Raw genomic sequence first — 115,343 nt, forward strand, 5'->3', positions numbered from 1 at the left:
TGACAAAAATCATCGACATGACAAAATAAGTCTACTAACTTACGCATAGCTGGTTCCTTTGTGATAAATCCTTCTTGGTCGAAAGATCTGATCGCAGAAACAGCTTTTAGTTCCATTCAGTTTTTATCTCGAGTTCAGGTTAGCTGGCTTTCTTAGAGAGGTTATTAGCGAGAGAAATTAATTTGTAACTCAGGAGCTTGTCTGTGTATCCAACGCAAACGCATCCCTAACAGGAATGCAGCAGATGACAAACCAATAATAAAGCCTACCCAAAAGCCTTGTGCTCCCATAGGTTCAACAATCCAATCTGTGCGCCCAAGTACATAACCAATTGGTAAACCAAGAAACCAATAAGCGATTAAGGTACGATTAAAAATAGCACGCATATCTTTGTAGCCACGCAGTATACCCGCAGCAATAACCTGAACTGCATCAGTGCATTGGTAAACTGCAGCAAACAATAACAGAGCCATTGCAAGATCAAGCACCTCCGGAGTATTAGTATAAAGCTGTGTAATTGGCTCACGAAATACAACGGTCAGGATTGCTGTTACTATAGCGAGTACAAGGCCAACCCTCATACTTACTCGAGATACTACACGAGCACCATCTACATCCCCTTCCCCTAAACGATGACCAACACGAATACTTGCAGCAGCACCTATACTCATTGGTAGCATGAACACTAGAGTCGAAAAATTAATTGCAACTTGATGTGCGGCAACAATAATTGAACCTAGGGGAGAAACCAGCAACGCCACTACAGCAAATAAGGTCACCTCAAAGAATAGTGCTGCTGCAACAGGAAAGCCCAATTTGAGCAACCGAATTTGCGCTTTAAGCTGAGGCTTATGAAATTCACTAAATAAATTTATACTTTTCAGGCGCTCTGAAATCATTACATAGAGTAGCAACAAGGCAAACATCACCCAATATACAATCGTAGTAGCAACACCACAGCCTATACCACCAAGAGCAGGAGCACCAAATTTACCGTAAACGAAAATCCAGTTAAGCGGAATATTAAGCACAAAACCTATAAAGCCTATAACCATTGCAGACTTGGTCAAAGAAATGCCATCAGTAAAGCTACGTAACGTTTGAAATAACAAAAATGCCGGTACAGCAAAAATAACCGCCTGTATGTAGCCCGCTGCCTTTGCTTTCATTACTACTTCAACACCCATAACTCCAAGAATAAACTGAGTTTGGGACAACACCCCTATAATCGGGAAACTGATAAATAGCGCAAGTGCGATACCTTGCTGGATTTCAAATGGGATATTCATGTGACGACCAGAGCCATTCAACTGCGCCACAACGGGAACAAGCGCCATCAATAACCCCATGCCAAATAGAATCGATGGTAGCCAAATACTAGAGGCCACCGATACTGCAGCCATATCAGTAGCACTTACACCACCAGCCATTATTGTATCCACAAACCCCATACCTGTTTGTGCGACAGAAGCAATCAGTACAGGAACTGCTAATTTAATAAGACTCAATGCTTCTTCTTTATAACGATGCACAAAATACTCCAGAATGAAAACACAGTTAAAAATAGAGGATGCTCAGGGAAAAATATAACGAACAATCCTGTGGTAGCTTCAGTGAAAAAATACTCTTATTTATCAAAGACTATAACTAGAAATTATATTCTAACAAAATGAAATATTAAGGTTTGATGGGAGTACGATCATATATCGATTATAGGAAACAAAGCCTTACTGCCTATTCAAGTATAAACGTTACGAACTTAAACAATAAAATAATCATTAATAACATTCGATAAAAATACTCATATCTAACCTTGCTATTTTAAAACTTCTTCAGTTTCTAAAGAATTTTTCACCATGTTAATGAAATAGCTTCAAGCTAATATTTCATTATATGATTACTACCCTCGACTGAAATTAAACGAGCCTGATAATAAAAACATATTCTTTAGCATTAGAATATTCCAATAAGCTATCCAATTAATAAAAGAGCCTTATTCCTATCAATTTAACACTTTACTAAATATGCAACCACCAGTGCTCTGAAATTCTACAAAATATTGTTCTGGTAAATTGTGCAACTTGGCCAAATGACTATTCAGACTAAGTACAACTCTATTTCTTGACTCAAGAGCCACAATCCTAGCTGAGTCAAAGCCAAAGTGTCGCTCAATATAGGGGTAAAGAGCTTTAAATATTGCCTCTTTAGTAGAAAAAGCACAGGTAACCCTCTCCGAATAAGATTCTAGACTAGCCGACAGTATTGATAACTCAATTTCGTTAGCAACATATTTGCTTACTCGACACGCCTGTATATCTGGCATCAGCTCTTCTATATCAATTCCGACAAATTGAATATTAGGCGAGCGTGAAATGAGAGCAGCAGCATATGCGCTAGTATGAGAAATAGAGCCACGGTAGCCATTAGGCCAAATTGGGGCCCCTAATTTATCCATTTTAATTTCGGAGGGGACTTTTATACCCAGTTTTCGTATACACAGATTGCTTGCTAATCTCCCCGCAAAAAACTCCGCCTGACGTAAAGTTGTAGAGTTTTGAATATCAATGGGAAAAGGAACCTCATAATCAGTAAAGAGTTTTTTAGAGTAACAACTAGAAATAAACTCAACTTTAGAAAGGCATAAATCTTGGCTCATCAGATCAATATACGTTGCCTTAATAAACTTCTCCACACCATCCCCTACATGTTCACTATTATTAACAGATAGATGCACTGATAACCTCAGCATTCAATGCTATTCAAACGCAGGTATACATCAGCGCTTTTTTGCAGAGTTAGCCGTTACGTTGAGAACCAAAGTAACGCTGGCCAAATCAGCGCAATCCATAATCACATTAGAAAATAGTCTTAATTTTCTTAGAATTCAGCTATCCTCTGTACGCTGCCCCTACAAATCCGAAACTCTGAAATGATTAAAAACTGTCTTCAAACCAAAAGTTAAATAGCAATCGGAAGTTTACTCCCATGTACTAACCCTGCGCCAGTCGCAAGACAATTCTCTTTACCTGTTGCAACATCTCCAGTATTACTAGTACCTTTATCAACTTTTAGACAAGCTTGGCGAAGTAGATACTTCTGTCTTTGTACAGATAGACTCTTATCTGCTTGTATTAACAAGGCAAGGAAACCAGTAACCCAAGCTGCTGCTGCGGAAGTGCCACTGGAAACTAGCCAGCCATCATCACTACCAGTCCCATCAGTTTTACCGTTTCGTGCATCATGATCGGAGCCAGGTTCTGTTGGAAACAAAATAAGCCGTGCATTAGGAAGATGCCCACAAAGACCACAAAGATCTGGTACATTGCGTTCAGAATATACATCTGATCTATATGAACTAGAAATACCTGATAACTCAACTTGTTCACTATCCATGTAAACCCCTCCAACAGTTATACAGTCCGGCGGAGCAATCGACTGAAATATGGCGTCTTTCCGATCTGTTGAGCCATTACCGGAAGAAAATATAACCTGAATTCCTTTAGCTAAAGCGTTTACAACTTCCAAATGGGCCGTGGGCTCATGCCCTATAGTTCCCCAGCTACAGTTAATAATATCCGGTTTAATTTCTACGGCTTTCTGTAGTGCTGCAACGGGATAAGACATCTCCCTATTACACATCTTGATCATAGTTAAATCAACATCTGGAGCAATAGAAAGTGCGACAGAAGACATTGCTGTACCATGACCTCGCTCATCACGAGTAGGGTCTAATAGAGAAACAGCTGGAATAGTTGATGTTCGGTAATGATGTTGTATGAAATGGGGATGATCCCATAGCCCTGTATCAATCACTGCGACTTTAACTCCTACACCAGTTAATCCCGCAGCGGACAATTCAGTCACCCCAGCGATATCGGCTACTTGTTCAGGAACAGCATACACATGATAGTCTAAGCTTGGGCGAACTAAACTAAGTTCAAAACTCCCCTTAGGTAAATTAATACACTCAATATATTCAGCATTAGTTAAACTCGAGATATCGATTTCACCGACAGTAGTAATTTCATTACGGGTAAACTCTCGAATAAATCGATTGCGACGCTTTAGAAACTGACAGTTAAATAGCTTTCCAGCCAATTCAGAACTAAGCGAGATACTGATACCAACCTCAGAGCGAGCTTCAATAAGTATTCCTAGTTCCTGAAACTCACGACATAACGTATCGATAACACCTTCAGGAGGCAGAAACAGCTTCAGTGAATCAACTGACAATTTATCAAGATCACTATAAATAGATAGGCCACTGCTAGATTTTGGTGTAACTGTTAGAACAATATTATCTATCTCCATGTCAGTACTCATCAACCAATTCCTTTAATTTCTTTTTATCTAGTTTTCCCGAAGGCAATATAACAGATGAGCTATTACTTAATTTACGGACATTTTCCGGAACCATATAATGTGGCAAACAGTTAAGCAACTGTTCATGAAGTTCACTCTCGGTAATATTACCATCGTAATATAAAGTCAGCACATTACGTGAAATATCAGCCTGACATGTTTCAGTCACGATAACTGTAGAAGCATGAACCCCACATATGGAATTAACTGCCGCTTCAACTTCTGTTGTATGTACAAAATGGCCTGAGATTTTTACCGCATCATCATTTCTACCTAGAAAATGATAATAACCATTCTCATCAATCCGGACGATATCATTGGTCTTATAGTACGTTTTGCCATCTAATTCAGTAAACCTCATACCCGCAGTATCTCCCAAGTAACCCAGCATAACCTGCTCTCCTGCTAAGAATAACTCACCTACATAAGGCTCTGCAGGATCAGATGGTACAATTCTAGCCGTTAAACCAGCAAGAGGAAGACCAATAGGCAAGTAAGAGTTACCGTCTGGTAGCTCCGTGGTTGTATACAATAAAGCAGTATGAGTGACTTCCGTTGGCCCATAGCCATGAATAAAGAGAATGTTGGGACAGGCTTGCTTAATTTTACGTAAGACACCAACAGGACAGGGTTCTGCGCCATACCAAACAGCCTTAAGCGAAGATAAATCCTCCCTTTCAAACCCACTGTAGGGGCTAGCAAACAGCTTAAGTAGGGTGGATACCATCAATGTGTCTGTAATACGATACTTGGAAATCAATTTAGGTAGAGCTCGGGGAAACGCTGTAGGTGTATATAATACCAAGGTACCTTTCCTACTCAACGTCATATATATATCAAGTACCGAAGCATCAAAGAATAATGGCGAGGTGTTCAAAAAGACAGTATGTTCATCATAACTTACTTGTTTTGAAACAGCCTTAAGGAATGCGACAATAGAATGATGACCAACCTGCACTCCTTTGGGGTTACCAGTAGAACCAGATGTAAAAATAACGTACGCACAACCAGTAGGATACGTCCGTGGATTGTCCGATTTTAATATTTCAAATGATATATTTTTGGCATTATGATCCTGTAGCACCTCCAATCTATGATAATCAGGCAGTTGTAAATCACGATCACTGTAAATAATCAGCTTAGGCTGAGAGAGTTGTAATATATAGTCAAGCCTCGCTTTTGGTATATTAGGATCAAGAGGAATATAGCAAGCCCCAAGTTTTAAGCAGGCTAGCATTGTAGCTATTGAATGAATACTTTTATCTAATAACAATACTACAGCTTGATTTTCTGAAACTCCATAGCCTTGTAAATTTAGTGAAATTTCTGCAACCAAATTTCCTAGCTCTTGGTAATTTATTTGCTTGTTTGATGCATCATCAATCAAGGCAATATTTTCACTGTTCCAGCTTTCTTCAATTTTGGAATAGAGGTTACACTCCATAGTTTTATATACCTTTTACATTTTCTTTGACAAGAGTTCTTCGAAACCTGGAATCGAGTCTTTGTCGCAATCAAATTGCGTAAAGTGCCCGTAGCCCTCAGTAAGTATCAATGAGCTGACTAAGTTTTCATGTACTGTAAGGGTATCTTCAACGGAAATATAAGGATCATCTTTAGCATGTATTTGTAAGATCCATTGCTGATTTGATTTGATTTCTTTCCAATTAAATGGGTCATCATAAAAGCCTGTCCTACGCTCAAGCTCAAAACCACAATCGTTGACCTGGGTTGAAATCAAGATACTTCCAAAGACTTCGTTATTTTCCGCATACCTTAATGCTGCACTGGTACCCGAAGAGTGGCCAATGAGCAGTGTTTCCCTATCAGGTTTCAGTGACTCAATAAATGGCATCCAATACTTCATTCGACCGCGAACAGAGTCGGGTAAATTAGGGCGAAGTATCTCGATGCCATATCTTTGCAAACATGCAGCTATATATGGAAAGCAGCCAGAGTCAGCATTTGCCCCTCTATTGCCATGGATAAATATTGCTCTGGTCGGCTTTGCCATCATAATTAACTCTTGTCAGCTTCCAAAATTGAGAACACAGTATTAGTTAGCGTATCAACTGATAAAAAATACTTCTGCTGCATATATTCAGGATCAAATTCAATCTGATACTGAGTTTCAACAGCAAATACCATTTCTATCAATTTAGCAGAACTAACTTCAGAGCTATTTCCAAATAGCTCCGTATTCTCGTCCACAGATTTATTGTTTGAGAATAGTACTCGCTCTGCAATCACTATGAGCTCTTTAGATATGTCTTCCTTGGATTTTAATTGATGCATAATATTTACTTGCGCTTCCTATACAGCTTCAACAGACTTAAGTTCTTCTTCAATGGCCTTTATTTCAGAATAATCTCTTTGTTTGCTAAAGATCAGATTCCCTATCACTACATAATCAAGGCCAGTAGAAAAGAAACAGCGAATCGCATCAGAAGGAGAGTGAACAACTGGCTCACCCTTAACATTAAAGCTCGTATTTAGAACTGCCGGACATCCTGTTAATTCATGAAATGCCGAAATGATATTGTAGTACTCTGGGTTAACATGCTTCTCAACTGTTTGAGGGCGTGCTGTATTATTAACATGAGTCACTGCACCTAAATAGTCTCGATACTTTTCTTTCACAGAAGCAATTAAAAGCATATATTCAGACGGACCTTCAATATCTAATATTTCTGACGCATGGTCTGCTAGAATTGAAGGTGCAAAAGGACGAAACCCTTCTCTGAATTTGATTTTGGAATTAACAAGCTTTTTATGCTCGGCAGGGCGTGGATCGGCCAAAATACTACGATTTCCCAATGCCCGTGGACCTATCTCAGCAGTTCCTTGAAACAGGCCAATAACCTTACCCTGCTCAAGTAATGAAGCAATTACCTTCGGCTTCTCTTTTAATCGATAGTAATTTAAATCGTAGGGTTCCAGTTCATTCAATATTTGCTCATCGGTAAATGTAGCGCCTTTATAAGCATGTTCGAACGGGATCTTTTCCGCATTACCATAATACTGATGATGCCCCCAATAAGCAGCTCCAAGTGAAATCCCACCATCACCAGCGGCTGGTTGGATGAATATTTCTTCTATCCCTGAATTCTTAAATACGTAATGATTAGCAACACCATTTAAGGCAACACCTCCGGCCAAGCAGAGTCTTTTTACACCTGTTTCCTGAACCAAAGACTTAACAATATCACTACAGATTTCGTTCAAGCGAGTCTGTAAACTAGCCGCAATATCCATATCTCGCTGACTCGGCAGACTACCCTTAACTGTAGGCTGGCCAAAAATATCAAGAAATTTCTGGGTGTAGAATGGTCCTTCGGAGGAACAACTTTTGTGAAACAACCAATGCTGTAAAAAACCAGGTTCAAGGCGGTACATCGCTTTATCATCCAGTTTGATAATTTTCCTGAATTCATCGAGGTATTTGGGTTCACCGTAAGAAGCTAACCCCATTACTTTATATTCATCACCAAAGTCAAAACCAATAAATTGTGTGACCGCTAAATAAATGAACCCCAACGAATCAGGCATAACTTGACGCTTCAATAATGAAAAGTCGCCTGATTTTACATTATAAGAAGTCGCTGTTTCATATTCACCACGACCATCCCAAGTTACAACTAAACAGTCATCAAAACTTGAAGCATAGTAGCTACTGTATGCATGGCTCTCATGGTGAGAGATAGTTTCTACTTCAGCATTAGGGAATTGAGCCTGTAAACTCTCTAGGTGTCGTGCCATAGTGACTTTTTGGAAAGCTAAATAACCTAACTTATTAAAGATGGTGCGTGCTGAAAAGATGTCACCTGTTTTTAGTAGGTTAAAATAGTCGTGATACTGCCCTTTATTCTGCCACCCTAACACCACCAGATCGACATCTTCAGGACTTACTGAATTTGTACTCAAACAAAATTCAATTGCTTTTTTAGGGAAGCTTCCATCTTCTTTGATTCGAGTAATACGCTCTTCTTCAATAGAAGTGAGAATGTTTCCATTGCGGATTAAAGTGGCACTAGAGTTATGCATACTGCCGCCAAAACCGACTCCCAAGATAGTTTTATTCACCATTTTACTTCTCCTTTGGTGACGTCAGAATCAGTTGACTACAGGTAAGATTAATATCATTCATCTCACAACTAACGCCATGTACTTCAAGTTCCATTAATACCTCGCCTCCTTTCTGATTATGATATTTTATAAATTTTGTCTTCTTTAACTAATCTGAGGATGTCATGAAAGTCCTCATTCAACTTACTTGGACAGTGATTCAGTAAATAAATAAAACCAGCACTGCCGATAGTATCTCTTGTCTGTTGGACATTTTCCCCTATACTCGGGATCCCTGATTCACAATGGAACGAGTCCAGTTTTCTTATATATTCTTCTGATAATAATTCTTTTATTTGCCCAGACTTTTCAAAAACTAGTGATATCTCAGCTAAAGATTGACCTAATTTGTAAATCCGACAATTGTCGCTGAACCCATTATTCGTATAGGCATCAACTAACACCTCAATCTGTGTCCTATCTAACGCCAAACTAAAAGCTGATTTATTGATAGAGGCTCCCATTAAACGAGCGTTCGACTCCACAAGTATGGGGCCAGAACTATCCACAATAATTTCATTGTGTGCAGCCCCATACTCTAAGCCAAGGCTAGATAGTACTCTATTGTTGTACTCTACCAAGTCCTTAACTAGATTCGACTCTGGATCACAAAGTGTCATACCTTCAAAGATGAACATTGTTCCTGGGACTTTTCTCCGATACGTTTTCCATACGTCGGTTGTATACACTTCACCTTGCCAGCTAACCGTATTAACAAAGTACTGCACCCCCTCAATATAATCTTGAAGCAACAACTCTGAATTAACGTGGCCAAGTAGATTAGTCTTACCTAGATTACGTTGAATGCTACTTTGAAACTCTTGATTAGTAAGACAAAGTGAAACACCGTCACTCGCACCACTGTTGAGTGGCTTGACAATCACAGGAAGATCCATGTCGTAATCTACAACCTGTTCATTTTTAAACTGAGTGATCAGCTTCTGGCGAATAGAGCGGATACCCACTCGGGCTAGCTGCTCTTGAGCTCTATATTTATTTCTTCTTAAATCAGTTGTTTGCAGAGTATTAGAACAAGTTAAGCTGAGTCTATCCGCGATTGTATCCGCAAGTGTGACCCCAGGCTCAGCTCCAGCAATAACATGACTAACTCCGTCAAAATGACCTTCATCAATTGCAGTAGCCAAAGCTAAATCATCTTCAATCACTATACTTTGGGTAAACGCAACGCTTTCGTTAAAGTAGTCAGCCTTTGAGCAAACCTGAATACAGTCCTCCCCTCTCCTAACTAATTCAACAGCTAGGTCTTCACCCGTGGAAATAGCATCAACTATGATAATTTTCATTGTCTTCTTCGCCTTTATTGTTTAGTACTTCCATATGGCTAATGATGTGCTGCGCATTGTTCGCATAAAGTTGTGAGGCAATCGATCTTGATACTTTTTCGATAACGTTTGCTAAGGCTGGTATCCCTACTGTTATATGAATGACGTCTGTCAAACAATAAAGCTTACCCGCAGCAGAGTTTTCGGACTTAAACTGTATCTGATATTCACTGGATAACTTAGGTAAGGCATCAATATCCAAGAGATCCACCTTTTGTTCCCTATCCCCCCAAGTCAAAATCTCATTACTAATAGCGAATAACTCTTTTTTGGCCTTTACATCAAACTTTGGCCCAGTAGCCACGATAACGTAGTCATACAACTCATCAAACCCATGCTCACTTGTAATCCTATGCTGATGGCTATTCTTACAAGCTTCTATTTTTAATTGGCCAAGAGCTTCATTCACCGTCAGGTTATTAATTCCCAAAAACTGTTTTTGATACTCTGGCCTAGAAGTCGTTCGTCCATCGGAAAAGAAGTTTCTGATAACAGAGAGATATTTTTTCTCATCCAACGTATTTGAAAACCTCAAAATAGGGTTAGTCATATCAGATGGATAGGTATTCTCATTATCGTGTATCTGACTATCGTCCCGCCCTGACCATAACTTTTCTGACAAAGGTTTTCCTGTTGCAATTTTACGTCGAGCGAGAACATCAGCTCGTTTGGCACCGTGTTTAGTTGCCTCAAGAGCATTATCAAAAGCAGAAGCTCCACCACCAATAATGGCGACATGTTTACCAACTAACTTAGAAAAGTCGATTTTTCCCCAAGCATAGCCAATTGATTCTAAGTTGGTTTTGTTTACCAACTGTTTTGGTGCCTGCCAAGATCCACAAGCCGTCATCCCTGTTGCTAGGCATAACATTGAGGAATAATATTTTCTCTCTGTATTACCTTTCTTTGCCCTAATTTCAAAAGCGTTCGCAGATTCAACCCACTGCTGAGCGAAAACTTCAGTTTCACTCTCAACATCCAATTGGAGTATTTCTTTAAACCACCTTAAGTAATTGGCCCAATCTTCGGTCTTAATAAAGTCAATTTGATCGAATGCGTCTGGGCCATCTACAGAATTTTTCCAAAACTTGAAGCTAAGCAAAGGGTTACCACACTCAGGCCCTTGAGAAAACTTACTTGTCCTAAGTTTCTCCATTCTTGCAAAGTCTTGCCAAGGGCCAGGCTTACCACAGGGCTGCTTATCAAGAAGGAGTACTCTACCTAGCCCCAACAACCTCAATTGATGTGCGAGAGCAAGCCCAGTATGGCCAGCACCCACAATAATGACATCATAGACTTTATGGCCGGAGAACTTCTGAGGAGAGCACCAACTTTGCCTAGAAAAGTACTTTTTTTCGTTAAGATCTTGAGTTATCAGCTCATTAAGAGCGAGTTGATTTGGATACATACAGTCGACCAGATATTTAAGCGAAGATTTTGCGACGAGTCATCGCGGGTTGGATAAGCTCTTCAAGTTCATATTTAACTTCGCCCGTAAGGCTATAAAACTTTTCAAACTGGTTGCCACCAATTTTAGTAAAGTCAAAGTCAAAATATGCGCTTTTAGTCCTGTCCTTAACACATAGGTGCGTAGCTACAAGCTCCCTCGCCTGAGCCAAATAGGAACTATTTTCTAATAATTCGATTGCGGTAATTGAATCGATAATATCTTTAGCTACAGGTTCAAGTTGCGCCAAATCTAAATGCATCTTTCCAGCTTTATTCACTAGTAACGCTTGAGCTTCTTTAAACCATGAAAGCATCAGTAGACCGGTCCCCGAATCAAAGTTTCGTGACCAATTCCTCTCGACTGGATAGCGAAACATTCTATCTACTAGAATAAACTCTGCGACTTCTAGTCGATATGGTATTGTCTCATCCTGTAAACAGCACAGTAGAGTTTGCAAGTCGACTTTGATCTCTTCTAATAAGCCTGAATACCACTTGGTTTTTATATCGATGTGTTCATCGAACGGCCTAGGTCCCATATGATGGTAATAATCGTGCAAGTAACCCCAAACACAACGAGCTTCGTAGTTCTCTTGTACATTCCCTTTCGTTCTGTTTTTTATAAAGCTTTTATCAAAAAAAGTCTCAGCAACAGGAACTGAAATCGAATTATATGTGCGATAGAATTTATTGAAGAAAAACACAGCATATTTCTGCCGTTCAACAGGACTCTTTGACTGGATATTTTCAGGAAAGAAGACAATATTATTACTTTCCATCAACCCTTTGCTTCCAATCAGCAAGTGAGATGATTGACAGATATATTTTGGATGAGGATATTTATTATACATCTCCTGATACTGAGGGGAGCTTGGTTCATCTCGCAAAGACAGGAAGGTTTCAAATTTCCACCCATTACGATTACCGTTAGCTAGCCTTAGAGGCCCCAAGAAATAAAAAAGCCCCCCATTATCTGGTAACTCTAAGGCATCCCTTGACACTCCAAATTCAGGCTGCTTATCTACCCCCTTATCGACCCAAGTCGTTATATCAGCTATTAGAGATAAACGATAACCTTCAGATATAAAAGCGGCTTGGTCACTGCGAAGAAAGTTCAATAGTTGCTCTATGATGACTATTGCTTTTTTCTCATCAGCCTTTGCTATTTGCCCTTGTTCGTTTTGCAATGCAGCCAATTTGTTCGTTAATACAACTATATCCTCTAGATAGCTAATTAGTTTAGTGGTGCACATGGATACTGAACCCCATTTTAACCTTTCCAAAATCTCTAACTAGCTTTAAACCTTTGTTCCTTGCAGCTTCACTTGTAGTAATACATCCGTCAACTTCAAGGCTTGAGCATAGATGTGCAGCTTGTGCATTACTTGAGCACAATTGAATATCTAATCCCTCTGGCACTAAATTTTGAGGTGCGGGATGACTAGCAACCCTTTTTATTTCACTCTCAACCCCTTCTCTTGAAGCTAAAACCATCTCATATGTATCAAGAAGAAATACATCACCGAGCTGCATGTTTTCCAAGTTTGAAAAAACAATGTTGTGTAGATCTGGATAAACTACGCAGCCCAATAGAGCGGAAGAGGTTTTTTTTAAAACTACCTCAACCGCACTTTCCAAAGAATCGTGCAATATCACTTCTGCATCTAATTTTTTTTCTTTTATATAATGGTATGCAGCTTTCTCACAGTTGGTACCTTTTGGGCCCAGTGTATGAATTTCACTTATTTTTCGACGCATCTAATTTATCCTTCAATACGTTGCGTACAATTATTGTTAAGTTGGTTTGTAAACCTTTCCCCAAAAAATCCAGCTAATGCATTAATGATCTTGTAGCACTTTAAACTTTTGTAGGGTGTGTACCCTCACGCCATATGACTCTAGTATCAATACAGTACTGAGTACTTTCACAATTTCATATATTGTTAATTGTGCCCATTGTTGCATTCAACGCCCTCGATGTAAAAAAGAGGTATAAGTCGTAAAAAAAATGTTATTTAGATGCAATTGATTGATATGAATCACATAAGTAAAAGTTTTGTTTTTATTATTAATATTGCCAAAAAGGGGGGAGGGTACCTAAAAAACTTAAATATTTGCATTGGAAATTATTAATTTCCGAGCTAACTTCAAGGTCATCAAGCCTCTAGGAGAAAGAATTATTAATGTTCTAATTTCAGGTATACCTAGTTTAGCCACACTTATTTAAAAATGCTGTAAGTCAATGAAATCACCTCGTCAAATAAATACTTCAGCTTGCTATGTTGTGGATTTTAAACTTGGCTTTAAAGGTATCCCTAATATGGATATTATCATTGCGACTAAAGAGATAAGTGCTTTCCATCTCGGCAAGTGAAAGGAATATTGAGGGTCGTAGATAGTAATAACAGTATCAATGAAAAGCATTGATACCAAATTAAAAACAAATAATATCAACTACATAATTGAATTTGAAATGACCATAATAGTTCACTCGAATAAGCTACCTGAACGATCTGATCATAGTCAGCCAAACTAAATCAAAAATTCCCCGAGCAATGCCCAGGGATTTATTTATTAAAAACAACCACGATCTACCTTCTGAATTACGAAGGCTGTTGTAATTTTATCACTGACTCCAACTTATTGAGCACGCAAATTACTAGTACAAATAGTTTATTTCCAATAATACTCATACGCATCACTTTCTAAATTAAAAACACTCTCATTAATTACACAGTGAATCAAGATTTACTCTACTGTTACCGACTTCGCTAAGTTACGCGGCTGGTCGACATCAGTACCTTTAATCAAAGCAACATAATAAGACAAAAGCTGTAATGGCAACGTATAAACAATCGGTGCAATGAATTCATCACAATGTGGTACAGACAGCACTTTCATTGTCTCATCACTACTAAACTGCGCTTTAGTGTCGGCAAAAACATACATTAAACCACCACGAGCACGAACTTCTTCTACGTTCGATTTCAGCTTCTCAAGCAACTCGTTATTTGGTGCCACTACAATCACGGGCATATCAGCATCAATCAGTGCCAATGGACCATGTTTAAGCTCACCAGCGGCGTACGCTTCCGCATGAATGTAAGAGATCTCTTTTAACTTCAACGCCCCTTCCATCGCAATAGGAGACTGCTCACCACGACCTAAGAATAAAGAGTGGTTTTTATCCGCAAAATCTTCCGCTAATGCTTCAATGTCTTCTGCCATCGATAGCGTCTGTTCAATTTTTGCAGGTAAACTTTGCAGCGCTGCTACCATTTGAGCTTCCTGCTCATTCGTCAGGGTCTTGTAACGCCCGATTGCACCGACCAACATTAACAAACCAGCCAGCTGAACCGTAAAGGCCTTCGTTGAAGCCACACCAATCTCAGCGCCAGCTTTCATCATATACGCCATGTCAGATTCACGTACTAAAGAAGAGCCTGGTACATTACAAATCGTTAAACTTGCCATGTAGCCCATCTCTTTAGCTAAGCGTAATGCAGCAAGAGTATCTGCCGTTTCACCAGACTGTGAGATCGTCACTAACAGGCTATTTTTGAACACATGGGATTTACGGTAACGAAATTCAGAAGCGATCTCGACATTACAAGACACACCACTCCATTGCTCAAACCAATAACGAGCCACAAGCCCAGCATGATAGCTCGTACCACAAGCAATAATCTGAACGTGCTCTACGTCTTTTAATAACGATTCTGCATTTTCACCAAATGACGAAGCGACAACCTGTCCCCCACTTAAACGTCCTTCTAGCGTGCGTTGAAGCGCCACTGGTTGCTCGTAAATCTCTTTTAACATGTAGTGGCGGTATTGGCCTTTATCACCTGCATCGTGAGAGACTTCAGACTCTTTCACTTCACGCTCAACTGGTGCACCATCGACATCAAATACCGACACACTACGGCGTGTGATCTCTGCAACATCCCCTTCTTCAAGGAACATGAAACGACGAGTCACATTGAGCAGCGCTAGTTGATCAGACGCTAAAAAGTTTTCACCAACCCCTAGCCCAATCACTAATGGGCTACCTGAACGAGCCACCACAACACGTTCAGGATCACGGCGATCCATAACTACCGTGCCGTAAGCACCCTCTAATTGCGCCGCTGTTTTTTGTACCGCTTCAACAAGTGTGCTTGAGGTGCGTAATTCCCATTCAACTAAGTGAGCAATTACCTCAGTATCCGTTTGTGATAAGAATTCATAGCCACGACCTTGTAGCAAGATACGAAGCTCTTCATGGTTCTCAATAATACCGTTGTGGACAATAGCAATGTCATCACCTGACATATGAGGGTGAGCATTTAATTCAGAAGGCTCACCATGTGTTGCCCAACGCGTATGAGCAATACCAGTACCGCCGATGAGTTCTTGTTGATCTAACGCATCCGCTAACTCTTGAACTTTACCTAAACGGCGAAGGCGGCTTAAATTTTTGTTTGCATCAACAACGGCAACACCTGCTGAATCGTAACCGCGATACTCTAGACGACGTAGCCCCTCAACCAGGATCTCAGCTACATCACGCTGTGCAACAGCACCAACAATACCACACATAAATTTTCTCCTAATTTATTCGGTTACCGCGCAGATCACCTGCACTCCATGATTTATAATTTGTTTTTTTGCCTCATCAGAAAGATGGTGATCAGTAATTAGCGTACTGATACTGTCCCACGGCAGCTCTAAATTTGGGATCTTCCGACCGATCTTATCTGATTCAATCATGACAACGACTTCACGAGATACGTCAGCCATTACACGACTTAAGCCAATGAGTTCATTGAACGTTGTTGTTCCACGGTTTAAATCAATGCCATCCGCACCAATAAAAAGCTGATCAAAGTCATATGATCGTAGGACAGATTCGGCGACTTGGCCTTGAAATGAATCGGAATGCGTATCCCACGTTCCGCCAGTCATAAGCAAAGTAGGCTCATTTTCCAATTCATTCAGTGCGTTAGCGACATGAAGAGAGTTTGTCATGACAACTAAGCCCTGTTTTGAGCCCAGCTGACTAATGAGAGCACCTGTCGTGCTGCCACTATCGATGATAATTCGATTATGATCTCGAATGTGTTTCGCCGCCTCCTTGGCAATAGCCAACTTACGAACCGAAACATGTTCTTCTTTTGAATCGCTGACAATTTCTGAAGGCATGGCGATCGCTCCACCATAGCGACGCAATAACAGACCATTTTGCTCTAGCGCAGCAAGGTCCTTGCGAATAGTAACTTCAGAAGTATTGAAACGACTGGAAAGCTCATCAACACTGATTTCCCCTAATTCATTAACCAAGGCAACAATAGTATGACGGCGCTGTTGGGTATTTCGTTTAGACATTAAGTTTCGCTTCAAACAACATTTAAGTTTCGTTATGAAAGATATAATAGCAACTCGAAACTTATTATGTCCAACTTATTGAGAAATTAGATCTAAGAATCAGACTAAACTCATACCTATTCAGCTATTCTTAACTAGAAGGTAAGAGGAATTTAATTTATTGAACTTAAAGAAAAGAGTATGCTTTATGGCTCATTATTTCGTTGATCTACGATGGCCATGCAAAACACGTTGAAACACCCCTCCCAAGCAGTAACCACTTTTGTGTTTTGTGCGCTGGCTGCTTTATGCTTATTGCCCGTCATTTCATCCCCTATTGCTCTGATCTTAGGGTTAAGCTTAGCTAGCATGGGATTAGTGCCAAAACACATCAACACTACAGCTATCGCCAAAAAGCTACTGGCGTACTCTATTATCGGGCTTGGTTTTGGAATCAATGTAAATGCAGCAATAGAAGCAAGCCAGCAAAGCATTTCCCTCGTGGTTGGCTCTATCATATTTACTCTACTACTAGGATTTGGATTAACACGCTGGCTCAATTTAGATAAAAAAACGGGCCACTTAATTGCTGCTGGAACTTCCATTTGTGGAGGGAGTGCTATTGCTGCCGTCGCCCCTGCCATCAACGCCCGAGATGATCAAACCTCCGTCGCCTTAGCCACAATTTTTTTGCTCAATTCCGCCGCTCTATTTGTTTTTCCAGCCATAGGACATGCCCTTGATATGTCACAACATGACTTTGGTTTATGGAGCGCCATCGCCATTCACGACACCTCATCGGTTGTGGGTGCAGCTTCTGCTTATGGCGATGAAGCATTAAAAACAGCCACAACCGTAAAACTCGCTCGGGCGCTATGGATTGTTCCCATCGCCTTATTAAGTGCAGTGCTGTTTAAAAGCGATAACCGCAAAATATCTATTCCCTACTTTATTATTTTCTATTGTCTCGCGATCGCGATTGCGGAATGGCTTCCAGCTGGAGAGGCTGTTTTTTCCACTCTATTTGATATTTCTAAACGAACATTAGTACTGTGTTTATTTTTGATTGGCTCAGGCATCACAGTAAATAAGCTACGTGCCGCCGGACATAAACCACTATTGCTTGGGGTATTGCTTTGGATTGCAATTGGAGGGGGGTCACTGGCAGTGATTTTACTTTGATGCATTTTTCCGTGTTACAAACCACCAAACTAATACACTAAAGGCGCATAAATCGATCACAGCACTGATTAAGCCTGAAGTGAGTATAGAAGCAGAAACAAAAAGTAATGTTATTACCATTACCCAGTATTTATTCATGCTTTGCATTCCTTTCGCATGTAAATTGGATACGGTTATTATTTACTTTATAACAAATAAGCTTAAATACTCTTTCTTGCTAACAAAGAGCAATTTAGCCTAAGCTTTATACTCAAACTAAAGCATAAACGTAGAGTAAAGCTCCCCAAAAGCCATATGTAACTAGCTTTATAGTTAATCTGCGACCAAATCCTAGCCGTGATTTCTCCTTGATTTACTGGTAAACTTCCCCTTCCTGAAAAAGATGAAAAATAACAAGATTTGACCATTACTCAGGGTTGCGATTCTTCCGAAGGAGAGCAGAAATATTCCCCATAAATGTGAATATTGCTCAGCGGCATCCTTACCTAAATCGCAAATTATTTATCTGAATCAATAATAGCTGGCTCATTTGTGTCTAGACTATTACACAATATTTTTCGTATCACTCTGAACGACAATGAGGAAAAAACTCAGAAAACCGATTACGCTCTCATTATGTAGTCATTTTTCAACATATTTTCTTCATAGAATTGCTGTATAAACTCAGAGATTGAACATTTTAAATTACAATTACTCATCCGGAGAGAATCTTCACATGAAAAAGACCAAGATCGTATGTACGATTGGCCCTAAAACTGAGTCGGTAGAGAAACTAACTGAACTAGCAAACGCAGGCATGAACGTAATGCGTTTGAATTTCTCACACGGCGACTTCGAAGAGCATGGTAACCGTATCAACAACCTTCGCTCTGTTATGCAAGATACTGGCAAAGAGCTTGCTATTCTTCTTGACACTAAAGGCCCTGAAATCCGTACTATCAAATTAGAAAACGGCGATGACGTTACTCTAACTGCTGGTCAAGAATTCACTTTCACAACCGATACTTCTGTTGTAGGTAACGTAAACACAGTTGCTGTAACTTACCCTGGCTTTGCTAAAGATCTAACTGCTGGTAACACAATCCTTGTTGATGACGGCCTAATTGAAATGGAAGTTATCGCAACAACAGAAACTGAAGTTAAGTGTAAAGTACTTAACAACGGTGATCTTGGCGAAAACAAAGGTGTGAACCTTCCTGGTGTTTCTGTTCAACTACCAGCACTTGCTGAAAAAGACAAAGCAGATCTTAAGTTCGGTTGTGAGCAAGGCGTTGACTTCGTAGCAGCTTCTTTCATCCGTAAAAAAGAAGATGTTCTTGAGATCCGTGAGCTACTAAACGCGAACGGTGGCGAGAAGATCCAAATCATCTCTAAGATCGAAAACCAAGAAGGTGTTGATAACTTCGATGACATCCTAGATGTGTCTGACGGTATCATGGTTGCTCGTGGTGACCTAGGTGTTGAGATCCCTGTTGAAGAAGTAATCTTCGCTCAAAAAATGATGATCGAGAAGTGTAACCGTGCACGTAAAGTGGTTATCACTGCAACACAAATGCTTGACTCTATGATCAAAAACCCACGTCCAACTCGTGCTGAAGCAGGCGACGTTGCTAACGCAATCATGGACGGCACTGATGCTGTAATGCTTTCAGGTGAGTCAGCAAAAGGTAAATACCCAATTGAAGCGGTAACTATCATGGCTCAAATCTGTGAGCGCACAGATAAAGCAATGCACGCTTCTCTAAGCACTCGTCTAGACAGCCCACGCCTACGCATTACTGAAGCAGTATGTAAAGGCGCTGTAGACACAGCTGAGAAACTAAATGCACCTCTGATCGTTGTTGCGACAGAAGCTGGTAAATCAGCTCGTTCTATCCGTAAGTACTTCCCAACGGCAAACATCCTTGCGGTAACAACCAATAAGAAGACAGCAGCTCAGCTATGTCTAACTAAAGGTGTTACTCCAGTGATCGTAGACAGCATCGACAACACAGATGAGTTCTACCGCCTTGGTAAAGAGCTTGCTCTTGAATCTAGCCTTGGTGCTAAAGGCGACATCGTTGTTATGGTTTCTGGTGCTCTAGTCCCATCTGGTACTACAAACACTGCATCTGTACACGTTCTATAATCGATCGTCGTCATAGAATCCATAAAAAGGGAGCATATGCTCCCTTTTTTATTAAATAGTACTTGCTCAAACTTGGCGTACGCTATACCATACAGAACGGATGACGTTATAGGTCATCGGTAACATGTTTGAGTGACAATTGGAAAATAGAGTTTTATCTAAAAAACCGTTCCTTACACTCAAAACAATCTTCGTTACCTTTTTTGTTGATGTCGAAAGTAAATGTGAGTGAGGGTGTCGTGTCTAGTCCAACGTTAACGGATAAAGTCGCCAAAATGATCCGCCAGGATATTCTTTTGGGTAACTTAGAACCAGGTAGAAAGCTTGTCGTAGCAGAGCTAAAAGATCACTACGATGTTGGTGCTTCACCAATTCGAGAAGCTCTGGTTCAATTGTCATGGAAAAAATTTGTTCAGCTTGAGCCTCAAAAAGGCTGTTGGGTTGCTAAAATCTCGCAGCAAGAGCTCAATGATTTATTCGAAAGCCTACGCGTTGTTGGCCGTGTTTTATTAGAAAAAGCCATTCAATCGGGTGACGAAAGTTGGGAGCTAAATATCCTAACAAGCTACCATAAATTGAGCCGCATCAACCTTCATTCTGATTCGCCAGATATGGAAGAATGGGAAGAGCGTCATAATCAATTCCAACTCTCTTTGCTTGAAGGTAGTAACTCTCATATCATGTACAACTTCTATCGTGATGTTTGTAACCAACTTGAGCGTTACCGCCACTTATGGCTAAATAAAGTGAAAGCAGGTGAAGAGCAATATCATGATCTTGATAAGCATGAAGCGATCATGAAAGCCGTTCTAGCTCGCGATTTGATCAAAGCATCTGAACTTATTGAGCAACACTTAGAGCATACTGCAAACATGCTCGCGAAATACATCAAAGAATAACAAAGCAAACTTCGTCTAAATGACAAAATCGGGCACAGAGCCCGATTTTTGTTACCAACCAAAAAATTCTCGGTGGTGAGTGTTAAGCAGTAAGACCAGCAATAAAAAGTATAGTGCACTTAACTTAAAGCCTAAAATAGCTAAACACCCCATTGTTAGTCTGACTAAAAAGTTGTTGAGCATTACGCCACCTCAACGTAAGTTTTAGTCCCTACCTTCCATTTTAGTTACTCATTACATAGCAAGCAATTACTCGCAATATGATGAGTCAACATCCTGTCTGGGGATACCATTACACAATCAAAAAGCACGACCCACGCCTTGCTTGCTTCACTGATCAGTGTAGCGTAAATTTTATCCAGCATTAGACTTTAGTCTAACAAGGCGTACTATCACCTCTACGCAATGTCATCATGGCTGTAGCATATAGAAATCCGATTTCGACCACCAGATTTGGAATCATAAAGCGCAACATCCGCTCGCTTGTATGCTTCTTCTGCCTGCTCTTTAATGTCTGTCACACCACCACTGATTGTTACTTCACATTCAGAGTAAGATGATACAGCGACTCGAAGTCGATTCAGGACCACCTCTGCTTCTACGGTCGTGGTATGGGGCATCAAAATCGCAAACTCTTCTCCACCTGTACGCGCAACAAAATCGGTATCCCGAGAACCGCTTTTCAGAATACTCGCAACATGCCGAATCACTCGATCCCCCACATCATGACCACGTTGATCATTAATACGTTTAAAATAATCAATATCCAAAATGGCAAGGCAGCTGAGATGCGTATCTGGATAGCGGTGCGTTAACTGAGCCTGCTCTTTGAGCTCAACATCAAATTTACGGCGATTCCAGCAATCGGTTAAAGAATCTTTCTCACTTAAATAACGAAGTCTTTTTTCTAGTTGTTTACGCTCACTAATGTCCACAAAAGAGGCGATGTAGTACTGAATTTGCTGACGACTATTTTTCACTGCTTGAATTCGCAATATTTCCGTCAACAACGACCCGTCTTTGCGTCGATTCTCAACCTCTCCTTCCCATACCCCTTCAGCTTTTAGTGCACTCCACATCTTTAAGTAGAACTCTTGGTTATGCTTCCCTGATCCTAAAATAGAAGGGGATTTTCCCAATACTTCGAGCGCGCTATAACCACTAATACGCGAGAATTCATCATTCACTTTAATAATACGATTATGTTTATCCGTGATCACCACCGCCGACATGCCTTCTAGGGCTGCTTTTGCCAGCTGACTTTCTAAGCTACTTTTTTTCATCTGCATGATCATCAACCCGCATGGAATCGCCACTAAAAGCAATACTAGTAATACAATAGAAGCCTGATGAATAACGGTTTTCAAAAGTAATTTCGCTTCCGCTTGCAGGTAACGCTGATCAATCGAGATCAATAAATAAAGTGGTGCACGCCCTTTATCTTTTGTTAAATAAAGAGCTTGGAAAGCAAACAAGGTATCGCCATCATAGTGACTGCCAACCTTTTTTGTGACCATTTCGGCCCATAGATCTGGATGAGTGGCAGGTAAATTAAATTCACCTCGACCTTGGATCAAATGGCCAAAAGTTTTTGACTGATCATGACCCACAATGTAATACCCATTGCTATCCACAAACTCTGGAATTAATTCTAAGCTTGGAGAAAAATTGAGAATAGAAGACATAAACCAAACATCAAGGTTAGCAATAAGGTAACCTTGTCTCTTTCCGCCAAACTCCACAGGGGTAATGACCCTCAATGCTGGTGTATAGGGCTGAATGATCTTTCCATGTTCTTGTTCTAAATCAACGCCAAACGAACCAATCACTTCCGCAGGTAAAGACTGCGCATACTTAAAATAATCACGATTGGCTTTATTTTGTAGCTCTTTTGCTGGGATAGCACTGCGTGTTTTGGGAAAATAATTAATTCGAACCTTCTCTTGACCGCTGATATCAAGAAACCGTAACTGAGAAAAAATTTGCTGATTAATAGCCACTGCCGACCACAGCTCTTCCACTTGCTGTTGGCTTACTTCACTTTCATTAATAATGAACTGATGCAAAATACTGCCATGCCCTAACAGTTGCACTGTCGAGCGGATCTGAGCAACAACAGAGCCAAGCTCTCTTTTGCTATAGGCTAATTGGCGTAAACCTTCTGTTTGAGAACGTTCTATTTGGCGGGAAAATTCAGAATTATATTTATCAAAAAAATACAGACTTGGGACTGTACCTAAAAATAAAAAAATAGCTGTTATGTAGCCGAGCGTTTTTATATATTTTTTTAGCCGCACTTCACAGCCCTTCAACGAATAACTGGGTGGTTATTATACAGTATAGAAATGTATTTTTTTTCACTCTTCCCTTCAAAAAATAAAAGCCCTGAGACATAACTCAGAGCTTTCAACATTGATAATTACGTTTATGTTACCAATCAATTGCCGCCTTTACAGTGAAGTTAACACTCACTTTATGGGCGTAACACACGCTCTCCACGTGCAATGCCAACGATCCCACTGCGCGCAACTTCAATAACATCCGTTACTTCCGCTATGGCAGTCAAAAATGCATCTAACTTTTCGCTGGTCCCCGTTAGTTGAACTGTATATTGAGCACTAGTGACATCAACAATTTGTCCTCGGAAAATATCGGCAGTGCGCTTCACCTCAGCACGTGCAAACCCGCTCGCTTTCAATTTCACCAGCATTAGCTCACGCTCAACATGATCGGTTTCTGTTACGTCTTGTACTTTAAGCACATCTACCAATTTATGCAGTTGCTTTTCTATCTGCTCAAGAACCATTTCATCACTGGCGGTGGTGATATTTAAACGCGATAATGTTGGATCATCTGTTGGTGATACCGTTAAGGACTCAATGTTGTAACCACGCTGAGAAAATAGACCAACAACACGAGATAAAGAGCCAGATTCGTTTTCTAATAATACTGAAATAATTCGACGCATCTTATGTTCTCTCCGTTTTGCTTAGCCACATTTTATCCATACTTTCACCTTTGATTTGCATTGGGTAAACGTGCTCTGTTTCATCCACATTTATATCTACAAACACAAGACGGTCTTTCATATCTAACGCTTTTTGTAACCCAGCTTCCAATTCTTCTGGGTTAGAAATACGAATACCCACATGACCATATGCCTCAGCAATCGCGGCAAAATCTGGTACCGAATCCATGTAAGAGTGCGAGTGACGGCCTTGATAAATCATATCCTGCCACTGTTTTACCATGCCTAAGAAACGGTTATTCAAGTTAATAATTTTCACTGGGATGTCGTATTGCAGAGCTGTTGATAGCTCCTGAATATTCATCTGGATGCTACCGTCTCCAGTGACACACACCACTTCTTCATCGGGCATGGCAAATTTAACCCCCATCGCAGCAGGTAAACCAAAGCCCATCGTGCCAAGTCCACCAGAGTTGATCCAGCGACGCGGTTTATCAAATGGGTAATACAGTGCCGCAAACATCTGATGCTGACCAACATCTGATGCGACATACGCATCACCATTAGTTAATTTATGTAAAGTTTCAATTACTTGCTGAGGCTTAATGCGGCCATTTGACTTATCATAACTTAGGCACTTTCGTGCGCGCCAGCTTGAAATTTCTTGCCACCACAACTCATTCGCTGTGGTATCGTTTGTACTGCCTTGTTCACCCAGCAACTTCAACATGCTGTCTAGTACCGTGTCCGCGGAACCTACAATTGGAATGTCGGCACGTACGGTTTTAGAAATGGACGATGGATCAATATCAATATGAAGCACCTTCGCATTTGGACAGTACTTCTCTAAGTTATTGGTTGTACGATCATCAAATCGAACCCCAATACCGAAGATAAGATCAGAATTATGCATGGTCATGTTGGCTTCGTATGTACCATGCATACCTAGCATACCTACGGAGTTTTTATGAGTACCAGGAAATGCTCCAAGCCCCATTAAGGTACTGACTACCGGGATATTTAAAGTCTCAGATAGTTTCAGTAACTGCTTATCACACTCAGAAATAATGGCACCACCACCCACGTACATTACTGGTTTTTTCGCGTCCAATAATGCTTTTAATGCTTTCTTAATCTGACCTTTATGGCCCGATGTAGTTGGGTTGTACGAACGCATTTTAATACTCTCTGGATAAGAGTATGGGTGTTTAACCGCAGGGTTTAGAATGTCTTTTGGTAAATCAACTACTACTGGGCCAGGACGACCACTGGAAGCAAGATAAAATGCTTTTTTGATAATTTCAGGAATGTCTTCCGTTTTTTGAACCAGGAAGCTGTGTTTTACAACAGGACGAGAAATACCCACCATGTCACACTCTTGGAACGCATCGTTACCAATTAAACTGCTTGGTACCTGACCAGACAACACCACCATAGGCGCTGAGTCCATGTACGCAGTTGCGATGCCTGTAATGGCATTAGTTGCACCAGGACCAGAGGTAACCAAAACCACCCCTACATCACCAGTAGCACGAGCATAACCATCAGCCATGTGAACCGCTGCTTGCTCATGACGAACTAAAACATGCTCAATATCGCTCTTTTCATGCAGAGCGTCATAAATATCAAGTACTGAACCACCAGGATATCCAAAGATATGATTAACCCCTTGATCAATAAGAGATCGTACAATCATATCCGCGCCGGATAACATTTCCATATTTGCCTCCAGGTCATTATGCATAGTTAGGGCTTATTTTTAGCCTAAACTGAAATTAATTATTGTTTCATGCTATGTCGGCTTGCTTTTGTCATAACAAAAACAAGTAACCTGCAACAACTGTAACGCTTTCCTAGCATTTAAGTCTATGCCCTAAATATGACAATTTACCGAATATAGCGACAATAAAAGAAAATACATTATTTTGATTCTATTTTATGAAGACATAATAGAACCTTTTACGTACTAACGAAGGTAATTCGATATAAAATAATGAAAGAATGGTTAAATTGTAGCGGAGTTTAGTATGAAAAATAGGTTATTTTCATGATTTCCGCTTTAAGAAGCCGTAAAAGCTAGCTTTCAGGATAGAAGTAGTAAGACAGAGGAAGCAATACAATTCAGATCAACAAACTGAGATCAAAAAAGGGAGCTAACACTCCCTTTTAACATTACAGCACGATAAATTTACTTTTTATCACTGTACATATCTTCAATTTCGTCTTGATAACGGTCATTAATCACTTTGCGACGCAGTTTTTGCGTTGGTGTTAATTCACCTTTGTCCATAGAAAAAGCTTTTGGCAACAAGGTGAACTTTTTCACTTGTTCAAAACGGGCTAACTCATTTTGCAGACCAGACACTCGCTTTTCAAACATCTCAACCACTTCACTGTGCTTAATCAGCTCAAGACGATCATGGTACTTGATGTTCAACTCTTTGGCGTACTCTTCTAGAGTATCAAAGCAAGGTACAATCAGGGCTGAAACGAATTTGCGAGTATCCGCAATTACCGCGATTTGCTCAATAAAGTGGTCTTTACCAATGGCCCCTTCGATCACTTGGGGAGCAATGTATTTACCCCCCGAAGTTTTCATCAGCTCTTTGATTCTATCGGTAATAAACAAGTTACCTTGCGCATCAAATTCACCCGCATCGCCTGTTTTTAAGAAGCCATCTTCGGTGAAGTTTTTCGCGGTTTCTTCCGGTTTTTTATAATAGCCTTTCATCACCATTGGGCCACGAACGAGGATTTCATTGTTCTCCCCGATTTTGACTTCTGCTCCCGGCATGGCTAACCCAATCGAATCAGGATTGAAACGACGATCATCCCAACAAGATACCGTTGCCGTGGTTTCCGTCATGCCATAACCCAGCTTCACGTTAATACCGATGGCATGGAAAAAGCGACCGATAGTTGCATCTAACTTTGCACCACCACATGGCATAAAGTTGATTTTCCCACCCAGTAAGGCACGTAACTTAGATAAAACCAGTTTATCTGCCAATTGATGACTTTTCTTCAGCATAAACGAAGGCTCACGTTGCTCTTGATGGCACACTGCCACCTTCGCACCCATATTTACTGCCCAAGTAAACAAGATCTTACGAATTAATGGTGCTTTAGAGACCTTTTCATGCACTGCAGAATAAATCTTCTCGTAAAAACGAGGAACCGCACTCATTACCGTTGGTTGGATATCAGCTAATGCCTCGCGCACCTGCATGGTATCTTGCAGGTAACAGTTTGTACCGCCCTTATGCAGAACATAAAAGGTCCATGCACGCTCAAATACATGAGAAAGTGGTAAGAAACACAAAGAAACATCATCTGCACTCAGAGCTAAGCGCTGATCATGGCCATGAAGCTGTGAGCTGATGTTGGTGTAATCCAGCATTACACCTTTTGGTTCACCTGTCGTGCCGGAAGTATAAATCAGCGTCAGTAAATCGCTCATTTGAGCATCGTTAATACGCTGTGTTAATTCCTGTTGCGCTGACGCCTCAGAAGCACTGATGAACTGCTGCCACGTACAACCAGCTTGATGATCTTTCAAATCAATCTCATCACTCATGGCAACAATATATTCTAGTTGGTCACAATCAGAAAACACTTCAGTTGCGGCGTCGTATTGCTCTTGCTCACCCACAAATAACACACGAATGTCGGCATCGTTAATAATGTAAGCCGCCTGTTTAGGGGTATTGGTTGGGTAAATTGGCACTACCACGCTGCGTATTTGCAATGTTGCAAAATCAGCCACCGTCCAACGCGGCATGTTATTTGAAAAAATACCGACCTTATCTTGTACCTTCAGACCGTGAGATAATAACGCCAAAGACAGTTCATTTATTTGTTCGCCAAACTGACGCCAGCTAATATCACACCACTTTCCTTCCACCTTATGGCGTAGCGCCACACGATCTGAGAGGTTAGAAATTTGGGTCTGAATTTGATTTACAATATGTAGGTCTTTTGCAGCCATAGTCACTCTTACCTTCTAGCTTACACCTGTAAGCTTATCTTGAGGGAGAGTGTACAAATGGTGGAAAAAAAGGCAACTGATTAAAGTCAAAAGTTTGTTAGCTGTTATTAATATTTCGATTTATAGCGCTAAGAAAACAAAAATCAATCCTCTATGATCAAAAAAACAGCCAACATAGTCGCTGGCTGTTTCATTGAGCAGTGGAGTGCTAAAAGGATCTGTTATTGTTTACGTGCCGCGGAGATCTCTTCACCACAAATCATCATTAACTGATCACGCATCCAAATGTGGCCTTTGTCTTTTTGAGACGAATCATGCCAGCTTAGGTAACCACTGATCATGTTGTCTTCAAAAGGCAGTTCTAGCACTTTAAACTGATCACGATTTGGCATGGAATCAACCAACCAACGTGGCGCAACAGTGATCAACTCAGATTGACCAACAACATAAAGAATGTTGCTTAAACTTGTGCCTTGGTACGCTTCTTTGTAATGCGCTTTACCATACACTTGCTCAGCAAAACTGCGCATGCCTTCCACTTTAGATAGCGTGGCGTGCTGCTCAGCCATGAACTGTTCTTCAGTCATTAACTGACCCAAACGAGGGTGAGTAGCTGAAGCGACAACCACTAGTTCATCGCTAAAAAGTTCGGTACTAGAAAAACCAGCTTCATCAAAACGTGCGTAGTCGATGACAAAATCAACGTCTTGATAACGCAGTTTTTGTGCTAATTTCGTGTCTGAATCACCATCTAATTTCAACTGAATAGACGGCGCTTGTTGTTGCACATCATGGATCACACGAGCAGCAAAACGCATGTCTGATGGGCTGCAAATCGCCAGTTTAAATGTACGATTTGATGTTTCTGGACAGAAGATAGAACTTGGAAGTTCATTCTTAACCAGTTGCAGTGCTTGGCGCAATGGACCAAACAATTGCTTAGCTCGTAATGTTGGCTGAATACCACGACCATGACGAATGAAAAGCTCGTCATTAAACATTACTTTTAAGCGTGCTACGGCATTACTTACCGCAGGTTGCGACATCCCTAGATTGTGAGCAGCGCGGGTAATATTTTGCTCTTGCATCACAGCGTCAAACACCGTTAACAAGTTTAAATCTACACCCCGTAAATTTGATTCCATTCGATAGCGTTCAACTGGTTGTGCAGAGTTTTCTCTACAAGTCATGATCAAGCCTCTTATAACCTTTGGTGAATATGTTCACCTATTTGTGATATTGAATTGTGTAAGGCAGTAACGCCTACGAATAGAAAACCTTATTATTTACCCGGTATATGTTTCCGGGCTTGGCTTCACTATCAATCAATAAAATTCAGAAGACTAGACCTGTTGAGAACAAATCATGTTAATTTATATAATAGGCATTTAAGTTCATTAAAAACAAAAGGTTGATGAAAATATAAATTTTTATAAATGGAGTTTAATAAAGTGTAAGTTATAAAAAAGTGAACTTCATAACAGAGACCTCTGCATTTAGAAACATAGTGTAACAAGGAAAATAGGCTTCACTAACGAATCAGGTAACAAATAATTCAGCCAATAAATATAACCACACCAAAACATTTCCTAAAATTGTTCTTCCGCCAATTCTAAGCAATGAACAGGATAATTCACTTCCTCCCATAACGTGCTCCATAATAAAGACAAGTCATCCCAGCGACCTTTTAACAACCATTTCACCAAATGGTTTGCCACGTCGGGGTAATCCACTTTTTCAATGGCCGGACTTTCTAACCAATCTCGAACAGCCTCTGAATCCAACCATTTCATAGTATGAGCCAGCCCTAAATAGTCGAGAGTAGCGACATTACTTTGTTGCTCAAATTGACCAGACAATGGCTTTAATAATAATTTTTTACCAAGAGATAATGCCTCCGATGGAAGCTCAAATCCGCCGTTTGCAATCACTCCCTGGCACACCTGTAAATCCGCCTGAAATCCAGATCGAGATAATGGTTTAAAACAGATATTTTCCACTTGATATGGGTGGCGAACATCAGGGTGATAACACACAAAAGGATGCAACGAAAAACGATTCAATAATCCTTCTACTTCTGAAAGTGCTTCAAAAGGCAAGTAGACCAATGAAAACTCGGAATTGGGTCGCTCATCCATAATGTGGGGTTCAATGATGGGCGGCAAAACAGGTTGGTCGAAATGATACCAATGCAAACCGATGTAATGCGTGGCGGGCGAGAAATATTTAATCAGGGTTTGATCCAGCCATGAATCGCCTTTTTTAGGCACGGAATAACGAAAAGCATTTTGATGGCTAACACCAATACAAGGTATCCCTTGCTTCTTCGCTGCCCACGCAGAGATCGGCTCAAAATCATTCAACACTAAATCGTACTCAGACAAATCAAGTTGCTGAATGTCTTTTTTACACTGCCATAGACTATTTTTCAGCACTGTTTTCAGATAACTCACTCGCCCTTTATTTACCTGAAACGTGAGCCCTCGTAGTGTTTTATAGTCCCCGAATGGCTCCATTGAAAAGTATTTATCTTGTTCACGACCCGTGAATAAAAAAGTCACGTCGACGTGGTGCTGCTTCAGCGCTTTTGCCATGGCCCTTGCTCTTGCGATATGACCATTTCCCGTTCCTTGTACCCCGTATAGTATTTTCATACCAAAACCTCTAAAGCTAATTGAGCTGAAAAAATTCCAAGTAGCATGCCTGCAGCAATATCACTTAAGAAATGCACGCCAAGTAACACCCGCGATAACCCAATTAACCCAGCCCAACACCACACAAACACAGAAAAAGAAGGAAAGAATTCGCTGATCAAATACGCCATCACAAACGCAGCGGCTGTGTGTCCAGAAGGTAAGCTGTATTGATCCGATGGTTTAATAAAGGATGGAAAATGCGAAGGCCGTTCTCGCTTAATGGTATTTTTTAAACACCAGTAAACGGGCAACTCAAATAAAAAAGCCAACAACCCTGTCGCCAGAAACAAACCTCCAATAACAGGGTCTAGCCACCATACCACTCCACCAACTAAAGCATACAAAGGGCCATCACCAGTACGGGAGATCACTCGACTGATTTTTGCCGTCTGATGATTAAACTTATGAGTTAAGCAGTAATGAGAAAATACAAAATCAAAACGTTGAAGAGAATCTAGAGCACGCATCACCATATCCTTTCATTTGCGGCTAACAAAACTAGCCTAGAAAAGCAAAATGACACTGTGGTGACGCTTGCTAGTCATAACGATGACAATATTAAAGAAATAGAAAAGACCGCTTAGCCTCACAAACCAAACTCTTCACATTCAATAGAAGATAAGCGGTATTCTTTTTATTAATGCAAAGACTGATGTTTTTTTACTACCCCAAAGTCAGCCAAAATCGCGTAAGCGGCTGGGATCATAAATAACACCAACAATGTGGAAGCAAATATGCCGAATACAATTGAGATTACCAAAGGCTTAATCACTTGTGCTTGCAGACTGGTTTCCAATAATAAAGGCAATAAACCGGCTGCTGTGGTTAAAGAGGTAATAAACACCGCCCTAAAACGTTCACGACTGGCCTTAACGACAGATTCGTGCACGGTATCACCATCATCTAAATGGTGTCGAATATATTGCACCAACAAAATAGAGTCATTCACCACAATACCAGCAAGAGATACAAAGCCCATGATACTCGGCATGCTTAACGGGTGGCCTAATAATAGATGCCCCCACATCACTCCAATTAATGCCAATGGGATCGCCAGCATCACAACAAACGGCTCGACATAACTGCGGAACTGGAAGCTTAAAATAACAAACACGCCAAACAAGCCCAGCATAAAACCAGTTCCCATCGAACTGCCCGTCTCAGCGGTGTCCTTTGACTCCCCTTCAAAATCAAACCGTAAGCCTGGGTATTTGCTTTTTAGCTCTGGGACAAGTGTTGTTTTTAAAGCACGAGTAATTTCACTGGAACTCACCTTACTCGCTTCCACATCACCAAAAACACTCAATGTACGCAAACCATTTATGCGCTGGATCCGCACATAATTACGCTGAAAGTCTAAACTGGCAACACTGGCCAATGGAATTTGGCTTCCATCCGGCATCATGATGGGAAAATTCGCCAATGTGTTGAGATCACTCGCTTGCTTCTTATCCAGCCGAACCTCTATCTCAATATTTTCACTGCCTACTTGGATTTCATCAGCCGTTTGCCCAAAGTACGCGCCGCGAAGTTGCGAGGCGATCATCTGACCATCCACACCAAAACTTTCCGCGCCCGGACGCAGCTTCACTAAAATCTCTTCTTTACCCAAACGCATATCATCTAACACGCCATACACACCATCAAATTCATTGAGGTATTGCTGGATCTCAAGGGAAGCGGCTTTGAGCTGAGTTAAGTCCTCATGTTGAATCCGTATTTCAATGGCGCGGCCACCCGGCCCCATCATGGGTTGTTTAAACACCATCGAGACGGGCTGAGCTAAATCCCCCACTTCTGCACGCCATGCCGCAATAAATTCATCAATATTACTGTTACGCTGCTCCGCTCCAAGAAGATCAAGGCGGATGGTTGCTAAATGAGGACCGGACTCATTGGCATCAGAATTAGCATTAAATTGACGAGTAATGTGCTCTACCAATGGTCGACCATTTTCCTGCTCATCACTCCACTTTTGATTTAATTTTTCCGCGGCCAATACAATATGATCCACCACTTGCTCTGTTTGCGTCAGTGATGATCCCGGTGGCAAAATAACGCGAGCTTCAGCAATGTCACCATCCAACTCAGGAAAACCAACAAACTTCAAAGCGCCTCCTGCCACCAAAGCAGCCGAAGCAAAAAGCAAGGCGATGACCCCACCTAAAAAAGCATAACGCCATGCCACGACGGCCTCTACCGCTACCACTAACTTCGTATTACGAAAGTGCTCAAAGCCATCTAATAAACGTTTTTTAAAACCTGCGACTTCTTTGTCTTTTTTCTGCTTATGAAGAGAGTGACTTAGATGGTTGGGTAAAATGAGAAACGCTTCAACCAGGCTCAACGACAACACCAAGATAAGAACCTGTGGCACCACTTTGAGCACGGCCCCCATTTCCCCTTCTAAAAAGAGCAAGCTGCCAAAAATACACACGGTGGTTAAAAAAGAAGACAAGACACCGGGAAACACTTTCCGAACCCCATTATAAACCGCGTCATCGACGTCTTCGCCCCGATCCAAATGAGAAGCGATGGACTCTGCGATCACAATGGCGTCATCCATCATGATCCCGATGGCCATTAATAGCCCCACCAAAGACATAATATTGATGGATAAGCCAAGATTGCCCATTAAAAACAGGCCACCTAAAAAAGCAACCGGCAAGCCCGCCGCAACCCAAAAGGAGTAACGCAAAGAGAAAAACAACCACATGGTAGCAAACACCAACGCAATTCCTTGCCAACCGTTACGCAGCATCATACTTAAACGATCCCACAACACAGAAGAGAGATCGTTGGTTAAATTTAACGTCACACCCGTTGGGGCAATTAAACGCTCATCATCCACAAAGCGCGCCACTTGATCTTTAATACGCAGGGCATCGTCCGCTTTGTTTTTGCTAATTTTTAACAGTGCCGATGGCTTACCATCAAACAGCACTTTTTGCTCATCCAACTCAAACCGATCCGTGATGGTGGCAATGTCTCCCAACCGCAATAACGATCCCGATGAATTAGCACCAATCACAATAGTTGCAAGCTCTTCAGGCGTGGTTTTACGTTCATCAAAACGAATCAAATAATTTTTACTGTCTGAATCAATATTACCGCTGGGTAACTTAATATTCTGACTCGCTAATTTATTCGCAATATCGTTGATGCTCAGCCCCAATTGGCGAAGAGCCACACTGTCAATTTCAACTCGGTACTGATGATCCGAAAAGCCACTGACTTCAACTAAGGAAACCCCATAATCCAGCTTTAGCTTACGTTTTAATTCTTCCGCATACAGTTTAAGCTCCGGCCATGTAGTGTCGGCGCTAATCGCCACATCCACCACAGGTTCATTCCAGTCCAGCTCCTGAACCACTGGTGATTCAATTTGCGATGGAAAATCATTTATGGCATTGATTTGGGTCTGAACGTCCACCAACATCCGTGAAATATCCGCTTTTTCATTCAGTTTTAAAACCAAACGTGCGGATCCTTCAATCGCTTCACACTGTGTCTCTTCAATATTAGATAACCCATCAATGGCGTCTTCCATTCGCATACAAATGCTTTCTTCCACCTCTTGTGGTGACGCTCCTGGGTAAACAACACCCGCCATAATATAAGGTGGGCTGAACTCTGGAAATGTCTCCCGTTTTAGGTTGGGCAAAGTCACCAAACCTAACAGAAGCAGTGCCAACATCAATAAGTTTGCCGCCGTCGGGTGGCGAGCAAAAAAACGGATCATGCCGACACCTCCACTACTTTCATTGCACTGGCTTCTTTCAGCTCCATGTTCTGAATCGCTGGCATTAAATCATTTATGATCAATTTACTGCCTTGCTCTAATTCACCATCAATAGCCACCTTGCCATCGTAACGAAACAGCACTTTAACCCTCTTAATGTCTAAGGTATTTTCTGGTGTCATGATATAGATCCGCTCGCCATGCAGTGCTTGCTCTGGAATCACCCAATGCGGATTTTCCTGCCCAATCAGCTTCGCTTCAACAAACATACCATTCACTAAAGGCGGTAAACTGCCCGGCTTTAATTTTGAATAATCTTGGCTGACTTCCAAAATCACACCAACGGTCGCTTGGTTAGGATCCACACTTTCACTGATCCGTGTTAGTGATGCTGGCCACTTCGCTAAAAAAGCACCGCTGCTTAATTCAATGGTGGCATTAAACCCAAGTTGCTCGACATTTATTCGGCCATCATCAGACGCTTTGTATTCCGCTAAACTGCTGATCAATGTTTGAAAATCATGAATAGAAAATTGAGCCTCTACTTCCATCGTTTCAATACCATGAGCAACCACCATGGTTTGCTGTAAATTCACGACCTGATTTTGCGCAATATCAATTTCTGAAATACGCGCATCAATAGGAAGGCGGATCGAAGTTTTGGCTAAAGATCGCTTGGCTTCCTCTACCCGTGATTCATTCACTTTAAGCTGTGCCTGAATCACCTTCTTTTCATCAGGCAATAAGATCAGCTGATTTTGTAGATCTTGAACAACTTTTTTCTGAGCCAATAAACTTTGATTCTGCTGATCCACATCAGACTGAGAAGTTAACCTCTTTTTCCGTAACTCTTGCTTTCTCTTTAATTCTTTATGACTGATCTCTAAGCGGTTTCTCTCAATTTTTAGCGTGCTTTTGATATTGCTCTGCTCAAGATCCAATTTGGCTAACTGGGCTTTCGTCGAACTTAAATCCGCCTGAGATTGGGCCAACTTCAATTCATAATCCAAAGGATCAATACGCAAGATCTCCGTACCCGCTAGCAATACACGACCCTTTTCTAACTCAGGGTGGCGATAGACAATTTTACCCGACACTTCAGCAATGGCTTTCCAATCAACTTTTGGAGCCACCTTGCCAAAGCCTGTGATCAGAGGTGAAAAACCCTGTAGATTCAGCGCCATCACCTCCACACTTTTCGCCCGATTTTCCGCAGGTTTAACCGGAACACTAGGGCGAAAATTAATGGCCAAAGCCAAAATAGCGATACCCGACGCTAAAGCCGGAAAGAAAAGAAATTTACGGTTCAATCGCATCATTAACTCCTTGTGAAGTCAGTAAGCTTTGGCTCAGTAAGCGAATATTGTGTTCAACCAGCTCGGTAAGAAAATCATCGTCGAGAGACAAACCATGCAAATCCAGCATGCTCTGCGGGACTAAAAAAGGAAACACCATTAAACTCATAAAAGACACCCGCGCCATATCTGGGTTTACGTCTTCGCGTAACACCCCTTTTTCTTTTAACTCTTTGAAAATATAGTCGTGCGCAGGCTTAACAATATCTAAAAAAATATTTTCCATCAGAATACGCTGAGTGTCCGTTGGCTCCATCATCATCAGCCGTATCAGCAGCTTAGGAAAGTTAGGGTTCGGTAACATCACCCGATAATAAGTGCGCATCAAATCCGTCAGACTTTGATGATCCGCTTTGGCAATCAACACCTGCATTTGCTCATGCATTGGCTCTAGTGTTTCCCGCACCATGGTTTCAAATAGCCCTTCTTTGTTACCAAAATAATATCGGATCATGGCAATATTCACGTCGGCTCTTTGCGCAATCATTCGCGTGGACACTTTGCTGTAAGGCAATGCTGTAAAAAGGGTTCTTGCATGGTGAAGCAACTTTTCTCGAGCATCAGATTTGCCCGCTGGTCGTCCTGATTTTTTACTCATCATTAACATTTTTATAATTCATCAACCGATTAATTATAGCGACGAGAACTAAGAAGCGAGAGAAAAGAAATTACACGCAATTTAATCAAATGATTAAATAATTATCTTATAAAGTTCAATTTAATCTCTGAATGCTCAAAAGATAATCCACGCTTTCATCCGTATTAATAAATAAAAATAACAAAAAACAGAACGAAAACCGGGTTGACGCCATGGTTGGAATAAGGTAGAAATTAAGTTAACTAAATTTGTGGAACATATTTCAAAATGAAAACTCGTTTCTTCGCACCACGTAAACTCCTCCTGATTATTACTCTCTTAGTAGAGGGATAACTCGCGGGCAGCTTATGGAAGAAACCACCACATAAGAATTCTAAAAACCCGCGCTAACAACGCGGGTTTTTTTGTACCAAAAGACAGTAAAACTAAAAAAACCAGCGCCAGCGGATAGCAAACCAACATAAAAAGGAAGCAGCAATGAAAGATCAGGTCATTATTTTCGACACCACATTACGCGACGGCGAACAGGCGCTATCGGCAAGCCTAACGGTGAAAGAAAAACTGCAAATTGCTTATGCGCTGGAACGCTTGGGTGTCGATGTTATCGAGGCTGGCTTCCCTGTGTCTTCTCCTGGCGATTTTGAATCCGTACAAACCATTGCTCAAAACATTAAAAACAGCCGTGTCTGTGCTCTATCACGTGCCGTTGCTAAAGACATTGATGTGGCAGCAGAGTCACTAAAAGTGGCAGAAGCATTCCGAATTCATACGTTCATTTCGACATCAACGGTTCACGTACAAGACAAGCTTCGCCGCAGCTACGAAGATGTGATCGACATGGGCGTCGCAGCAGTAAAACGCGCTCGTAAATACACTGATGACGTCGAGTTTTCATGTGAAGATGCTGGCCGTACCCCTATTGATAACCTATGCCGCATGGTAGAAGCCGCAATCGATGCTGGCGCAAACACCGTCAATATTCCAGATACGGTTGGCTACACCGTTCCAGGTGAATTCGGTGGCATTGTCGAAACTCTGTTCAACCGTGTTCCGAATATTGATAAAGCGATCATCTCAGTACACTGCCACGATGACTTAGGCATGTCGGTAGCCAACTCGATTGCTGCCGTTCAAGCAGGTGCTCGTCAGGTAGAAGGCACCATTAACGGTTTGGGAGAGCGTGCGGGGAACTGTGCGCTTGAAGAAATCGCCATGATCATCAAGACGCGTTCAGAGCTGTTAGGCGTTCACACCAACATCAAACACGAAGAGATTCACCGCACCAGCAAAATGGTCAGCCAGCTATGTAACATGCCGATCCAAGACAACAAAGCTGTTGTGGGAGCGAATGCCTTTAGCCACTCCTCCGGTATTCACCAAGATGGTGTATTAAAGAATAAAAACACCTACGAAATCATGACTCCAGAATCCATTGGTTTGAAAAACAAGGCGCTGAACCTAACCAGCCGCTCTGGTCGCGCTGCAGTGAAAAACCACATGGATGAAATGGGCTACCACGACGACGAATACAACCTAGACACCCTATACGCAGATTTCTTAAAACTGGCGGATCGTAAAGGACAAGTATTTGATTACGATTTAGAAGCATTAATGCATTTTGCCAACCTACGAGAAGAAGATGATTTCTACAAACTGAACTACCTAAGTGTTCAGTCTGGCAGTGTGATGGCGACAACCAGCATTAAATTGCAGTGTGGCGACGAAGAAAAATGCGAAGCTGCGGTGGGTAATGGCCCTGTCGATGCTCTATACCAATGTATTTACCGCCTAACAGGCTACGAAATCGTATTGGATAAATTCGATTTAACCGCCAAAGGGGAAGGTGAAGATGGTCTAGGCCAAGCGGATATCATCGCGAACTACAAAGGCCGTAAATACCACGGTACAGGTCTGGCGACGGATATTGTTGAAGCTTCTGGCCAAGCCCTGTTGCATGTTATCAATAGCATTCACCGCGCAGATCAAATTGCAGAAATAAAAGAATCAAAAAAGATACAAACCGTTTAATTGAGTCGGTTAGTATTTAATCAGAATCGAATGGCAGTGGTATGCCGCTGCCGAACCATACAGCTTTAGGAGTATAAAGAACCATGGCAGGTACATATAAGATCGCAGTTTTACCCGGTGACGGTATTGGTCCAGAAGTAATGGAACAAGCACATAAAGTATTGAGTGCTATTGAAGCAAAACACAACCTTACTTTTGAAAAACAGCAGTATGATGTTGGTGGTATTGCTATCGATAATCACGGCTGCCCGCTGCCAGAAAGCACAGTAAAAGGCTGTGAAGAATCTGATGCGATTCTATTTGGTTCTGTTGGTGGCCCGAAATGGGAACACTTACCACCAAACGATCAACCTGAACGTGGCGCCCTACTACCACTTCGTAAACACTTCCAACTGTTTTGTAACTTGCGCCCAGCTCAAATCCACTCTGGCCTAGAGAGCTTCTCTCCACTGCGTGCCGATATCTCTGAGCGTGGTTTTGATATTGTGGTTGTGCGAGAACTAACGGGCGGCATCTACTTCGGTCAACCAAAAGGACGTGAAGGTGAAGGACCACAAGAAAAAGCGTATGACACTGAAATTTATCACCGCTACGAAATCGAACGCATTGCTAAAATCGCCTTTGAGTCTGCTCGTCTTCGTAACAAAAATGTCTACTCCATTGATAAAGCCAACGTACTTCAAAGCTCCATTTTATGGCGCGAAGTGGTTGAAGAGGTCGCCAAAGAGTACCCAGATATCACTCTGAACCACATGTACATCGACAACGCGACCATGCAGTTGATCAAAGATCCATCTCAGTTTGATGTGATGCTATGTTCAAACATCTTTGGTGACATCATCTCAGATGAATGTGCCATGATCACAGGCTCTATGGGCATGCTGCCATCAGCAAGCTTAAACGAAAGCAAATTTGGCTTATACGAGCCAGCAGGTGGCTCAGCACCAGACATTGCTGGTAAAAACATTGCAAACCCTGTCGCTCAAATTTTATCGGCGGCTCTAATGCTGCGTTACAGCTTAGGTGAAGAAGAAGCGGCTCGTGATATTGAACGCGCAGTATCTCAGGCTCTAGAAGCTGGTGAACTAACAGCCGATCTAGCAGGCCAAGGCAAAGCACTGACTACCAGCGAAATGGGCGACAAGATCGCAGCGTATATTACCAATTCATAATAAAAACAGATTGAGTCGTACTGTTTGTTCAGCAGTACGACACGGAGTATCAGCAATGTCACAAACACAACAAGCAAAAACATTATACGAAAAGATTTATGACGCTCATGTCGCGGTTGAAGCTGAAGGCGAAAACCCGATCCTTTATATTGATCGCCACTTAGTACATGAAGTAACGTCACCACAAGCCTTTGATGGTCTACGTGAAAAAGGTCGTAAAGTACGTCAAGTTAACAAAACCTTTGCCACCATGGATCACAATGTTTCTACTCAAACCAAAGACATTAATGCTTCTGGTGAAATGGCCCGTATCCAAATGGAAACCCTATCTAAAAACTGTGAAGAATTTGGGGTGACGCTTTACGATTTAAACCATAAATATCAAGGCATTGTGCACGTCATGGGGCCAGAACTTGGTATTACACTACCAGGCATGACCATTGTTTGCGGTGATTCGCATACCGCCACTCATGGTGCGTTTGGATCCCTTGCTTTTGGTATTGGTACATCTGAAGTAGAGCATGTTTTAGCAACGCAAACCCTAAAGCAAGCCCGTGCAAAAACCATGAAGATTGAAGTCAAAGGTAAGGTAGCAGAAGGCATTACTGCCAAAGACATCGTACTTGCAATCATTGGTGAAACAACAGCAGCAGGTGGTACTGGCTACGTCGTTGAGTTTTGTGGTGAAGCCATTACGGATCTTTCCATGGAAGGCCGTATGACAGTATGTAACATGGCCATTGAACTGGGCGCGAAAGCAGGCTTAATCGCTCCAGATCAAACCACCTTTGATTACATTAAAGATCGTAAATTCTCACCAGAAGGCGCGGATCTTGACGAAGCAATCCAATACTGGACCAGCCTAAAAACCGACGAAGATGCAACATTTGATGCCGTTGTCACTCTAAATGCAGCAGACATCAAACCGCAAGTCACTTGGGGCACCAACCCAGGCCAAGTTATTTCGGTGGATAAACCAATTCCAGCGCCGGAAAGTTTTTCAGATCCAGTAGAAAAAGCATCGGCGGAAAAAGCACTAGCCTACATGGGTCTAGAAGCGGGTAAAAAGCTGTCTGATTTTAATGTTGATAAAGTGTTCATTGGCTCTTGCACTAACTCCCGCATCGAGGACATGCGTGCCGCAGCCGCTATCGCAAAAGGGCGTCAGGTCGCAAACCATGTTCAAGCTTTGGTTGTTCCAGGTTCCGAGCAAGTAAAAGCGCAAGCTGAACTAGAAGGGTTAGATAAGATCTTCATCGAAGCTGGTTTTGAATGGCGTTTACCGGGCTGCTCTATGTGCCTTGCCATGAATAACGATCGCTTAGGTCCTCATGAGCGCTGTGCATCGACCAGTAACCGTAACTTCGAAGGTCGCCAAGGCCGTGATGGACGAACTCACTTAGTCAGTCCAGCAATGGCAGCGGCAGCAGCGTGTGCTGGCCACTTTGTTGATATTCGTACCTTTACTTCATCCGATCAAAGCGCTTAATCAAGGAGCAGAAATATGTCAGGTTTTAAACAACATACAGGGTTAGTTGTTCCTTTAGATACAGCCAATATTGATACAGATGCCATTATTCCAAAGCAGTTCCTACAAAAAGTAAATCGCATTGGTTTTGGTAAACACCTTTTCCATGACTGGCGTTTTTTAGACGATGCTGGTGAACAACCAAATCCAGAGTTCGTTATGAATGCACCGCGTTACCAAGGCGCTAGCATCTTACTGGCTCGTGAGAACTTTGGTTGTGGCTCATCCCGTGAGCACGCTCCATGGGCGTTGGCCGATTATGGGATCCAAGTAATGATCGCACCAAGCTTTGCCGATATTTTTTACGGAAATTCCATCAATAACCAAATGGTTCCGGTGCGCCTAACGGAAGATGAAGTGGATGAAATTTTCCAATTTGTTGACGCTAATGAAGGCGCAGAAGTGACGGTGGATCTAGAGGCGATGAAGGTCACTGCTAATGGTAAGCAATACTCATTTGAAATTGATGAATTCCGTCGTCACTGCTTATTGAATGGGTTAGATAACATTGGCTTAACGCTACAGCATGAAGATAAAATCTCGGCTTATGAAAGTAAGATCCCTGCTTTTCTTGCCTAACTTTTAACAAAGTAATTTTCAATATAAAAGGCCAGCTTACACCGCTGGCTTTTTTATTATCAAATAATGAAAGAAATGAATGATTTCATCTGTCTTATCATTAACCCACCACATTGATAAGGACAGATCTAATGAAAGCCATCACCGCCTTAGCTTTACTGCTTTTTAGTCAGCTAACCTTTGCCGCCCCCAAATCAGAACTGTGGCCAATGTGGAACACCAGTAATGAAAAGAATGTCACCACAATATCTCACCAACCTTGGCAAGATGTTCTCAATACCTACTTGCTCAAACAGGGTGAAAATACTTTATTTCAATACGCGTCGGTGACTCGCGATGATAAATTAAAACTCAAAGATTACCTCTATACATTAACCCAATATGATCCAAGAGCATTCAATAAAGCCGAGCAATATGCTTATTGGGTGAACCTTTACAATGCACTGACTGTAAATCTGATTTTGGATAACTACCCAATCAAATCCATCACTAAACTGGGCGGTTTTTTCAGTTTTGGTCCATGGGGGGATAGAATCACAAAAGTAGCAGGGCAAGATCTGACCCTTAATGACATTGAGCATCGAATTTTACGCCCAATTTGGCAAGATCCTCGTACTCATTATGCCGTAAACTGCGCTAGCTTAGGTTGCCCTAATTTACAACCAGAAGCCTTCACTTCAGCCAATACCCCTATTCTTTTAGAGCAAGCCGCTACGGAATTTATTAACAGTAATAAAGGGGCTTTATCACAGTCAAACAGCGTACAGCTTTCATCCATTTATGATTGGTTTTCTGATGACTTTGGCTCACAGGCAGATCTTTTCAAACATTTGCAACAATATAAGCCAGAACTCACACTGGATAATAAAAAGATTAAATTCGATTACAATTGGGATCTAAACGACGCTAAATAAGTTAGTTCATTCCCTATAGAAAGAGCTTAAAGCCAATAACGACTTTAAGCTCTCATTAATAATAAACGCACTTGATGACGACTACTTAAATCCTTTCACCTTCTTGATCAAATCGTAAGCGGCTTGAATTTCTTGCGCCTTCTCTTTCGCCATCTCCATCATTTCGGGTGGTAAACCTTTGGCAACTAACTTATCAGGGTGGTGCTCATTCATCAGCTTACGATACGCACGTTTTAATTGCTGAGAACTTGCGTCTTCTTCAACCCCCAACAATTTATAAGCATGACTAAGCTGGTTAACACTATTGGCTTGTTGCCAACCTGACTGCTGGTAACCTTGCTGGCCACCACCTTGTTGGAAATTAAAGGCCGCTTCTTGCATTTTCAAGCGCTGCTCAAGTTGCTCTGCAGAAAAACCAAGTGAGTGGGCCACGGCATGCAAAACTTCACGTTCCTTGGGATGAACATCACCATCAGCAAACGCCGCTGATATTTGCAGCTCTAAGAAAAACTGCATTAGGTCATGACGACCACCTGTAATTCGGCGAATCTTTCTCAAGGTCTCACGCAATGGGAAATCGCTATCTTTACCTTCACGGAACGCATTTTGCGCTTCACGGCGAGAGTCACCATGCAAACTCATTCTGTCCATCATGGCACTGGCAAGCTGAATCTCTTCTCGCGTCACTTTCCCTTTTGCTTTAGCCACATGGCCCATCACAGCAAAAGCAGCATGGAAAAATTCCGCTTGGCGTTCCGCCTGAGAACCCGCCTGTTGAAACGTAAACCCCGACTGGCCAACCAAGCGTCTTGCTTTATCAAATCGATGACCAAGGAGCAAACCTAATGCCAACCCAACTGGGCCACCTAGCAAAAAGCCAAAAAAAGCGCCTAAAATTTTTCCCCAAATGTGCATAATCTACTCTCGCGTATTTCAATCGAACCCTCATTTTTTGAACCATAATCTTATGTCTAGAGGGTGTCTGATCGCGTAAATTCCTTTATGATAGTGAACAATTTTATCCAGATAGCTTGCTCATAAACGCATTGAGTATATCAGCGCAATAAAATAACAAACAGGAAAGTTCAATTCGATGTCTTTTACTTCTCGCAGTTTATTAGCCACTATGATCAGTTTGGCCTTATATGGCCCTTCCGTAATAGCGGCAGAGAGCACTACTGATCAAACATCAGAAATACCTAAGGATTTGTGCGCTGTTTCTACTCAAGCTTCTTCAAGCAATGATTCACAACAGCCTATCATTATTGAAGCCGATCGCGTAGAAGCTCAAAATAAAAACCGTGCCAGCTATGAAGGTCAAGTGGTCGTTACTCAAGGCAGCAAAACCGTAAAAGCAGACAGCGTGACACTTCATCAGCCTGAAAATCTCGTGACTGCTGAAGGAAATGTTGAGTATTCAGATGCCCAGCTTATTGCGACTTCAGATCACATCAGTGCCGATCTTGATACTGAAAACACTACGATGATCAATACCCACTATCAACTGCGTTGTGACTCAGCTCGTGGGCAGGCAGCTCATATTCTTAAGGAAGGGCAAACCATCTACAAAATGGAAGATGGTTCATTAACCACTTGCCCTACGGGTGATAAAAGCTGGCGCTTTGCGGCTTCAGAAATCAAATATGATCAAGATGAAGAATGGGCAGAGTTTTATGGTGCGCGTTTTGAAATTCTAGATGTTCCCGTTTTCTATACGCCATATCTAACGGTTCCTGTCGGTGACAAAAGAAAAACGGGTATCTTAATTCCGAATGCGAGCCTTGATAGCAAAAATGGCTTTGAATTCAGTGTGCCTGTCTACTGGAATATTGCGCCTAACTACGACGCCACAACCACCGTGAACTACATGGAAAAACGTGGTATTCAACTGCAAAATGAATTCCGTTACCTCGCCACCGCAGGCAGCGGTACACTGGCGTTAGATTACCTTCACGAAGATAAAAAGTTTCTGGAGAAAGAACGACGCTGGGCCACTAACTGGAAGCACAGTGGTATTTATCAGGATCACTGGGCATTTAATGCCGATTTCTCCCGTGTGAGTGATGTGGACTACTTTACAGATCTAGATTCCAATTTAGGTAGCCGTGAAGACAGCCAATTATTGCAATCCGGAGAAGTTGGCTACCGTACTGAAAACTGGGATACAACTTTACGCGTACGTGACTTCCAGACCCTAACCACAGACAGTACCCCTTATCGCCTAATGCCTCAGCTGGAGTTTAACTACTACAATCCAGAGATTTTCTATGCTCTCGACTTTAGTATGTTAAGCCACGTCAGTGTGTTCCAAACTGATGATGTGAAAAAACCATCGGCCACTCGTGCACACTTTGAACCAACACTAACCTTGCCTCTTTCTTCGCCATGGTGGACCCTTACTACAGAAGCAAAGCTGCTTTATACATACTATGATCAAGAGTTTGATCTTCAGGCTCAAGGTTTAAGCTCTGAAGAACGTGATGTACTAAAGGCCTTAGAGCAACAAACCTCTCGCACCATCCCTGAATTTAGAATGCATGGCGTGGTATACCTAGAGCGTGAAACCAACATCTTTGGCAGCCAATACTTACAAAGTTTAGAGCCTCAGGCTCAATACTTGTATGTGCCAGATGTCGAGCAAGACAACATTTATGGTGCGTATGACACTACCTTGCTGCAAACCGATTACTACGGCCTATTCCGCACTCGTAAGTACAGTGGCATCGACCGTATCTCATCAGCAAATCAAGTCAGTGTCGGTGCAACCACACGCTTTTATGATGATATCTATAAAGAACGACTGAACATTTCTTTTGGTCAGATTTATTATCTAAACACACAAAAAGCCGACGACTTAGCCGACAGCGAAGGCAATGCGCCAAGCTATTCAGCATGGGCTCTCGAATCTGACTTCAACATCAATGATCACTTCTTCTTCCATGGCGGCTTCCAGTACGACACCAATATTAGTGAAGTGCAACTCGCAAACTCCGCGTTTGAATACCGAGAAGGTGATAACTACGTTCAACTAAACTATCGCTACGTGACCAAAGATTACATTGAAGACACCATCAACCTAGAAGAAACGGATAAGCTAACCCGTGATGGCATTTCGCAATTTGGTTTTGTGTCTAACCTCATGATAAACCGCAACTGGAGTGCCGCTACTCAGTACTACCATGACATGAATGAAGACATCATGCTCGAAGGTTTATTTGGTGTGAACTACACCAGTGATTGTTGGTCAGTTTCACTTAGCTACCGAGAATATCTCGTGGATTGGAACTTAGATCGAAATACAGACCCTAAGTACGATGACAACATATCACTCTCCTTTAAACTACAAGGATTGAGTACCATGAAGTCACCAGCAACGAAGAGCTTTAGCGGTAACTCACTAGGTTATAGTCGACCGTTTTACCTCAACAACTAACGATTTATCATTGTGATGAGTTAAACAAAATAACAGGCTGTGCTAAAGTGCACAGCCTGCTTGTTTACTGTTATCACTCATCAGCACTCCTTGGAAAGGTATATGAAGAACTGGAAGTTTCCTCTTATCGGTACATTATTGCTTAGCATGAGCTGCGCAAGTTTCGCCCAACCCGTTGAACTAGATAAAGTTGTTGTGATTGTCAACGACGGTGTCGTACTACAAAGTGATATCAATACTGCACTTACAACAGTGAAAATTAATGCTGAGGATAAAGGACAGCCTCTGCCTTCTGCTGATATTTTACGTGAGCAAGTCATCGAAAAACTAATTGTGGAAACCATCCAAGGTCAGCAAGCAGAGCAAATGGGGATCCGCATTGACGATACTCGCTTAGAGCAAGCGCTACAAGAAGTCGCCAGCAGCAATGAATTAACGCTAGAACAACTTCGAGTAAAAATTGAAGGCCAAGGTTTAGCCTATTCAAGCTTTCGTGAACAAATTCGTAAAGAAATGGCAGCCACTGAGGCTCGCAATGCTCAGGTTCGCCGTCGCATTAGCATCCTTCCGCAAGAAGTAGAAGGCTTAGCGAACCAGCTTAATCAACAGAACCAAGCATCGGTTCAATATAAAATTGGTCATATCCAACTTCGCGTAAATGACGCGACAACCCAAGAAAATAAAGAGATTTTAGAAAACAAAGCAAATGAACTGGCAGAACGCCTACAGCAAGGTGCTGATTTTGCGACCATGGCGTACACTTACTCCAAAGGCCCAAAAGCACTGCAAGGCGGTGATTGGGGTTGGATGCGTAAAGAAGAAATGCCAACTATTTTTGCTGACCAGATCACAACTCAAGGCGCAGGCAGCATCATTGGTCCATTCCGCAGCGGTGTGGGTTTTCATATTCTGAAGTTAGAAGAAGTCAAAGGCTTAGAAACCATTGCGGTTACTGAAGTGAACGCGCGCCATATTCTGCTAAAAACCTCTGTTATCATGAGTGACGATGGTGCAGAACGCCAGCTGAATCAATTTATTGAAACCATCAACTCAGAACAAGATAACTTTGGAAATCTTGCTCAGAAATACAGCCAAGATCCGGGCTCTGCCGTGAATGAAGGTGAGCTAGGTTGGCAAACTCCGGACCTGTATGTTCCTGAGTTTAAACATCAAGTTGAAACATTACCGGTAGGCCAAATCAGTAAACCGTTTAAAACAGTGCATGGCTGGCATATTGTGGAAGTTCTGGGCAAACGCCGAGTAGACCGCACCGATGCTGCCGTCAAAAACAAAGCCTACCGTATTTTGTTCAATCGTAAATTTAATGAAGAGGCAGGCGCATGGTTACAAGAAATCCGCGCTGGTGCCTATGTAGAAATCTTAGAGAACGTAGATGAACAAAGTTAAACGTATTGCCATTACGGCAGGAGAACCCGCCGGTATTGGCCCTGACTTAGTCATCGCCCTTGCGCAACAAAATTGGCCACACCAGCTTGTGGTGTGTGCCAACGCAGAAATGATGCAACAAAGAGCCGATCAATTAGGATTGGCTCTTACCATTCATAATTATGATAAAAGTGCCCCAGTACAGCCGCATCAAGCAGGCACCTTAATTGTGGATAACCACCTTCTTGGTGCTGGTGTTATCCCGGGTGAGTTAAATGAAGCTAATGGCCGCTATGTCCTAGAAACCTTAGATCGCGCCGCTCAAGGCAATATGGATGGCGAGTTTGATGCTGTCGTAACAGGTCCTGTTCATAAGGGCGTTATTAACCGCGCGGGCGTTTCTTTTAGCGGACATACTGAGTTTTTTGCTCAGCAGTCGAATACACAGCAAGTAGTGATGATGCTAGCAACAGAAGGACTGCGTGTTGCCCTAGTAACCACACACATCCCGCTTGCTTATGTTTCTAAAGCCATTACTGAAGACCGATTACAACAAGTGATCCGCATTCTTCATGCCGATCTCATCAGTAAGTTTGGCATTAAAAATCCATCTATTTATGTGTGTGGCCTAAACCCACATGCCGGCGAAGATGGCTGTCTCGGGCGTGAAGAAATCGATGTGATCTCTCCCGCTCTTGAACAGCTTCGCCAAGAAGAAGGAATGAATCTTGTCGGCCCACTGCCAGCAGATACACTCTTTCAAGACAAATACCTAGAAGATGCCGATGCGGTATTAGCTATGTATCACGACCAAGGTCTACCTGTACTCAAATTTAAAGGCTTTGGTAAATCAGTCAACATCACATTAGGATTGCCGTTTATTAGAACTTCGGTTGATCATGGTACCGCATTGGATCTGGCTGGTACTGGTACAGCGGATACAGGTAGCTTCCGGACAGCGCTATCACACGCAATTGAATTGGTAGAAAATAAATTATGAAGAACGATGTCCATTTAGGTCATAAAGCCCGTAAACGTTTTGGTCAGAACTTTTTAAACGATCCCTATGTGATTGATGGTATTGTTTCTGCGATTAACCCACTACCAGGGCAGAACCTAGTAGAAATTGGTCCGGGCTTAGGGGCAATTACTGAGCCAGTCGGTAAAGAAGTCGATAAATTTACGGTTATTGAATTAGACCGCGATTTGGCTGAACGTCTACGCAATCACCCAGATCTAAGCAGTAAGCTGACCATCCATGAAGGCGACGCCATGCGCTTTGATTTCACTCAGCTTATCAAACCAAACAATAAATTGCGTATTTTTGGTAACTTGCCATACAACATTTCTACGCCGTTAATGTTTCATTTATTTGATTTTCATGCTGATATTAAAGACATGCACTTTATGCTTCAAAAAGAAGTGGTTAATCGTCTTGCATCAGGGCCTGGAACAAAATCGTATGGCCGTTTAACGGTAATGGCACAATACTACTGTAAAGTAACGCCGGTTCTTGAAGTGCCGCCAACCGCCTTCATTCCGCCACCAAAAGTAGATTCTGCCGTTGTGCGATTAGAACCTTATGAAGTTCTGCCACATCCAACAACCAGCTTAAAGTGGCTAGACCGAGTTTGTCGTGATGGCTTTAACCAACGCCGTAAAACAGTACGTAACTGTTACAAGAATTTGATGGATGCAGAACAACTTGAAGCGTTAAATATTAACCCAAGTATGCGCCCTGAAAACTTAACATTAGAGCAGTTTGTTGCCATGGCTAACTGGCTAGATGCCAACCATCAGACAAAATAAGCAAATGATGAACTGAATATCAGCCATCAATATTACTGTATAAGAGGGACACAATATGGATCAACCTACTATCAAATGCGTAGTCATTCCACACTATATTGCCGAGCAATCGGAGCCTGAAAATCAGCGCTATGTTTTTTCTTATACAGTAACCATCAAGAATTTAAGTAAAGAAACCGTCCAACTTCTACGCCGCCGTTGGCTCATTACTGATGCTAACGAAAAGAAGCTCTTAGTTGAAGGGGATGGTGTAGTGGGCGAACAGCCCGTTATTCACGCTAAACAAGAGTACAGTTACACCAGCGCCACCGCGATTGAAACGCCTGTTGGAGTGATGGAAGGCCACTACATCATGCAAGATGAAGAGAAAACCGAATTCAAAGCAGTCATTGAGCCGTTTCGATTAGCCATACCAAATATTCTTAACTAATAACCTGAGGATAAAATGGCAACATATCTAGTCGGAGACATTCAAGGATGCTTAGATGATCTTCTCATCTTATTAGAACAAGTTCATTTTAACCCAAACCAAGATCAACTATGGTTAACGGGAGATTTAGTGGCTCGTGGGCCGAAATCCCTAGAGACTCTTCGATTTGTAAAAGAACTGGGCCAAGCCGCTATTACTGTTCTCGGTAACCACGACTTACATCTATTAGCCGTGTCTCAAGGCATTGCCAAAGTCAAAGCTAAAGACAAAACAGCCCCTATTTTTGAAGCACCAGACAGTCAAGAACTGATTCATTGGCTACGCCACCAACCTCTACTGGCCAAGCACCCTCAACATAACTTTATTATGAGCCATGCGGGGATCTCCCCCCAATGGAATACAACAGTAGCTCAAGAGTGTGCTCAGGAAGTTGAAGCCATATTACAAAGTGACGACTGGGTATGGCTCCTAGCAAACATGTACAGCAATATGCCCGACCAATGGCACCCTTCACTGCAAGGCATCGAACGTTATCGCTATATTATTAATGCATTCACTCGTATGCGTTTTTGTTTTCCAGATGGCCGACTAGACATGGCCTGTAAACTGCCTTTCGAGCAAGTGGATCCCAATGAGCTCATGCCATGGTTTCAACTGAATAATCGACAACATATTAAAGAAAAGATTATTTTTGGGCACTGGGCTGCGTTGATGGGCCACCAAGATACGAATGTCATAGGACTTGATACTGGGTGTGTCTGGGGCAATTGCATGACCTTATTACGCTGGGAAGATAAACAAATGTTTAGCACTCCCTGCCCGGTGTACAGCGGTTAAAACAAATAAAAAGGCTGCTAATCGTTTGATTAACAGCCCTCTTTCAATCACATGCAGATTAATTAGCTACGCTCTAGAACCACAAACTCCATGTCATATTGATTCTTTTCATCGGCATTGTAATGTTCAACATGAGCCTTCTGCCATCCTTCACCCCAATCTGGGAATTGTGTATCTCCACCAATATCTGCATCAATAAAAGTTAAATACAATCGATCAGCTTCAGTTAAGCACGCCGAGTAAATACTCCCGCCACCAATGATCATCAACTCCTCACACTGACCCGCCGCTTTTTTAGCTTCAGTAATACTTGTTACTACAACTACACCATCAGCAGTAAAATCCTGATTGCGGCTAATCACAATATTCAAACGGCCAGGTAAAGGGCGACCAATTGACTCAAAAGTTTTGCGCCCCATCACAATAGGCTTACTCATCGTACATTGCTTAAACCAAGCAAAGTCGGCGGGTAGATGCCACGGCATTTGATTGTCTTTACCAATCACTCGATCTTTTGCCATCGCGGCAATCATACTGATTTTCACTTTGCTCTCCTAAATATGGGCATGTTTATACGATTGAGCGACGACGGTAAAACAGCAGCCCCGGCATCGCAAGACCTATCGCTAAGGCGGCAATAATAAACAAGGTTTTAATAAAATTCTCGATTAAAATAGCCCATAACTCTGGCGAATAACCAACGTGATTAATTTCTACGACGGCAATCATAGCTTTAAAAGCAAACACACCAGGTACCATTGGGATCATAGCAGCCACTGTAAATACTTTCGGGTGAGCCAATAAACGGCGAGACCAATGAACACCGATCATACCAACTAAGGTTGCTGCACCTAAAGTCGCCCACTCAATAGGAACACCGTATTCCATCAAGATATAGCGGGATCCATGACCAATCGCTCCCCCTATTGCACAATATTTTAACGCTCTTTCAGGCACATTAAAAACCAAGGCAAACCCAACAGCAGGCACCATAGCCAACAACATATCACGCAGGAGCCCGAGTAATAAATCCATCATCAATTAACCCACCCCCAGACTCCAAGCGCGTTCATCGCTCCAACAATCCCAATACTAGTCGCTAGCGTCAGTAAGCTAGCCATCGTCCATCGCGCAATGCCCATATTGATGTAGCCTTTGATCATGTCAGCGATCGCATTAATTAAAGGAAAACCTGGAACCAACATTAATACTGAAGAAGCCATGGCCAGAAAAGGTTGATCCCCCACTTGGAAAACAATGGCTTGCCCTGAAATTAGAGTCGTAACAAAAGCAGTAATACCGAAGTTAAGCAGAGGATTAAAATGGCGATGGGCAATCTCTTGGCGAATGATCATTCCCACCGAAGAAGCTAAAAAAGTGATCATGAATACTGGCCAGTCACCGCCAGCTAATGAACTAAAGCAAGCACAAGAAAGCCCAATCATAAATACAACTAACCAACGGTTATAACGAGCCAAGCTAATATTCTTTAACTTTTCATGTGCTGATGACACATCAAACAGTCCTTTTTCCGTCATAATGCATACGCGCTGGATCTCCGTGATCACTCGCATATTGATCCCTCGATCTGGGCAACGACGTGTTGTCGTCATACAATGCTCTTGCACTACCGTTGTGATCACTAAAGAACTGGCTGATAAGGACGTTTCCACATTATCTGCCCCACAAGCCACACCAATACGCCGACTAATATCAGCCACTAATGTGCTTTCAGCACCATGTTGTAGCAACATCTGTCCTGCTTGCGCAACCAACCGTGAAATCTTTCTCTGATCTTGCTCAGACAAGCTCTGCCTTGATCTTGTCATTTCCCCCACCTTTCCTTCAAAAATAAATTGAAAAGATAGTGTGACGGAAAAATAATCGCTCTGTTATGACACAAATAAAAAAAGCCACAATGATTGCGGCTTTTTTTGAACAATTAGTTTTCGGTAATAAGATTATGGCTTGTAGATGATCTCTACATCGTAATCATCTTCATCCCAATCGTCCCAGTCATCGTCATCATCTTCAACCACCACATTTTTGCCACTCATGGCGTCTTTATGGTAATCGTCCCACATGAACTCAACAGACTCAGCTTTTTCTTCCTCTGCTGGTGTTTCCGCAGGTAAGCTCTCCATGAATTCTGACAACTTATTACACAGCTCTTGTGTTCCCTGCTTGTTCACCGCAGAGATCTTAAAGTGCTCACCTTCCCATGCCAACGCTTCTAAGATCTCATTGATCTTTTCATTCGCTTCTTCTTCTGGCATTAGATCCGCTTTGTTGAAAATCAACCAACGTGGTTTTTCTGCTACTTTCTCGCTGTACTGTTCTAATTCATCAATGATAGTTAGCGCATTTTGAACAGGATCGCTGCCATCAATCGGCATAATATCAACCATGTGTAACAACACACGACAACGCTCAAGGTGTTTCAAGAAACGGATACCAAGACCAGCCCCGTCTGCTGCACCTTCAATTAGACCTGGAATATCAGCAACAACGAAGCTATTACCAGAACCAACACGAACCACGCCTAAGCTTGGGATCAAAGTGGTAAATGGGTAGTCAGCCACTTTTGGCTTTGCCGCAGATACTGCACGAATAAAGGTTGATTTACCCGCATTTGGTAAACCCAGCATACCGACATCTGCCAATAGCAACAGCTCTAGACGAACTTCACGCATCTCACCTGGTGTACCCAGTGTTTTTTGGCGTGGCGCGCGGTTTACCGATGATTTAAAACGAGCATTACCTAGCCCGTGCCAACCACCTTTACCAACCATCAGCTTTTTGCCTGCTTCTGTCAGTTCACCAATCACTTCACCAGTGTCGATGTCCACAGCACGTGTCCCAACAGGTACTTTAATGATCTTATCTTTACCGCGTTTACCCGTACAGTTACCACCACGGCCATTTTCACCACGTTCTGCACGGTGAAAACGCTCAAAACGATAATCAACCAATGTATTTAGGTTTTCATCAGCTAGCAGGTAAACGTCACCGCCGTCACCGCCATCACCACCGTCTGGACCACCTTTGGCTACAAACTTTTCACGCCAGAAACTAACGACACCGCTACCGCCATCTCCTGCTTCGATTTTAATTACTGCTTCATCAACGAACTTCATGTTTTTCTCCGCGCTGTAGCGTTATGTGTCGAGTGATAACCTTTCTCGTCAACCATAGATGCTTAATCATTAGTTTAGGTCAGAATATGGCGCAGTAAATATTAGCAGGGCTGCTCTACTGAGGTTATACATCGAAACTCAATGATCTTATCAAGATCATTCTAGGTGCTACTTAAGATAAATAAGGATCCATCACCAAGTTACTGTTTTTCACTTGATTATTGATAGCCTTAAAAAGTAAGACTGTTCATATAAATAAAAAGCCCCGCCGTTATGGCAGGGCTTTAATGTTCAGCGAAAAGCTAATTACTCAGCTTCGATGCTTACAAACTTACGGTTCTTAGGACCTTTAACTTCAAACTTCACCTTGCCTTCAGCAAGAGCGAAAAGAGTATGGTCTTTACCACAACCTACGTTTGTACCAGCGTGGAACTTAGTACCACGTTGACGAACGATGATGTTACCTGCAAGAACAGATTCGCCACCGAAACGCTTAACACCTAGGCGTTTGCTTTCTGAATCACGGCCGTTATTAGTAGAACCGCCAGCTTTTTTATGTGCCATTTTATATTCTCCTTAGATTAAGCGCTGATGCCAGTAATTTTGACTTCAGTGAACCATTGACGGTGGCCCATTTGCTTACGAGAATGCTTACGACGACGGAACTTAACGATTTTTACTTTATCGCCACGACCGTGCTTAACTACTTCTGCAGTTACTTTACCGCCAGCAACTAGAGGTGCACCAACAGTGATCTCTTCACCGTTAGCAATCATAAGAACGTTGTCAAATTCAACAGCTGAACCAGTTTCAACATCCAATTTTTCCAAACGAAGAGTTTGGCCTTCGCTTACACGGTGTTGTTTACCACCACTTTGGAAAACAGCGTACATAGTTTACTCCGCTTTTTCCGCACGACCTCATGCCTGTTTGTAGGGCTAAATGGGTGTGCGCTAAACTTATCATCAATAGGGCGCAGATTCTACGCGAATGTCTCCCCGCTGACAACCCATTAAACTAAGAAAAATGGCGAAAAGCTAAACAATATAAAAATCTCCGGATTAAACCCTTGTTGAGGCTGTATAGAGCGGGTCATTTTGGTGTACTATCTGCCAATTAATTGAAAATAACTAGCCTCATCAGGCCTTACACTTGCTGGAAGTACAATGGATTTTAAAGCTATCCAGGCTCTTACTGCCGACGATATGGCAAAAGTAGATGAAAAGATACTTGCCCAACTCAATTCAGATGTCGCATTAATCAATCAGCTTGGTTTTTATATCGTCAGTGGCGGTGGAAAACGTCTACGTCCAATGCTGGCGATTTTATCCGCAAAAGCACTAGGTTACCAAGGTGAAGGCCACATCACTGCCGCAGCCTTCATTGAATTTATTCACACCGCCACACTTCTGCACGACGACGTGGTCGATGAGTCGGATATGCGCCGTGGCAAAGCAACCGCTAATGCCGCCTTCGGTAATGCAGCCAGCGTATTGGTCGGTGATTTTATTTACACGCGTTCATTCCAAATGATGACCAGCTTAGGATCCTTAAAGATCCTCGGTCTAATGAGTGATGCCGTTAACGTGATCGCAGAAGGTGAAGTTCTGCAATTAATGAATTGTAATGATCCTGACACGACTGAAGCCAGTTACATGCAGGTGATCTACTCAAAAACCGCTCGCTTATTTGAATCAGCTACCCAGATTGGCGCGATCTTACAAGATGCCTCTCCTGAAATAGAGCTAGCGCTACAAAACTACGGTAAATACCTAGGAACCGCATTCCAGCTGATCGACGACGTGTTGGACTACACCGCAGACGGTAAAGAAATGGGGAAAAATGTAGGCGATGATCTTGCCGAAGGCAAACCGACCCTCCCTCTTCTCCATGCTATGCGTAACGGTAATGAAGAACAGGCCGCAATGATCCGTGAGGCGATCGAAAAAGCAAATGGTATGGAAAAGCTTGATGCGATATTAGAAGCCATGGATCAAGCTGGCTCATTAGCTTACACCCAACAGCGCGCAGAGCAAGAAGCAGACAAAGCCATTGCCGAGCTAACGATCTTACCAGACTCGTTATATAAAGAAGCATTGATCACTTTGGCGCATTTAGCTGTGAAACGAAACAAATAACCGCTACCTCTTTAAAAAGCACTTACTACACTTAAATAGTGAGCGAGAAGAGTTGAGGTTGCAGATGGATAAAAAATACTTAAAGCCAGGTATGCTTGTTGAGTGTCCTGACGGAGTTGCTGAAGTCATACTGGTTGATGAAAGCCATGATAACGTCATCGTTGAGAGGCAAGATGATCACAGCCACCTCACTGTAGCGTGTAAAGACATAGATGATCAGCCACAATTGCATAATTCTGATGACATCTATTATTAGTACCCACTAAAAAAGCGGCTGTTCTCACAGCCGCTTTGTTTATGTCTTCATCGCCTTTAAAGCGAGGCACACATAGTGATTTGCTTATTTAGCGAACTCTTCACCAATCTTGATATCACCTTTCAGTGTATCTAGCATATCGTCCAATGCTTTTTGTTCAAAAGCACTTAACTCACCATAGCTTTGCACTTCTTCAATGCCATCTTTACCTAATAAAATAGGTTGTGCGAAGAAGCGAGCATGTGGGCCCTCACCTTCAACATAAGCACATTCAACAACACCTTGCTCACCTTGTAAGGCTTTAACAAGAGCAAGACCAAAACGACAAGCAGCCTGACCCATAGACAATGTCGCTGAACCGCCACCAGCTTTGGCTTCTACTACTTCAGTACCAGCATTTTGAATACGTTTTGTTAGAGCTGCTGTTTCTTCATCAGTAAACTCAACACCTTCTACTTGAGACAGCAGTGGCAGAATCGTTACACCGGAGTGACCACCAATCACAGGAACACGGATATCACCTGGATCTTTGTCTTTTAGCTCAGCAACAAATGTTTCAGAACGAATCACATCAAGTGTCGTCACACCAAATAGCTTACGCTTATCGTAAACACCCGCTTTTTTCAGCACTTCAGCTGCAATTGCAACGGTAGTGTTTACTGGGTTAGTAATGATACCAACACAAGCTTCAGGGCAAACTACCGCAATTTTTTCAGCTAAAGACTTAACGATCCCTGCATTTACGTTGAACAGATCCGCACGATCCATGCCCGGTTTACGAGCTACGCCTGCAGAAATCAGGACCACATCAGCGCCTTCCAGTGCTGGTGTTGGATCTTCACCACAGTAGCCTTTGATCGACACTGGCGTCGGGATATGACTAAGATCAGCCGCAACACCAGGTGTTACAGGAGCAATGTCATACAAAGCAAGATCAGATCCTGCTGGTAAACGGTTTTTCAGTAGTAGGGCTAACGCTTGACCAATACCACCAGCGGCGCCAATCACAGCAACTTTCATGTTCGTTCTCCTTTACGATAGAAGTTTTTATTTTATTACTCTTTCTCAGACTTAAATTGACGTTATAGCAAGCTGATAATAAATACAATCAACCCACGTCAGCTTTGCGACCTTACGCAACACCATCTTAAACGTGCTACAATAGGGTCACAATAAAAAGCGTCCTAAGCCAAGCTAAGCCTCTAACTAATGTGAACTGGTTGGCATAATTGACTTACCTCAAACACAGAGTGACTTAAGCGCCAGTTTTTAGGTCTACATTTGCTGCCACTTAGAAAGGTATGCGAAAATAACTCTTATTCCACGTCCCTAAAACACGAAACGATATGCGAAATACAGAAAAGCACGACAACCTAGTCAAAGCGTTTAAAGCCATTTTAAAAGAAGAACGATTTGGCTCTCAGGGAGAAATTGTTGATGCATTAAAACTGCATGGTTTTGATAACATCAACCAATCTAAAGTCTCTCGTATGCTCACCAAGTTTGGTGCAGTTCGTACCCGTAACGCAAAAATGGAGATGGTTTACTGTCTGCCAGCAGAACTTGGTGTTCCAACCACAACCAGCTCTTTACGTGAGCTTGTTATGGATATTGATCATAACAATGCATTGGTGGTTATCCACACGGGCCCAGGCGCAGCGCAGTTGATCGCCCGCTTACTAGACTCACTAGGCAAAGCTGAAGGTATTTTAGGCGTAGTTGCAGGCGATGATACGATTTTCATCACACCTACCATCAATATTTCGACGACTGAACTTTATCAGTCAGTTTGTGATTTATTCGACTATTCTGCTTAATTTTTCATTGGGGGGCGACCCCCAAACTGTGAAAATCATCACATTTCAGCCCCTACCCCAATAGCTCACTCTGCTTCATAACATCATACGAATCAATATAATAAACTATTTTTCATTATTTTCACTTTGTGTTTATATCGCAAAATTGACATTTTATTGTTAACAGTGTTTTAAAATTCGTTTACTAGTTTGATATGATTTAGCCGCTTTTCAGCTGTCATAGTAGAAAAGATGCCGTTTCCAAATCAGGAAACCTTAGTAGAGGGACTCTAGGGGCTCTTTAAATAGTGCTTTTAGGACTATCTTTAACTGAGAAACATAATAAATATAGGAAGGGAATTTCATGGCATTTAAAAATCTTGTGAAAGTAACTGCAATTGCTGCCGCGATGGCTGGTGCAGGTGCTGCTAACGCTCAAGAATTTATCACTATCGGTACGGGATCTGTTACTGGTGTTTATTACCCAACTGGTGGCGCAATTTGTAAGCTAGTAAACAAAGGCCGTAAAGAACACAATGTTCGTTGTTCGGTTGAGTCTACTGGTGGTTCTATTTACAACGTAAATACCATCCGTGCAGGCGAGCTTGATTTTGGTATCGTACAGTCTGACTGGCAGTACCATGGCTATAACGGCACGAGCAAATTTGAGCAACAAGGTCCGTACAAGAAACTGCGTGCTATGTTCTCTCTACACACAGAACCATTCAACATCATTGCTCGTGCAGACTCTGGCATCAACAACGTTGCTGATCTTGCTGGCAAGCGTGTAAACATTGGAAACCCTGGTTCTGGTGACCGTGCGACCATGAGCGTTGTAATGGATTCAATGGGTTGGACAAATGACAGCTTTAAACTGGCTTCTGAACTAAAAGGCTCTGAGCGCTCTCAAGCACTTTGTGATAACAAAATTGATGCGTTCATCTACATGGTTGGCCATCCAAATGGTTCAATCAAAGAAGCAACAACGTCTTGTGATGCAAAACTCGTTTCTGCAACTGGCCCACAAATCGACAAAATCGTTTCTGATAACCCTTACTACGCTTACAGCACAGTCCCTGCTGGCATGTACCGTGGTACAGAGTCAGACGTAAACAGCTTCGGTGTTGCAGCAACAATGGTTACTACATCTGATGTATCAGATAACGTTGCTTATAACGTAGCTAAGTCTGTATTCGAAAACTTCGATACCTTCAAGCGCCTACACCCTGCGTTTGCAAACCTGAAGAAAGAAGACATGGTAAAAGCAGGTCTTTCTATTCCTCTACACCCAGGTGCAGCACGTTACTACAAAGAAGTTGGTCTGCTTAAATAAGCACCGCTAATTCTACCTTAGGAAGCTACTTTGCCTCCTGAATGCGCCGCAGTTCCTGCGGCGTTTGTTTTTCCAACCTATTGTTCTAGTTTTTAGCAACACATCTACACTGTACATTAGGTCAAATAATAACCAGCCCATCAATAAGGAAAAAAGTACATGACGAAGGCAACTCAACCGTCTCAAGATGTGCAAGAAATGGTGGCTCAATCTGACACTGGTGCGCGAAATCCAAGTGGCCTATCCGGCCGAATTATGTGGTTTGTGCCTCTATGTTGGTCACTTTTCCAACTTTGGTATGCATCGCCTCTGCCGTTCATTTTTAACTTTGGCATACTCAACGACACAGAAGCTCGTTCGATTCATTTAGCTTTTGCTATCTTTCTAGCATTTACAGCTTATCCTGCTTTAAAAGGCTCTCCTCGAGATCGTATTCCAGTTGTTGACTGGGCTCTTGCCTTTGCAGGAAGTCTCTCAGCGGCTTATATTTATCTTTTTTATACCAGCCTAGCCGGACGCTCTGGTGCCCCAACAACACTCGACATTGTGGTTGCGGTAACTGGTATGATCCTATTGCTTGAAGCAACACGACGCGCACTGGGTCCACCATTGATGGTGGTTGCTGCCGTGTTCTTACTGTATACCTTTGGTGGCCCTCACATGCCAGATGTGATTGCTCATAAAGGCGCAAGTTTAAACAAAGCCATGTCTCATTTATGGCTAACAACAGAAGGCGTATTTGGTGTTGCACTTGGGGTATCAACATCGTTCGTTTTCTTGTTTGTTTTGTTTGGTGCCATGTTAGAACGTGCTGGCGCAGGTGCTTACTTCATTAAGGTCGCCTTCTCTTTACTTGGTCATATGAAAGGTGGTCCAGCGAAAGCAGCAGTAGTTGCTTCTGGTTTGTCTGGTTTAGTATCAGGCTCATCCATCGCAAACGTAGTAACAACAGGTACATTTACCATCCCACTAATGAAACGTGTTGGCTTTCCAGGTACAAAAGCCGGCGCTGTTGAAGTTGCCGCCTCAACCAATGGTCAGTTAACACCGCCAATCATGGGGGCAGCCGCTTTCCTTATGGTTGAATACGTGGGCATTTCTTATGTGGATGTTATTCGTCATGCCCTACTTCCTGCACTAATTTCTTATATTGCCCTACTGTATATTGTGCACCTAGAAGCGTGTAAAGCAGGTATGACAGGTTTGCCTCGTCGCTACAAGCCGACGGCTGCTCAAAGCCTACTTTCCTTTACCGGAACCATCCTAGGATTAGTGGTATTAAGTGCGATCGTGTATTACGGTATTGGCTGGACAAAAGATGTCTTTGGTGATGCCGCAACACCGATTGTGACGGTGGCTTTATTACTGGCTTATATCGGCTTGATCAGTATTTCCTCCAAGTACCAAGATCATGCCATGATGAACATTGATGAGGAATTGGTGGAAGTGCCTGAGCCAGGCCCAACGATCAAATCAGGCCTGCATTTCCTATTGCCTATCGTTGTTTTGGTTTGGTGTTTGACTGTCGAGCGCTTCTCACCGGGTCTGTCTGCTTTCTGGGCTACCGTGTTCATGATCTTTATCTTGATCACTCAACGCCCGCTAATGGCATTGTTCAACAAAAACTCTGAGCTTGTTCAAGCCACTAAAGAAGGTTTTATTGATCTTGGTGAAAGCCTAGTGGTAGGTGCTCGTAATATGATCGGTATCGGTGTTGCAACAGCGGCAGCGGGAACGGTTGTAGGCGTAGTGACTCTGACTGGTATTGGCCTTGTGATGACTGACTTTGTCGAGTTCATCTCTGGCGGCAGCGTGATCCTGATGTTGCTCTTTACAGCAATAATCAGCTTAGTACTCGGTATGGGCTTACCAACCACAGCGAACTACATCGTGGTATCCACCTTAATGGCTCCAGTTATTGTCACTCTTGGTGCCGCTCATGGTCTGATTATTCCACTGATCGCCGTTCACTTATTCGTGTTCTACTTTGGTATTTTGGCCGATGATACTCCGCCAGTAGGCTTAGCCGCCTTTGCCGCAGCAGCAATTGCAAAATCGGACCCAATCCGAACTGGTATCCAAGGTTTTACCTACGATATTCGTACCGCTATTTTGCCATTCATGTTTGTGTTTAACACTCAGCTATTAATGATTGGTGTGGATAGTTGGTGGCACCTGTTCTTAACCGTTGCCTCTGCCGTGTTGGCGATGTTGGTCTTCTCTTCAGCCACACAAGGTTGGTGGTTTACCAAAAATAAATGGTGGGAAACCGTCCTGATGTTGATCATTACGTTTTCGTTCTTCCGCCCAGGCTTTTGGTGGGATGAGTTATACCCAGCCAAAGACATTTATCAAGGTACGGAAATTGTTCAAATTGCTGAGCAATTGGTTCCAGGTCAATCTCTTGAACTGCGTGTTGCGGGTGAAACATTAGAAGGGGATATGATGGAAAAAACCGTTCTATTACCTTTTGAAGAAACCGCCCAAACTGGTGAAGAACGTGTCTCTTCTATGGGTCTGATGCTAAATAGCAACGACAACAAAATGATCGTTGATATGGTTGAATTCGGTAGCCCTGCGGAAGCATCTGGTATCGATTTTGATTGGGAAATCAAACAAGTACTGGTCCCTGCAGATCGTCCAATGAAAGAGTGGGTATTCGTTCCAACTCTCTTATTACTGATTTTAATGGGCTTTAATCAACGTCGTCGCGCACAAAAGGAGAGCTTGACGGCTTAAGTTTGAATGGAATCGTCCTTTGGAGGAGCTGCGTGCTCCTCCCAGACAGGTAAAAATAATTATGTATAAACAGATTCTTGTTCCAGTTGATTTAAACGAAAAAGGCTTTGCGGATAAAGCGGTAAAACTGGCGGTATGGCACGCTCAGCAGTCGAATGCTGAACTGCATCTTCTGAACGTAGTACCAGGCATTCACATGTCGATGGTCTCTACCTATTTCCCAAAAGATGCCGCCAAGCAAATGAAAGAAGATGTGGCCACACAACTGAATGAGTTTGCCGCACAGTTTGTGCCTGAAAATGTGGTGTACAAAGTTCATGTGGCAGAAGGTAAAGCTTACGCAACGATTCTAGATTACGCTGAACGCCTTGGATCTGATCTGATCGTAATGCCAAGTCACAAACGATCTAAGTTGGATAAGGTAATGCTGGGCTCTGTTGCTGCGAAAGTGGTAGAGAATTCACCGATCAACGTATTAGTCGTGAAACCGCAAGGTTAACCGCTACTTTCAGAAAGACAAAAAGCACGTTTCGGCGTGCTTTTTCTTACCTAGAACGCTGACCTAAATTCAACCATTAGACCACTCGACGTAAACGCTCTCCACGACTAAACGCTTCGATATTTTCCATTAACAAATCTAATAAAGTGCCAATTGAAGAGTCGCTTCCCCAAGCCACATGAGGTGTAAGCAATAAATTGGCTAGATGCTGATTAGCTAATAACGGATTGCTATTATCCGCAGGCTCCTGAGTAAACACATCCACTCCCGCTCCTGCAATCTCTTTCTCTTTAAGAGCTTTAACTAAAGCAGCCTCATCCACTAACCCACCACGCCCAGTATTAATAAGTACTGCGCTTTCCTTCATCGCTTTCAATTCATTTGTGCTGATCAAATTGGTGGTTTCATCGGTCAGCGGACAATGCAAACTAATGACATCTGCCTCAGCTAAAACCTGCTCAAAAGGAAAGTAACCTTCTCGACATATTGCAGCCCCTTTGCGTTCTGCAAACAGAACTGTCATGCCTAACCCTTTTGCTAAACTGGCGACGGCTTGCCCTAAGCTGCCGCTACCCACAAGGCCTAAAGTTGAACCTGCTATGTCCATGATCGGATGGGTAAAGAAACAAAACTGCTGCTGTTTTTGCCACTCTCCTTGCGCAATATCTTGATGATAGCCCAGCAAATTTCGTTTTAATGCAAACATCATTGCCACCACATGCTCAGGCACAGATCGAGTGGCATAACCTTGAATATTGGCAACAGCAATATCATTGGCTTGGCAATAATCCAAATCGACATTATTTGTTCCCGTGGCAGCAATCGCAATCAGCTTAATGTGCGGGTGGCGCGCTAACGTGCTTGCGTTCAAAACCACTTTGTTACTGATCACAATCTCTGCACCAAACAAGCGATCATCGAGCTCTTCGACAGAAGTCGATGCGTATTCTTGCCATTGATGTTCAATGCCCGGACGTGGGATCGTAATATGAGGTGGGATTGTTGCGGTATCTAAAAATACAATGGTGGGTGTCGCAGACAAAGATCGTACAGCCATAATCAAACATCCATTTAACGAGCCAAAAAGAATGAATGCTAGACTACCAACAGTCCGGCCAGAACCCAATCCCAGCCGGTCAGTAAAATCACACTATGAGGATTTCAGAGTCTTATAATCCGGTAATGCTTGTGGTAAGTCGAGTTGTGCTAAAACGTCCGTTTTTGCCTCTTCATAAAATTCACAAGGCGCAAATAAATAAGTTAACTGATTATTTCCTGGGTGATATAAGCTCAGCTCAGCAGAATGTAACTGCAAACGATCTGAGGCGGCGTAAGCTTCTGGCGTCGCATAAAACTCATCCCCAATGATCGGGTGGCCCAACTCCATCATATGTACTCGTAGTTGATGGGATCGCCCAGTGATCGGCAGTAAACGCACTAGAGTGGTGTTTTCTTCATAAGCCACAACCTGATAGCGTGTTTGAGAAGGTTTCCCATGCTCATAGCACACTTTTTGAATCGGGCGGTTAGGCCAATCGCAAATTAAGGGAAGATCAATCAAGCCTTCTTCTTGTGCTACTTTCCCCCACACTCGGGCATAGTACACCTTGTGAGTTAAACGGTACTGAAACTGTTTTTTAATATGGCGCTCAGCATCTTTATGAAGCGCAAATACCATCAGCCCTGACGTCGCCATGTCCAAACGGTGCACTAATTGTGCTTCAGGAAACTCCGCAACTACTCGCGACCACACACTATCGTAGTGCGCTGGATCCTTACCCGGGTTCGACAACAAGCCCGCTGGTTTTTGTACTGTTAAAATATCCTCATCTTGATACAAGATATCTAACCAAGGATCCGTCGGCGGGTGGTACTCAAGAACAGCCATAACAAAAGTTCACTATGTAAAAAGTAATAAAAAAGCCAGCCCCGGATCCGACGCTGGCTCTGATAGGATAACAGAAAAATTAGTTATGGCTGACTACAATCAGGCGCAACGAATCTAACTGGATCTGAGCTTTATTGATGTAACCAGTAAGCTCTTTGATTTGCTCTTCAATTTGCTCAAGCTCTTCATCACGGATGTTTGAGTTCACCGCTTTCAGTGCTTGTAAACGCTCCAGCTCTGCATTCAATGCTTCCGACATTTCAGCTGTTGCTTCGCTGCGAACCGTTTCAAGGCGTGAGGTTACTTTCTTCTCAGCAAACTCGATCAAAGTATGCACGTCTTTTTGTACTGAGTTCACTAACTTACTACCAAGATGGCGATTAACAGGGCTTAGCTGACGGTTAAAACCTTCAAACTCTACTTGCTCTGATAAGTCATTACCCTTTGAATCCATCATGATACGGATCGGTGTTTGCGGTAAGAAACGGCCAATACCACTCTGTTTTGGCGCTTGTGCATCAACCACATAAACCAACTCCAGTAATAACGTCCCCACTGGCAGCGCTTTGTTTTTCAATAAAGACACCGCCGTTGTACCCACACCTTCACTCAGCAGTAAATCAATACCGCCTTGGATCATCGGGTGCTCCCAGCTCACAAAGTGCATGTCCTCACGAGACAGTGCCGTTTCACGTTCAAACGTAATCGTACAACCTTCGTATGGTAAACCTGGGTAGCTTGGCACCATCATGTGCTCAGATGGCGTCACCACGATGGCATTATCACCACGATCATCTTGGTTTAAACCAATCGTATCAAACAGGCTCAGAGCAAAAGACACAAGGTTGGTATCGCCGTCGTGACTAGCAATCTCATCCGCCAGCTTTTGTGCTTCCACACCACCGTTAGAGTGCATTTCTAATAAACGATCACGACCTTGTTCTAACTTGGCTTTTAGCTCATGGTGCATAGTAGATGATTCTTCGATAACCGCATCTAAATCATCACCTTTACCCGTGGCCAGCATCGCAATTAGACGCTCTGAGAACTTCTCATATACCGCACGACCTGTCGGGCACGTTTCTGAAAAGGCATTTAGACCTTCGTGATACCAACGAGCCAATAACTCTTGAGATGTACCCACTAAATAAGGGACGTGGATATCAATATCACGTTTTTGACCAATACGATCCAAACGGCCAATACGCTGCTCTAGCAAGTCTGGGTTGAACGGAAGATCAAACATGACCAACTGATTTGCAAACTGGAAGTTACGACCTTCAGAGCCGATCTCAGAACAGATCAACACCTGCGCGCCCTCTTCTTCTTGAGCAAAGTAAGCTGCCGCTTTATCACGTTCAATGATCGACATGCCTTCATGGAACACAGAAGCCCGGATACCTTCACGCTCACGCAGTGCTTGCTCTAGTTGCAGCGCCGTCGACGCACGGGATGCAATCACCAGTACTTTTTCATCACGATTTTCTTTAAGCGTATCAAGCAACCAGTTTACACGTGGATCAAACTGCCACCAGGTCGCACTTTCACCTTCAAACTCTTGGAAAATCTCTTCCGGGTACAGCATTTGTAAGGCGCGCGCTTCCGCACTCATTTTTCCGCCCATCATAGTCGCGACACGCATTGCAGTGGTGTACTGCGATGGTAATGCCATTGGCATCAAGTTGAGGTTACGCTCAGGGAAACCTTTGATCGCGGCACGAGTATTTCTAAACAGTACGCGTCCTGTACCATGACGATCCATTAAGTTATCAATCAACTCATGGCGCGCTTTAGCTTTTTGCTCTTCATCTACATCAGAAGACTCAATAATTCGGAATAGAGGCTCTACATCTTGCTCAGACAACAGTTCAGTAATGCTGTTTTTCGCATCATTTTGCAGCTTATCGCCCGCAAATAAAGTGGCTACGGCGTCTGCAACGGGTTCGTACTGACGCTCTTCTTCGACAAACGCGTCATAGTCGTAGAAGCGATCAGGATCCAGAAGACGAAGCCGCGCGAAGTGACTTTCATGCCCCAGCTGATCCGGGGTTGCTGTTAGCAGTAATACGCCCGCTGTTTTTTCTGAAATGGCTTCCACCACTTGATATTCACGGCTTGGCTTATCTTGGCTCCACTCAAGGTGATGAGCTTCGTCCACAACCAATAGATCCCAATCGGCGTCCAGCACTTGCTCAAAACGGCGACGGCTCTTACGCACGAAATCCAATGAACACAATACGTATTGCGCGGTATCAAATGGGTTTTCTGCATCCGCAAAGGCTTCAACACAACGCTCTTCATCAAAGATAGAAAAATGCAAATTGAAACGACGCATCATTTCCACTAACCACTGATGCTGCAACGTTTCAGGGACAAGAATAAGAATACGCTCAGCACGGCCAGACAGTACTTGTTGGTGAATGATCATGCCCGCTTCGATGGTTTTACCTAGACCCACTTCATCGGCGAGCAAAACACGTGGCGCATAACGACGACCCACTTCATTCGCAATGTGAAGCTGATGCGGGATCAAACCTGCACGCATGCCACATAAACCACGCATTGGGCTTTTATGCTGCTGATACTGGTTTTGTAGGGCACGATAACGCAATGCAAAACGATCCATGCGATCAATTTGGCCCGCAAATAATTTATCCTGAGGTTTATTAAAACGGATCTGGTTACACAAGAAAATCTCACGTAATGCTACGCCGCTTTCTTCTGTGTCAGTACGTGTACCCACATACGTGAATAAGCCACCTTCTTCGATCACTTCTTCAACCGTCAGCGACCAACCGTCATGGCTTTCAATTACGTCGCCCACATTGAACATAACCCGGGTCACTGGCGCATCATTACGCGCATAAAGGCGATTCTCTTCTGATGCCGCAAACATCAAAGAAACAGTTCTAGCATCAACCGCTACTACGGTTCCTAAACCTAAATCACTTTCAGTATCACTGATCCAACGTTGTCCCAGAGTAAATGGCATAGTGGGTGCACACCTCTAATTCTTTGAATAAATTATTGTTAAACATTTCGGTAATACTTACCGATACATCGCTCGCCGTAGCTAAACTCAACGCAGTGAATTTGGCTCACCTTAAAAAAGGGGGCTAATGGTACTGCATGATGTGACCAAGGTCACGGTGAAATATCACAAATAATAACAGCAGCGAAGATGACATATTGTTGTAAAAAAACCTTGCTTAAAGTAGGACAGGAATCACACAAATGTAATCAAAAATGAGTGTACCAAGCGGTATTCTTCTCAACCGTATCAGTTGGTATACACTTATTAATGAGTACTTTGTTCAACATAACCGACCTACAGCGACCAAGGAGGTGCTTATGGGCGATTCAGAACGGAAACTCTTTGTACTGGATACCAACATCCTGCTGCATGAACCTTATGCAATTTTTTCTTTTCAAGAACATGACGTTGTCATCCCGATGACGGTTTTAGAGGAGCTTGACCGACTAAAAGACAGCAAACGTGATATCGCCAGAGATGCCCGAGTCGCTATTCGAGCACTGGAAGATATCTTCCACGACGCTACCCCAGAGCAAATCTCCGAAGGCATCCCACTTTCTCAAGATCACAACGTCAAAGGCACAATTTCTATTCTAGCCGATTATCAGATCAAAGAGACGGTCAAAGCCTTTGCGGATAAGGCCGGTGACAACCGCATTCTAAACGCGGTGCTGTACCTGCAAAATAAACGTTCACCACGAGAAGTGGTCCTCATAACCAAAGACATCAACATGCGCCTAAGAGCAAAAGGCGCTGGCGTTCGTTTTGTTGATGATTATCGCAGTGATCAACTTATTGATGATGTGCAATTTCTCACCAAAGGGTTTCGTCAAATCGAGGGGGATTTTTGGCAAAAAGTGGGCAATGTAGAAAGCCGAACCATAGGCAGAAATACCCTACACACCATAGACAGCAACACGTTAGAAAGCGCGTTCATTAACCAATATGTGATTGATGAACACGACGACTTTGCCGCCCGTGTTCAATCCATAGAAGGAGAACAGATTCAAATCAAAGATATAGGTCGTGAGCGCCTGATGCACCGCCAAGCTTGGGGAATTCACCCTAAGAATATTTATCAAGGTATGGCCCTGGATGCGCTGCTCGATCCCGATATTGATCTGGTGATTTTAACCGGACCCGCTGGTTGTGGTAAAACCATACTCGCTATGGCTGCTGCCCTCGAACAGAACATCGAACGAAAGATGTACGACAAAATCATCGTAACCCGTAATACCCCTGAAATTGCAGAGTCGATCGGTTTTTTACCGGGCACAGAAGAAGAGAAGATGATGCCTTGGCTGGCTGCAATTACCGACACCTTAGAAGCTTTGCATCAGCACGACGTGTGCACTGATGGCTCACTCAAATACATTTGTGACAAAGCAAACCTTCAATTTAAATCCATTAACTTCATGCGTGGCCGCTCCATCCAAAATGCGTTTGTCTTATTGGATGAATGCCAAAACTTAACCGCCTCCCAAATTAAAACCATCATCACACGTTGTGGGGAAGGCACCAAGCTGGTTTGCTCTGGTAACCTAGCGCAAATCGATTCTCCGTATTTAACCCCGGTGACCTCGGGACTCACCTATATTGTTGAGCGTTTCAAAAACTTCGAAGGCAGCGCCAACATTTATCTCAATGGCGTAGTGCGTAGCCGCCTAGCCGAATTCGCCGAAGAGAATTTATAACCCATTTATCTAAATGCATCACCACATTACCTGCATTTAGAACACCATAGGCCAATGCCTATCTTGTCATTAACCGAATAATAAAAAAGCTCGTTACTGAACCTTCAGAACGAGCTTTTTGCACTTTAATTTGCGCCACTAACTCTATTTACCCAATTACGGTTATTTGTCTTTTCGAGCATGCCATTTGCTTTTGATCACCCACTCTAATGCCGCTGCAATTGGGAATACCACCACACAAACTACCGCATTACGGATCATCAGATCCACAATGTCTTCCGCGCCTTGTGAGTACAGTAATATCGTCACAATGACATAAAACAGAGCAGCTTCACGAAGCATTTTTCGTTTTAAATACACCGCAAAACCTTGTTCACGGATCATTTGCCAGCGCTGGGATGGAGAAAGATCAGACATGGGTATTTCCTAATAAAAAATAATTACAATAGTGCTGAGTTGGCCGCCACAATAAAGCGATCTAATTCAGCATGTTCATGACGCTGGTTCAGCAACGCAATGTCACCGTGGCTGGCAATCATACCGTTATCAACAAAAGCATAATGACTGGCGATAGATTTTGCATCGACAATATTGTGAGTAACCATTAACACGGTGATCCCATGCTGCTGTGCCAGTTGCTTCACTAAAGCCAACATTTCTTCTCGAAGGATAGGATCCAACGCTGAAAAAGGTTCATCCAACAGCCATAAAGATCGCTGCTGAACAAAACACCGCGCCAATGCTACTCGCTGCTTTTGGCCCCCCGATAACTGCTCAGGAAGCCTATCCAAAAACTCATCCACACCAACCTTTTTTGCCGCATCTTTGACTTGTTGATGCTGTTGTGGTGTTAGCTTCAAACCAGGGTGAATACCTAACCCTATATTTTGTGCCACGGTTAAATGGGCAAACAAGTTATGCTCTTGAAACAACATGGCTAAGGGCCGCTGGTGAGGTTCTAGCCCTATAACTGGCTTCCCTTCAATTTCAATGTCACCGGATACAGGCTGAATAAAACCCGCCACAAGGTTCAATAAAGTACTTTTACCCGCCCCACTTGGGCCTAAAATCGCGACAATGTTGCCTGCTTTCATTTCCCAATCAAAATGAAACGACGTTGTTTGATAGTGGTAACGCACGTCAGAAAATTTAAGCATTTTTATCTCTTCTCAATAATCTTTGGTTGCGATGCCATGAAGGCCTTTTCTACCACCATAAACACCAGCACACTCAGCGACAATAACCCTAATGACACCACTGCCGCCGCTTCCATTTGGTAACTGCCCAATAGTTGGTATAAGTAAAGAGGCAAAGTTCGAAACTCCTGACTACCAAATAACGCAATCGCCCCCAAATCACCCATCGACAGCACAAAACTAATCGCAAATGCATGAGCAAACGGCTTACGCAGTGCGCGCCACTCGACTAAGCGCAGTCGAGTTAAGCCAAACATACCCAAGCTGGCACACAGCTGGTTGTATTGCTGAGCAATGTGCAGCAAAGGTTGGGCTAATGTTTTAATCACATAAGGCAGCGCCATTAAGCCATTCACGGCGACCACCACCCAAAAGGCCATCTCAAACACATCGGTAATATTACGTAGCAATAAAAACAAGCCTGTACTGATCACAAGCCCCGGTGTCACCAAAATGATCGTACCTATCAACTCCAGTTTATCGGCTCGAAAGTTAAGCCCAACTAAACGCCAAGAGCGGCTGGCCACCAAAATCAACACGCCAGCAGCCAGAGCAAACACGCTGGATGAAAAAGCGATAGAGAATGAATTCCATAGCGCGAGCCAGAACGCCGAGTCACTGAGCACGGAAAGAGATTTCGGATTAACGCCACTCAGTACCACCATCAGCAACGGTGGAATAACAAAAAATGTCGCCAAACCAATCCAACCATAGTCCCAAAACTTGGTTTTCCATGAGTCTTGATACAGAGGCAACTTTGCTGCAGCCGAACCATTATCAACAGCAATCGGGCGCGCTAATCGCTGAATGCCAAGGGCCAACGCCCCACAAAGCAACATTTGCCATAGCGCTAAAATAGCCCCCGCTTGCAAATCAAAATCAAATTTAATGGCTTGGTAAATGGCCAGCTCAATGGTGGTAGATCTAGGCCCGCCACCCAATGCCATCACGGTTGCAAAACTGGTAAAACACAACATAAATACCAGCCCGCACACATGGGGCAGCTGTTGGCGTAATCGCGGCCATTCAACCAACGTAAACTTTTGCCAATGGCTCATGCCTAAATGTGCACACAATTTATGTTGCTCAACAGGTACCGACTCTAACGATTGCAGCAGTAAACGGCAGGCAAACGGCAAGTTAAAAAACACATGCGCTAATAAAATGCCGTTTAAACCATAAATACTAAAAGGTAACTTAGCATCCACATACGCTAAACCTTGAGCCAATAAACCGCTGTTACCATAAATAGACAATAAGCCAAACACACCAACCAACACTGGCAATACCAATGTCATGGCAAACAATTTTAGCAACAGCGGTTTCCCCACAAACTCACGACGATTCAATGCATGAGCCACGGGAATGGCTAAGCCTACGCTCAGTAACATCGATAACGTGGCTTGCAGAAAGCTAAATTTCGTTACGTGACGATAATATGGGTCATTCCATATTTGACTTGGGTGCGGAGACGGAGCTTGCAGTAATAAAGCGGCAATGGACGCTGCCACAAAAGCAAAAATAAACCCGGCCATAAGCAGACCGGGTAATTGAGTTTTTGTCACTCTCATTAAAGAATGCCGATTAGAATGTTAACGCACTTTGCCATTCACGAACCCACTGACGACGGCTGTCTGCCACTTTGTCTGAGCTGAATGATAAAGGCTTAGCAGGAACAGTTAACTTGTTAAACCCTTCCGGTAATGCAACATCGGTCACTGGGTACATCCAGTTGCCTGTTGGCATAGCAGATTGGAAAGAGTTACTTAAAATGAACGCCATGAACTCATCGGACAGCTTTTCATTTTTAGTTCCTTTCACTTTGGCAGCCACTTCCACTTGAGTATAATGACCTTCGGAAAAATTAGCCGCGGCGTACTTAGATTCGTTCTCGGCAATAATGTGGTATGCAGGAGAAGTCGTGTAAGACAAAACTAAATCAGACTCCCCTTCTAAGAACATGTTGTATGCTTCAGACCAACCTTTGGTGACTGTTACGGTTTTTTTCGACAGCTTTTGCCACGCTTGTGTTACATCTTCGCCGTACACCGACTTCATCCATAACATCAAACCTTGACCTGGCGTCGAAGTGCGAGGATCTTGATAGATCACTTTCAGATCGTCCCGCTGCTCCACCAACTCTTTTAAACTTTTTGGTGGGTTAGTTAACTTTTCAGTGTTGTAGATAAACGCAAAGTAGCCGTAGTCGTAAGGCACAAATGTCGAGTCAGACCAGCCACCCGGTAGGGTTACCTTGCTTGTATCAACACTGTGCTCAGCCAGTAAGCCTGTCTTTTTCGCTTCAGCCATTAGGTTATTATCTAAACCTAACACGATGTCCGCTTTGGCATTTTTACCTTCCAGACGTAGGCGGTTTAAAATAGAAACCCCGTCATCCAAAGCAACCAAATTTAAATCACAACCACATTGTGCTTCAAACGCCTTTTCAACCACAGGACCCGGGCCCCAGTCAGCCGCAAACGAGTCGTAGGTATATACGGTTAAGGTATCTTCAACCGCAAAAGCTGACATTGAGGTGGTTGAGATGGCCGCAGTTGCCATTAGGGATAGCAGTTTCTTATTCACTATGCGCTCCTTACATCTTTAAGTGAGCGGCACAGGGTTGAGGTGAGCACTTAGTCTGGGCTAAATTTGTATCATCTCAATTCCTACGCCAGCATGATCTGGTTCAGGTTCTACGGGTTCCGATAAATCGATCTCAGCCTTATCTTAAGTAAAGAAAGACGCCCCGATGAGAAAGAGACACATTGTATACATAAATGACTACAAGGTGCAGTCTTTACCATCGCAACCGACGGCAAAGTCGCTTCTAGCTTGTAAAGATTCGTTTCAATACCACTCCACAAGCCAGACGTACTCTCTTTAATGGACGCTTCACGAACATTTCATGAACGTTTCACGAACATGTCATGAACGCTGATCATATCCCCAGCGTGGCACTAACCCTTGCTCGACTCCTAAGTGATCCAACAAACGCGCCACCATAAAATCCACCAAATCATCAATTGACTGCGGATTATGATAAAAGCCCGGAGCCGCCGGCATAATGGTGACACCCATCTGCGACAGCTTATGCATGTTTTCTAAATGCAGCGTAGAAAATGGCGTTTCACGAACCACTAAAATAAGTTGGCCTCGCTCTTTTAATACCACATCGGCAGCCCGCTCAATTAAATTATCGGACATGCCATGAGCAATGGACGCCACAGATCCTGCAGAACACGGGCATACCACCATCTGTTTTGGTGCCGCAGAGCCAGAAGCTACAGGAGAAAACCACTCTTCTTTGCCACACACCACCAGCTTTTCTGGGTTGCAGCCTAAATGCTCAACCAAGATTTTTTTGGCCGCTTCTGGCCCACTGGGTAATTGCAACCCATGTTCTGTCGCCATGACCACTCGCGCCGCCGAAGAGATCAGTAAAAAGACTTGATAATCTGCGCCTAATAAACATTCTAAAAGACGTAGGCCATAAGGTGCCCCTGACGCGCCAGTCATCGCCAATGTGATGGACTTTTGTTGTTGCTGTAGTGCCATTGTTCTATCCGTTATTTTGCTTGTAGTGCATCAAGCAACTTGGTGTGAATACCTTCAAACCCACCATTACTCATTACTAAAATTTGATCGCCCGGTTGTGCCTCTTTCACAATTTCAGCCACAAACTCGGTGATGTCACGATTGGTATAAACAGGTTGCTGACACTGCTCTGCAACCTCATCAACAGACCACTGAATATTGTCAGGTTGGTATAGGTACACACTGTCTGCCGCAGCTAACGATGCCGCCAACGTATCTTTATGTACCCCTAACTTCATGGTGCTAGAACGAGGCTCTAATACTGCAATAATTTTTCTGTCGCCCACTTTATTGCGTAAACCGTCAAGCGTCAGCTCAATAGCCGTTGGATGATGGGCAAAGTCATCATACACAGTGATTTCATTTACTTCGCCTTTTAGCTCTAATCGACGCTTGGTATTAATGAAGGTTGCCAACGACTCACAAGCCAAATCCGGGGTAACCCCCACATGGCGAGCCGCTGAGATGGCCATTAACGCATTACTAACATTATGATCCCCAACCAGATCCCATTTCACAGTACCAACGGTTTCACCCTCAAAGACAACTTCAAACACGCTGCCATCTTTGTGCTGCTTTTTCGCCTGCCATTGACCACCGTCACCCGTATATTCCAGCTCACTCCAACAACCTTTGTCTAACACTTCAGCCAAAGCTTGTTCAGATTTCGGCGCAAAAATTCGCCCATTCCCCGGCACAGTGCGTACTAAATGATGAAATTGTTTTTGAATTGCAGCCAAATCATCAAAAATGTCGGCATGATCAAACTCTAAATTATTCATAACCAAGGTTCGAGGGTGATAATGCACGAACTTAGAGCGCTTATCGAAAAAAGCACTGTCGTATTCATCCGCCTCAACCACAAAGAACATACTTTCACCTAACCGCGCGGAAACCCCGAAGTTTCCTAGAACACCGCCCACTAAAAAGCCCGGCTTATAACCGCAATCTTCCAAAATCCAAGCCAGCATACTCGACGTGGTCGTTTTACCATGAGTGCCAGAAACGGCCATCACCCAACGGTCATGTAACAGAAATTCCTGTAACCATTGTGGTCCCGAGGTGTAACGCAGGTTCTTATTAAGGACATACTCAACACATGGATTGCCTCGACTCATGGCATTACCAACCACCACTAAATCCGGAGCTGGTTCTAATTGAGCCGGGTCAAAGCCTTCAATAATTTCAATGCCTTGAGACTCAAGCAATGTGCTCATGGGTGGATAAACATTCGCATCACAGCCCGTCACTTTATGACCTAATTGACGAGCTAACACCGCAGCTCCTCCCATGAATGTCCCACAAATACCTAGAATATGAATGTGCATAATTATTGGCTCACCGAGATTTGTAACAGTGCATTGTTACTTCGTTACGAATAAAAAGATCTTTGTTATACAATTAGATAGAGCAGAAATGAAACGTTCTTCTGTCGTAAACCTCACTAGGTATAAATGAATGTCCATAAAGAGGCATCACTGAATAGCAGTATTGTACCTGACCTTTAATACCCGATCATACTAAGATAACTAAGGATAGGAAATGTCCGAGATTAGAACCCTAGGCGAATTCATCGTTGAGAAACAGCATGATTTCCCCCACGCCAGTGGTGATCTCTCTTCTCTACTTGGCTCAATCAAACTCGCCGCCAAAATTGTTAACCGTGAAATCAACAAAGCTGGTCTTGTTGATATTACTGGTACAGTTGGCTCTGAAAACGTGCAAGGTGAAGAACAACAAAAGTTAGACGTATACGCTAACGAAAAATTTAAAGCTGCCCTAGAAGCCCGTGATCAGGTATGTGGTGTAGCCAGCGAAGAAGAAGACGAAGCCGTCGCCTTTAATAAAGAACTCAACCGTAACGCAAAGTACGTCGTTTTGATGGATCCACTGGATGGTTCTTCGAACATTGACGTAAACGTTTCCGTTGGTACTATTTTCTCAATTTACCGTCGAGTTTCTCCTGTTGGCACCCCCGCCACGGAAGAAGACTTCTTGCAGCCTGGCAATAAACAAGTCGCTGCTGGTTATGTGATTTACGGTTCTTCGACCATGCTGGTTTATACCACAGGCAATGGTGTTCACGGTTTTACTTACGATCCTTCACTCGGCGTATTTTGTCTCTCTCATGAAAACATGAAAGTGCCAGAAGACGGTAAGATTTACTCCATTAATGAAGGGAACTACTTCCGCTTCCCAATGGGGGTAAAAAAATACATTAAGTACTGCCAAGAAAATGTACCCGCCGATAACCGCCCTTATACGTCACGTTACATTGGCTCATTGGTTGCTGATTTCCACCGCAATCTTCTAAAAGGCGGAATGTATTTATACCCAAGCACGCTAACTCACCCAAATGGTAAGCTTCGTTTATTGTATGAATGCAACCCAATGGCATTTATTGCAGAGCAAGCAGGTGGTAAAGCGTCTGACGGCAAAAATCGAATCATGGATTTAAAGCCTACAGAGCTGCATGAGCGTGTGCCATTCTTTGTGGGTTCAACCAACATGGTGAATAAACTTGAGCAATTTATGGTGGAATACCCAGACAACAACATGTAATTCCATTACGCTTTCGTCGTAGAGACAAACCTATCTATTCAGGGCAAGCTTACGGTTTGCCCTGCTTATCTTTTTAGATCGATCCCATCGACCATTTTTATTCTAACTTATAATAAGCAGAACTTATTTTTAGACTAGATACCACGGCAATATCTGATATTGTCTTGTGTGAATTATTTCGAGAATATCCCTAAAAACTACAAGGAGTTACAATGAGCTTAAACGACGTACCTGCAGGTAAAGACATTCCTGAAGATATCTATGTTGTGATTGAAATCCCAGCCAATGCGGATCCGATCAAATATGAAGTAGATAAAGACAGCGGTGCCGTGTTTGTTGACCGCTTTATGTCAGCGCCGATGTTTTACCCTTGTAACTACGGCTACGTAAACCACACTCTTTCACTCGATGGCGATCCTGTCGATGTATTAGTACCAACACCACACCCACTGCTGCCAGGATCAGTGATTCGTTGTCGCCCTGTTGGTGTCTTAAACATGACAGACGAATCTGGTGAAGATGCAAAAATCATTGCGGTACCACACAGTAAACTGTCTAAAGAGTATGAGCACATTCAAGACATCAATGACGTACCAGAGCTACTAAAAGCACAAATTACTCACTTCTTTGAGCGTTACAAAGACCTAGAAGAAGGCAAATGGGTGAAAGTGGATGGCTGGGCAGACGCGGCAGCAGCAAAAAAGGAAATCTTAACCTCTTTTGAACGCGCTCAATCAAAATAAGCATAAGTAAAAAACAGTCAATCGCCCCTGTCAATGCACAGCAACAGGGGCGATATGATTTAAGGCTTTTGGAATTGTGCCATTAAACGTTGCAACTCACTCAGCTTACTCACAAGTTCACCAGTTCGGCCCACAGACTCCTCACTTAATGACAAGTTAGACGACGACAACTGCTGAATCGTCACCACATTGGTATTAATTTCTTCCGTTACACTGGCCTGCTGACTGACCGCTGTCGCGATATGATGACTAGCGTTGGTCACTTCATCCAGTTTTTCATTCATCGCATTCAAAACTTGCTCTGTGTTCTGCGCATTTCCTCGGCACAACTCAGACAACTCTCCACCTTGCTCCATGGCCTTCACTGCATGCTGAGCCGTTTGCTGTAGATGTGAGATCATCGCATGAATTTCGCCAGTGGAGCTCTGAGTCTTAGAAGCCAATGAACGCACTTCATCGGCCACCACCGCAAACCCACGCCCAGCTTCCCCAGCCCGAGCAGCCTCAATCGCTGCGTTTAATGCGAGTAAGTTGGTTTGTTCAGCAATGGATCCGATCACATCTAAAATTTGTTCAATCTGCTGACTGCTTGAGGATAGCTCATGAATAATGGATTTAGCGTCCTCTAACGATTGATGCAGCTCACTCACCGAGCTCATGGTTGTAGATACACTGTTTTGCCCTTGGGCAGACAAATCGCTGGCCTCTTGAACTAACTGTGAGGTTGCATTGGCATTATCCGCTACATCACGAATCGAATGCGCCATTTCAGTCATGGCTGTAGCAACAGAGTCCGTTTCAATACTTTGACCTGCTAAGTTTTGCTGCATACTTTCTAAGTTCGATAATTCGCTCTTAGCATCGTCATGAATGTTCGAGGATGTTTCAGACGCTCGTGCCACTACAGCACGAAGTTCCGATTTTCTCTTTTGCAACGCCAGTTCAATCACAGAGTAATCATCATAGTGCCCTGTATAGACCAACTCCATTAATGGGTTGTCATAAGCCTGATGCGCTTCCTCCATCACCAACGTTAGCCGACGCTGATTCATGGCTTCATTAATTAAGCTAATGACCACCGCCAGTAACAGTATTATTGAAACGACACTGCTGGATCCTCCCAGCAACATGACGCCAGCACACAACGAGGTGATCGCCAGCATCAGGTAGCGACACCAACGATAGCTAAAGCGTGGCCACGATAATCGGGATGGTGCTTTTCCTTGTTGTAGTGCCCCGTATATTTGCTCTGCTCTTTGCACGACGACTTGGCTAGGCTTACTGCGAATAGACTGATACTCCGTTATTTTCCCCGCAGCATCAGTAATGGGCGTAACAAACGCAGAAACCCAATAAAACTGCCCATCTTTGCAGGCATTTTTGACAATCCCCATCCAGCTCCGCCCAGACTGAATTTTCCCCCACATCTGCTTAAAAGCAGCCTTAGGCATATCAGAATGGCGCACAATATTATGAGGCTGCTCAGTGAGCTCATCATGAGAGTAACCCGCAACATCACAAAATTCTGGGTTTGCGTATGTGAGTATGCTGTCGGGATCGGTAGTAGATATTAAGTTGGCATCGGCTGAAAAATGTTTTTCACCATTAGAGCCAGGACGAGCTAAGCCCATAGCAAGCGTTCCTTCATTTATTATTATTTATAGTAATTCTTATAAACAACACGAAAACACGGTTGTTTTATAATCAAAAGCCATACTAATAAATAATGTAATAATGATGAATAAATACTCTATTTACTTTTATTTCTATTGATATTAGTCAAGTTAAGAAGATGAAAACTCAAAGGCGAACACTCAAAAGTGATACCTAAATTGTCGTTTTATCGTGAAAAAATAGAAGAGATGGAAGCAACATCAAGATTAGGAACACCCCATAAAGGGAATGATGCATTGTAAATGCACGACTCTAAAAAGAGAAAAAACACCAATCAATCAGACTCACGCTATCGATTTTTCCAGTCATTACTGTCAATAACCGAGCGCAACTCAGAACTGTTCTGATACAGGTAAATCCAAGCAGAACCAAAAGGCGTTTGGGTTTTAATACGATCGTATAGCTTTGGGTATTCTTCTAACTGATCCAAATTTGCCATTGTAAGAATGTCCACACGATACACCTCACCCACAATGGCTGTTTTACCCAGTATTGCCGCAGGATAAGGGCCTAAATCAAACAAAGCAAACTGAGGCAGTGTTTGGCAAGAACCAAGATATTCACTGCTCTCTAACAAGCCGTGATTTGATTCCCCTTCACGTAATGTTCCATACACGAACACCAACTCAGTTTGCTTCATCGTTTACCCTTTATTCGATTTCAAATTGATACAACAGATCGACGGCGCTATCCACACCTGATACGGCTTCCACGTACAGATCTTTCATCAGACGATAGCGCAAAGTAAATTCGCCCAATGAGTTAAATATGCCCACACCGTATTTCACTTGTAATCCAGGTAAAATATAGCCACTGACGGTAACTTGAGAGTCTTCTCCTGATCCTGCGGTATCTAAAGCCAGATCCTGAACACCAAAAGCCTCCCCAATCTCGCCAACCACTTTACCGCTTTTGGCTAAACTTAGCCCAATCAAGGTAGTTGTAACGACATTACCGCCACCTGCCGATTCGCTATCAATATTTTGCCCACGTAGTAAATACGATAACGCATTCGCTTGTGGCATAGCCGGCTCTGAATAGATCTCAATACTTGGTTCATCGGCAGGGCCGTCAACTCGGACGCCAGCAACCACATCGTCTTGAGTGTTATCTGGGTTACGGATAGCTTGAATAGACACAAACGGTTGATCCGCTGGACCACTGAATAGGATTAACCCTTTTTTAATCAGTAAATCTTGACCAAAAGATCGATAAGTACCATCGGTGATGTTTATCTCACCTTTAATAAAAGGCCCTTTATTGTTTTGGGTCACCCCCAGTGAGCCAATCAACCCACCCTCTAAGCCAAATGCCGCCAGCTTAACGTCATCACCAATATCAATTTTAATGTCTGTTTTCACTTTCATTGGTACAGGTTTAGATTCTTCAACGGGTTGAAGATCTTTATTGAGGATCACCTCATCACTAGAAACACCAATGGCACTCTGAGGCAACTCTTTAACTTCAATACGTCCCCAAGGGATCTTAATACTCCCTGTCACCTTAGCTAAGTCTGGACTGGCTGAAATATGAAGATCAGGGTGTACTTTTAACGCAACCATCGGTGGTACATTCACTTTTAGCTCATCGCCTTTCACCGAAAGTACCGCTTTCCATTTTGCTAAGTCTGCCCAATTGCCTTGACCAGTCACATCCAGATCACCATCGGGTGTTTCTATTTTGGCATTAAGATCCGCTTCATAACCTGAAAATGCTAGCGTGACATTGCCGTTGTTAACATCAACGGGTGATAAATCTCCATGCAGGGCAAGCTGATCCACCGTTAATTGCCCTTGTAACTTTGGTTGAAGGACAGGACCACTCAGCACAATATCAGAATTGATCAACGCATCTAATGAACTGTATTCACTTAATGCTGGTTCCAGCATCGCTAATGTTAGCGCCTCAATTTGTAATCGGCCCTCAATGGTTTGCTCTGTTTCTCCTTCAATTGGGGCAATGGTTGCATTACCTTGAATGTCACCGTTTTCTGTCAGGCTCACCAACCATGTGGTCGCCACTTGATTGTCTTTGACATCAGCGGTTAACGTTATGTCATCCCAACCCAATGTCAGCTCTTCATCCAACTGCTGCTTTACGTAACCAGGCGTCACCGAAATATGCGCTTTCGCTTCTGGCTGCTGCTCTTTGGCCCATTTCGCCCAAACCGTGGCATTAACCGCCCCCTCTAAGGTGGTTTCTGGTGGCAAGAACCGCTGAATTTTATCAAAACCAAATTGAGACACTTTCAATGAGGCTTCACCAGATTCCCCTGCCTCAATATCGTCTGTGACACAAATGGAGCTTTCGTTTTGCAGCCAACAATGAGCGGCAACAGAAGCAATATTTTTAGGAATGTTGTAGCCCAATGCTGTGGCTTGATTTAACTGCCAAGTCCCCAAGTCCGTTTCAATGTCAGCATCGTTTAATGTGCCTTGCCAACCCTCTTTACGATCAAGTGAGCCTACTAACTGCATTTGAGTGGAAACAGGTTGAGTTTTCAGCTTCAAATCCAATTGATGTTGCTGCTCACTGCCTGCAAAAATAAGGTTTAATGAGTGTAAAATATGTTCCTGATAACGACCTTTCTTAGCCAAAATCGTTAAGTCACCTTGTGCTACAGGTAATGGGGTGACTTGCCCTTTTACACTTAATTTTTCTAACGTTGCTTCGTGCTGCCAATTGATATTATCAACGGTTAAATCAAGAGTAATATCTGGTGTTTCTAGTGCCCCAGCTAAGTGAACCTTCCCTTGTGCGTGGCCTTGCAAATCTGGCACGCTGAGCGATAAATCAGGCGCATTAAGCTGAACATCTAGATCCCATAGTTTGTCGAGCTGCCCTGCAATCACTGCTCCGTTCGGGCCATGCTTTAACACCAACTCAGGAATATTAAGCTGAACCGCACCACTGCCTTTTTTATCATTGGCTTTGACACTGCCAGAAAGATCCAATGGGTAATCACGAATCACACCATCAATATCTAACGTAGGTAGATCCACAACCCAACCACCTGCTTGAGTTAACTGGCCTGTTGTTGCCAGATCGCCACTGATGTTGCCTTCCGCTTGTGGCCACTGCAATCCAGGCTGAATATTGGCTAGATTTAACGTTGCATCCCAATTTAGCGGAGCTTTCCAGTTAACCCCAGCTTGGCCTTTCACCTGTCCACCTAAGGTATTTAGCATCAGTGTCGAGAGTTTTACGTGCTCTAGATCACCTGCCCCTTTTAAAGACAGATCCAAACTCGGGATCGGCTTTCCTTCAACCAAAGAGGCCAAAGTAAATTGGTAACCTTCTAAACTACCTTGGGTGGATAAGTCTAAGCGTTTTACTTGGTAATCTGGGTTATCAGTCAGAGGCCACTGAAGCTTGCTGTCAGATAACCTAATATCAAAAGGTAATGTGGGGTCTAACGCTTTCAGCTGTCCTTTTATGCTAGCCTGTAGTGTCCCCTGAAGCTTTGCTACGAGCTCCATATTTGCCACACTGCCAGCCACATTGAGCGCTAAAGTGTGATCTTTTAACTCCGTTTCTCGTACCAATACCTTAGCTTCCAAGGTAAGTGGGTAGTCACCTTTAAGAGCTACGTTGGTGTCTAAATCCAATTTGGCTTGTGGCATAACCAGATCTAGCTGCTTAACAGCCACGTCATGCTGATTCGCCGTAGCAGCAAACGAAAGTTGCTCAACCACCACTGGGGTTTCCCCAGCTAACTCAAAATCACTTAGATCAAATTGCTCTACGGTGATATCCAACGGGATCACAACTTCTGGCAGTACAATGGCTGTTTTCGGTTCATCGGAAGCTTCTTTGATCTGCTCTGCCGCTACTGAAGTATCTTCCTGCTTGGCCAGCTCAACTCGAATTTTCTGCCACACCGTCGGCTTAAGAAGCAACTTACTGCCCTGCACTTCTGCCGCCGTCGAAAAATGCTGCCAACTGACTTTGTTGCCTAAAATCGCCAATTCAATCTCATTGAGGGCCACGCGATCCACACTAATAGGCACAGGCAGTGTGATTTCTGTGACAGGCTCGGTGGCAACGTCTTCCGGTGGATTCGAGGACTCTGGCAGAGCAGGTAGGTTAAAGTTAAGACCATTTAATTCAAGATTTCGAACACAAACGGCTGGGGTAAGTAAGCACTTAGCATCTATGGTTAGCGTCGCTGAATTCAGTGCTAATGCCATTTGATCTTTTGATTGATAGCTGATGTCGGTAAGAGTAAAGCTGGAAAGTAACGAGCCCTTACTGCTCCCCACCTTCAACTCCGGTACCGCTTTTTCGGCCCCCCAGAGTGCCAACTTAATGCCAGCTGGTGTAAATAAAATCACACCAACCGACAGCACGATCATCACAATCAAAGTGGCAAACGTAATGCCGATACGAATTAACCACTTACTCATACTTCTGGCCCTAATGTGAAATGGATTTGGAAACGATCTTTTGGCTTTTCATCTAAGCCCCATGCAAAGTCCAGTCGGATCGGGCCAATGGGGGAAGCCCAACGTACACCCACTCCAGTACCCGTTTTCCACTCAGGAGTATCAGTCCATGCACTACCATAATCCACAAAGGTGGCCGCCCACCAATTCCCCACGACTCGGTATTGATACTCAAGGCTGGACGTCGCCATGTATTGACCACCAGTTAAGTTACCTTTCTCGTCTTTTGGAGAAATGGATTCATAACCATAACCACGTAGATTATTATCACCACCAGCGAAGAAACGCAGTGACGGTGGGATATTTTCAAGCTCTGACGTATACACACCGCCACCATCAAAACGAGCAATACCACGGTGGTTATTACCAGAGCTACGCACCCAAGCAGTTCGACCTTGTACCCGTAGTAAGCTGGCATCCGAACCCCAAGATTTATCCGACACTTCCACGGTAATAACTTGCTTGTCTCCCCACATTGGCATCGCGCCACCACGTACTCGGCTACGCGTGTAAGTCACACCCGGTAAGATCAATGTAGAAATATCTTCTTCAGTACCCTGGCGGTAATCTTCATAAAGCACACGAGTAAACGCCGTTCTGTGCCAACCGGATTCTAACTTCCAATGACGCTCTAGAGATAAATTGTATTCCTGACTTCGTGTATCTCGGTTGTCTAAGTTCTTCATTCCAAATTGAACTTGGTAGTACTCATTCAGCACATCTTCAAGGGGAATTTTATACCCCATGGCTAATGTTTGCTCTGGGTTCGACACCGATAAACTTGAATCGAAACTGTGACCTCGGCTGTTTAACCATGGTTTGTTCCACTTCACGGTGCCTCGTACACCAACATCGGTGGAATAACCTAAACCAGTTTCAATTTTATTACGGGCTTGTGGCGCTAAACTGACGTTGATAGGAAGGAGATTATCTTTAATATTCTCAATGTCCCCTTCAACTAAAACGGAAGAGAACCATTCGGTATTGGAAAGAGACTGATTCAACTCCCCAATTTGACTAGCAAGGTACGGATCATTCGGCTTATACGGCAATAACGACAATACGCGATCTTGATCGATCTGACTGCCAATGATCGTCGTTTCACCATAATGATATCGCTTGCCACTGTCATAATGTAACCGCACAAAAACTTGACGATTTTCAGGAGATACCTCCAATCGCTTTAATGTGAAATCACCATCAAAATAACCTTTTCTCAGCGCTAAGTTACGGACCCCAGACTTCAGCGCATCGTACTTACTGTGATTCAGTATGTTTCCTAAATGCAGCCCCGACTTTTCCACCAAAGCAATGAAATCTTGATCGTTTTTCGCTTCACCACTGATCACGATGTCGCTTTCTCGGATCAATACTGGCGGCCCAGGTGAAATATTTATAGTGACGTCATGGTCTTCATCTTCACTGACCACTATGAATTCAATTTTAGGTTCGTAGTACCCTAATGCTTTTAACGCTTGTTGAATGCTTGTTTCAACTCGGGATTTAAAGCGTAACGACAACGAATAATCTTCTTCTGGGATAGTAGATAAATAGACATCCACATTATCTTTTAAAGGACCATCAATGCCTTCAATCGATACTGAAATTTCAGCATGACTCAAAGAGGAAAAAGCGCCACATAACAGCGTAATTGTAGGTAATACTCGATTCTTTAACATTGCTATTATCAACTAGATAGAAGGTTTGAATTCATAGAGCCAACATAAAGTTACTCAATTTAGTGATTGTCTAGAAAGTGTCAACGGACTACAACAAGAAAAGCACGATGCTATGATTTTTAATACTTTTATCATTAAAATATTCAACTGGCTGAATGAACCACATACACTTCAAGGATGTAATATGAATACCACGAAACAACAATTGGTTAATGCCAATACTGCATTGCCCGATCGCCCTCATGCGATTACGCCCAATTTACCTCACGCTGTGAATAACACCGATCTCAACGCCGAGGCTCCTGCAGGGTTTGAAACCATACTCTTTGGAATGGGGTGCTTCTGGGGAGCGGAACGTTTGTTCTGGAAACTAGACGGTGTTTACAGCACATCCGTTGGCTACAGTGGTGGCTTTACCGTTAACCCAACTTATGACGATACTTGCACAGGACAAACTGGCCACACCGAAGTCGTAAAAGTCATTTACGATCCAAGCAAAATCTCATTTCAAACGTTACTCACACACTTTTGGCAGAACCACGATCCTGCTCAGGGGATGCGCCAAGGCAACGACATTGGAACGCAATATCGATCGGCGATTTACACCTACAGCGAACAACAACAAGAGAGCGCACTGCAAAGCAAGCAGGCTTATCAAAAAGCACTTGCCGCCGCGAATGATCAGAGAGAGATCAGTACAGAGATCAAAGCCGCCTCTGACTATTATTTTGCAGAAACCTACCATCAACAATATCTTGCTAAAAACCCTGCGGGCTATTGCGGTATCGGTGGCACAGGTGTGTGTTTCCCACCGGAATAACATCACAGACTGACAACAAGCCAAAACAACAAAGGGCCACATTACGCGGCCCTTTTCTTGTTACTTTAAGTCACACATGTCTTTATCACGCAGGGATGGCAGAGAGGTGTAAAATTTCTTTATTCACCTCACTCATCACAGAGAGCATGCGTTTATCATGTTTGCTCGGCGGCAAAAGTCGGCCTTTATCAAATTCGAATGCACCAATGCCTTCGATATAAATCCGGCCGCGAAACAACGTTTTAACAAATCTCGCCACTTGAACGGGACGGTAACGTTTAAAAATACGTAACATATAGCTATACCTCATTATTCCATATAAGGTTTTATAGTCCTTCTAATGTAAAAGCTATCACGCATGACTCTTACATCTCTTAGCCAACTGCCTTTGATTATCGCTTCAAATTAACAGTTATGAAACATTATACTCTTAAGGACAACTCGACAACAACCGAAAATATCATCTCCAGTAAAAATAACATGTCTAAGTATAGGAAAAGAACTGAGATAACACATTTTTCTTACAAGTTAAGCAGAGTGAGAAAAGTGCGCTATCATAATTGTCGGACTACAAACCTATAAAAAATGGAAAAATAATATGAATAAAAAGCCACTCATTGCTCTCCTTGCAAGTTTGCTACCATCTATTGCCTTCGCTCATAATATTCAGGTTGGCCAAGCCGTACCGAGTATTAATGTGAAAGATCACGGTGAACTCATCATTGAAGATTCAACCGTGGTTTACCAACCTTGGAACACTGCAAACATGGTAGGTAAAGTCCGTGTTATCCAGGCAATTGCTGGGCGTAGCTCATCAAAAAAAATGAATGCACCATTAATGACCGCCATTACGGCCTCAAAGTTCCCAGAAACTGACTATCAAACCACAACCATCATCAACCAAGATGATGCAATTTGGGGCACTGGGGGATTTGTAAAGTCGTCCGCAGAAGACAGTAAACAAGAGTTCCCTTGGTCTTCGATGGTATTGGATGAAAATGGTGTTGCAGCAAAAACATGGCAACTGAAAGAAGAAAGTTCAGCCATCATTGTGCAAGACAAAACAGGCAAAGTGTTATTCGCTAAAGAAGGTAGCCTAAATGAATCTGAGATTGAAACCGTTCTAGGCTTAATCAAAGCGGCTCTATAAACATGTAACGGGTAGCTTCGTCCTTCCTTTCACTAGAAGTTACTCGTCACCTTATCTTACACATTTCCTTCTTTTTTCTCTCACAAACAAGCGTAAATTTTCTTGCGTCCTGAATGTTATATTATTACATTAGCCACTTCGATTGTTGAATGTATGGTTCTGATGTTGTTTTCCGTAATACCGCATAAGTGGCTACATATAAGTTTAGTACTTCTTGTGCTGACGCTTAGCTATGTATCTGTATTACATGCCGTTGATTCAGATCCTCACCACCATCAGCAGCATCAATGTAATCTTTATCAAGTATCAAATAATGCTCTGATCCCATCAGAGCTCACACTGGATATTCCTATACCCAGCACATTTATTTTTGATACAGAGCCCTTCATCTCGGCTCCCTACCAACCAGTAACTCAGCATGCGAGAGCACCTCCGGCACTGACATAAAGTTGAAATGTTTTATCTTTATTTTATTGCTAACTTTTGGAGGAAGTATGTCTACCCCATTTCGCTTTACTAAACTGGCATTAATTGCCACAGGATTTACCGCATCAACCGCTTTACCAGTACAGGCAGAATCTAATTTCCGTCAACATGAAGCCCATGTTCATGGTGTCGTGGAAATGAACATTGCACAGGACGAACACGATCTGCTAATGGAAATTACAGCACCAGGCGCTGATGTGATTGGTTTTGAACATGCTCCGCAAAATGATGCGCAACATGCAACATTATCCAGAGCAGTGGCAACACTAAAACAAGCTAATAACATCTTTACGCTGCCTGCGTCAGCAAACTGCTCGGTCAAATACGTATCAGTAAAGCACAGCTATGATGAAGGGGAGCATGAAGGGCACCACCATGATCACGACGGGCATGATCATGATAAAGACCATCACGACCACGATAAACACGATCATGGCAAAGACCATCACGACCACGATGACCATGATCATGACAAAGGCCATCACGACCACGATAAGCACGATCATGGCAAAGGCCATCACGACCACGATAAGCACGATCATGACAAAGACCACGATCATGACCATCACGGACACGATCATGGTTCAGACAGCGGTCATGCTGAATTTTCTATCGAATACCACTACCACTGCGATGACATTAAACAGCTAAGCAGCATTCAAACACATTGGTTTGAGCTTTTCTCTAACACAGAAAAAGCACAAACGAATATTTTAACTGAGCATAGCCAAAAGTCAGAAATGCTGAATAAACAGCGTTCTAATATTAAACTCTAAAACCGGTAACGTGGTAGGGAGGTGGCAACACCTCCCTGATAGTGCATGAATATTATTGAACTAACCGATCTTCAATATCGCTGGCCAAAACAAGCGAACCTGACCTTAAATATCTCCACCTTTTCTGTCACCCAACAAGAAAAAGTGTTTATCAAGGGCCCCAGTGGAAGCGGCAAGTCCACCTTGCTGAGTCTATTAACGGGTATCGTGACACCCAGCAGTGGTCAAATTAAGTTATTACAACAAGATCTTACGACTCTATCGAGTAATCAAAGAGACAAATTCAGAGCCAACCACATTGGTTATATCTTCCAGCAATTTAACTTACTGCCTTACCTTTCTGTTATCGATAACGTCTTGCTTCCTTGTCACTTTTCATCACAGCGAAAACAGAAAGCAGGATCAGATTTACCCCAAGAAGCGAAACGTCTACTGACTCAACTTCACCTTCCCGCTTCCTGCTTAGATCGCCCAGTGACAGAGCTCAGTATCGGCCAGCAGCAGCGAGTGGCCGCCGCACGGGCTTTAATTGGAAAACCTGATTTACTCATTGCCGATGAACCAACATCTGCACTGGATCATGATAATCGTACTGCGTTTATTGAGTTATTAATGCAAGAGTGTCACGCCGCGAACATTAGCTTAGTGTTCGTCAGCCACGATCCAACGCTGGAGCCTCTTTTTGATCGTGGGGTCGATCTCGCAAAAATCAACATGGCAGAAGGAGAATGGCAATGCTAGCCGTCACTCATTTAGCTTGGCAAAGCCTCAAAAACCGTAAAGCCACCGCACTCTTAACGGTTCTTACCGTCGCAATTTCAGTGATTTTACTCTTAGGCGTAGAAAGGATCAGAACCCAAGCCAAAAGCAGCTTCGCCAATACGATTTCAAATACCGATTTGATCGTGGGCGCTCGATCCGGTCAAGTAAACCTTCTGTTATACTCTGTATTTCGCATTGGTAATGCCACCAATAATATTGATTGGAAAAGTTATCAGGAAATCAGCAATCACCGTTCGGTAAAATGGTCCATCCCAATTTCTCTTGGCGACTCTCACCGTGGCTTTCGTGTTATTGGCACCAACACCGATTATTTCACGTATTATCAATACGGCAAGAAACAGCCACTTAGCTTTGAATCTGGGAAGCCTTTCGCTCACCTTTTTGAAACCGTCATCGGTGCCGATGTGGCGAAAGAACTCAACTACCAAATCGGTGATGAAATTATCATCGCTCATGGCATCAGCGACAAATCCTTTAATCGCCATGACAACTTACCTTTTAAAGTCGTTGGCATTTTAAAACCAACAGGTACACCTGTAGACAAAAGTGTTCATGTTTCTTTAGGGGCAATTGAAGCCATTCACGTAGGCTGGGAATCTGGAGCAAGATTAGGGGCAACTCCAAGCGCCGAACAACTAGAACAATACGATTTCCAACCCAAGCAGATCACCGCTTTTATGGTAGGGCTAAAGTCGAAGATCCAAACTTTTGCTTTACAGCGTCAAATCAATACTTACCCCCAAGAACCTCTCAGTGCCATCATGCCAGGGATCGCATTACATGAATTATGGGGTATGATGTCTATCGCTGAGCAAGCATTATTGGCCGTGTCTGGTTTTGTTGTAATGGCAGGGCTGCTGGGGATGCTCAGTAGCTTACTAACCAGCTTGCAAGAACGCCGCAGAGAAATGGCGATCCTCAGAGCCATGGGAGCCCGCCCCCACCATATTTTCTTTTTATTGATCAGTGAAGCCAGTGTTCTCACTGCTTTCGGTATTGGAATAGGTGTAGCGGGTTTATACCTTCTGCTTGCCATCTTGCAGCCTATCGCTAACCAAGCATTTGGCATCAATATCGAGTTAACATTGCTCACCACACACGAATGGACGCTGCTTGCCTTAGTGCAATTAGCAGGATTACTTATCGGATTTATCCCCGCTTTCCGGGCGTACTGTCATTCATTGGCAGACGGTATGACAATCCGAATTTAAGGAGAAAAAATGAAACGCTTACTCATTATGCTGCTGTGCTGGCTACCTTTGGTCAGCCATGCCAACGACATATTAACCCTAGATTGGATTGATCTGATCCCAGAAAGGGAACGTAATCAATTTAACCCAATGGGAATGCCTGCGCAAAGCCACAGTGGTGGGGCCGCCGAGCAATCAAAAATAGGTTCGGTAAGGCAAGAACTTAACGGAAGCCAAGTAAAAATACCTGGGTTTGTGATCCCACTTGAAGGGGATGAAAATAGCGTCACTGAATTTTTATTAGTGCCGTACTTTGGCGCATGTATCCATGTGCCAGCTCCACCGCCAAATCAAATTGTGTACGTAAAATTTAAAGCGGGAGCTCCAGTACAACAATTATGGGATGTCGTATACATCTCTGGAGAGTTAAAAACGGAAACAATCAGCCATGAATTGGCCGAAGTGGGCTACGTGTTAAATGGCGTAAAAATTGAACCCTATGATGATGAATAATCCTTATAAATTAACATAGTTGATACACAGCAGGCTTATCTATGCTACACCATGTATGTAGCAAGATAAGCCAGCGCTCCCACATAACTCATCAATAAAACAGCACTGGTTAGATATTTTCTGAACTTTTGCTCTGCAGACATAATCATACCTCCACCTTCATAATTACTGTAATTTAACAAATTGTTAGCATTTTTAATAGCCAAGAATTTGACTAAAGCTGAATAAGATATGCACTTGTTGGAATTAGAGAGTAAAATAGCTAGGTTGAACGAGTCTAAGGTACTGTTATGGTTGATAAGAAATCCCCTGTAGTCGTAGAACAAGAGTCACACGTCCACCAAGAAAAAAAAGAAAGCTATGTGATCAGCAGTGATCGGCGTGTTCGTGAAATAGCCGCCAATTTTGGTATAGGAGCCCAGCTGCAACAGCCTAAGCCAGAAAGCACACTCTTAGAGCGGCATCTACAGCGAGAAAAACAACTTAGAGAAAAACGTCAACGTAACCTTGAGCAAATCATGCGCTACACCCATGATTATTGCCGTGATGAAACCGCAGGTGAACCTGACATTGACTGGCTACACCGATTTTTTGAAATGGCCCAAGACATACACGGCGCTTCCATGCAAAAGCTTTGGAGCCGGGTTCTTAAACAAGAAATCATTACCATTGGCTCGACATCACTCAAAGCATTGAACGTCCTAAAAGACATGACGCAACGAGAAGCGCAAACCTTTCAACGTGCAGCCACCTTAGCGTGTAGCTTTGGCCACGATAACAGTAAAAAACTCTTACTCGGCTATAAATGTGCTGGCACACTTAGAACCTTCTACAAAAAAGATGGCCCTCACCTCATTAACCTAGGCAGCCACCACCTCCCCTACTCTAGCCTACTGTTACTCATCGATTTAGGGCTTATTTTAGGTACTGAGTTAGAATCTGGAGAAATTGAGTTTGAGCCAGCCCTGCCTTTAAGCTATCAAGGCAAAAACATTGCGTTAAAACCACTTCAAAAAGGCATCCGCCTGATTTATTACCGCTTTAGTCCAACTGGAGCCGAACTCTGTAAGCTACTGGGCAACAAACCAAGTAACCAGTATTACGATCAGCTAATCGCACTATTAAATCAAAAATTCATGGTTCAGACTGACGTCAAAGGATCGATTCACCATACCGCTTAATCATTCATGATTTAATACCCAGTAGATAAAATAACGCCCATGATACAAAGCATCACGGGCGTTATTGCTTTCATGAGCAATAAGACACTTTAGTCAACAACCACTAAGAAGTGCTCATTCAGTAATTCTTCACGGTGATAATTCAGTTCACTACCATCTAAACGAGTCACCGCAGCCCCTGCACTTTCAGCCACACATTGGCCCGCCGCCGTATCCCACATCATCGTAGGGCCTAAACGAGGGTAATGCTGAGCTCGCCCTTCCGCGACTAAACAGAACTTTAACGAAGAACCCACCGACGTCATTTTGCATTCGCCAAGATTTTCTAGGTATGCTGCCATATCTGGACTTGGGTGTGAACGACTGCCAACGACAGTAGGAATGGTCGCTGGTCGAGCTTTGATTTGCTCTTTGCCTGACTTTGCCACCACCCAGGCTGACTTACCGTCGGCTAACCAACTTTTTTCCAAAGCAGGCGCATAAACCACAGATAACACAGGTTTACCATTTTCAATCAGGGCAATATTTACCGTAAACTCACCATTGCGGCGCAAAAATTCTTTGGTGCCATCTAATGGGTCAACCAACCAAAAACGTTCCCAGCTCTGGCGCTCTTGCCACGGTGTTAATGCTGACTCTTCCGATAAAATGGGAATATCTGGGGTTAACTCATTTAAACGGCCAACAATAACGTCATTGGCGGCTAAATCGGCTTCCGTTACCGGACTGCTATCCGCTTTTTCCTGAACATTAACATCACTATGATAACGTTCCATGATTGCTTGTCCGGCATCTAAAGCAATTTCATGAATTGAAGTTAATAACGCGTTCACCCGCAACTCCTTTATTGGCTAATAATGTGTCGTTGTTGTAATACATCCAAGCATTGCTCCACCAGCTGATCAATGGCGAACTCTCCCGCTAACAGATCGATCTCTGGTGATTCAGGTGCTTCATACTCTGAATCAATACCTGTGAAGTTGGGGATTTGACCTGCTCGCGCCTTTTTATACAAGCCTTTTGGATCACGCTTTTCACATTCTTCTAGGGACGTATTGACAAATACCTCGATGAACTCACCTTCTGGCAATAAATCACGAACCATTTGGCGCTCCGCACGATGTGGCGAAATAAAAGCACTCAGTACAATTAACCCCGCATCTGCCATTAATTTAGAGAGTTCACCTATACGGCGAATATTCTCACGACGATCTTGTGATGAAAAACCGAGATCTTGGCATAAGCCATGGCGTACATTATCACCATCCAACAGATAAGTGTGATAGCCCAGCTCCACCAATTTATTCTCAAGCGCACCCGCTATCGTCGACTTGCCTGCACCAGATAAACCGGTAAACCACAGTACCGTTGGCTTTTGACCTTTTAACGCCGAACGGGTGGCTTTGTCGACTTGATGCTGGTGCCAAACCACATTCTCATCTTTTTTTACTGCTGCTGGCTGTTCAGTGGAAGTAACTACATCTGTCATAACACAATCCTTGTACTTAAACCTATCGGTTCATTAAAAAGGGAAAAAATAAGGGATCAAAGCCAGTACGAGCACGGAATAAACTAACGAGATCGGTAAGCCAACCCGTAAATAATCAGTGAGTTTATAGTTACCAACGCTGTACACTAATAAATTAGTCTGATAGCCATAAGGAGAAATAAAGCTGGCACTGGCACCAAATAAAACGGCCATAATAAAAGGCATAGGATCAACGCCATAACCTATCGCCATGCTGTAACCAAGTGGAAACGACAACGCAGCGGCGGCATTGTTGGTAACAAGCTCAGTTAAAATCAAGGTTAACAAATACACCGCCACTAAAGCGCCAAACACCCCCCAGCCATTAAAAGCTTCGATAAACATATCGCCAATCTTGGCTGAAAGACCTGATGACAACATCAATTGCGCAATAGATAGCGCGGATCCTACGATCACCACAATATCAATGGGAAAGCGGCGTCTCAGCTCTGAAATCGAAATGATCCCAAGCCCTAGCATCGCTAACAAATAACCAGAAAGCCCTTTAATGATTGGCATCACATCAAGTAAAGACATTCCAATCACAGCGGCAAAACCCAGTAATACAATACTGCTCTTATGCCCGTCTAGCTTTGCACTGGAATCCAAATCATTCATCAATACAAATTCGCGGGACTGACGACGCTGATTTGCTTCAAAGTTCTTACCTGGCACCAACACTAACGTATCACCAGCCAATAACTCGATATTTCCCAGTCCACCTTCTAATCGCTCATGACCACGACGAATGGCCACGACAACAGCGTCAAAACGCTCACGAAAGTGTACCGATTTTAAACTCTTACCACGGATGGTCGCTGACTGGCTGACCACCACCTCCACTAAATTTTGTCCGTTTAAATGGTGTTGGCCGAACAAGTTTAAGCCATTGATCTCTTGCAGTGTGGTCACACTTTCAATGTCACCACAAAACAATAGTCGATCACCCGCTTTCAATTTAGTGTCAGGACAAACAGAAGCGAACGTCTCACCATCTCGAATTAACTCTGCCAAATACAATCGTCGCAGTGCACGAAGGTTATTTTCTGCAATGGTGCGCCCCACTAACGGCGATCCACCTTCCACACGAGCTTCTAAAAAGTAAGGCAAGTCGTCTTGGCTTTGATCATCATAACTCGGTAATAAATAGCTAAGGGGGATCAACACCAACAGCCCACCAACCAACACTGACAAACCAATGGCTGTGGGGGCAAAAAAGCTAAGACTCGGTAATCCAGCATCTTCTACAAAGCTATTAATGATTAAATTTGTCGACGTACCTATCAAAGTTAATGTACCACCTAAAATGGCAGTATATGAGAGAGGAATTAATAACTTAGAAGGCGCATGACGCTGATTGCGTTTAATGGCTCCGATCAGAGAAACCACAATTGCGGTGTTATTAGTAAAAGAAGACAATAAGGCGGTCGAAGTACCTAGTTTGGCGACAACCGTACCTAGTCTCCCTTCTGAAATATGGCGGCCGACCCAGCTGATCAGCCGTGTTTTTTCTAATGCGCAGGAAGCAAGGATCAACAACACTAATGTTAATAACGACGAATTGGTAAAATTCTTCGCTACGCTAGGCAAATCAATCAGCCCAGCCATGAACGCCACAAAAGCCGCACCAGCAAAGATAAAGCTCGGTTTTATACGACTTGCCAACAAGCAAGTGACGATCACCATTAATGTAGCAAGAACGAATCCTTGTTCCCACACCATCCTATTACCCTAGTAACTTACTGATGTCTTTGGCATCCCAATGTGGGAAATGCTTACGTACCAACGCATTAAACTCCACTTCAAATGCGCTGAAGTTACCCTGTGTAACCGCAGTATCAGATAACGCTTCACGGATCATCCCCGCACCAACAGTAACGTTTGTAAGACGATCAATTAAGATGAATCCACCTGTATCTGCACAGTTCTGGTAACTATCAAGAGACACGGATTCTGTTAGTGACACTTCACATAAACCAATGCCATTCAGTGGTAAGAAGTCCACCTCAAAAGTATTTAGGTTGTTAATGTCAACCTGATGACGGATCGCTTCCACCTGACCGACGGTTTTCTTGCCCGCGATCTTAATGTCATATTGGCGGCCAACCGTCAGATCTTGCTCTGTCATCCATACAATATCAGCCAATAGATGATTCGTTGGTTTCAGATCTGAATTCGCTGCCACGACAAGATCGCCACGGCTAATATCAATTTCGTCTTCCAACGTTAACGTAATGGCTTGCCCTGCTTGAGCTTGATTTAAATCACCATCAAAAGTCACAATACGAGCCACTTTTGATGTTTTACCTGATGGTAGGGCTAAGATTTCATCCCCAACTTTCACCGAACCTGACGATAATGTGCCAGAGAAACCACGGAAGTCGAGATTAGGACGATTCACGTATTGCACAGGGAAACGCAGCTCGCCGTTGCCTTTTTGGCTGTCGATATCCACATCTTCCAGTAAAGTCAGAAGTGGTTTACCTTCATACCAGCTTAGGCTCTCAGTGTTATTAACTACGTTGTCGCCTTCTAATGCAGAAAGTGGGATCAACTGGATATTCAAATTAGGGTTATCCAACTTCTCTGAAAACGCTAAATACTCATCACGGATTTCTTCAAAGCGTTGCTGTGAATATTCAACCAAGTCCATTTTATTCACGGCAACCACAAAGTGACGGATACCCAATAAGCTTGCAATATACGAATGACGACGTGTTTGATCCAATACCCCTTTACGAGCATCAATCAAAATCACCGCCACATCACAGGTGGATGCCCCAGTCGCCATGTTACGGGTGTATTGCTCATGCCCCGGCGTATCCGAAATAATAAACTTACGTTTTTGTGTCGAGAAATAGCGATACGCCACATCAATGGTGATCCCTTGCTCACGCTCAGCCTGTAAGCCATCCACCAATAACGCCAAATCAGGCTTCTCGCCCGTTGTGCCGACGCGCTGGCTGTCAGAATGCACGGCCGCAAGCTGATCTTCATAGATCTGTTTTGAGTCAAACAGCAAACGACCGATCAAGGTACTCTTGCCGTCATCCACTGAACCACAAGTTAAAAACCTAAGTAGAGATTTATGTTGGTGCTGATTTAAGTAACCTTCAATGCCAAGCTCGGCCAGCTGTGCTTCTACTGCGCTGTTCATCATTCTCTCCTTAGAAGTAACCCTGACGTTTTTTCAATTCCATCGATCCAGACTGATCGTGGTCGATCGCTCGGCCTTGTCGCTCACTAGAGGTCGCCACCAGCATTTCTTCGATAATTTCCGGTAACGTGTTAGCTTCTGACTCCACCGCACCAGTGAGTGGGTAACAACCTAATGTTCTAAAACGTACGGATTTGTGTTCAATTTTCTCGCCTTCTTGCAGCTCTAAACGATCGTCATCAACCATGATCAACATGCCGTCACGATCAACCACAGGACGCTTTTCTGCGAGGTAAAGCGGAACAATGTCGATGTTCTCAAGGTAGATGTACTGCCAAATGTCTAACTCAGTCCAGTTCGATAATGGGAAAACACGAATGCTTTCACCTTTGTTGACTTGGCCGTTGTACGTTTTCCAAAGCTCCGGGCGTTGATTTTTTGGATCCCACGTGTGGTTCTTATCGCGGAAAGAATACACTCGCTCTTTAGCACGAGATTTCTCTTCATCACGACGTGCACCACCAAACGCTGCATCAAAACCATACTGGTTCAGTGCTTGTTTTAAGCCTTGCGTTTTCATGATGTCGGTATGCTTTGACGAGCCATGAACAAATGGATTAATGTCCATTGCTAGCCCTTCAGGGTTTTTGTGTACCAATAGGTCAAAACCGTACTTCTTGGCCGTTTTATCACGAAACTCAATCATCTCGCGGAACTTCCAGTTGGTATCAACATGTAACAGTGGGAACGGTATTTTTCCTGGATAAAAAGCCTTACGAGCCAAGTGCAGCATGACTGAAGAATCTTTACCAATTGAATACATCATTACTGGGTTATCAAACTCCGCAGCCACTTCACGAATAATATGAATACTTTCCGCTTCTAGCTGCTGGAGGTGAGTTAAGCGTTGTGGGTCCATCTCTCTCTCCGTCCCTTTACGAATTTGCTCGCTAAGCAAGATTAGCCACGGCATCTAAGCCCGTTGACTGAATCTCTTGCTTGCCAAACCAATGTAGTTTTTCTGATAAATTAACCACTTCTCCCACTACAATCAGTGAAGGGGAAGCCGCGTTTTCTGCAAGTGTTGCCAGCTCTGATAGCTGACCTTTAAATACTTTTTGAGTTTTTTGAGTACCACGTTCAATAATGGCGATTGGGGTATCGGCACTTCGGCCATGAGTAATAAGCTGCTGCTGAATATGGCTTGATTTCATTAGCCCCATGTAAATCACTAACGTTTGTTTTCCTTTTGCCAGTACAGACCAATCCATACTGTCGTCTTCCGACTTCAAATGCCCAGTAACAAACATGGCCGATTGTGCATAATCACGATGTGTTAGTGGGATGCCGGCATAGGCCGTTGCACCAGCGGCAGCCGTAATGCCTGGAACCACTTGGAATGGAATACCTGCATCAAACAACACCTCTAGCTCTTCACCACCTCGGCCGAAAATGAAAGGGTCGCCACCTTTAATGCGTACAACCTTTTTGCCTTGCTTAGCGTAATCCACTAATAACTGATTGGTTGTTTCTTGTGGCACGCTATGAAAGCCCGCTCGTTTGCCAACACATACCAAGTCCGCATCACGGCGCACTAGCTCCATGATTTCATCAGAAACCAAGTAGTCATACAGCACTACATCGGCTTGTTGCATTAACTGCAAAGCACGCAGAGTTAATAAGCCCGCATCACCAGGACCTGAGCCCACTAAAGCGACCTCTCCTTGCGGCGTATCCTTTTTTGCCGCTTGCGCTAAAGAAGAAAGCTCTTGCTTCGCTTCATCTTCTTTACCTGCTGCCATTAATTCAGAGAAACGGCCAGTAAACGCTTTTTCCCAGAAATAACGACGCTCAGAAAATGAAGTCAGGGTATCTTTAAGTGTTTTTCGAAAGCCGCCTGCAATAGTGGCCATTCTGCCAAGATGTTGAGGTAAAAGTGTTTCTAGCTTTTCTCGCACTAAACGCGCAAGGACAGGGGCTTGACCAGAAGAAGAAATGGCAACCACGATCGGCGAACGATCAACAATAGAAGGAATAATAAAGCTGCAACGCTGAGTGTCATCCACCACATTGACTAAGACTTGGCGCTGATTGGCCGCTTGATAAACCAAAGCATCAATGGCTTTGTTACCAGTGGCGGCAATCGCCAAAAAAATACGATCAAGGTGCTGCTCAGCAACGAATTCCGTCGCAATATGAGAGATTTTATTTTGCTCGACTAAATCCACAAATCCGCTATCAAGCTCATCCGCTATCAAACGAACATCAGCACCAGCCTTGATCAACATACGCGCTTTGCGCAGCGCAATGTCATTACCACCGACCACCAAACAAGGACGCTTTTTTAAATCCGCAAAAATCGGCAAGTAATCCATCACAGCCACCTCTATTATTCGTAATAAAGGCACTATAGACGCGTTAAGATATTACCTGAAATTCTAAAATTTCATTTTTTATTCCTTTTTATGATAATAAAGTTATCTATCTCTATTTATTCTGCATTTTTTGCGCATTATTTGTGCGGTGATAAGGAGGCGCGATTACAGAGTGGTATACTAGCGCAACGAAATGTAATAATTTGTAGACAAAGATGAATAACAACCTATTAAAATCCCTGATTTTTCCACTTATCTTATTTATCTTGGTAGTTGTCAGCTTTGAGGTTTCACAAATTTTTGTCTCACAGGCTGATCGTGTTCATATCGTTTCTATCACCTCCGCCTTATTAGTCGCCGCTAGCCTCCGCTATGGCATAAAAGCACTTCCTAGTTTGATCTTAGGGCTAATGTATCACTATGCTTTTGTTACTGAGCGTGGCACTCAGGTCTCACTGGCCTTTTCTTTTGCTTACCCACTGCTGAGCTGCTTATTTGCGTATGGTTACAACTGGCTAATCCAGCGTTTACAAGCTCACGATTACACATTACGAGCCACCTATTACATCTCCGTCTTTGGTTTGGCTTACCCTATTACCACCACGTTATGCGGGATCTATTTAGCTCAATGGCTGAATTATCCCTTTATGAACAGCACGGAATTTTTTGCTTACTCAGTATTAGGAAGCTCGCTGTCTCAGCTATTACTTACTCCGCTGATTTTCTTGCTCATTGGTCGGTTCTCTAATCAAGATCAGCATGCCGATTTTTTTGAAGCCGACGAGGCAATGCGCAAAAAAAACACTCATTCCAGCTTATATTGGGGTTGGTTGATCATGTGCTTGATAACGTTATCAATCGCATTTACGGCAAAAGAGCCTTTAATGATTAATGCATTATGTTTAATGCTGGTGCCCATCATTGGCTTAGGGGTGGGTAATTTTGGTTTCATTCAGCCATATTTGATCTCAACAGCAGTGAGCTTAATTTCCGCTCAAAGCGCCATTGCTAACTACAACCAAAACCTGTTGGAAGTAGATTCGTTTTATAGCTTAATTGCGATTCTCTTTGCCATCACCTCATTAATTTTATTGCTGTCAGCACAGGCTTTAAAAAACCATTTCTCAACTTTAAGCGCCATCAATAAAGAACGTATCGACGCTTTTACTAAACTGGCCAATATTGCGCAACTAAAACAAGATATTCCCGAAAAAGGCGAGTTTATTCTTACCTATATCGATCTATCAGAAATGAGTAACCGACTAAACTCATTAGGCTTTGATGGCAAAGCTCAACTCATCAAACATTTATCTTATTTCGTGACCGAGTTTTCGAATGGCAAAAGTAAAGCGTACTTACCGCCTTTCTCGCAAGGTACATTGCATTTAAGCTCAGTGACCCCAGAGCTTAACCAAAACTTAAAACGGCTGTCAGCTAAGCTGTCTCAGTTTAAGTTTCAATGGCAACAAGAATCCTTTCATTTAATTGGTCATAAAATCGTATGTTGCTCATTAAATTCACAAGCGGATCTGGATCAAGCACTGGCTACCTTATGTACCCCAAATAGCCACACCTGCCATGGCCATGACATTCACTGGGTATCTTGCCATGAAACCAGCCAAGCAAAGCTAAGTAAATTGAGCCAAATCCAGGCGGCATTCAAAGAAGATCAATTCACTCTTGTGTGCCAACCTTATTTAAATTTAGCGAGTGAACATGCCCCAACTTACTTTGAAGTGCTCGTGCGCTTGAAAGCGGATCTGCCGAATCAAGCCATTCTGACACCAGCTGAGTTTTTCCCCTTGATCACCGAATTTGGGTTGCAAATCGATCTCGATAAATGGGTGATCAAAAACACCTTCAAAACCTTACATGCCAATGTTATTTCTTGGGAAGACATTGGCCGATGCTCCATCAATTTAACCGCTCAAGCCCTCAATCACACCGATTTGGGCGAATTCATCCATTCTCTTGCTGATGAATTTCACATTCCTTTACATAAAGTGTGTTTCGAAATCACCGAAAGTGCTGCTCTGAGCAACGAAACCCAGGCCATAACGACCATTAATCAGCTTAGGGAACATGGCTGTGTGATTGCGCTAGATGACTTTGGCACGGGCTACGCGAGCTTTGACTATCTGCGCCGCTTACCCATCGATATTCTAAAAATTGATGGTTCTTTTGTTCGTCACATCACTGACAACAAAGTTGATTACACTATCGTAAACACCATCAGCCAAGTCGCAATTGGCATGAACTTAACCACAGTTGCAGAGTTTGTTGAATCCCCGCAGCACATCAATATCCTGCGTGAATTGAACATTAATTACGCTCAAGGTTATGCGATTTCCAAACCAATTCCCCTCGCCGAACACTTGAAACAACAGTGTTGTGAGGAAAGCTGTACTTTCTGATAAAGCTAACAATAAAGTGAGAAGTAGTGCACAGTTATGGTGACGGTATAAATTACATTACGCCACTTTCTGATACCTTATGCAGGCTTTTCCCTTACCCCAATTCTTGGAGAACACTATGAAACTGTCAGCTAAACCTCTATCGCTTGCGGTATTAGGCGGCTTACTTGCGCTTTCTGGCCCGGCTATGGCTGAAACTATCAAGCTACGTATTGTAGAAACCACAGATATCCATACAAACCTAATGGATTACGATTACTACAAAGACAAAGCATCGCAAAAAATCGGTTTAGCACGTACCGCAACCTTAGTAAAACAAGCTCAAGCGGAAACGACGAACAGTGTATTAGTTGACAATGGTGACCTACTTCAAGGCAGCCCAATGGGCGATTACATGGCAGCAAAAGGCATTAAAGTAGGTGAAGTACACCCAGCCTATAAAGCCATGAACCAACTAAACTACGAAGTGGGTAACATTGGTAACCACGAATTTAACTACGGTTTAGACTTCTTAAAAGAAAGCATCAACGATGCAAACTTCCCCTACATCAGCGCAAACGTCTTTGATGCAAAAACGGGCGAACACTACTTCAAGCCATACATCATCAAAACCAATACCTTTAAAGATACGGATGGTAAAGAACACCAAATCAAAATCGGTTACATCGGTTTTGTACCACCACAAATCCTTATCTGGGATAAGAAAAATCTAGAAGGTAAAGTGGTTGCTAAAGACATTAAAGAAACCGCTGAAAAGTTAGTGCCTCAAATGAAAGCAGAAGGTGCTGACGTGATTGTGGCTATTCCACACTCAGGTGTATCAACAGATCCACACAAACTGGGCGCTGAAAACTCAACCTACTACCTATCAGAAGTTGACGGCATCGATGCCATTGCTTTTGGTCACTCACATTCGGTATTCCCAGGTAAAGGCTTTGATGGCTTACAAGGCGTAGATAACCAAAAAGGCACCATCAATGGCGTTGCTGCGGTTATGCCAGGTCGCTGGGGTAGCCATGTCGGTATTATGGATCTGACTCTTGAAAAAGAAGACGGTCAATGGGTTGTGACCAACGGCCAAAGTGAAGCACGCCCTATTTATGATAAGAAAAGCAAAAAATCTCTCGCTGAAGCTGACGCTGGTATCGTAAAAGCACTGGAAGCGGATCACAAAGGCACACGTGATTTTGTTAACCAACCAATTGGGAAAGCAAGCGATGTAATGTACAGCTACCTTGCACTGGTACAGGATGATCCGACGGTTCAAATCGTTAACCTTGCCCAAAAAGATTACGTAGAACGCTTCATCCAAGGCGATCCAAACCTAGACGGTATTCCCGTTCTTTCTGCTGCGGCACCATTTAAAGCAGGCGGCCGTAAAAACGATCCAGCCAACTTTACTGAAGTAGAATCCGGTCAGCTCACATTCCGTAATGCAGCCGATCTTTACCTTTACCCAAATACTCTAGTTGCCCTAAAAGTAACGGGTAAAGAAGTAAAAGAGTGGCTGGAGTGTTCTGCGGGTCAATTTAAGCAAGTGGACGTAAACAGCACAGCACCTCAGCAACTGATCGACTGGGACGGTTTCCGTACTTACAACTTTGATGTCATGGACGGTGTTGAGTACCAAATCGATGTAACACAGCCAGCAAAATACGATGGCAGTTGTAAAGTCGCTAACGCAAATGCAGAGCGTGTGGTGAACCTAACCTTCCAAGGTAAACCACTGGACATGAAACAAGATTTCATCATTGCCACCAATAACTACCGCGCTTACAGTGCGAAGTTTGCGGGTACCGGTGCTGAATTCATCGCGTTTGCAGCGCCAGATGAAAACCGCAGCGTATTGGCCAATTACATTACTCGTGTAAGTAAAGAAAAAGGCCAAGTGATCCCAAGTGCTGACAACAACTGGTCTTTTGCGCCAATTAAGAGCAACAAAGCACTGGATATCCGCTTTGAAACATCACCAACAGACAAAGCGGCTCAATTCATCAAAGACAAAGGTCAATACCCAATGGAGCGTGTTGATACTGATGAAATTGGCTTTGGTGTTTACCGCATTAACCTAACTAAGTAATGCTCTGCTAAGTTAATCGTGGATTAAGAAAAATGATACCGCGGCTTCGGCTGCGGTATTTTTTTAACTCAAAATCGGCTGTAATACCCTTATCACCCAGTAGCAGCCCATTATCATGAAACAGACTTTTATTGAATTTCTACAGCAATACACCTCTGCCGAGGACGCCGAACACATCGCCGCTCAAGCAGATATCATCGATCTACCAACACGTCATGTTTTAATCCATCAAGGTGACATGGCTGAACATATGTACTTCGTCGTGGATGGCCTATGCCATGCGTGTTACCTTACCCCAGAAGGAAAACAATTTAGTAAAGAGTTCTACTGGGAAAAGGATTGCATCATTGGATTTGAAGGACTGGTTAAGCAGCAGCCCTCCCCGTATTTATTAGAATCTTTAACCCCAACCATACTACTCAGCTTACCGATTACTCTGCTCCAACAATGGCGTGAAGAACAGCACCCTCTGTACTTTCAGTTATTAGAAACTCAATTGATGTACAAAGAAAACAAAGAACGCTTCATGTTGCTACATTCACCTGAAGAACGTTACCAACTGTTTTGCCAAAGCTTTCCAGATCTAGAAACGCGCTTAGCCGATTATCAAATTGCGTCATATCTTGGCATTACTTCCATTAGCCTCAGCAGAATCAAAAAACGCTTAGAGGATTAACAATAGTTAAGGTGATCGGCTCAAGAAATAGGTACGGTATCTGTTCACTATAAAACGTAAACAGGAACCGTCATGAATTGGATTTGTCTTCCCTTCCACCAGCTCAGCACCGATCAACTGTACGAGGTCTTAAAACTGAGAGTCGATGTGTTTGTGGTTGAACAAACATGCCCGTACCCCGAGCTCGACGAAAAAGACAGAGCCGATGGCGTTTATCACCTACTCGGCTATCAAGATGGCCACTTAATCGCCTGCGCACGTTTACTGCCAGCAGGTATCAGCTACGACAACGTCAGTATCGGTCGTGTTGCCACGGCACATTCTGCTCGTGGCAATGGTCAAGGCCACCAACTGTTAACCACAGCTCTTGAGTATTGCCAACAATTTTGGCCTAACCAAACCATCGAGATTGGAGCACAAGAACACCTACAAAATTTTTATGGCCAACATGGTTTTACCACTACGTCGGCAATGTACTTGGAAGACGACATCCCTCATGTTGATATGAAGCTCATTAAAAAACCATGAGAAACTTATCGGCTATCAGCTTGGCTCTTCTCTTTTTAGTGGCGGGGAATTTATCGGCTTCATTATCTGATGTAGCCGTAAAACTCTTAAATGGTGGTATTTCAGCGTTTCAATACATGTTTGTGCGCCAACTGTTCTGCGTAATGATTATGCTGCCATTTTGGCTACGGGCTTCTTCCTCACAAAGGCAACTCGGCTGCTACAAGATCCCATTAGCACGCGCTCACCTTGTTTTGGCAGGCAGCGGGTTTGTCATGATGGCATTAACCCATTTGCCACTCGCCACAGCCAATGCAATTTTTTACGCTGCACCTCTATTGATGCTACCGCTCTCATTCTGGATATTAAAAGAGAAACCCGCCTTAACCAAAGTCATTGCCACGGCTATCGGTTTTGCTGGTGTGCTTATCGTACTTCGACCCTCCCAATTCCACTGGGCAGCCCTGTTTGCGTTAGGTTGCGCCTTCACGTTGGCCATGTATAACGTGTTGGTCAAGAAACTCCCTTCGGAACAGCCAGTGACCATCACCTTATTTTGGACTGGTGTGTTGTCTCTGCCAATGTCTGGTCTATTGGCGTTCAGTTTTTGGCAACCTATCAGCGTAACGGAAATAGGATTGATTGCTGCTAGCGCCATTTTTACTTTGGGTTATCACGGCAGTGCTGTGGCCGCGTATAAACGGGCTCACACGTCACAAATTGCTTTGGCGGAATACTCAGGGCTCATTTTTGTAACCCTATTTGGTGTCATGTGGTTTGATGAAGTACCCGATGGGTTAACCGTAATAGGTATACTCTTGATTATAATTCCAATGATGCCAATTCGTTGGCTCAAGCACAAAGCGAGTAAAAAGCTTATCAAGGTAACCAACTAACGGCCAAGCAGAGTGCCGTTAGTTGCACGTGTTTATCTATCGACTGCGGCCAAAGCTGCCATCAGACAAGCGTAAAAACATCACCGAACTGTCTTCTTTTTCTAATTGCAACATATCCAGTTCACCAGATTTATTCAGTTTATAACGCAGCAATTGTCCTTTTTTGATATTACTTAATGGTTTACCCACCCCTTCTACGGCAGCTAACGCATACAGATCAGACATGGGTAATTTATTAGCCCGAAATACATTCGATAAGGTGTCTCCGCCTTTCACTTCATATTCACGCCAGCTATTGGCACTCGGCGGATCATCATTTTCGTTTGCGACTTGGATCCGCTGCTCACTCAAACCGCGTGTGTTAAGTTCTACACCACGTCGCTCAGTAGAGGTGACTGACGCAGCAGGATCTTCTATCGATTCACTCACAGGCCATAAAAGCAATACCACCATCAAAGGAGCTAATACCGTTAACGCTTTACGGTGGAAATTAGGCAATGAGTTCCAATGTTCAACCACCAGTGACCATTTTTGCTTCATCATGATGAGCAATTGTTCTGAATTAAGAGTGAATTTTGGCATGCTAGAAGATGGCTTTTTTCTTTTTCTGCGATTCATTACCAACCCTTTCCAATGAAGTTACGTGTTTCTGCTCCGATATTAGACGATACACTGTAGCAAAAGTTTACCGCAATAGGGGAGAACTGTTATCCTTCTCGCTTTATTGGTACATCAAATAAGAGAGACACAATGTCTGACGTTAAATTAGAGACTGTAGAGCAAAAAGCAAGCTACGGCATCGGCCTTCAAATGGGTCAACAACTAGCACAAAGTGGCCTAGAAGGTCTAAACGTTGCTGCTATCGCTAAAGGTATCGCAACTTCTCTAACTGGCGACATGCCAGAGCTAGAAGTTGACGAGATCAACAACGCACTTCAAGCAATCCACACTCGTGCAGAAGAAGCACGTGCTGAAGCGTCTAAAGCAGCAGCAGCAGAAGGCGAAGCATTCCTTGCTGACAACGCTCTTCGTCCAGAAGTAACTGTTCTTGAGTCTGGTCTTCAATACGAAGTACTAACTGAAGGTACTGGTGAAATCCCAACTGCAGACAAAACTGTACGTGTTCACTACCACGGTCAACTAACTGACGGTACTGTTTTCGACAGTTCTGTATCTCGCGGTCAACCAGCTGAGTTCCCTGTAACTGGCGTAATCAAAGGTTGGGTTGAAGCTCTACAACTAATGCCTGTTGGTTCTAAGTGGAAGCTAGCTATCCCACAAGATCTTGCATACGGTGAGCGTGGCGCGGGTGCAGCTATCCCTCCATACGCAGCACTAGTATTCGAAGTTGAACTACTAGAAATCCTATAATTCGCCTTTCGCGTTTTTAAGATAAATACAAGCGATACTCCGGTATCGCTTTTTTTATAGCCAAAAAAGGCATATAACTAATAGGTAACGTTATGACAACAATATTTTAAAGGATGTCCCCATGAAAAAAGCGATTCTGTTTGCCGGAGCTACTACCCTTTTTCTTTCTAGCCTTTCTCCTGCCCACGCTTTTGGTTTACCAAGCCTCACTGATGATAAATCCGATACTGGTAAAACCTTATCTTCGTTAACCGCTATTGCCACAGAAGCTAGCTCCGATTCGTCTCTCGATTCAAACGCTCTTGTCGGTGCCTTAACCGATAAACTCGGAGTCTCCACCGATCAAGCCGCAGGAGGTGCGGGTGCCCTACTGTCCTTAGCAGGCGGAGCCCTTTCTAAACCAGAAAGCAAAGAACTGGGCAATTTGATCCCTGGAATGGATAGTCTGACAGGGGCAATTCCAGGTGGGCTTGGCAGTATGATCAGTAACATGGATGGGGTGAATAAAGTTTTTTCAGCATTAGGCTTAGATCCAGCGTTGATCGGCCAATTTGCACCAATCATCATGCAGTATTTAGGATCTCAAGACGCAAGTTCAGGCTTAATGGGCTCACTGGGTAAATTATGGAGCTAACAGTCCACCATAAACAAATAAAAAAGGCGCATTCCGCGCCTTTTTTATTTCCTGAATTTACATGAGATTAGATCCCAGAACCATCGGTTTCAGTGTCGTCTTCATGTAAGCCACATTCGCGTTTTAAGCCAAAGAAGCGTGTCTGTTCTTCTGTCATACCCGGCTCCCATTTCTGAGTCGTATGCGTATCACCAACAGACAAATACCCTTCGTCCCATAATGGGTGGTAAGGCAGGTTATTCTCTTTCAAGTAATAATGGACATCCTTATTCGTCCAATCGATCACTGGTAAAAATTTGAACACCCCATTTTGCACACTTAATACCGGTAACGTAGCACGAGACCCCGACTGCTCTCGACGTAAACCTGAAAACCAAGTTCCCACTTGCAGTTCATCTAAGGCACGGCGCATAGGTTCAACTTTGTTGATGCGATTGTATTTTTCAATCCCTTCAACACCTTGATCCCACAATTTTCCATAACGAGCTTCTTGCCATACTGGGCTTTCTGTCGCACGAAATACCTGCAAATTAAGCGTTAATTTTTCACTTAATTCATCAATGAAGCGGTAGGTTTCAGGAAACAAATAACCTGTATCGGTCAAAATCACCGGGGTATTCGCACGAACTTGCGTCACTAAGTGCAACATCACCGCAGCTTGAATACCAAAACTGGATGAAACTGCATGTTCCCCTTCTAAATTTTCTAAAGCCCAAGCCACACGCTCTTGAGCCGTCAGTTTTTCAAGTTCTGCATTGATTTCTGCAAGCTGAAGCGTTTGCTCCACTTTAGTTAAAGCCAACAACTCCGATAGCTTTGGGATAGAAGAAAATTTAGGCATGAAAATCCCTCATCGACACAACAATTTCATCAACGATCCCAGCACGAATAGTGAAGTCGCCAAAGCACTCCCCTTCTTCACGCTCCTTCGCCCAACGGCCGACTAATTCATCAATTTCCGCTAGGATTTGGCGATCAGTAATGTTTTCTTTATACATCTTCGGAATACGAGTACCGCTGCGGTTACCACCAAGGTGCAAGTTATAACGGCCCGGCGCTTTACCTACTAAACCAATTTCCGCTAATAAAGCACGACCACAACCATTCGGGCATCCTGTTACACGTAAGATGATATTATCGTCTTCTGGAAGCCCATGCTTTTTCAGCACACCTTCGACCTCAGTGACGAACTCAGGTAGGAAACGTTCAGCTTCAGCCATTGCCAATGGACAGGTTGGGAAAGCCACACACGCCATCGAGTTCTTACGTTGCTCACTGACGCTGTCATCCACCAAACCATGCTCACGAGCAATTTTCTCAATCAGATCTTTTTGATCCGCAGGCACACCTGCCACAATCAAATTCTGATTTGCTGTCATGCGAAAATCCCCTTTATGTACCTTCGCAATTTCAGCCACACCAGTTTTTAACGGCTTACCCGGGAAGTCCAATAACCGCCCGTTTTCAATGAACAAGGCTAAATGGTGTTTACCATCAATGCCATCCGTCCAGCCAATGCGATCGCCGCGACCAGTGAACTCGTAAGGACGGCTTTCTTCAAACTTCACACCCGCACGCTTTTCAACTTCCGCTTTAAAGACATCACTGCCAACACGATCTAAGGTGTATTTCGTTTTGGCATTTTTACGGTTAGAACGGTTACCCCAATCACGCTGAGTCGTCACCACAGCCGCAGCTACGTCGAGTGTTTTCGCTAATGGTACAAAACCAAAATCATCCGCACGACGGGCATACGTTGACGTATCACCGTGAGTAGTCGCCAAACCACCACCAACTAAGACGTTAAAGCCAACTAATTTTCCATCTTGGGCGATAGCAACAAAGTTAAGATCGTTGGCATGCACATCTACGTCATTTTGCGGTGGGATCACAACCGTCGTTTTGAATTTACGAGGCAGATAGTTACTGCCTAAAATAGGCTCTTCATCGGTACCTTCGACTTTTTCACCATCTAACCAAATTTCTGCATAAGCGCGCGTTTTCGGTAGCAGATGCTCACTGATCTTGGCTGCCCATTCATACGCTTCTTGGTGAAGTTCGGACTCGACTGGGTTTGTTGTACATAACACGTTTCGGTTTACATCACCCGCTGTCGCAATAGAGTCAATACCAATCTTATTCAGGGTTTGGTGCATCAATTTGATGTTTGGCTTTAATACCCCATGGAACTGAAACGTTTGTCGCGTTGTTAAACGTAGACTGCCATAAGAGGTATGCTCTTCCGCAAATTTATCGATCGCTAACCATTGCTTCGGGCTGATGATCCCTCCCGGCATACGTGCACGTAACATCACGTTATGCAACGGCTCTAATTTTTGCTTGGCACGCTCAGCACGAATATCACGATCATCTTGCTGATACATGCCATGGAAACGGATCAATTGGAAATTATCCGCAGTAAACCCACCAGTGATGCGATCTTGTAGGTTTTCAGTAATGGTGCCACGTAAAGCATTACTTTCGCGTTTCAAACGCTCGTTATCTGATAGTGGCCCTAGCACTTGGCCTAACACTTCTTGCTTGCTCATTAGTACACATCCCTTTGATAACGTTTTGCTTTGCGTAGCTCATTAACAAACTGCTCCGCTTGCTCACGGCTTTGACCACCTTGCTGTTCAACCACAGTGATCAAGGCGTCATGAACATCTTGTGCCATTCTTGTCGCATCACCACACACATAGATGTAAGCGCCCTCTTGCAGCCACTGCCATACTTGCTCTGCGTGTTCTAAGATACGGTGTTGAACGTACACTTTTTCTTGTTGATCACGGCTAAATGCCACGTCAAGCTGAGTCACGATGCCTGATTTCAGGTATTTCTGCCATTCAACCTGATATAAGAAATCTTGCGTAAAGGTACGGTCACCGAAAAACAACCAGTTCTTACCTTCTGCATCACGATTTTCTCGCTCTTGAACGAAAGAGCGGAAAGGTGCGATCCCCGTCCCCGGACCAATCATGATCACAGGTGCATTATCATCGGCAGGCAGCTTGAAGTTGTTGTTATTTTCAACAAAGACTTTAACTTCACCGCCCTCTTCAAGTCGCTTAGCTAAGAAACTAGAAGCTCCGCCATAACGCGTTTCTTCCCCTTTTTGGTACTCCACCAGCCCAACGGTTAAATGAACTTCTTCATCCACTTCACTTTGACTAGAAGCAATAGAGTAAAGGCGAGGCGTGAGACGGCGCAGCAAACCAGCCAGCTCTTCAACTGACAGCTTGGTTTTCTTTTCACTAAGTACATCAACTACTTGAGTATTGCCTGCGTAATCGCGCAGTTTGTCTTTATCATCAATCAGCTTTTGCAGTTTTTTGCTGCCTGACAGTTCAGCAAATTTGGTCACTAATTGTGGGTTTGCCGCTGTAATTTCAAACTTACTGATCAATGCATTACGAATCGAGAGGCTTTCACCATCAACCTCGATGCTTTCAGCGCCAGACAAGCCCGCTTTTGCCAAAATGGCATCCGCCAGCTCCGCACAGTTTTCATACCATACGCCAAGTGCATCTCCCGGTTGATAAGTAATGCCAGACTCATCCAAGTCAATTTCGATATGACGCACGTCTTTACCAGAATCACGGCCCGTGATTTTTTGGCTGGTTAGCAACGTGGCAGTATATGGGTTTTGTTTGGTGTATTGGGAATGGGCTGTTTGCTGACCTACAGGAAGTTGAACCACTTCCGCTTCGCTGCCTGTCGACAAGGTTTCTTTCACTTTGAGCAGTGCTTGTTTACGCCACTCAGCAGCAGGAGCTTCATAATCCACATCACAATCAATACGATCAACAATAGCCTCAGCACCCAACTTTGATAGGAAGGCATCAAAGTCTTTACCTGTTTGGCAAAAGAATTCGTAACTTGAATCTCCAAGGCCAATCACTGCATATTTTAAGTTAGGCAGTTTCGGTGCTTTTTTCGATTGTAAAAATTCATGCAACTCAATGGCATTATCTGGCGCTTCGCCTTCACCATTGGTTGATGCAACAAAAATAACATGTGTCTCTTTTGCTAAATTTTTGCCTTTGTAATCACTGGCATCAAAGAGTTCAACAGCAATACCATCCGCTGCGGCTTCTTCTTTTAATGCTTCCGCCACGCCTTTTGCGTTACCGGTTTGTGAGGCATAAATAATACTCAGCTTACCTGCAGGTTGTGCCGCGACAGCAGCAACAGGCGAAGCTGGTTGTTGGGTTCCAACAGTTTGAGTTTGACTCAAGCCCCAGAAGTAACCACTTACCCATGCCATTTGTTGTGGCGACAGTTCAGAGATTGCTTGCTGTAATTGACCTATTTGCTGATCATTTAATGGGCTTGCAAGTGCAGAAAGTTCCTTGAGTAACATGACACGACGTCCCTATTCATTGCGTCATGATAGATTAGCCACTCTTGGAAATAACAAGAAAGAATAGATAAGAATGTTTTATAACTTTTTGATAGGTTAAAACTGAATGTTAACGGTGAAATTTTTCACTCAGTTAGAATCATTGGCAATACGAACCTGATTAAAACCCACTGCCAATGCACTTTTTGAAGCCATGTCCACATCTTGGTAATGCTGTTCACACCCCTTAGAATCCGTCAACGGCACTAAGCCTCCTCGCGTATGACGAAATTCCACAATCCACATATTCTCTTGGATAGATGGCTCAATAATAGCTTCAACTAACTGATCTTGATGATATAACAACCTTAATTCACTTAATGTCATGGCGAACCTCAAAATCCCTCTTCCCATATAAAGCATGGTACAAAGTAGGGATATCACCAAACTTGCCTCTTTTATATAAGTAAATAGAATAAAAAAACGCCGTCAGTATTGACGGCGTTATTAATAAGGAGCTTGTTATCGCCTGTTAGAAATCCAGTTCTACGCCAGCAAACCAACCATCAATCATGGCTTCACCTTCATTATCTGTGAAGTAACCAAAATCATGATCCATTACTCGGTAGCCAACTTTAAAATTCGCATCTGCGGCAACAACGTTTAGTGTGTATTTCACACCAAACTCACCATCGAAGGTACTTGTGCCATCGTGGCTACCGAAGTTGAACTGACCAAATAATCCAATTGGCGTTAGTGGTACACCAATCGTCACATCAGAATAAATGTTTGGTGCCCACTCACTGAAATTCTTTTGTACACTGGACGTGTTGGTGTAAGTGCCATTATTGAATTTGGTCATCGTAAAACCAACATCAAAAGCAATCGCGTCATTATCTAAAATTTCGTAGTACGCTGTGTAATCCACCTGATCAAAACTGATGTGGCTCGCACCAACTTGGGTATATCGTAGTTTGAAGTTAGGAACTAAGGGCACAAAGTGCTCAAAAGCCACATACATCGACTTCGCAGAATCATCATCTTGACGAACACTATCAACTTTAGTGTCAGCAGCCCAAGCTTCTGCACCAATTTTTGCTCCCAGCACCATTGCTGACTGCGCTGGTGCCGCCACAGCAAAAGCCACTGTCGCTGCTACTGCTGATAGGGATAGCTTCTTCATGCTAATTCTCCAATTTAATCTGGGATAATGAAATTAGCGCTACTATAGCAGATGATCACCAACATTGTCTGAGTTGTATGATACCCAACACACAACCCCGCTTCAGACTCACGATAAGTTAATCGCGATATCTTGGCTGATTCACTTTATTCTTAAAAAACCAAATACCTACACCAATTACAATAATCCAAGGTAATAGTTTAAACACCATACCAATCATTCCAGCCAATGCCATCACAATAAAACCGACGGCCAACGCAGCGATCATTCCTACCATCGTAATACCAGTGAACATAAGTACAAACGCAAAACCGACTAAAAATAATAACTCAAGCATCGTCTTCTCCTTCTATTGTTACCTAGATAGAGCACAATGTGGGCCAGTTTTTCCAACTGTTTTAGATTTATATAAATCAGTCAGTTACAAAAAAGCCGAGTCAGATCTACCTCACTCAGCTTTCTATTATGGCTAAATTAACCACATTACATGGTGAATTTAGCCATCTTCCTTTAAGGCTGAACCTATACGTCTAACTCAGCAGGAATTTTGGCTAATGCTGTTTCCACAACTTCAATACCCGCACCAGCTTTATGAGCATTTTCACTGATGTAACGACGCCACTGGCGCGCACCTGGCATACTTTGGAATAATCCCAACATATGACGAGTAATATGGCCTAAATAAGTCCCTTGGCTTAACTGCTGTTCAATATATGGGTACATAGACTCCACAATGTCACGGCGCTTTTTCACCGGCTTATCAGCACCAAATAATAATTGATCCACTTGTGCTAACAAATATGGGCTTTGGTAAGCTTCTCTGCCAATCATTACACCATCTAAATGAGCAAGGTGATCCAACGATTCCTCTAATGATTTAATACCACCGTTAATGGCCAGTGATAAATGCGAAAAATCTTTTTTCAATTGATAAACGCGCGGGTAATCCAGAGGCGGGATTTCACGATTTTCTTTCGGGCTTAAACCACTTAGCCACGCTTTGCGTGCGTGAATAGTAAACTGCTCACACCCCCCTTTTTCAGATACGATACGAACAAAATCGGTTAAGAATTCGTAAGAGTCTTGTTCATCAATACCAATACGTGTTTTCACCGTAATAGGGATATCAGCCACCTCTTTCATGGCACTGACACATTGTGCTACCAGTTCTGGCTCCGCCATCAAGCATGCACCAAAACGGCCATTTTGAACACGATCAGAAGGACAACCAACATTTAAGTTCACTTCATCGTAGCCGCGCTCGGCCGCTATCTTGGCACAATGGGCCAGATCTGCAGGGTTTGATCCCCCCAGTTGAAGTGCTATCGGGTGTTCTTGTTCGTTGTAAGCCAGGTAATCCGCTTTACCGTGAATAATTGCCCCTGTTGTGACCATTTCGGTGTATAGCAGAGCATGTTCAGACAACTGGCGGTGAAAGTAACGACAGTGACGGTCGGTCCAATCTAGCATTGGTGCTACACTGAATCTTTGCATTGGATAATCTTTCATTCTGGCTTTCTTTTCGTGATCGGAAGGACAATTTTAACACAGCATTGAGACTAACTGGCATAGATTTCGCTATTCCTAATCAATCTGATTTTGTCTATGGTAGACTAATGAACTTATTCATCACTCTTAAAGTCTCATGGTATTAGAAACCCAATTGCTTACAAAAGCAGAACAGTTGTGCCAACAGCGTGGGGTAAGGTTAACACCTCAACGTTTACGCGTTCTTGAGTTAATTATCACTCATCAAGGTGCCATAAGTGCCTATGAGCTACTAGACTTATTAAGAGAAACAGAGCCACAGGCAAAACCACCAACGGTGTATCGAGCCCTAGATTTCTTGTTATCTCAAGGATTTATACACCGAGTTGAGTCAACTAATAGTTTTGTTTCTTGCTGTGCTATCGGTTCCACCGAACATTGCTCTCAGCTGTTAATTTGTGATAAATGTGGTAATGTTGAAGAATATCATGATGATAATTTAACCCACGATTTAAAGCGTAACGCAGAGCAACTAGGTTTTGTCGTGAAGCATCATGTCTTAGAAACACATGGCACTTGTAAGAAATGTCACTAGTTAGCTCATAATAAACACCAAACTTTATAACAATACAACGGCCTACGAATATGCGTGCAGAATTTGTAAATCCTTTTTTAGCCTCTTTATTAAATGTGCTAAAAACGATGGCATCAATGGATCTGAAACCTCAAAAACCTCGCATCAAAAAAGATGAAGTGGCGCGTGGAGATGTATCTGGTTTGATTGGTATGGTTGGAGATAATACCAAAGGTTCAATGGCCATCACCTTTGATGAGTCATTAGCATTAGAAATCATGGAAAAAATGCTAGGTGAGCGACCTACAAGCATTAACGCTGATGTCACAGATATGGTTGGTGAAATCACAAACATGGTAACTGGTGGGGCAAAACGCATCCTATCAGACAGTGGCCACGAATTTGATATGGCAACACCTGTGATCGTTTCTGGCAAAGGACACACCATCACTCACAAGTGTGACACTAACGCGACAATCATTATCATGCCATTCGAATCGGAATGGGGTAAT

General features: G+C 43.2%; 99 protein-coding genes and 1 riboswitch (1 of these 100 running past the window's edge). Of the genes, 40 read left to right on the forward strand and 59 right to left on the reverse strand.

Annotation, left to right across the window (positions count from 1 at the left end; all coding sequences use genetic code 11):
• Positions 1 to 164 precede the first annotated feature (164 nt).
• From MHO82_RS17400 to MHO82_RS17460, 13 genes are all read right to left on the reverse strand, one after another.
• Positions 165 to 1,532 (reverse strand): MATE family efflux transporter, encoded by a 1,368-nt coding sequence (locus MHO82_RS17400; RefSeq protein WP_239185798.1) that lies wholly within the window; start codon positions 1,530 to 1,532, stop codon positions 165 to 167.
• A 470-nt stretch (positions 1,533 to 2,002) separates the two neighbouring features.
• Positions 2,003 to 2,692: a 4'-phosphopantetheinyl transferase superfamily protein gene (locus tag MHO82_RS17405; RefSeq protein ID WP_239185800.1), complete on the reverse strand. Its 690-nt coding sequence runs from the start codon at positions 2,690 to 2,692 to the stop codon at positions 2,003 to 2,005.
• A 266-nt stretch (positions 2,693 to 2,958) separates the two neighbouring features.
• A complete protein-coding gene (locus MHO82_RS17410) occupies positions 2,959 to 4,323 on the reverse strand; it encodes a S8 family serine peptidase (protein ID WP_239185802.1) in 1,365 nt (454 codons plus the stop codon).
• Positions 4,313 to 5,806, reverse strand: a complete 1,494-nt coding sequence (locus MHO82_RS17415; protein WP_239185804.1) for an AMP-binding protein — start codon at positions 5,804 to 5,806, stop codon at positions 4,313 to 4,315. Before MHO82_RS17415 ends, MHO82_RS17410 begins: the two co-directional genes overlap by 11 nt.
• A gap of 15 nt (positions 5,807 to 5,821) precedes the next feature.
• A complete protein-coding gene (locus MHO82_RS17420) occupies positions 5,822 to 6,379 on the reverse strand; it encodes an alpha/beta hydrolase (protein ID WP_239185806.1) in 558 nt (185 codons plus the stop codon).
• A 2-nt stretch (positions 6,380 to 6,381) separates the two neighbouring features.
• Positions 6,382 to 6,657, reverse strand: a complete 276-nt coding sequence (locus tag MHO82_RS17425) for a hypothetical protein (RefSeq protein ID WP_239185808.1) — start codon at positions 6,655 to 6,657, stop codon at positions 6,382 to 6,384.
• A gap of 18 nt (positions 6,658 to 6,675) precedes the next feature.
• Entirely contained in the window at positions 6,676 to 8,448 is a 1,773-nt protein-coding gene (locus MHO82_RS17430) for a carbamoyltransferase C-terminal domain-containing protein (protein WP_239185810.1), read from the reverse strand.
• Between the two features lie 116 nt (positions 8,449 to 8,564).
• On the reverse strand, positions 8,565 to 9,791 hold the full coding sequence (locus tag MHO82_RS17435; protein ID WP_239185812.1) for an ATP-grasp domain-containing protein: 1,227 nt from the start codon (positions 9,789 to 9,791) through the stop codon (positions 8,565 to 8,567).
• Complete coding sequence (locus MHO82_RS17440; protein ID WP_239185814.1) at positions 9,772 to 11,238, reverse strand: NAD(P)-binding domain-containing protein; 1,467 nt, start codon at positions 11,236 to 11,238, stop codon at positions 9,772 to 9,774. Before MHO82_RS17440 ends, MHO82_RS17435 begins: the two co-directional genes overlap by 20 nt.
• A 16-nt stretch (positions 11,239 to 11,254) precedes the next feature.
• Positions 11,255 to 12,532: a DUF6421 family protein gene (locus MHO82_RS17445; RefSeq protein WP_239185816.1), complete on the reverse strand. Its 1,278-nt coding sequence runs from the start codon at positions 12,530 to 12,532 to the stop codon at positions 11,255 to 11,257.
• Complete coding sequence (locus MHO82_RS17450) at positions 12,519 to 13,037, reverse strand: hypothetical protein (protein ID WP_239185818.1); 519 nt, start codon at positions 13,035 to 13,037, stop codon at positions 12,519 to 12,521. Before MHO82_RS17450 ends, MHO82_RS17445 begins: the two co-directional genes overlap by 14 nt.
• 990 nt (positions 13,038 to 14,027) lie before the next feature.
• The gene (gene glmS / locus MHO82_RS17455; protein ID WP_239185820.1) at positions 14,028 to 15,860 is read right to left on the reverse strand and encodes a glutamine--fructose-6-phosphate transaminase (isomerizing); all 1,833 of its coding nucleotides are present in this window, start codon (positions 15,858 to 15,860) and stop codon (positions 14,028 to 14,030) included.
• A 15-nt stretch (positions 15,861 to 15,875) separates the two neighbouring features.
• Positions 15,876 to 16,646 carry a DeoR family transcriptional regulator gene (locus MHO82_RS17460; RefSeq protein WP_239185822.1) on the reverse strand — a complete coding sequence of 257 codons (771 nt, stop codon included), beginning with the start codon at positions 16,644 to 16,646 and terminating at the stop codon, positions 15,876 to 15,878.
• Between the two features lie 219 nt (positions 16,647 to 16,865).
• On the opposite strand from MHO82_RS17460, the gene MHO82_RS17465 reads away from it, so the two are divergent.
• The 3 genes from MHO82_RS17465 (at position 16,866) to MHO82_RS17475 (ending at position 20,834) form a co-directional block, all read left to right on the forward strand.
• Complete coding sequence (locus tag MHO82_RS17465) at positions 16,866 to 17,807, forward strand: putative sulfate exporter family transporter (RefSeq protein ID WP_239186025.1); 942 nt, start codon at positions 16,866 to 16,868, stop codon at positions 17,805 to 17,807.
• A 715-nt stretch (positions 17,808 to 18,522) separates the two neighbouring features.
• The gene (gene pykF, locus MHO82_RS17470; RefSeq protein WP_239185824.1) at positions 18,523 to 19,935 is read left to right on the forward strand and encodes a pyruvate kinase PykF; all 1,413 of its coding nucleotides are present in this window, start codon (positions 18,523 to 18,525) and stop codon (positions 19,933 to 19,935) included.
• A gap of 209 nt (positions 19,936 to 20,144) precedes the next feature.
• Positions 20,145 to 20,834 (forward strand): GntR family transcriptional regulator, encoded by a 690-nt coding sequence (locus MHO82_RS17475; RefSeq protein WP_239186027.1) that lies wholly within the window; start codon positions 20,145 to 20,147, stop codon positions 20,832 to 20,834.
• Positions 20,835 to 21,232: 398 nt separating this feature from the next.
• On the opposite strand, the gene MHO82_RS25885 is transcribed toward MHO82_RS17475, so the two are convergent.
• The 10 genes from MHO82_RS25885 to MHO82_RS17525 all read right to left on the reverse strand — a co-directional run bounded on the left by MHO82_RS25885 (position 21,233) and on the right by MHO82_RS17525 (position 36,184).
• A complete protein-coding gene (locus MHO82_RS25885; protein WP_239185826.1) occupies positions 21,233 to 23,131 on the reverse strand; it encodes a sensor domain-containing diguanylate cyclase in 1,899 nt (632 codons plus the stop codon).
• A gap of 176 nt (positions 23,132 to 23,307) precedes the next feature.
• A complete protein-coding gene (gene ilvN, locus MHO82_RS17485) occupies positions 23,308 to 23,802 on the reverse strand; it encodes an acetolactate synthase small subunit (RefSeq protein WP_239185828.1) in 495 nt (164 codons plus the stop codon).
• 1 nt (position 23,803) lies between these two features.
• A complete protein-coding gene (locus MHO82_RS17490) occupies positions 23,804 to 25,522 on the reverse strand; it encodes an acetolactate synthase 3 large subunit (protein ID WP_239185830.1) in 1,719 nt (572 codons plus the stop codon).
• Between the two features lie 468 nt (positions 25,523 to 25,990).
• Entirely contained in the window at positions 25,991 to 27,790 is a 1,800-nt protein-coding gene (locus tag MHO82_RS17495) for a long-chain fatty acid--CoA ligase (protein ID WP_239185832.1), read from the reverse strand.
• 221 nt (positions 27,791 to 28,011) lie between these two features.
• Positions 28,012 to 28,980 (reverse strand): transcriptional regulator LeuO, encoded by a 969-nt coding sequence (gene leuO / locus MHO82_RS17500; protein WP_239185834.1) that lies wholly within the window; start codon positions 28,978 to 28,980, stop codon positions 28,012 to 28,014.
• Positions 28,981 to 29,379: 399 nt separating this feature from the next.
• Positions 29,380 to 30,444, reverse strand: a complete 1,065-nt coding sequence (locus tag MHO82_RS17505; protein ID WP_239185836.1) for an MJ1255/VC2487 family glycosyltransferase — start codon at positions 30,442 to 30,444, stop codon at positions 29,380 to 29,382.
• The gene (locus MHO82_RS17510) at positions 30,441 to 30,953 is read right to left on the reverse strand and encodes a phosphatase PAP2 family protein (RefSeq protein ID WP_239185838.1); all 513 of its coding nucleotides are present in this window, start codon (positions 30,951 to 30,953) and stop codon (positions 30,441 to 30,443) included. Before MHO82_RS17510 ends, MHO82_RS17505 begins: the two co-directional genes overlap by 4 nt.
• A 170-nt stretch (positions 30,954 to 31,123) precedes the next feature.
• On the reverse strand, positions 31,124 to 34,228 hold the full coding sequence (locus MHO82_RS17515) for an efflux RND transporter permease subunit (protein ID WP_239185840.1): 3,105 nt from the start codon (positions 34,226 to 34,228) through the stop codon (positions 31,124 to 31,126).
• Positions 34,225 to 35,544, reverse strand: a complete 1,320-nt coding sequence (locus tag MHO82_RS17520) for an HlyD family secretion protein (protein WP_239186029.1) — start codon at positions 35,542 to 35,544, stop codon at positions 34,225 to 34,227. Before MHO82_RS17520 ends, MHO82_RS17515 begins: the two co-directional genes overlap by 4 nt.
• Positions 35,528 to 36,184: a TetR/AcrR family transcriptional regulator gene (locus MHO82_RS17525; protein ID WP_343299975.1), complete on the reverse strand. Its 657-nt coding sequence runs from the start codon at positions 36,182 to 36,184 to the stop codon at positions 35,528 to 35,530. The genes MHO82_RS17520 and MHO82_RS17525 overlap by 17 nt, the downstream gene beginning before the upstream one ends.
• 474 nt (positions 36,185 to 36,658) lie before the next feature.
• Here MHO82_RS17525 and leuA point away from each other — a divergent pair, with 474 nt between their 5' ends.
• From leuA to MHO82_RS17550, 5 genes are all read left to right on the forward strand, one after another.
• Positions 36,659 to 38,209, forward strand: coding sequence for a 2-isopropylmalate synthase (gene leuA / locus MHO82_RS17530; RefSeq protein ID WP_239185842.1), 1,551 nt, complete (start codon positions 36,659 to 36,661; stop codon positions 38,207 to 38,209).
• Between the two features lie 83 nt (positions 38,210 to 38,292).
• Positions 38,293 to 39,381: a 3-isopropylmalate dehydrogenase gene (gene leuB, locus MHO82_RS17535; protein ID WP_239185844.1), complete on the forward strand. Its 1,089-nt coding sequence runs from the start codon at positions 38,293 to 38,295 to the stop codon at positions 39,379 to 39,381.
• Positions 39,382 to 39,436: 55 nt separating this feature from the next.
• Positions 39,437 to 40,870, forward strand: coding sequence for a 3-isopropylmalate dehydratase large subunit (gene leuC / locus MHO82_RS17540; RefSeq protein ID WP_239185846.1), 1,434 nt, complete (start codon positions 39,437 to 39,439; stop codon positions 40,868 to 40,870).
• A gap of 15 nt (positions 40,871 to 40,885) precedes the next feature.
• Positions 40,886 to 41,488: a 3-isopropylmalate dehydratase small subunit gene (leuD, locus tag MHO82_RS17545; protein ID WP_239185848.1), complete on the forward strand. Its 603-nt coding sequence runs from the start codon at positions 40,886 to 40,888 to the stop codon at positions 41,486 to 41,488.
• Between the two features lie 131 nt (positions 41,489 to 41,619).
• On the forward strand, positions 41,620 to 42,402 hold the full coding sequence (locus tag MHO82_RS17550) for a DUF547 domain-containing protein (protein WP_239185850.1): 783 nt from the start codon (positions 41,620 to 41,622) through the stop codon (positions 42,400 to 42,402).
• Between the two features lie 81 nt (positions 42,403 to 42,483).
• Here the strand turns inward: MHO82_RS17550 and djlA are convergent, their stop codons facing one another.
• A complete protein-coding gene (gene djlA, locus MHO82_RS17555; RefSeq protein ID WP_239185852.1) occupies positions 42,484 to 43,317 on the reverse strand; it encodes a co-chaperone DjlA in 834 nt (277 codons plus the stop codon).
• 178 nt (positions 43,318 to 43,495) lie between these two features.
• On the opposite strand from djlA, the gene lptD reads away from it, so the two are divergent.
• The 6 genes from lptD (at position 43,496) to apaH (ending at position 50,297) form a co-directional block, all read left to right on the forward strand.
• Positions 43,496 to 45,835 carry an LPS assembly protein LptD gene (gene lptD, locus MHO82_RS17560; RefSeq protein WP_239185854.1) on the forward strand — a complete coding sequence of 780 codons (2,340 nt, stop codon included), beginning with the start codon at positions 43,496 to 43,498 and terminating at the stop codon, positions 45,833 to 45,835.
• A gap of 102 nt (positions 45,836 to 45,937) precedes the next feature.
• Positions 45,938 to 47,242: a peptidylprolyl isomerase SurA gene (gene surA, locus MHO82_RS17565; RefSeq protein ID WP_239185856.1), complete on the forward strand. Its 1,305-nt coding sequence runs from the start codon at positions 45,938 to 45,940 to the stop codon at positions 47,240 to 47,242.
• Entirely contained in the window at positions 47,229 to 48,221 is a 993-nt protein-coding gene (pdxA, locus tag MHO82_RS17570) for a 4-hydroxythreonine-4-phosphate dehydrogenase PdxA (RefSeq protein WP_239185858.1), read from the forward strand. The genes surA and pdxA overlap by 14 nt, the downstream gene beginning before the upstream one ends.
• Positions 48,218 to 49,030 carry a 16S rRNA (adenine(1518)-N(6)/adenine(1519)-N(6))-dimethyltransferase RsmA gene (gene rsmA, locus MHO82_RS17575; RefSeq protein WP_239185860.1) on the forward strand — a complete coding sequence of 271 codons (813 nt, stop codon included), beginning with the start codon at positions 48,218 to 48,220 and terminating at the stop codon, positions 49,028 to 49,030. Before pdxA ends, rsmA begins: the two co-directional genes overlap by 4 nt.
• A gap of 55 nt (positions 49,031 to 49,085) precedes the next feature.
• Complete coding sequence (gene apaG / locus MHO82_RS17580) at positions 49,086 to 49,460, forward strand: Co2+/Mg2+ efflux protein ApaG (RefSeq protein WP_239185862.1); 375 nt, start codon at positions 49,086 to 49,088, stop codon at positions 49,458 to 49,460.
• Between the two features lie 15 nt (positions 49,461 to 49,475).
• Complete coding sequence (gene apaH / locus MHO82_RS17585; RefSeq protein WP_239185864.1) at positions 49,476 to 50,297, forward strand: bis(5'-nucleosyl)-tetraphosphatase (symmetrical) ApaH; 822 nt, start codon at positions 49,476 to 49,478, stop codon at positions 50,295 to 50,297.
• 62 nt (positions 50,298 to 50,359) lie between these two features.
• On the opposite strand, the gene folA is transcribed toward apaH, so the two are convergent.
• The 6 genes from folA to rplU form a co-directional block, all read right to left on the reverse strand.
• The gene (folA, locus tag MHO82_RS17590) at positions 50,360 to 50,842 is read right to left on the reverse strand and encodes a type 3 dihydrofolate reductase (protein WP_239185866.1); all 483 of its coding nucleotides are present in this window, start codon (positions 50,840 to 50,842) and stop codon (positions 50,360 to 50,362) included.
• A 25-nt stretch (positions 50,843 to 50,867) separates the two neighbouring features.
• Complete coding sequence (locus tag MHO82_RS17595; RefSeq protein ID WP_239185868.1) at positions 50,868 to 51,335, reverse strand: threonine/serine exporter family protein; 468 nt, start codon at positions 51,333 to 51,335, stop codon at positions 50,868 to 50,870.
• Positions 51,335 to 52,126 (reverse strand): threonine/serine exporter ThrE family protein, encoded by a 792-nt coding sequence (locus tag MHO82_RS17600; protein ID WP_239185870.1) that lies wholly within the window; start codon positions 52,124 to 52,126, stop codon positions 51,335 to 51,337. The genes MHO82_RS17595 and MHO82_RS17600 overlap by 1 nt, the downstream gene beginning before the upstream one ends.
• Before the next feature lie 132 nt (positions 52,127 to 52,258).
• Entirely contained in the window at positions 52,259 to 53,434 is a 1,176-nt protein-coding gene (gene cgtA / locus MHO82_RS17605) for an Obg family GTPase CgtA (RefSeq protein ID WP_239185872.1), read from the reverse strand.
• A 306-nt stretch (positions 53,435 to 53,740) separates the two neighbouring features.
• Positions 53,741 to 53,998 carry a 50S ribosomal protein L27 gene (rpmA, locus tag MHO82_RS17610; protein WP_239185874.1) on the reverse strand — a complete coding sequence of 86 codons (258 nt, stop codon included), beginning with the start codon at positions 53,996 to 53,998 and terminating at the stop codon, positions 53,741 to 53,743.
• Positions 53,999 to 54,015: 17 nt separating this feature from the next.
• Entirely contained in the window at positions 54,016 to 54,327 is a 312-nt protein-coding gene (rplU, locus tag MHO82_RS17615) for a 50S ribosomal protein L21 (protein WP_239185876.1), read from the reverse strand.
• Positions 54,328 to 54,600: 273 nt separating this feature from the next.
• Here rplU and ispB point away from each other — a divergent pair, with 273 nt between their 5' ends.
• Both ispB and MHO82_RS17625 read left to right on the forward strand, forming a co-directional pair.
• A complete protein-coding gene (gene ispB / locus MHO82_RS17620; protein WP_239185878.1) occupies positions 54,601 to 55,572 on the forward strand; it encodes an octaprenyl diphosphate synthase in 972 nt (323 codons plus the stop codon).
• A 64-nt stretch (positions 55,573 to 55,636) separates the two neighbouring features.
• Entirely contained in the window at positions 55,637 to 55,828 is a 192-nt protein-coding gene (locus tag MHO82_RS17625) for a hypothetical protein (RefSeq protein WP_239185880.1), read from the forward strand.
• Positions 55,829 to 55,912: 84 nt separating this feature from the next.
• On the opposite strand, the gene mdh is transcribed toward MHO82_RS17625, so the two are convergent.
• Positions 55,913 to 56,848 carry a malate dehydrogenase gene (gene mdh / locus MHO82_RS17630; RefSeq protein ID WP_239185882.1) on the reverse strand — a complete coding sequence of 312 codons (936 nt, stop codon included), beginning with the start codon at positions 56,846 to 56,848 and terminating at the stop codon, positions 55,913 to 55,915.
• 326 nt (positions 56,849 to 57,174) lie between these two features.
• Here mdh and argR point away from each other — a divergent pair, with 326 nt between their 5' ends.
• The 4 genes from argR (at position 57,175) to MHO82_RS17650 (ending at position 62,195) form a co-directional block, all read left to right on the forward strand.
• Positions 57,175 to 57,645 carry a transcriptional regulator ArgR gene (gene argR / locus MHO82_RS17635; protein ID WP_239185884.1) on the forward strand — a complete coding sequence of 157 codons (471 nt, stop codon included), beginning with the start codon at positions 57,175 to 57,177 and terminating at the stop codon, positions 57,643 to 57,645.
• 343 nt (positions 57,646 to 57,988) lie between these two features.
• Positions 57,989 to 58,957, forward strand: coding sequence for a TAXI family TRAP transporter solute-binding subunit (locus MHO82_RS17640; protein WP_239185886.1), 969 nt, complete (start codon positions 57,989 to 57,991; stop codon positions 58,955 to 58,957).
• 159 nt (positions 58,958 to 59,116) lie between these two features.
• Positions 59,117 to 61,696 (forward strand): TRAP transporter permease, encoded by a 2,580-nt coding sequence (locus MHO82_RS17645; protein ID WP_239185888.1) that lies wholly within the window; start codon positions 59,117 to 59,119, stop codon positions 61,694 to 61,696.
• A 61-nt stretch (positions 61,697 to 61,757) separates the two neighbouring features.
• Positions 61,758 to 62,195, forward strand: a complete 438-nt coding sequence (locus tag MHO82_RS17650; protein WP_239185890.1) for a universal stress protein — start codon at positions 61,758 to 61,760, stop codon at positions 62,193 to 62,195.
• A gap of 76 nt (positions 62,196 to 62,271) precedes the next feature.
• On the opposite strand, the gene MHO82_RS17655 is transcribed toward MHO82_RS17650, so the two are convergent.
• The 3 genes from MHO82_RS17655 to rapA form a co-directional block, all read right to left on the reverse strand.
• Positions 62,272 to 63,252: a D-2-hydroxyacid dehydrogenase gene (locus MHO82_RS17655; RefSeq protein WP_239185892.1), complete on the reverse strand. Its 981-nt coding sequence runs from the start codon at positions 63,250 to 63,252 to the stop codon at positions 62,272 to 62,274.
• A 93-nt stretch (positions 63,253 to 63,345) separates the two neighbouring features.
• Positions 63,346 to 64,083: a bifunctional tRNA pseudouridine(32) synthase/23S rRNA pseudouridine(746) synthase RluA gene (gene rluA / locus MHO82_RS17660; RefSeq protein WP_239185894.1), complete on the reverse strand. Its 738-nt coding sequence runs from the start codon at positions 64,081 to 64,083 to the stop codon at positions 63,346 to 63,348.
• Between the two features lie 79 nt (positions 64,084 to 64,162).
• Positions 64,163 to 67,075, reverse strand: a complete 2,913-nt coding sequence (rapA, locus tag MHO82_RS17665) for an RNA polymerase-associated protein RapA (RefSeq protein ID WP_239185896.1) — start codon at positions 67,073 to 67,075, stop codon at positions 64,163 to 64,165.
• Between the two features lie 359 nt (positions 67,076 to 67,434).
• Here rapA and MHO82_RS17670 point away from each other — a divergent pair, with 359 nt between their 5' ends.
• Positions 67,435 to 68,811 (forward strand): PhoH family protein, encoded by a 1,377-nt coding sequence (locus MHO82_RS17670; RefSeq protein ID WP_239185898.1) that lies wholly within the window; start codon positions 67,435 to 67,437, stop codon positions 68,809 to 68,811.
• Between the two features lie 162 nt (positions 68,812 to 68,973).
• On the opposite strand, the gene MHO82_RS17675 is transcribed toward MHO82_RS17670, so the two are convergent.
• The 6 genes from MHO82_RS17675 to mpl all read right to left on the reverse strand — a co-directional run bounded on the left by MHO82_RS17675 (position 68,974) and on the right by mpl (position 74,932).
• Positions 68,974 to 69,228, reverse strand: coding sequence for a hypothetical protein (locus MHO82_RS17675; RefSeq protein WP_239185900.1), 255 nt, complete (start codon positions 69,226 to 69,228; stop codon positions 68,974 to 68,976).
• Positions 69,229 to 69,251: 23 nt separating this feature from the next.
• A complete protein-coding gene (gene thiQ / locus MHO82_RS17680; RefSeq protein ID WP_239185902.1) occupies positions 69,252 to 69,968 on the reverse strand; it encodes a thiamine ABC transporter ATP-binding protein in 717 nt (238 codons plus the stop codon).
• 2 nt (positions 69,969 to 69,970) lie between these two features.
• Positions 69,971 to 71,578, reverse strand: a complete 1,608-nt coding sequence (thiP, locus tag MHO82_RS17685; protein ID WP_239185904.1) for a thiamine/thiamine pyrophosphate ABC transporter permease ThiP — start codon at positions 71,576 to 71,578, stop codon at positions 69,971 to 69,973.
• Positions 71,579 to 71,591: 13 nt separating this feature from the next.
• Positions 71,592 to 72,569: a thiamine ABC transporter substrate binding subunit gene (gene thiB / locus MHO82_RS17690; protein WP_239186033.1), complete on the reverse strand. Its 978-nt coding sequence runs from the start codon at positions 72,567 to 72,569 to the stop codon at positions 71,592 to 71,594.
• An 87-nt stretch (positions 72,570 to 72,656) separates the two neighbouring features.
• Positions 72,657 to 72,769, reverse strand: a riboswitch (TPP riboswitch).
• Positions 72,770 to 72,935: 166 nt separating this feature from the next.
• The gene (locus tag MHO82_RS17695) at positions 72,936 to 73,565 is read right to left on the reverse strand and encodes a flavin prenyltransferase UbiX (protein ID WP_239185906.1); all 630 of its coding nucleotides are present in this window, start codon (positions 73,563 to 73,565) and stop codon (positions 72,936 to 72,938) included.
• Positions 73,566 to 73,576: 11 nt separating this feature from the next.
• Positions 73,577 to 74,932 (reverse strand): UDP-N-acetylmuramate:L-alanyl-gamma-D-glutamyl-meso-diaminopimelate ligase, encoded by a 1,356-nt coding sequence (gene mpl, locus MHO82_RS17700; RefSeq protein WP_239185908.1) that lies wholly within the window; start codon positions 74,930 to 74,932, stop codon positions 73,577 to 73,579.
• Positions 74,933 to 75,146: 214 nt separating this feature from the next.
• Between mpl and fbp the strand changes: the two genes are divergently transcribed.
• Together fbp and ppa are read left to right on the forward strand one after the other, a co-directional pair.
• Positions 75,147 to 76,166 (forward strand): class 1 fructose-bisphosphatase, encoded by a 1,020-nt coding sequence (gene fbp / locus MHO82_RS17705; RefSeq protein WP_239185910.1) that lies wholly within the window; start codon positions 75,147 to 75,149, stop codon positions 76,164 to 76,166.
• Between the two features lie 212 nt (positions 76,167 to 76,378).
• Positions 76,379 to 76,909, forward strand: coding sequence for an inorganic diphosphatase (ppa, locus tag MHO82_RS17710; RefSeq protein WP_239185912.1), 531 nt, complete (start codon positions 76,379 to 76,381; stop codon positions 76,907 to 76,909).
• 59 nt (positions 76,910 to 76,968) lie between these two features.
• On the opposite strand, the gene MHO82_RS17715 is transcribed toward ppa, so the two are convergent.
• The 4 genes from MHO82_RS17715 to MHO82_RS17730 form a co-directional block, all read right to left on the reverse strand.
• Positions 76,969 to 78,540, reverse strand: a complete 1,572-nt coding sequence (locus tag MHO82_RS17715) for a PAS domain-containing methyl-accepting chemotaxis protein (RefSeq protein ID WP_239185913.1) — start codon at positions 78,538 to 78,540, stop codon at positions 76,969 to 76,971.
• Positions 78,541 to 78,872: 332 nt separating this feature from the next.
• The gene (locus MHO82_RS17720; RefSeq protein ID WP_239185915.1) at positions 78,873 to 79,223 is read right to left on the reverse strand and encodes a gamma-glutamylcyclotransferase family protein; all 351 of its coding nucleotides are present in this window, start codon (positions 79,221 to 79,223) and stop codon (positions 78,873 to 78,875) included.
• A gap of 10 nt (positions 79,224 to 79,233) precedes the next feature.
• A complete protein-coding gene (locus tag MHO82_RS17725; protein WP_239185917.1) occupies positions 79,234 to 82,989 on the reverse strand; it encodes a translocation/assembly module TamB domain-containing protein in 3,756 nt (1,251 codons plus the stop codon).
• A complete protein-coding gene (locus tag MHO82_RS17730) occupies positions 82,986 to 84,707 on the reverse strand; it encodes an autotransporter assembly complex family protein (protein ID WP_239185919.1) in 1,722 nt (573 codons plus the stop codon). The genes MHO82_RS17725 and MHO82_RS17730 overlap by 4 nt, the downstream gene beginning before the upstream one ends.
• A gap of 184 nt (positions 84,708 to 84,891) precedes the next feature.
• Between MHO82_RS17730 and msrA the strand changes: the two genes are divergently transcribed.
• Positions 84,892 to 85,527, forward strand: coding sequence for a peptide-methionine (S)-S-oxide reductase MsrA (gene msrA, locus MHO82_RS17735; protein WP_239185921.1), 636 nt, complete (start codon positions 84,892 to 84,894; stop codon positions 85,525 to 85,527).
• Between the two features lie 85 nt (positions 85,528 to 85,612).
• Here msrA and MHO82_RS17740 read toward each other — a convergent pair whose 3' ends face one another.
• A complete protein-coding gene (locus MHO82_RS17740) occupies positions 85,613 to 85,822 on the reverse strand; it encodes a DUF1107 domain-containing protein (RefSeq protein ID WP_239185923.1) in 210 nt (69 codons plus the stop codon).
• Between the two features lie 303 nt (positions 85,823 to 86,125).
• Between MHO82_RS17740 and MHO82_RS17745 the strand changes: the two genes are divergently transcribed.
• The 7 genes from MHO82_RS17745 (at position 86,126) to MHO82_RS17775 (ending at position 91,606) form a co-directional block, all read left to right on the forward strand.
• Positions 86,126 to 86,677 (forward strand): YtfJ family protein, encoded by a 552-nt coding sequence (locus tag MHO82_RS17745; RefSeq protein WP_239185925.1) that lies wholly within the window; start codon positions 86,126 to 86,128, stop codon positions 86,675 to 86,677.
• A 162-nt stretch (positions 86,678 to 86,839) separates the two neighbouring features.
• Positions 86,840 to 87,124 (forward strand): DUF2607 family protein, encoded by a 285-nt coding sequence (locus tag MHO82_RS17750; protein WP_239185927.1) that lies wholly within the window; start codon positions 86,840 to 86,842, stop codon positions 87,122 to 87,124.
• 47 nt (positions 87,125 to 87,171) lie between these two features.
• On the forward strand, positions 87,172 to 87,939 hold the full coding sequence (locus MHO82_RS17755; protein WP_239185929.1) for a DUF2796 domain-containing protein: 768 nt from the start codon (positions 87,172 to 87,174) through the stop codon (positions 87,937 to 87,939).
• Between the two features lie 45 nt (positions 87,940 to 87,984).
• Positions 87,985 to 88,680: an ABC transporter ATP-binding protein gene (locus tag MHO82_RS17760; RefSeq protein ID WP_239185931.1), complete on the forward strand. Its 696-nt coding sequence runs from the start codon at positions 87,985 to 87,987 to the stop codon at positions 88,678 to 88,680.
• Positions 88,674 to 89,933, forward strand: a complete 1,260-nt coding sequence (locus tag MHO82_RS17765; RefSeq protein WP_239185933.1) for an ABC transporter permease — start codon at positions 88,674 to 88,676, stop codon at positions 89,931 to 89,933. Before MHO82_RS17760 ends, MHO82_RS17765 begins: the two co-directional genes overlap by 7 nt.
• Before the next feature lie 9 nt (positions 89,934 to 89,942).
• Positions 89,943 to 90,425 carry a DUF3299 domain-containing protein gene (locus tag MHO82_RS17770; protein WP_239185935.1) on the forward strand — a complete coding sequence of 161 codons (483 nt, stop codon included), beginning with the start codon at positions 89,943 to 89,945 and terminating at the stop codon, positions 90,423 to 90,425.
• Between the two features lie 290 nt (positions 90,426 to 90,715).
• Entirely contained in the window at positions 90,716 to 91,606 is an 891-nt protein-coding gene (locus MHO82_RS17775) for a TIGR03899 family protein (protein WP_239185937.1), read from the forward strand.
• Positions 91,607 to 91,695: 89 nt separating this feature from the next.
• Here the strand turns inward: MHO82_RS17775 and cysQ are convergent, their stop codons facing one another.
• From cysQ to cysG, 6 genes are read right to left on the reverse strand one after another with little or no spacing between them, the layout of a single operon-like run.
• On the reverse strand, positions 91,696 to 92,439 hold the full coding sequence (gene cysQ / locus MHO82_RS17780; RefSeq protein ID WP_239185939.1) for a 3'(2'),5'-bisphosphate nucleotidase CysQ: 744 nt from the start codon (positions 92,437 to 92,439) through the stop codon (positions 91,696 to 91,698).
• 11 nt (positions 92,440 to 92,450) lie between these two features.
• Entirely contained in the window at positions 92,451 to 93,095 is a 645-nt protein-coding gene (gene cysC / locus MHO82_RS17785) for an adenylyl-sulfate kinase (protein WP_239185941.1), read from the reverse strand.
• A 33-nt stretch (positions 93,096 to 93,128) separates the two neighbouring features.
• Positions 93,129 to 94,853, reverse strand: coding sequence for an SLC13 family permease (locus MHO82_RS17790; protein WP_239186035.1), 1,725 nt, complete (start codon positions 94,851 to 94,853; stop codon positions 93,129 to 93,131).
• Positions 94,854 to 94,860: 7 nt separating this feature from the next.
• Positions 94,861 to 96,291: a sulfate adenylyltransferase subunit CysN gene (gene cysN, locus MHO82_RS17795; RefSeq protein ID WP_239186037.1), complete on the reverse strand. Its 1,431-nt coding sequence runs from the start codon at positions 96,289 to 96,291 to the stop codon at positions 94,861 to 94,863.
• A gap of 10 nt (positions 96,292 to 96,301) precedes the next feature.
• The gene (gene cysD, locus MHO82_RS17800) at positions 96,302 to 97,264 is read right to left on the reverse strand and encodes a sulfate adenylyltransferase subunit CysD (protein WP_275440664.1); all 963 of its coding nucleotides are present in this window, start codon (positions 97,262 to 97,264) and stop codon (positions 96,302 to 96,304) included.
• Positions 97,242 to 98,666 carry a siroheme synthase CysG gene (gene cysG / locus MHO82_RS17805; RefSeq protein WP_239185943.1) on the reverse strand — a complete coding sequence of 475 codons (1,425 nt, stop codon included), beginning with the start codon at positions 98,664 to 98,666 and terminating at the stop codon, positions 97,242 to 97,244. Before cysG ends, cysD begins: the two co-directional genes overlap by 23 nt.
• Positions 98,667 to 98,881: 215 nt before the next feature.
• Between cysG and MHO82_RS17810 the strand changes: the two genes are divergently transcribed.
• From MHO82_RS17810 to MHO82_RS17830, 5 genes are all read left to right on the forward strand, one after another.
• Entirely contained in the window at positions 98,882 to 101,080 is a 2,199-nt protein-coding gene (locus MHO82_RS17810; RefSeq protein WP_239185945.1) for an EAL domain-containing protein, read from the forward strand.
• A 118-nt stretch (positions 101,081 to 101,198) separates the two neighbouring features.
• Positions 101,199 to 103,160 (forward strand): bifunctional 2',3'-cyclic-nucleotide 2'-phosphodiesterase/3'-nucleotidase, encoded by a 1,962-nt coding sequence (locus MHO82_RS17815; RefSeq protein WP_239185947.1) that lies wholly within the window; start codon positions 101,199 to 101,201, stop codon positions 103,158 to 103,160.
• 115 nt (positions 103,161 to 103,275) lie between these two features.
• On the forward strand, positions 103,276 to 103,836 hold the full coding sequence (locus MHO82_RS17820; protein ID WP_239185949.1) for a Crp/Fnr family transcriptional regulator: 561 nt from the start codon (positions 103,276 to 103,278) through the stop codon (positions 103,834 to 103,836).
• A gap of 72 nt (positions 103,837 to 103,908) precedes the next feature.
• Complete coding sequence (locus MHO82_RS17825) at positions 103,909 to 104,364, forward strand: GNAT family N-acetyltransferase (protein WP_239185951.1); 456 nt, start codon at positions 103,909 to 103,911, stop codon at positions 104,362 to 104,364.
• Positions 104,361 to 105,239 carry a DMT family transporter gene (locus tag MHO82_RS17830; protein ID WP_239185953.1) on the forward strand — a complete coding sequence of 293 codons (879 nt, stop codon included), beginning with the start codon at positions 104,361 to 104,363 and terminating at the stop codon, positions 105,237 to 105,239. Before MHO82_RS17825 ends, MHO82_RS17830 begins: the two co-directional genes overlap by 4 nt.
• Positions 105,240 to 105,275: 36 nt before the next feature.
• Here the strand turns inward: MHO82_RS17830 and MHO82_RS17835 are convergent, their stop codons facing one another.
• The gene (locus MHO82_RS17835; protein ID WP_239185955.1) at positions 105,276 to 105,857 is read right to left on the reverse strand and encodes a LysM-like peptidoglycan-binding domain-containing protein; all 582 of its coding nucleotides are present in this window, start codon (positions 105,855 to 105,857) and stop codon (positions 105,276 to 105,278) included.
• 132 nt (positions 105,858 to 105,989) lie between these two features.
• Between MHO82_RS17835 and MHO82_RS17840 the strand changes: the two genes are divergently transcribed.
• Both MHO82_RS17840 and MHO82_RS17845 read left to right on the forward strand, forming a co-directional pair.
• Complete coding sequence (locus MHO82_RS17840) at positions 105,990 to 106,610, forward strand: FKBP-type peptidyl-prolyl cis-trans isomerase (protein ID WP_239185957.1); 621 nt, start codon at positions 105,990 to 105,992, stop codon at positions 106,608 to 106,610.
• A gap of 121 nt (positions 106,611 to 106,731) precedes the next feature.
• Positions 106,732 to 107,244: a DUF2780 domain-containing protein gene (locus tag MHO82_RS17845; protein WP_239185959.1), complete on the forward strand. Its 513-nt coding sequence runs from the start codon at positions 106,732 to 106,734 to the stop codon at positions 107,242 to 107,244.
• Between the two features lie 67 nt (positions 107,245 to 107,311).
• On the opposite strand, the gene MHO82_RS17850 is transcribed toward MHO82_RS17845, so the two are convergent.
• The 7 genes from MHO82_RS17850 to dusA all read right to left on the reverse strand — a co-directional run bounded on the left by MHO82_RS17850 (position 107,312) and on the right by dusA (position 114,278).
• Positions 107,312 to 108,085, reverse strand: a complete 774-nt coding sequence (locus MHO82_RS17850) for a phosphoadenylyl-sulfate reductase (RefSeq protein WP_239185961.1) — start codon at positions 108,083 to 108,085, stop codon at positions 107,312 to 107,314.
• Entirely contained in the window at positions 108,078 to 109,793 is a 1,716-nt protein-coding gene (gene cysI, locus MHO82_RS17855) for an assimilatory sulfite reductase (NADPH) hemoprotein subunit (protein ID WP_239185963.1), read from the reverse strand. Before cysI ends, MHO82_RS17850 begins: the two co-directional genes overlap by 8 nt.
• On the reverse strand, positions 109,793 to 111,607 hold the full coding sequence (locus tag MHO82_RS17860; protein ID WP_239185965.1) for an assimilatory sulfite reductase (NADPH) flavoprotein subunit: 1,815 nt from the start codon (positions 111,605 to 111,607) through the stop codon (positions 109,793 to 109,795). The genes cysI and MHO82_RS17860 overlap by 1 nt, the downstream gene beginning before the upstream one ends.
• A gap of 129 nt (positions 111,608 to 111,736) precedes the next feature.
• Positions 111,737 to 111,973, reverse strand: coding sequence for a hypothetical protein (locus MHO82_RS17865; protein WP_239185967.1), 237 nt, complete (start codon positions 111,971 to 111,973; stop codon positions 111,737 to 111,739).
• A gap of 145 nt (positions 111,974 to 112,118) precedes the next feature.
• Positions 112,119 to 112,769 carry a TIGR04219 family outer membrane beta-barrel protein gene (locus MHO82_RS17870; RefSeq protein WP_239185969.1) on the reverse strand — a complete coding sequence of 217 codons (651 nt, stop codon included), beginning with the start codon at positions 112,767 to 112,769 and terminating at the stop codon, positions 112,119 to 112,121.
• Between the two features lie 118 nt (positions 112,770 to 112,887).
• Positions 112,888 to 113,106 (reverse strand): envelope stress response protein PspG, encoded by a 219-nt coding sequence (gene pspG, locus MHO82_RS17875; RefSeq protein WP_239185971.1) that lies wholly within the window; start codon positions 113,104 to 113,106, stop codon positions 112,888 to 112,890.
• Between the two features lie 185 nt (positions 113,107 to 113,291).
• Positions 113,292 to 114,278 carry a tRNA dihydrouridine(20/20a) synthase DusA gene (dusA, locus tag MHO82_RS17880; RefSeq protein ID WP_239185973.1) on the reverse strand — a complete coding sequence of 329 codons (987 nt, stop codon included), beginning with the start codon at positions 114,276 to 114,278 and terminating at the stop codon, positions 113,292 to 113,294.
• A 136-nt stretch (positions 114,279 to 114,414) separates the two neighbouring features.
• Here dusA and zur point away from each other — a divergent pair, with 136 nt between their 5' ends.
• Positions 114,415 to 114,852: a zinc uptake transcriptional repressor Zur gene (zur, locus tag MHO82_RS17885; protein WP_239185975.1), complete on the forward strand. Its 438-nt coding sequence runs from the start codon at positions 114,415 to 114,417 to the stop codon at positions 114,850 to 114,852.
• 50 nt (positions 114,853 to 114,902) lie between these two features.
• Positions 114,903 to 115,343: the 5' portion of a chemotaxis protein CheX gene (locus MHO82_RS17890; protein ID WP_239185977.1), read on the forward strand. The gene runs 27 nt beyond the window's last position; 441 of the gene's 468 nt are visible here — the first part of the coding sequence; its start codon is at positions 114,903 to 114,905; its stop codon lies beyond the right edge, outside the window.

The organism is Vibrio sp. Of7-15 (assembly GCF_022347565.1).
Taxonomy (GTDB): Bacteria; Pseudomonadota; Gammaproteobacteria; order Enterobacterales; family Vibrionaceae; genus NORP241.

Bases quoted from the DNA above. Each gene is read 5' to 3' on its own strand.
- MHO82_RS17410 (WP_239185802.1), bottom strand. From the start codon at position 4,323: ATGAGTACTGACATGGAGATAGATAATATTGTTCTAACAGTTACACCA.
- MHO82_RS17415 (WP_239185804.1), bottom strand. From the start codon at position 5,806: ATGGAGTGTAACCTCTATTCCAAAATTGAAGAAAGCTGGAACAGTGAA.
- MHO82_RS17420 (WP_239185806.1), bottom strand. From the start codon at position 6,379: ATGATGGCAAAGCCGACCAGAGCAATATTTATCCATGGCAATAGAGGG.
- MHO82_RS17425 (WP_239185808.1), bottom strand. From the start codon at position 6,657: ATGCATCAATTAAAATCCAAGGAAGACATATCTAAAGAGCTCATAGTG.
- MHO82_RS17430 (WP_239185810.1), bottom strand. From the start codon at position 8,448: ATGGTGAATAAAACTATCTTGGGAGTCGGTTTTGGCGGCAGTATGCAT.
- MHO82_RS17435 (WP_239185812.1), bottom strand. From the start codon at position 9,791: ATGAAAATTATCATAGTTGATGCTATTTCCACGGGTGAAGACCTAGCT.
- MHO82_RS17440 (WP_239185814.1), bottom strand. From the start codon at position 11,238: ATGTATCCAAATCAACTCGCTCTTAATGAGCTGATAACTCAAGATCTT.
- MHO82_RS17445 (WP_239185816.1), bottom strand. From the start codon at position 12,532: ATGTGCACCACTAAACTAATTAGCTATCTAGAGGATATAGTTGTATTA.
- MHO82_RS17450 (WP_239185818.1), bottom strand. From the start codon at position 13,037: ATGCGTCGAAAAATAAGTGAAATTCATACACTGGGCCCAAAAGGTACC.
- glmS (WP_239185820.1), bottom strand. From the start codon at position 15,860: ATGTGTGGTATTGTTGGTGCTGTTGCACAGCGTGATGTAGCTGAGATC.
- MHO82_RS17460 (WP_239185822.1), bottom strand. From the start codon at position 16,646: ATGTCTAAACGAAATACCCAACAGCGCCGTCATACTATTGTTGCCTTG.
- MHO82_RS17465 (WP_239186025.1), top strand. From the start codon at position 16,866: ATGCAAAACACGTTGAAACACCCCTCCCAAGCAGTAACCACTTTTGTG.
- pykF (WP_239185824.1), top strand. From the start codon at position 18,523: ATGAAAAAGACCAAGATCGTATGTACGATTGGCCCTAAAACTGAGTCG.
- MHO82_RS17475 (WP_239186027.1), top strand. From the start codon at position 20,145: ATGTCGAAAGTAAATGTGAGTGAGGGTGTCGTGTCTAGTCCAACGTTA.
- ilvN (WP_239185828.1), bottom strand. From the start codon at position 23,802: ATGCGTCGAATTATTTCAGTATTATTAGAAAACGAATCTGGCTCTTTA.
- MHO82_RS17490 (WP_239185830.1), bottom strand. From the start codon at position 25,522: ATGGAAATGTTATCCGGCGCGGATATGATTGTACGATCTCTTATTGAT.
- MHO82_RS17495 (WP_239185832.1), bottom strand. From the start codon at position 27,790: ATGGCTGCAAAAGACCTACATATTGTAAATCAAATTCAGACCCAAATT.
- leuO (WP_239185834.1), bottom strand. From the start codon at position 28,980: ATGACTTGTAGAGAAAACTCTGCACAACCAGTTGAACGCTATCGAATG.
- MHO82_RS17505 (WP_239185836.1), bottom strand. From the start codon at position 30,444: ATGAAAATACTATACGGGGTACAAGGAACGGGAAATGGTCATATCGCA.
- MHO82_RS17510 (WP_239185838.1), bottom strand. From the start codon at position 30,953: ATGCGTGCTCTAGATTCTCTTCAACGTTTTGATTTTGTATTTTCTCAT.
- MHO82_RS17515 (WP_239185840.1), bottom strand. From the start codon at position 34,228: ATGATCCGTTTTTTTGCTCGCCACCCGACGGCGGCAAACTTATTGATG.
- MHO82_RS17520 (WP_239186029.1), bottom strand. From the start codon at position 35,544: ATGCGATTGAACCGTAAATTTCTTTTCTTTCCGGCTTTAGCGTCGGGT.
- MHO82_RS17525 (WP_343299975.1), bottom strand. From the start codon at position 36,184: ATGATGAGTAAAAAATCAGGACGACCAGCGGGCAAATCTGATGCTCGA.
- leuA (WP_239185842.1), top strand. From the start codon at position 36,659: ATGAAAGATCAGGTCATTATTTTCGACACCACATTACGCGACGGCGAA.
- leuB (WP_239185844.1), top strand. From the start codon at position 38,293: ATGGCAGGTACATATAAGATCGCAGTTTTACCCGGTGACGGTATTGGT.
- leuC (WP_239185846.1), top strand. From the start codon at position 39,437: ATGTCACAAACACAACAAGCAAAAACATTATACGAAAAGATTTATGAC.
- leuD (WP_239185848.1), top strand. From the start codon at position 40,886: ATGTCAGGTTTTAAACAACATACAGGGTTAGTTGTTCCTTTAGATACA.
- MHO82_RS17550 (WP_239185850.1), top strand. From the start codon at position 41,620: ATGAAAGCCATCACCGCCTTAGCTTTACTGCTTTTTAGTCAGCTAACC.
- djlA (WP_239185852.1), bottom strand. From the start codon at position 43,317: ATGCACATTTGGGGAAAAATTTTAGGCGCTTTTTTTGGCTTTTTGCTA.
- lptD (WP_239185854.1), top strand. From the start codon at position 43,496: ATGTCTTTTACTTCTCGCAGTTTATTAGCCACTATGATCAGTTTGGCC.
- surA (WP_239185856.1), top strand. From the start codon at position 45,938: ATGAAGAACTGGAAGTTTCCTCTTATCGGTACATTATTGCTTAGCATG.
- pdxA (WP_239185858.1), top strand. From the start codon at position 47,229: ATGAACAAAGTTAAACGTATTGCCATTACGGCAGGAGAACCCGCCGGT.
- rsmA (WP_239185860.1), top strand. From the start codon at position 48,218: ATGAAGAACGATGTCCATTTAGGTCATAAAGCCCGTAAACGTTTTGGT.
- apaG (WP_239185862.1), top strand. From the start codon at position 49,086: ATGGATCAACCTACTATCAAATGCGTAGTCATTCCACACTATATTGCC.
- apaH (WP_239185864.1), top strand. From the start codon at position 49,476: ATGGCAACATATCTAGTCGGAGACATTCAAGGATGCTTAGATGATCTT.
- MHO82_RS17595 (WP_239185868.1), bottom strand. From the start codon at position 51,335: ATGATGGATTTATTACTCGGGCTCCTGCGTGATATGTTGTTGGCTATG.
- MHO82_RS17600 (WP_239185870.1), bottom strand. From the start codon at position 52,126: ATGACAAGATCAAGGCAGAGCTTGTCTGAGCAAGATCAGAGAAAGATT.
- cgtA (WP_239185872.1), bottom strand. From the start codon at position 53,434: ATGAAGTTCGTTGATGAAGCAGTAATTAAAATCGAAGCAGGAGATGGC.
- rpmA (WP_239185874.1), bottom strand. From the start codon at position 53,998: ATGGCACATAAAAAAGCTGGCGGTTCTACTAATAACGGCCGTGATTCA.
- rplU (WP_239185876.1), bottom strand. From the start codon at position 54,327: ATGTACGCTGTTTTCCAAAGTGGTGGTAAACAACACCGTGTAAGCGAA.
- ispB (WP_239185878.1), top strand. From the start codon at position 54,601: ATGGATTTTAAAGCTATCCAGGCTCTTACTGCCGACGATATGGCAAAA.
- MHO82_RS17625 (WP_239185880.1), top strand. From the start codon at position 55,637: ATGGATAAAAAATACTTAAAGCCAGGTATGCTTGTTGAGTGTCCTGAC.
- mdh (WP_239185882.1), bottom strand. From the start codon at position 56,848: ATGAAAGTTGCTGTGATTGGCGCCGCTGGTGGTATTGGTCAAGCGTTA.
- argR (WP_239185884.1), top strand. From the start codon at position 57,175: ATGCGAAATACAGAAAAGCACGACAACCTAGTCAAAGCGTTTAAAGCC.
- MHO82_RS17640 (WP_239185886.1), top strand. From the start codon at position 57,989: ATGGCATTTAAAAATCTTGTGAAAGTAACTGCAATTGCTGCCGCGATG.
- MHO82_RS17645 (WP_239185888.1), top strand. From the start codon at position 59,117: ATGACGAAGGCAACTCAACCGTCTCAAGATGTGCAAGAAATGGTGGCT.
- MHO82_RS17650 (WP_239185890.1), top strand. From the start codon at position 61,758: ATGTATAAACAGATTCTTGTTCCAGTTGATTTAAACGAAAAAGGCTTT.
- MHO82_RS17655 (WP_239185892.1), bottom strand. From the start codon at position 63,252: ATGGCTGTACGATCTTTGTCTGCGACACCCACCATTGTATTTTTAGAT.
- rluA (WP_239185894.1), bottom strand. From the start codon at position 64,083: ATGGCTGTTCTTGAGTACCACCCGCCGACGGATCCTTGGTTAGATATC.
- rapA (WP_239185896.1), bottom strand. From the start codon at position 67,075: ATGCCATTTACTCTGGGACAACGTTGGATCAGTGATACTGAAAGTGAT.
- MHO82_RS17670 (WP_239185898.1), top strand. From the start codon at position 67,435: ATGGGCGATTCAGAACGGAAACTCTTTGTACTGGATACCAACATCCTG.
- MHO82_RS17675 (WP_239185900.1), bottom strand. From the start codon at position 69,228: ATGTCTGATCTTTCTCCATCCCAGCGCTGGCAAATGATCCGTGAACAA.
- thiQ (WP_239185902.1), bottom strand. From the start codon at position 69,968: ATGCTTAAATTTTCTGACGTGCGTTACCACTATCAAACAACGTCGTTT.
- thiP (WP_239185904.1), bottom strand. From the start codon at position 71,578: ATGAGAGTGACAAAAACTCAATTACCCGGTCTGCTTATGGCCGGGTTT.
- thiB (WP_239186033.1), bottom strand. From the start codon at position 72,569: ATGGCAACTGCGGCCATCTCAACCACCTCAATGTCAGCTTTTGCGGTT.
- MHO82_RS17695 (WP_239185906.1), bottom strand. From the start codon at position 73,565: ATGGCACTACAGCAACAACAAAAGTCCATCACATTGGCGATGACTGGC.
- mpl (WP_239185908.1), bottom strand. From the start codon at position 74,932: ATGCACATTCATATTCTAGGTATTTGTGGGACATTCATGGGAGGAGCT.
- fbp (WP_239185910.1), top strand. From the start codon at position 75,147: ATGTCCGAGATTAGAACCCTAGGCGAATTCATCGTTGAGAAACAGCAT.
- ppa (WP_239185912.1), top strand. From the start codon at position 76,379: ATGAGCTTAAACGACGTACCTGCAGGTAAAGACATTCCTGAAGATATC.
- MHO82_RS17715 (WP_239185913.1), bottom strand. From the start codon at position 78,540: ATGGGCTTAGCTCGTCCTGGCTCTAATGGTGAAAAACATTTTTCAGCC.
- MHO82_RS17720 (WP_239185915.1), bottom strand. From the start codon at position 79,223: ATGAAGCAAACTGAGTTGGTGTTCGTGTATGGAACATTACGTGAAGGG.
- MHO82_RS17725 (WP_239185917.1), bottom strand. From the start codon at position 82,989: ATGAGTAAGTGGTTAATTCGTATCGGCATTACGTTTGCCACTTTGATT.
- MHO82_RS17730 (WP_239185919.1), bottom strand. From the start codon at position 84,707: ATGTTAAAGAATCGAGTATTACCTACAATTACGCTGTTATGTGGCGCT.
- msrA (WP_239185921.1), top strand. From the start codon at position 84,892: ATGAATACCACGAAACAACAATTGGTTAATGCCAATACTGCATTGCCC.
- MHO82_RS17740 (WP_239185923.1), bottom strand. From the start codon at position 85,822: ATGTTACGTATTTTTAAACGTTACCGTCCCGTTCAAGTGGCGAGATTT.
- MHO82_RS17745 (WP_239185925.1), top strand. From the start codon at position 86,126: ATGAATAAAAAGCCACTCATTGCTCTCCTTGCAAGTTTGCTACCATCT.
- MHO82_RS17750 (WP_239185927.1), top strand. From the start codon at position 86,840: ATGTTGTTTTCCGTAATACCGCATAAGTGGCTACATATAAGTTTAGTA.
- MHO82_RS17755 (WP_239185929.1), top strand. From the start codon at position 87,172: ATGTCTACCCCATTTCGCTTTACTAAACTGGCATTAATTGCCACAGGA.
- MHO82_RS17760 (WP_239185931.1), top strand. From the start codon at position 87,985: ATGAATATTATTGAACTAACCGATCTTCAATATCGCTGGCCAAAACAA.
- MHO82_RS17765 (WP_239185933.1), top strand. From the start codon at position 88,674: ATGCTAGCCGTCACTCATTTAGCTTGGCAAAGCCTCAAAAACCGTAAA.
- MHO82_RS17770 (WP_239185935.1), top strand. From the start codon at position 89,943: ATGAAACGCTTACTCATTATGCTGCTGTGCTGGCTACCTTTGGTCAGC.
- MHO82_RS17775 (WP_239185937.1), top strand. From the start codon at position 90,716: ATGGTTGATAAGAAATCCCCTGTAGTCGTAGAACAAGAGTCACACGTC.
- cysC (WP_239185941.1), bottom strand. From the start codon at position 93,095: ATGACAGATGTAGTTACTTCCACTGAACAGCCAGCAGCAGTAAAAAAA.
- cysN (WP_239186037.1), bottom strand. From the start codon at position 96,291: ATGAACAGCGCAGTAGAAGCACAGCTGGCCGAGCTTGGCATTGAAGGT.
- cysD (WP_275440664.1), bottom strand. From the start codon at position 97,264: ATGCCGTGGCTAATCTTGCTTAGCGAGCAAATTCGTAAAGGGACGGAG.
- cysG (WP_239185943.1), bottom strand. From the start codon at position 98,666: ATGGATTACTTGCCGATTTTTGCGGATTTAAAAAAGCGTCCTTGTTTG.
- MHO82_RS17810 (WP_239185945.1), top strand. From the start codon at position 98,882: ATGAATAACAACCTATTAAAATCCCTGATTTTTCCACTTATCTTATTT.
- MHO82_RS17815 (WP_239185947.1), top strand. From the start codon at position 101,199: ATGAAACTGTCAGCTAAACCTCTATCGCTTGCGGTATTAGGCGGCTTA.
- MHO82_RS17820 (WP_239185949.1), top strand. From the start codon at position 103,276: ATGAAACAGACTTTTATTGAATTTCTACAGCAATACACCTCTGCCGAG.
- MHO82_RS17825 (WP_239185951.1), top strand. From the start codon at position 103,909: ATGAATTGGATTTGTCTTCCCTTCCACCAGCTCAGCACCGATCAACTG.
- MHO82_RS17830 (WP_239185953.1), top strand. From the start codon at position 104,361: ATGAGAAACTTATCGGCTATCAGCTTGGCTCTTCTCTTTTTAGTGGCG.
- MHO82_RS17835 (WP_239185955.1), bottom strand. From the start codon at position 105,857: ATGAATCGCAGAAAAAGAAAAAAGCCATCTTCTAGCATGCCAAAATTC.
- MHO82_RS17840 (WP_239185957.1), top strand. From the start codon at position 105,990: ATGTCTGACGTTAAATTAGAGACTGTAGAGCAAAAAGCAAGCTACGGC.
- MHO82_RS17845 (WP_239185959.1), top strand. From the start codon at position 106,732: ATGAAAAAAGCGATTCTGTTTGCCGGAGCTACTACCCTTTTTCTTTCT.
- MHO82_RS17850 (WP_239185961.1), bottom strand. From the start codon at position 108,085: ATGCCTAAATTTTCTTCTATCCCAAAGCTATCGGAGTTGTTGGCTTTA.
- cysI (WP_239185963.1), bottom strand. From the start codon at position 109,793: ATGAGCAAGCAAGAAGTGTTAGGCCAAGTGCTAGGGCCACTATCAGAT.
- MHO82_RS17860 (WP_239185965.1), bottom strand. From the start codon at position 111,607: ATGTTACTCAAGGAACTTTCTGCACTTGCAAGCCCATTAAATGATCAG.
- MHO82_RS17865 (WP_239185967.1), bottom strand. From the start codon at position 111,973: ATGACATTAAGTGAATTAAGGTTGTTATATCATCAAGATCAGTTAGTT.
- MHO82_RS17870 (WP_239185969.1), bottom strand. From the start codon at position 112,769: ATGAAGAAGCTATCCCTATCAGCAGTAGCAGCGACAGTGGCTTTTGCT.
- pspG (WP_239185971.1), bottom strand. From the start codon at position 113,106: ATGCTTGAGTTATTATTTTTAGTCGGTTTTGCGTTTGTACTTATGTTC.
- dusA (WP_239185973.1), bottom strand. From the start codon at position 114,278: ATGAAAGATTATCCAATGCAAAGATTCAGTGTAGCACCAATGCTAGAT.
- zur (WP_239185975.1), top strand. From the start codon at position 114,415: ATGGTATTAGAAACCCAATTGCTTACAAAAGCAGAACAGTTGTGCCAA.